Here is a 113,595-nt window from a genome sequence, read left to right on the forward strand (position 1 = left end):
TTCACCGAGAACGCCGCCGGCGGCCTCGGCCTCCAGGTCGCCGCGGCCAGCCGCGACCTGTTCACCGCGACCGGCGAGATCCGTCTCGGCGCAAGCGTGAAGACCGGCTCGGGCACCGCGATGCCATGGGTGAGCGCAGGCGTGCGCTACAATGCCGGCGACCTCGACACGCTGGGCAACATGCGCTTCTCCGGCGCGCCCGTCGGCACCGGCGCCTTCACCATCGCCGGCGCCCGCACCGCACCGGTGCTCGGCACCCTCGGCGTCGGCATCGATGCCCGCGCCAGCAAGAACGTCCGCCTCGGCATCGCCCTCGAAGGCGCCGCCGGCGAAAATACCCGCGAAGGAAAAGCATCCGTCCGGGTCAAGATCGGGTTCTAAACGGCTTTGGCGGGGGTCTCGGCCCCCGCCACCGCCAGCCGCGCCGCGGAGCCGGCCTCAGCCGTGCAGGTTGAGCAGCGAATCCATCAACCCGTCTTCGGCGCTGGAGCAGACGCCGAGGATCACCGCCTCGTCACAGCCGTCGCCGGTCACATAGCCATGGCCCATGTTCGAATCGATGTAGATCGATTCGCCGGCCTCCAGCGTCACCGGATCGTAGAATTCGGTGTGCACGACGATGCGCCCGCTCACGACGTAGATATATTCCTCGCCCGAATGGTGGACGAGATCGCCGAACTCCTCGGCGGTCTTGGCGCGCACCTTGGTGATCACCGGGATCATCCGCTTCCGGCGCAGCTCGGTGCACAGATAGTAATAGTCGTAGTTCGCCGTGTTCACCCGCACCGCGCGATCGAGATCGCCGATGCTGCGCCGGGCAGTGACTTGGGCCTCGGGCGCCGAATCATTCTCTGCGAACAGCTCGGACATGCGGATGTTGAGTCGCTGGCTGAGCTGCAACAACTTGTCATAGGTCAGCGTCAGCCGGTCGTGCTCGACCTTGGACAGGGTCGATACCGGGATGCCGCTCTTCAGGCTCATCTCCTTGAGCGTCCAGCCGTTCCGGGCGCGTAGCGCCTTGAGCAGCGTTCCCAGCGTCGGATGCTCGGGCTTCAGCCGCGTAGCCATGGTGCACCTCGGTTTGACATTTTTCCGAATAGGATCATCATGTCCCAATCAGGCGTATCAATTTACATTTCGTAGCCTAGCCGCAGACTCATACCGGCGCAATCGGACATGCCGGAGTCCAGGCGGGGGAAGAGGAGGGACGCGCTTATGTGGAAAAATTCGCTAGGGGTGCTTGCGGCAGGATTGCTGGGCATCGCGATATCGGTGCCGGCCTTCACCCAGGCCCCCGCACCGCTCACGCCGGTAGCCCAGACCAACGCGCCCAGCGCGCCGGCGACTCAGCCGGCGGTCGCGGCCAACCTGACCAAGGCCGATGCGGACGCCTGGCTCGACGGCTTCATGCCCTATGCCCTGGCGCGCGGCGACGTCGCCGGTGCGGTGGTGGTAATCGTCAAGGACGGCCAGGTCGTGACGCAGCGCGGCTTCGGCTATTCGGACGTCGCCAAGCGCAAGCCAGTCGATCCGGCGACCACCTTGTTCCGTCCCGGCTCGACCTCGAAACTCTATACCTGGACCGCGGTGATGCAGCTGGTCGAGGCCGGCAAGCTCAACCTCGACGCCGATGTGAACCAGTATCTCGACTTCAAGATTCCACCCTATCAGGGCAAGCCGATCACGCTGCGCAACATCATGACGCACACGGCGGGCTTCGAAGAGATCATCAAGGGCCTGCTGACCTTCAACAAGCCGGTGCCGAGCCTGGGCGACGTGCTCAAGCACCGCATCCCCGAGCGTATCTATGCGCCGGGCAGCACCCCAGCCTATTCCAACTACGCCACCGCGCTGGCCGGCTATATCGTCGAGCGCGTCTCTGGCGTGCCGTTCGACGATTATATCGAGAAGAACATCTTCGCTCGGCTCGGCATGCAGTACGCCAGCTTCCGCCAGCCTTTGCCCGATCGGCTCAAGCCCTTCGCCTCGCAGGGCTATGAGCTCGGCTCGGGCCCGGCCAAGGGCTATGAGCTGATCGGCATGGCGCCGGCGGGCGCCTCCGCGATAAGCGGCGGCGACATGGCCAAGTTCATGATCGCGCACCTTGCCGATGGCGGCCCGCTGCTCAAGCCCGAGACCGCCAAGCTGATGCACACCGCCCAGCCCAGCGCGATCCCGGCGATCAACGAAATGGCGCTCGGCTTCTACGAGCAGCGCATCAACGGCCACCGCGCGATCGCGCATGGCGGCGACACGGTCTATTTCCACAGCGACCTGTGGATCTTCCCGGAAGAGAAGATCGGCCTCTACATCTCGATGAACAGCAGCGGCAAGGACGGGGTGACTCGCGTCCTGCGCGGCTCGCTGTTCGACGATTTCGCCGATCGCTACCTGCCGGCGGCGAACAATGCCCCGCCCAAGGAGCTACCCACCGCCAAGGAGCATGCCAAGCTGCTCGTCGGCAGCTGGACCAACAGCCGCCGCATCGACTCGAACTTCGCCAAGATCATCAACCTGCTCGGCGACACCAAGGTGGGCCTCGACGCCGATGGCCGCCCGGTCATTCCCGCGCTGACCAGCCCAGGCGGCGCGCCGCGCAAGCTGATCGAAGTCGAGCCCTTCGTCTGGCAGGATGCCTATGGCCATGAGCGGCTCGCCGCCCAGGTGATCGACGGCAAGGTCGCACGCTGGAGCTTCGGCGAAGTCTCGCCCTTCATGATCTGGTACCGCACGCCGACCTCGCTCGACTCGGCCTGGCTGATCCCGGCGCTGCTGTTCGGCGTGGGTGTGGTGTTGCTCACCGCCCTCTCCTGGCCGGTCGGCTGGTTCGCCCGCCGCCGCTACGGCGCGCAGCTTGCCCTGACCGGCGAATCGCGACGCACCTACCGGGTGCTGCGCGGCTTCGCCTGGCTGGTGCTGGCGGTGCTGGTCCTCTGGGGGGTGGTGATCACCGGGCTCGAGGATTTCGAGAGCCATGGCTCGACCGACTGGCTGATCCTGCTCGTCCAGTTCGTCGGCACGCTGGCATTCTTCGGGATGTTCGGGCTGTCGGTCTGGAACGCATGGCTCGCATGGAGCACCAAGCGCAGCTGGTTCGCCCGGATATGGAGCCTGCTCCTGGTCCTCGGCGTGTTCTTCATCCTCTGGGTGGCGCTGGCCTTCAACCTGGTCTCGTTCGGGACCGAGTTCTGAGGACATGGTGATGCGCCGCTCGCTCGACATCGCCGTGGAACGGCTGCCCTTTGCCAAGCCGTTCCGCATCTCCGGCCATGTCTTCACCGAGTCTCCGGTGGTGGTCGTCACGCTGAGTGACGGCCTCCACACCGGGCGCGGCGAGGCGAGCGGCGTCTATTATCTGGGCGACAATGAAGCGACGATGGTCGCCGCGCTGGAGACGGTGCGGAGCGACCTGGCGAACGGCATGCGCCGCGCCGAATTGCAGGCGGCGCTGCCGGCGGGCGGCGCGCGCAACGCCGCGGACTGCGCGCTGTGGGAACTGGACGCCAAGCGCGAAGGCGTTCCGGTGTGGAAGCTCGCCGGGCTGCCCGAGCCAAAACCGCTGCTCACCACCTTCACGCTGGGCGCCGACGATCCCGGCGTGATGGCCGAAGGCGCCCTCGCCTATGCCGATGCCCGCGCGCTCAAGCTCAAGCTCACTGGCGATCTCGATCTCGATATCGCCCGGGTACGCGCGGTGCGGACGGCGCGGCCGGAATGCTGGATCGGCGTCGATGCCAATCAGGGGTTCAAGGCCGACGAGCTCGATCCGCTGGTCTCCGCACTGGTCGATTGCGGCATCGCGTTGCTCGAACAGCCGCTGGCACGCGGGCGCGAGGCCGATCTCGATGGGTTCAAGTCGCCGATCCCGATCGCGGCCGACGAGAGCGTGCTGAAGCTCGACGATGTCGATGCGCTGGTCGGCCGCTTCGACACCGTCAACATCAAGCTCGACAAATGCGGCGGGCTTACCGAGGCGATCGCCATTGCCGAGCGCGCGCGCGCGCTCGGACTCGACGTGATGGTCGGCAACATGGTCGGCTCGAGCTGGGCGATGGCACCGGCGTGGCTGCTCGGCCAGCTCTGCGACGTGGTCGATCTCGACGGTCCCACGTTCCTCGCCGCCGATCGCGCGCCCGGCATCGTCTATCGCGATGGCAGCATCGACTGCCCGGAAGCCGTCTGGGGCCACCGTGCCCTTTCGGCATCACTCGCAAACTAATTGCAAATTGGATTGACTCTTCTCTGATCAGGATAATAGCATCCTGATCAGGCATAAGCTGCACTTGCAGCCGCTTTCTTGCCCGCCATCTGGCAGGGCGAGTGACATCGAACTCCGAGGGGGAGACGAACGATGACGCGCAAGACCGATCGGGCCAATCTGCTGATTACCGTCGCCGCGGGGGCGCTGCTGCTGCCCTGCGCCGCGTTCGCGCAGGATACGGCGCCTGCCGCCGCGCAATCCGCGGTCGCAGGCGACGACGAGATCGTCGTCACTGCGCAGAAGCGCGAGGAGCGGCTGCAGGACGTGCCGATCTCGATCAGCGTGGTCGGCGGCGAGCAGATGCAGCAGAGCGGCGCCTCGCAGCTCGCCGACTATGCCGCCTATGTCCCCGGCTTCCAGGTCGACAATGCCGGCTCGCCGGGTCGCTCGACCCTGTCGCTGCGCGGCGTCGCCCCGATCGGGCCGAGCGCCACCGTCGGCATCTATCTAGACGATGCGCCGATCGGCTCCAGCGGCATCTACAACCGCGCCCAGACTTTTTCGCTCGACCTGCTGCCCTATGACATCGACCAGCTCGAAGTGCTGCGCGGGCCCCAGGGCACGCTGTACGGCGCGAGCTCGATCGGCGGCCTGCTGAAGTACGTCACGGTGCAGCCCGACCTGACCAAATTCTCGGCCCGCGCCGGCGGCGAGGTCTTCACGATCGCGCATGGCAGCGACATGGGCTGGGCCGCGAACGCGCTGGTCAACCTGCCGATCGTCACTGACAAGCTGGCGATCAGCGGCAGCTATTCCCGCCGCAACTCGCCCGGCTTCATCGACAATGTCCTGACCGGCGAGAAGGACGTCAACAACGCCGTCCAGCAGGGCGCCCGCGTCGCAGTGCTTTGGAAGCCCGACAGCAAGCTCACGGTGAAGCTCAGCGGCCTGTGGCAGCGGACGGAATCGGACGATTTCGGTATCCTCTACGAAACCCAGGGCAGCCCGGCACCGCTGGCGCCCGGTGCCTCGTGGCTCAGCACCAACCAGCAGCTTTCCGAGCCCTTCCACAGCGATTTCAAGTTCTTCTCGGGCTCGATCGCTTATGACCTGGGCTTTGCCGAGCTGAGTTCGACCACGTCGCATAGCGAGCTGAAGATCCTAGAGACCACCGATGCCTCGCGCGTCTATGGCGTGATCTGGGGCGGGTTCGCGCCCTATCCGGCGACGCTCCACCAGAAGAAATGGACCGAGGAGGTCCGCCTCACCTCGGGCTCGAGCAACCGGTTCGAGTGGCAGCTGGGCTTCTTCTACACCAACGAAGACAACACCCATGACCAGCTGGTCCGCGCGCTCGACGCCAATGGTGCGCCGCTCGCCGGCTTCGATCCCTTCGCGGTGGTCGCGCTGCCCAACACCTACAAGGAATATGCCGGTTTCGGGAACGCGACCTACAAGTTCGGCGACGTGTTTCATATCACCGGCGGGGTGCGCTGGGCGCGCAACGACCAGACCTTCACCCAGCTGACGCAGATCCCGCTGGCCGGCCTGAACAGCGGCGGCGACGGCAGCTCGTCCGAAGAGAATTTAACCTGGAGCGTGAGCCCGCAGCTCAACCTCGACCGCGATACGATGCTCTATGTCCGCGCCGCCAGCGGCTATCGCCCGGGCGGCCCGAACATCGCCCTGCCCGGCTTCCCGGCGACGGTGCATTCGGAGACGGTGACCAGCTATGAGGCCGGCATCAAGGCGCGCTTCCTCGATCGCAAGGTGACGTTCAACGCCGCGGCCTTCCTGCTCGACTGGAACGACCTTCAGGTGGCCCAGGCCTTCTCCAACGGCATCAACGGCCTGGTCAATGCCGGCACCGCGCGCAGCCAGGGCGTCGAGGCGCAGCTGCTGATCCAGCCGGTCGCCGGGTTCGATGTCGGCGCCAACTTCGCCTATACCGATGCCAAGTGCACCCAGACCACACCGAACTGCGCCGATGGCGCGCAGCTGCCCAACGTGCCCAAGCTCGCCGCGGCGATGACCGCGGAGTATAGTTTCGCGCTCGGAAGCAGTACTTCCGCGCATGTCGGCGGCGCAATCCGTATCGTGGGCGACCGGATCTCGGCAGTGGCGAGCGATCCGCTGTCGGTACCGGTCGATGGCTATGCGACCTTCGACCTCAACGCCTCGGTCACGATCGCCGAGAAATGGACGGTGCGCGCCTATGCCCGCAACCTGACCGATAGCGAGGGGCGGATCACCACCAGCGTGGCCACGGTCAATCCGGGCTATCTCTCCACCGTGCCGGTCCAGCCGCGCACGCTGGGCCTCGCGCTCGACCTCGCATTCTGATCGGAGGCCCGGGAATGAACGCCCCCTTCGGCGCGCGCAGCACCGCCCTGGTGCTGCCGCAGCCCTACCTCCTCTTCCTCGGCGACACGACCGAACCGGGCTATGCCAAGACGGCGTTCGGGCTGCGCGACTGGGCCGGGGACAAGTGCGTGGGCGAGTTCGCATGCGGCGCCACCGTCACCACCGGCCTGCCGCAGCTTACGCCCGCCGAAGCGGCGGCGAAGGGCGCGCGCGGGCTGGTGATCGGAGTCGCCAATCCCGGCGGCGTCATCCCGGCATCGTGGCGCAAGTCGTTGGTCGAGGCGCTGGAAGCGGGGCTCGACATCGTCTCGGGCATGCACGTCCGGCTGGCCGAGATTCCAGAACTGGCGGAGACGGCGGCGTTGCTTGGGCGGCGGCTGATCGACATCCGCGTGCCGCCGATCGACATTCCCGTCGCCAGCGGGCGCAAGCGCAGCGGCAAAAGGCTGCTGACCGTCGGCACCGATTGCGCGCTCGGCAAGAAATACACCGCGCTCGCGCTGGCCCGCGCCTTCGAGGCGCGCGGGCTGGACACGAGCTTCCGCGCCACCGGCCAGACCGGGATCATGATCGCCGGCGGCGGCATGCCGATGGACGCGGTGGTCTCCGATTTCGAGGCGGGCGCCGCAGAGATCCTCTCGCCCGATGCCGCGTCCGGGCATTGGGACGTCGTCGAAGGCCAGGGATCGCTCGCGCACCCGGCCTATGCGGCCGTGTCGCTCGGCCTGCTCCATGGCAGCCAGCCGGACGTGTTCGTCGTCTGCCACGAGCCCGGCCGCACCGAAATGCTCGGCACCGCCGGCTACAAGGTGGCGAGCATCGAGGAGATCATCGCCCTCACCACTGCGCTCGGCAAGCGGACCAACCCGAATATCCGCTGCGGCGGGGTGAGCTTCAACACCTCGGCTTTGGGGGAAGCCGAGGCGTTGGAGGTCATGCGGCGCGAAAGCGAAAGGCTCGGCCTGCCCGTCGCCGATCCGGTGCGCGGCGGTCCTGCCTTCGATGCGCTGGTCGAAAGCTGCCTGGCATGACCGCGCCGGCGGCAGGATCGAGCTGGTTCCAGCGCTTCCTGTTGCCGGGCTTCGCGATGAAGGCCGTCATCATCGGCGGCGGCTATGCGACCGGGCGCGAGCTGGCGGAGTATTTCCTGCCCGCCGGCCCCTGGGGCGGGCTGGCCGGCATGATCTTGGCGATGCTGATCTGGAGCATCGTCGCCGCCACTGCTTTCGCCTATGCGCGGCTGATCGGCGCGCTCGACTATCGCGCCTTCTTCGCCGATCTGCTCGGCCCCGCCTGGATCGCGTTCGAAGGCGCCTACATCGTCTTCGTCGTCCTGATCCTCGCCGTGTTCGGGGCGAGCGCCGGCGCGATCGGCGCGGCGATGTTCGGCTGGCCTAGCCTGGTCGGAACACTGGCGCTGGCGCTGGCGATCCTCGCCACCGTGTCGCTGGGCAACAAGGCGGTGGAGGGGGTGTTCAAATATGTCTCCTTCCTGCTCTACGCCGTCTACGCACTGTTCCTGGCACTGAGCCTGTGGCGTTTCGGCGACCGCATCGCCGACGGGTTCGCGACTCCGGCGCCCTGGGATGGCTGGGCGAGCGGCGGTCTCACCTATGCCAGCTACAACATCATCGGCGCGGTGGTGATCCTGCCGGTGCTGCGGCATCTGACCAGCAAGCGCGACGCCGTGATCGCCGGCCTGGTCGCAGGCTCGCTGGCGATGGCACCGGCGATCCTGTTCTTCACCTGCATGATCGCCTTTTATCCCGGTATCCGCGCCGAGACGCTGCCGTCGGACTTCCTGCTGCGCCAGCTGAATGTGCCGGTGTTCCATTGGGCATTCCAGATGATGATCTTCGCGGCCTTGCTCGAGAGCGGCGCCGGCGCGGTGCATGCGATCAATGAGCGCGTGGCGGGGGTGGTGCGACGGCGGCGCGGCCTGGAGCTTGGGGCCCAGGCCCGCGCCGCGATCGCTGGCGGACTGCTGCTCGTCTGCATGTTCGTCGCCGACCGGGTCGGGCTGATCGGGCTGATCGCCAGCGGCTACCGGCTTCTCGCCTACCTGTTCCTCGCCGTGTTCGTGCTGCCGCTGATGACGATCGGGCTGTTCCGCTTGCTTCGCCGACCCACCCCTCCCCAGGAGATTCCCGCATGAAGCTGCGTCTTTTGCTCGCGCTGCCCTTATTGGCGCTCGCCACGTCCGCGCTGGCCGATCCGCCCTTGGGGCTCGACGTCAAGATCGAAGCGCTGCGCAAGGCGACCGGCGCGCCCGGCATTGCCGTCGCGATCGTCGAGCATGGCAAGACCACGCTCGCCAAGGGCTGGGGCTATCGCAAGCTCGGCGACCCGGCCAGGGTCGATGCAGACACGATCTTCCAGACCGGATCGACCGGAAAGGCGTTCACCGCCACCGCGCTCGCCATCCTGGTCGACCAGGGAAAGCTCGGCTGGGACGACAAGGTGATCGACCACATGCCGTATTTCCGCATGTACGATCCCTGGGTGACGCGCGAGATGACGGTGCGCGATCTGCTCGTCCATCATTCGGGGCTGGGCCTGGGCGCCGGCGACCTGCTCTTCGTCCCCCGCGGCAGCCTGTCGCGCAAGGAAACGGTCAAGCGGCTCGCCTTCATCAAGCCCGCCACCAGCTTCCGCTCCAGCTACGCATACGACAACATCCTCTACATGGTCGCCGGCCAGCTGATCGAGGAAGTCAGCGGCAAGAGCTGGGAAGACTTCATGACGAGCGAGGTTCTGAAGCGCGGCGGCATGAACACCGCGACTGCCACCTATGAAGCGCGCTGGGCGACCGCCGACCGCGCCTTCCCGCATGCCCGGGTGAACGGCGTGCTGCGCGGGGACGGGCCGAATAGCGTGCTCGACGAACGCGAGGAGCTGGGCCGCGCCGCGATGCCCGCGGGCGGCCTCGCGCTCAGTGCCAATGATCTCGCGCAATGGCTCAAGATCCAGCTCGGGCATGGCGCGCTGCCGGGTGGCGGCCAGCTGTTCAGCCCGGCCCAGGCGGCGGAGATGTGGAAGGGCGTCACCGTCCAGCCGCTCACCCCCTATCCCGGCAGCCTCGCGCCGCTCAGCCCCAAGTTCAGCACCTATGCGCTCGGCTGGGAAGTCGAGGATTACAAGGGCGCGCGGATCATCTCGCATGGCGGCGGCGTGTTCGGATCGATCACCCACATCATCCTGCTGCCCGACCAGGATGTCGGCATCGCGGTGGTGGTGAACTCCGAGGAAGTCGCGCTGCTGCGCGGCGTCGCGCACATGCTGGTCGACCATTATCTCGGCTTGCCCGACCAGGATTGGCCCAAGCGCTTCGGCGAATTCATGACCAACCGGATGGCGGGCGGCAAGGCGGCACTGTCCGCGGCGAAGGCGGCACCGGCCAAGGTCGGGCCTTCCCTACCGCTCGAACGCTATGCCGGCACCTATCGCGATGCTTGGTACGGCGATGTTGCGGTGACCCAGGCGACCGACGGCCTGCGCATCGACTTCAGGACCACGCCGCGCATGGCCGGCAAGCTCGTCCACTGGCAGTATGACACCTTCTTCACGCGCTTCGACGACAAGGCGATCGAGCCGGCCTATGTCACCTTCGCGCTCGACGCGGATGGCAAGGTGGCGCGGGTATCGATGAAGGCGGAAAGCCCAATCGCCGATTTCAGCTATGACTATCGCGATCTCGATCTGCGTCCGGTGGAAGACAAGAAATGACCAAGCGTCTCGCGTTCCTTGCCCTCTTGCTCTCCGGCTGCGCGACCGTGCCCCAGGCTTCGGCGCCTGCGCCCAAGTCGCATGCCGACTTCCTCGTGCTCGACACGCATCTCGACACCCCGATCCATTTTGCTCGGCCAGGCTGGAGCTTCGCCGGTCACCATGATCCGGCGACCGACCTAGTCCAGGTAGACATGGAGCGGATGGAGGGCGGCGCGCTCGATGGCGGCTTCTTCGCAATCTACACCGAGCAGGGTCCGCTCACGCCCAAGGGCTATGCCGATGCGCTCGCCTACGCGCGCGGCCGCTCCGACCTGATCGATTCCACGCTCGCCAAATTCCCCGACAAGATCGGCCGGGCCGTTACCCCCGAGGACGCGCTCCGGCTGAACCGCGAGGGCAAGCTGGTTGGTTTCAAGAGCATGGAGAACAGCTACGAACTGGGCGAGGACGTCTCGCTCCTGAAGGAATTCCACGATCGCGGCGTGCGGCTGGCGGGCCCGGTGCACGGCGCCAACAACCAGTTCGCCGACTCTTCGGGCGACAAGCCGAAATGGAACGGCCTCTCTCCCCTCGGGCGCAAATGGGTGGCGGAGATGAACCGGCTGGGCATGGTGATCGACGCCAGCCATTCGTCGGACGACAGCTTCGACCAGATGCTGGAGCTGTCGAGGACGCCGCTCCTACTCTCGCACTCCAGCGGTCGCTGGGCATTCGATCATCCGCGCAACCTCGATGACGGACGCATCAAGAAGCTCGCGGCGAAGGGCGGGGCGATCTGCGTCAGCACGATCTTCCTCTCGAACATGAACATGGGGCCGGAACGCGCGGCCTTGTTCACCCAGTATGAGCATATCGCCGACCTCTCGCCCGCCGATCAGGCCGAGCTGACCCGCAAGTGGCGCGCGCTCGACAAGACCCAGCCGATGTGGGGTGTCGATTTCGAGCGCTACATGGAGATGGTCCAGCACGTGATCAAAGTCGCCGGCGTCGATCATGTCTGCTTCGGCGCCGACTGGGACGGCGGCGGCGGCTTGCCGGGGATCGAAGACATCTCGGCGCTGCCCAAGGTCACCGAGCGGCTGCGCGCGGCGGGCTATTCGGACGCGGACCTCGCCAAGATGTGGAGCGGCAACATCCTGCGCATCCTGGGTGAGGCGGAGAAGGCGGCGACGAGATAACCCTATGTCGTCACCCCGGCGAAAGCCGGGGTCCAGGGTTTCTCCGACTTGATCGCTCGTGGCTCTGGGTCCCGGCTTTCGCCGGGATGACGAAGAGAGGCCTAAGGAATTGGCAGTGCCGTCGTCGCCTTGACCTGGCTCAGCGCTACCGTCGAGTTGATTTCCTGGATGCCGGGCAGCTTGGAAAGCTTGGTGAAGAAGAAGCGCTCATAGGCGTCGATATCGGCGGCGACGATGCGCAGCATGAAGTCGAACACGCCCATCAGCACATAGGCCTCCAGCACTTCCGGAAACGAGCGGATCGCCGCGGCGAACTCGTCGAGATTGGCGCGGCCATGCGCGTTGAGCTTCACCTGCGCGAAGATATGCGCGTTCAGCCCGATCTTCTGCCGATCGACCAGCGCGACGCGTTTCGTGATGATCCCGTCCTTCTCCAGCCGGTCGACGCGACGCCAGCAGGGCGAGCTCGACAGCCCCACCATCTCGCCCAGCTTGGCGGTGGGCATCGAGGCATCCTCCTGGAGCACCTGGAGGATCTTGCGTTCGAACGGATCGATATCCATGGGCAAATCTGTTCTCCAATGCAACGAAATCGGGTTATATCTTGCCGATATGCTGCAGCACTCCGCAAAGAAGACCATTTTATCCTGCAAAACCATGGAAGAGTCACCTCAGGATTTCAGGAGCCCTTTCATGGTCGATGCCGCACATGTTTCCGCCACGCCGCCCGAGAGCGTGCAAATGCTGCGCGACGACGAGACCGGGTTGAGCGGTGTCATCGTCCTCCATTCGACCCGGCGCGGGCCGGCTGCGGGCGGATGCCGGCTCTGGCACTATCGCGACCACGCGGCCCTGGTAGGCGACGCGATGCGGCTCGCCGAGGGCATGACCTACAAGAACGCGATGGCCGATCTTCCGCTGGGCGGTGGCAAGGCCGTGCTCGACTTGCCCCAGGGCAATTTCGACCGGCGCAAGCTGTTCGCCGCGTTCGGCCGGGCAGTGGCGCGCCTCGAGGGAGATTATGTCACCGCCGAGGATGTCGGTACCGGCGTCGCGGACATGGAAGCGGTACGCGGCGAGACCCGCCATGTCGCCGGTCTTCCTCCGCGCGACGGCCGCACCGGCGGCGATCCCTCGCCCTGGACCGCGCGCGGCGTTTTCCTGGCGATGGAGGAAGCGGCGCGGCGCCAGCTCGGCAGCGAACTCAAGGGTGTGCGCGTCGCCGTGCAGGGCCTGGGCAATGTCGGATCGGCCCTGTGCGGGATGCTGCATGCGGCCGGGGCGCGGCTCATCGTCGCCGAGCCGCGCCCCGGCATCGCCGCCGAGATCGCCTGCCGTTACGATGCCGAGATCATGGGCCGGGACTCGATCCTCGACGCCCGTTGCGCGATCTTCGCCCCCTGCGCGCTGGGCGGGGTGCTGGACGGAGATGCGGTCACCCGCCTGCGGGCGCGCGTGGTCTGCGGCGCCGCCAACAATGTCCTCGCCACGCCAGAGGACGGCGACCGGCTCGCCGATCGCGGCATCCTCTATGCACCCGATTATGTCGTGAATGCCGGCGGGATCATCAGTGTCGCCGGCGAATATCTCGGCTGGACCACCGACGAGGTGGCGACCCGCGTCCATGCGACCGGCCTGCGGCTGGGCGCCGTGCTCGCTTATGCCGCGCGCGAAGGACTGGCACCGCACCGCGTCGCCGATGTGCTCGCCCGCGCGCGGATCACCGCTGCGCCGGTGCCCTCGGTCCGCGAAGCCGCCTGAGTCTGCCATGCGATTCGACATTGTAGGCGAGTCGAGCGCGGCCCTGCTCTGCCGCCTGATCGGCCTGGCCGCGCAGCATGACCTGCCCGCGCCGGACATGGAGGTCCGCGTCGCGGCAGGCATGATGAATCTGTGGCTCGAACTGGATGACCCCGGCGGCCGGCTTGGCATCATCCTCGCCGAGAAGATGGCGCGCTGCATCGGCGTCGAGGCGGTAGCCCTTGACGGACTACCGCTCGCACTGGTGCCGGCTTAGGCCGGCTGCAGGTTCACAACACGCGGCTCGGCCGGCGGCAGGCCGCTTGCCTTTTCCTGCGCCATCAGCTCTTCCTTGCGGGCGAGCATCGCGTCACGCATCGCCACCAGATCGACATCCTTCACCTTGCGGCACTGGGCGAACATGCCCTCGGACGGCATCTCCTCCTCGTGCACGTGGTGGGTGATCTCTTCCGATAGCACATGCACCTTGGCGTCGTAGAAATCGTCCTCGGGGCTGCCCGCCTCGATGTCGTTGATCAGCACCTTGGCGCCGTCATGCTCGACATAGGCTTCGTCGAGCGTGTCGTCCTCGATCTTGCCGCGGAAGGCCGGATAGAAGATCTCTTCCTCCAGCAACGTGTGGATCTTGAACTCCACACAGATCTGGTGCGAGAGTTTCTTCTTCGCCGTCGCACTGCTCGCGGCCTCATATTTCTCGAACAGCTTCTCCACCTCGCGGTGGTCGGCCTTCAGCAATGCGATGGCATCGGTATATTCTTGATCGGCCACGGAAATTCTCCCTGTTCACTTGGACGATTCAAAGCGCCGCGATGGAGGGAGTTCCTGCTGCGAACGACTCTCAGGCCTGGCAGGCCCGGCTGCGTCAGCCCGCCCGCGCCACGCGCGCCGACTGCATCAACCCGCGCAGCTGCTTGCGGAAGGTCGGCGCAGCGAAGTGCTGCGCGGCATTGGTATAGCCTTCGAACGAGACTTCGCGCTCGATCTCTTCGACACGGCGATAGGCACCGCTATTCGCCAGCTCCAGCCCGCGTTCGATGATGGACTTGGACATGGCTTTCTCCCGGAATCGATTGTCGCTTGCGCACAACTCCAGGCGGGGCCCGCTAGTTCCGCCGCCGGAACGTGCGGGGCCTAGTTTCAGCATTGCCGGGCAGAAGCATTTGTTTATTCACCTACTAGATTAGTGGGATATTCTGTCGTGCATCAGGCGGCCTCGCAAAAGCGCCGCCACCGGCCTGAAACCCCATGCGCAAGGTGATCCCATGTCGCTCAAGCTCTTCGACACCATTCCCGACTTCACCCAGGAATCGACGTTCGGCACGCTCAACTTCTATGACTGGGCCGGCAAGGACTGGGTCGTGCTCTTCTCGCATCCGCGCGACTTCACTCCGGTCTGCACCACCGAGCTGGGTGCCGTCGCCCGCCTCAAGCCGGAGTTCGACAAGCGCGGCGTCAAGGTGATCGGCCTGTCGGTCGATCCGGTGGACCGCCACCTAGACTGGGCGAACGACATCGCCCGCACTCAGGGGGCCTCGCTCAATTTCCCGCTGCTCGCCGATGTCGACCGGCGCATCTCGGAACTGCTCGGCCTTATCCACCCCAACGCATCGGACACGGTGACGGTGCGCACCGTGTTCGTGATCGATCCGCAGAAGCGCGTGCGCCTCACCCTCACCTATCCGGCATCGACCGGGCGCAATTTCGACGAGATCCTGCGCACGATCGACAGCCTGCAACTGACCGAGAACCACAAGGTCGCCACGCCGGCCGACTGGAAGCAGGGCGGCGATGTGATCATCGTCCCCGCCGTGGGGCCGGAGGAAGCCCGCGCGCTGTTCCCGGCAGGCTGGACCGAGCACACGCCGTACCTGCGCACCGTGGCGCAGCCCGATATCGTGCATTGAGCCAATCGTGACGGCAGATCCGCTCTCGTCGCCGTTCACGGCGGAGATCACCCTAACGGTCTCCGCGCTCAATGCCGCGCGCTCGGCCTGGCGGGAACGCCAGGCCGGGCGACACGCGGTGACCCGCTTCCCCTCGCCGGCCGCACTGGCCGAGGCGATCGAGCATCTATCGGCAGCATTGTTCCCCGCCCGGCTCGGCGGCTTTCGCGGCGGGCTGGCGCGCGAGGATGATTTCGTGGCGGAGCGGCTCGGCCAGGCCTTTGCGCTGCTCGGTCAGGAGATTGAAGCCGAACTCGACTATTGGCAGCGCGAAGCCGATCAACCCTTCGATCCCGACCAGGGCCAGGCGATCGTCCGTCTGTTCGCCGCGACGCTGCCCGAGATCCGCGCGGCGATCGACGCCGATGTCGAAGCGGCATTTATCGGCGATCCGGCAGCGCGCAGCGTCGATGAGATCCTGGTCAGCTATCCCGGCGCGCTGGCGATTCGCTACCACCGCATCGCGCATGAACTGCACGAACTGGGCGCGGTGATTGTCGCGCGTATCGTCTCCGAGCTCGCCAATGCGCGCACCGGGATCGACATCCATCCGGGCGCCAAGATCGGCCCGAGCTTCTTCATCGACCATGGCACCGGCGTGGTGATCGGCGAGACGTCGATCATCGGGCGCAACGTCCGCCTCTACCAGCATGTCACGCTGGGCGGCCGCAGCCCGCTGGGCCTGGCGCCCGCGGGCCCGCGCGCGCGCTTCGCCCGGCATCCGATCCTGGAAGACGATGTGATCATATACGCCGGGGCAACGATCCTCGGCCGCGTCACTATCGGGCACGGCAGCACGATCGGCGGCAATGTCTGGCTGCTCGACGATGTCCCGCCGCACTCGGTCGTGGTGCAGCCCGGCGCGGTCCTCCTCGAGGAGACCCAGGCGCACCATATCGGCGCACGGCTGGCGGAGCATGGCGCATGAAGCCGCTGATCGGGGTGCTCTGCTGCAACGAAGTCGCGGAGCGGCCGGTCCAGGTCGTGGCCAGCCGCTTCATCGCGCCGCTCGCCAAGCTTTCGGATGCCACCGTGCTGCTGGTGCCCGCGCTCACCGACAGTTTCGACGCCCGTTCGCTCGCCGGCCGGCTGGACGGGCTGCTGCTCACCGGATCGCGCTCGAACGTCGCCGCGCATCGCTATAGCGACGGCGGCTGGGATCAGACTCCGCTCGACGAGCAGCGCGACGAAGTGGCGCTCGCGCTTGCCGATGCGATGATCGAAGCCGGCAGGCCGGTGTTCGGCATCTGCCGCGGCCTGCAGGAATTGAACGTGCTGTTCGGAGGCACGCTGCGCGGCGATCTCGACGGGCATCATCTCGAGGACGATGGCCGGCCTTTCGAATGCCTGTTCGCCCATGGCCATGACGTAACGCTGGACGAAGCCGGCATCCTCGCCGCCGCGACGGGCGAGCGCCGGCTCGCAGTCAATTCGGTCCATCGCCAGGGCATCGACCGTCTCGGCATCGGCCTGAGCGTGGAGGCGCTGTCGCCCGACGACGGCCTGGTCGAGGGCTTCTCCGCCCGCCCCAACGGCGCCCAGGTGCTGGCAGTGCAATGGCATCCCGAATGGGACGTCGAGCGCCAGGCCGGCAGCCGCGCATTCTTCCGCCTGATCGGCGAAGCGCTCGCCGCCTGAACCGATTGCGCCTCTCCGGAGTTGGCAACTCCATGCGCGGCATCGACATCAGCTCCTGGCAGAGCATCACCGCCACCCTGGTCGGGCTGGTCCTCGTCACCCTGGTCGGCGTCGGCATCCGTCTCGCGATGATGCTCACCGTCCAGCGCCGCCGCGAGCGAATGAACCGGCAGATCAACGAGCGGCTGCGCACGCTGATCGCGGCCTATCGCATCATTGGCGGCTCCTTCACCGGCGACCTGGCCGTCGATCCCCGCCATCTGCGCGATATCCGCGGAGAAGAAGCGGAGCCGCTGGCCCTGTCCGAACGCCCCCGCCGCATCCGCGACGCGGTCGAGGCCGCGCTGTCCGACATCATCCTGCTTGGCACCGAACCGCAGGTCCGCCTCGCGACGCAGGCGGTGGGCGAACTGGTCGCCGGCCGGCCGGTGCATCTGCACGAGCTCGTCGTCTCGCTACGCGTCTTCATTCGCAAGGCGCTCGATCTCGATCCCATCCCGCGCGATCTGGTCATCCCGCCCCAGGGCCCCACGCGCCCCTCCGGCTCGGGTGGAGGCAAGGGCGATCGCGACAAGTCTGGCGGCGGCGAGAAAGGCGGCGGTGGCGGCATGGGCACCGGCATGGGGCTCGGCGCCGGGATTGGGCTGGGCGGCGCCGCGCATGCCGCCGATCCCGATCACGATCCGCACAGCTGACCCATGCTATGGCGCCATGGAGATAGCTCGCCTATGGCAGGGGCTTAGCCGCACGCGAGACGAGTGAGACATTCATGGCCCTGGTGAAAAAGGCTGCGTTTTCCAAGCGCACCAGCAACAAGGCGGCGGCCGCCGAATCTACCGAACCGGCGCCCCCATCTGCCAAGCCCAAGCGCAGTATGCCGGCCACTCGCCGACGCCGCCCCACCACGGCGATCGAGCGGCTCGACCAGGCGACGCAGGAATTGGCGAGCGGCCTCGGCGAGGCTTCGTCCGCCGCCGCCGAGCTGCAGAGCAGCGTCGAGCAGATGGCGAGCGGCGCCGAGGAAGCCGCCGGTGCCGCGCAGGAGTCGCTCGGCCTGATCGGCCATCTGCGCACCAATTTCCGCGAAGCCAATCTGCGCGCCGCCGCCTCGCGCCGCCAGACCGAGCGGCTGCGCATCTCGTTCCTCGAGACACAGGTGCAGATCGACGCATCGGTCTCGGCGATCGAGCTCAATGCGCGCCGCCAGCTCGCCACGGTCTCGGTGATCGACCAGCTCGAGGCCGCGGCCGCTCGGATCGGTGTAGTCGGTGCCACGGTGGGCGAGCTGGCCGAGGAGACCGGCATGCTCGCGCTCAACGCCTCGATAGAGGCCGCCCGGGCAGGCGAGACCGGCAAGGGCTTCGCGATCGTCGCCGACGAAGTGCGCGAGCTTGCCGAAGCGTCCGAAGCGAGCGCGCACGAAATCCGTACGCTTTCCGATGCGATCGTGCGCGAGGCGCAGACGATCGCCGGACGCGTCCGCGCGGCGAGCGAGACGGCAACCGAGCAGGCGCGCAATGGCACCACGATCGGCGCGTCGCTGGGCGATGCCAGCCGTGCGCTGGGCGTCGTGCTGCAAGGCGCCGAGGATATCGCGGCCGCGGCGATCCAGGCCGAAGGCGCAGCAACCGAAGCCGAGCGCGGCGCCGAGCAGGTGGCCAGTGCTGCCGAGGAGCAATCCTCCGCCGCGGCCCAGGCACAGCAAGCGATCGAGCAGCAGTCCGTCTCGCTGGAGCAGAGCCAGCAAACCGCCGAGATGCTCGCCGAACTCAGCAACACGCTTGCCGCCAGCACTGCGGACAGGAGCGCCGCCGAGCAGGTCGCCGCGGCGGCGGAGGAATTGTCGGCAACGGTACAAGAGCTTTCCGGTGCCTCCGCCGAGATCCAGATCGCGATCGAGCAGATCGCCCGCGGCGCCCAGATCCAGAGCGCCGCGACGATCGAGGCGGGCACGGCCATGGCCCAGATCGAGGCGAGCGCCGACCTTGCCCGTCGGCGCGCGGGCGAGGCGATGGAGCGGCTCGACACGATCGTCGCCACCGTCGGCGAAGGTAGCGAAGGGCTGTCTCGCCTCGTCGCCGGCATGGGCAACGCGGTGGAAGAGACGCGCGGCGTGCTCGACCTGCTCACGCAACTCGCCGACCGCACCCGCCAGGCCGAGAAGATCGCCGATGCGATGGCGCTCGCCGCGCTGCAGACCAACATGCTGGGCGTCAGCGGTGCCGTGGAAGCGACGCGTGCCGGCGAGGCCGGGCAGGGCTTCGCGACGGTGACCGCCGACATCCGCAAGCTGGCGCGCACGCTCGCCGCCAATGCCGAGGACGGCAAGGATGTCGTCCGCGCGATCCAGGACCAGATCGGCGCGGTGCGGCGCGATCTCAACCAGCTCGCCGCGGCTGGCGAAACCGAGGCCGGGCGCAACCAGGCGATGCTGGAGCGGTTCGCGGAGATGGCGACCGAGCTTGGCCTGACCCGCGACGACAATCGCGTGATCCTGGACGGCGCCGACGCGATCCAGCGCGCCGCCCGCGAAGTGAGGAGCGGTACCGAGCAGATCGCCGAAGCCGCCGAGCTTGCCGCCGATGCCACGCGCCAGGCCGGCGCGGCCGCTTCGCAACAGGCGCAGGGCACCGAGCTCCTCGCCGCCGCGATCGAGGACATCGCGTCGCTCGCCGCCTCGCTCGCCCCCGCGGCGTGACGGCCGCGCGACCCGAAACGGGCGGCGGCGCCCGGCTGGTCTTCCGCGCCGGATCGAAGCGCTATGCGCTGCCGACATCCGCGGTGCGGGAGATCGCCCGAATCCCGCGCCTCACCCGCGTGCCGCTCGCGCCGCCCCAGCTGCTCGGCCTCGGCATCGTGCGCGGCGAGACGCTGGCGGTGCTTTCCACCGACGCGAGCGAACCGCAACAGCTGCTCGTGCTCGGCGGCAGCCACCGCGCCGCGCTCGCCGTCGATCGAGTCGAGCGACTCACCGGCGGCGACGGGACCGAAGCCTTTGCACTCGACGCGCTGCTCGACGCCGCCCTGCCCATCCGCGCAAAGGCCGCCCGGCAAGGCGCCGGGCTGCGCCAGCGCCGCGAACCTGTCGCGACGGACGAGCATGTCGCCCTGCTGCATTTCGCCATCGGCGACCAGGGCTTCGCGCTGCCGCTCGAACAGGCCGAGGAAGTGCTGCGCGTGCCTGGCGACATCGCGCGCCTGCCCGGCGCGGATCGCGCGGTGATCGGCACGATCGCGCACCGCGATGCGACCCTGGGGCTGTTCTCGCTCGCCGCCTTGCTCGCCATGCCCGAGGGTGCGACGGACGCGCGCCAGCGGATCGTCGTCGTCCGGATCGGCAAGCACAGGCTCGGCCTGCTGGTCGATCGCGTCGAGGGGCTGCTGCACATCGCCACTGCGCGTATCGATCCCGTGCCGTCCACGCTGGCACGCAGCGAGGGTGAGGCGCGGATCACCGCGATCTGCCGGCCCGCCGGCGGCCGGCTGGTCTCGGTGCTGGCGGCGGACCAGCTGCTGAGCGAGGAACAGACAAGGCTGTTGCTCGCCGGCGACAGGACCGAGCGCGTGCAGGCCGCGGTCCGACGCGACCAGCTCCAGATCCTCCCGGTCCATCTCGGCGGACATCGGCTCGGCCTTCCGCTCGCTTCCGTCGAGCGCGTGCTCGCTCGGCCCGCGCGCTGTGCTTCCCTGCCCGGCGCACCAGCCTGGCTGGTCGGCGTGGCTTCGATCGGCGGGGAGCCGCTCGCCATGGTGGACCAGGTGATGCGGCTGACCGGCCGCCCCGCCGAAGGGCGCCGGCAGCGGATGCTCGTGGTCAAGGCGGCGGGGGCCCGGCTGGGCTTCCTGGTCGATGCGCTCGGCGCGCCCTTCCATGCCGATCGCGCCGACCTGGCCCCGGCCCCGCTTCCCGAAATGCTCGCCGCCGGAATCTATGGCGAGGCGCTGCAGCTTGCCGGCGAAGCGCTGCTCCTGCTCGAACCCGAAGCCCTGTTCTCCGCCGCCGAACGCGATCTCGCCGCACGCTTCGTCCGCACCGCGCAATGACGCGCCTGCTCATCGTCGACGATTCCGCGCTGATGCGGCGGCTGCTGCTGGAGATCTTCCAAGAGGCCGGCGACTTCATCATCGAGACCGCGCGCAACGCCGATGAGGCATTGGCGAAACTGGAGGGCTTTGCCCCCGACGTCGTGACGCTCGACATCCATATGCCCGGCATGGACGGCCTCGCCTGTCTCGACCGGATCATGATCGAGCGCCCCTGCCCCGTCGTCATGGTCTCCTCGCTCACCGAGGCCGGCGCGGAGGAGACGCTGGAGGCGCTGGCCCTGGGCGCGATCGATTTCATCGCCAAACCGCGCGGACCGATCTCGCTGGAGATCGACGACATCGTCCCCGATCTTGTCGCTAAGGTCCGCAGCGCCGCCAGCGCCCGCATCCCGCGCAGCGCCCGCCTCGCCGAGCGGGTGCGGCGTGCCGCCAGGCCCGGGCTCAAGCCGGTGCCGCCGACCGGCACCAGATCGCGAAAGCCGAAAGCCGCTCCGTCGACCTTCCGGACGGGGGAGAAATCTGCCCCGCTTTCCGGCATCCAGGCCGTGCTCGTCGGCGTCTCGACCGGCGGCCCGCCCGCGCTCGAAGCCCTGCTCGAACCGCTGCCCGCCAATTTCCCCTGGCCCATCGTCATCGCGCAGCACATGCCGGCCAGCTTCACCGGCCCGCTCGCCCGCCGGCTCAACCGCCACTGCGCACTCGAAGTGGTCGAGGCAAGCAGCGCCACGCCGCTGATGCCTGGCAAAGCCTATATCGGGCGCGGCGACGCCGATCTGGTCTTCTCGCGCCGCGCCGGCCAAGCACATGTCCTTGCCGCGCCGATGCAGAAGGACCTGCTCTGGCACCCCAGCGCCGACCGTATGGTGGAAAGCGCCCGCCGCATCTTCGACGCTGGCGCGCTGGTCGGCGTGCTGATGACCGGCATGGGCAATGACGGCGCCAGGGCAATGACCGCACTGCGCAAGGACGGCGGCCATGTCATCGCCCAGGACGAGGCAAGCGCGGTCGTCTGGGGCATGCCCGGCGCATTGGTCGCGCTGGAGGGTGCCGATCTCGTCTTGCCGCTGGATGCCATCGCCGCGCAGCTGGTCGACTGGGCACGGACATGAGCACCGGACCGATGACCGAGCAGGTACTCACCGGGCAATCGCTCGAGCGGATCGCCGCGATCGTCTACCGCGCCACCGGCATGATCTTCGGCGAGAAGAAGCGCTATTATCTGGAACGCCGCGTCGCCGAGCGGATGCGCCGCACCGCCACCAGCGACGTCGCGCGTTACCTGCTGCTGCTCGACCGCGACCCGCACGAGCGCCAGCAGCTCGTCAACGCGGTGACCATCAACGAGACCTATTTCTTCCGCGAAGACCACCAGCTCGCGGCGCTGTCGCAGGAGATCCTCCCCGCGATCATCGCCACCAAGCGTCCCGGCGACCTGGTCCGGATCTGGGCGATGCCCTGCTCCACCGGCGAGGAGGCCTATTCGATCGCGATCTGGCTGCTTGAAAACTGGCCGCTGGTCGATGCCTATAATGTCGAGATCGTCGGTTCGGACATCGACACGCACGCCCTCGATGCGGCGCGCGAGGGGCGTTATGCGGCGCGCGCGCTGGCACGGCTGCCCGAGAAGCTGGTCGCCGCCTATTTCGAGCGCGAGCACAATCACCGCCGCAAGATCGTCGACGATCTGCGCGAGTCCGTGCTGTTCACCCAGGCGAACCTCAACGACCGCGGATCGGTGCTGTCGCAGGGCCGGTTCGACGTGATCCTGTGCCGCAACCTGCTGATCTATTTCGACGAGGAGTCCCGCACCCGCGCCGCCGAGAACCTCCACGAAGCGCTGCACCCCGGCGGCTATCTCTGCCTTGGCCACAGCGAATCCATGGCCCGCATCGACGAGCGCTTCGAACTGGTTCGCTTGCCCCAGGCAATCGTCTATCGTCGCAACTGATGGACGAGCTTCTCGAACAGTTCCTGATCGAAGGCCGCGACTTGGTGGCCCAGGCGCATGGCGATCTGATCGCCCTGGGCCGCGCGCCGGGCGACGGTGCCGCGCGCGACAGCCTGTTCCGCTCCGTCCACACGCTCAAGGGTTCGGTCGCGCTGTTCGACATGGCACCCGCCGAGACACTGCTCCACGCCGCCGAGACCCGGCTCGAGGCGCTGCGCCGCGGGGATCGGGCGCTGGACGGGGTGCTGCTGGACACGCTGGTCGCCGTGATCGACCAGACCGATCGCTGGATCGACGCGATGGAGCATCACGGCGCGCTCGACGCCGCCGCCCCGGGCGAGGCGAAGCGTCTGCTCGACCTGCTCACCTCCGGGCACCGCGCGCCAGGCGCCGACAGCGCGACGCCGGAAAGCGGCGCCGAACCCGATTGGCTGCAGGCCCTGCGCGCGCGGCCCGATTTCGACGCGGGCGCCGCCACGGCCTTCCGCTACGCGCCCGATCCGGAATGTTTTTTCCGAGGCGACGATCCCCTCGCACTGGCCGCCCAGGTTCCCGACCTGCTCGCGCTCACCGTGCTGCCAGCGGGGGGCAACTGGCCCGCGCTGGACGAATATGAGCCGTTCCGCTGCCTCTCGGTGCTGGAGGGCCTGAGCGCCGCCGAGCCCGATGCGGTGCGCGCCGCCTTCCGCCTCGTCCCCGATCAGGTCGAGATCGTTCGCCTGGTAGCCGCGGCACCGTCCGAGGTACTGGCGACATCCCACCACGCCGAAGCCGCGACCACCTTGCGCGTCGATGCCGCCAAGCTCGATCGGCTGGCGAGCCGCAGCGGCGACCTTGGCGTCGCGGTACGCGCGCTGGCGCCGCTCGCCGATCGGCTGCGCACGCTCGATCCCGCGCTCGCCGCCGAGCTGCGTGCCGTGCAGGACGCGATCGAGCGCGTTGCCGGCGACGTGACCCGCGCGGTGGCGCAGGTACGGCTGGTGCCGCTGGAACCGGTGCTCCGCCGCCTGCCCCGCCTCGCCCGCGAAGCCGCCGCCAGCCTCGACAAGCCGATCCGCTTCACGCTCACCGGCGAAGCCACCGAAGTCGACAAGCAGATCGCCGATGCGCTGTTCGAGCCCCTGCTCCATCTCGTCCGCAACGCCGTCGATCACGGCATCGAACCGGCCGAGGCCCGCGCGGCGTCGGGCAAGCCGGCCGAGGGCAAGATCGCCCTGTCGGTGCGGATCGAGGGCGATAGCGTCGCGATCCTGCTCACCGATGATGGCCGCGGCATGGACCCCGCCGCGATCCGTAAGGCGGCCCTCGCCAAGGGGATGATCGAGGCCGACGCCGCCGAAGCGCTGAACGATGCCGAAGCGTTGCGGCTGATCTTCCTGCCCGGCTTCTCCACTGCCGCGCAGGTGACCGGCATTTCGGGCCGCGGCGTCGGCATGGATGCCGTGCTGACCGCGGTCGAGCGGCTGCAGGGCACGATCGGGATCGACAGCGAAATCGGCGCGGGCACCCGCGTGCATCTGCGCCTGCCCGCCAATGCGATCACCGTGCCGCTGCTCGTCGTCTCGGCCGGCGGCGAACGGCTCGGCATCCGCTTCGATCAGGTGGTAGAGACCGTGCGGGTCGATGCCGCCGCGATCCAGCCGGTCGGCCATGGCCATGCCTGCGTCCTGCGCGACGCCACCGTGCCGGTGCTCGATCTCGCGGCGCTGCTCGGCCTTGACGCGACGACCGGCGAGCACGCGCGGCTGGTCGTCACCGATGTCGGCGGCAGCCGCACTGCGCTGCGCGTCCAGGCGTTCGGCGAGCGCTTCGAGGCTGCGGTCCGCGCCCCCGCCGGGCTGCTCGCGGCCGCGCCGGCGATCGGCGGCACGACGATGCTCGCCGATGGCGGCGTGCTGCTGGTCCTCGACCTGCCGGAGCTGGTCGCATGAGTGTTTCGATCGAGAATGGCCGCATCCTCTTGTCCGGCGCAGCAACGGTCGAGGATGCCGAGCCGCTGCTCGCCGCGCTGCTCGAACATCCCGGCCATATCGTGGACGTGACCGGCCTGACCCGTGCGCACCTGGCCGTCGTCCAGCTGCTGCACGCCACGGGCCGCCCGCTCGCCGGACATACCGATGACGCATTCCTCCGCGACTTCGCACTCGGAAAACTGATCGAGTTGAATGCGAAACAAAAAGATACCGGTGATGCCGCTTCCTCCTTATAAGATAACCCCCTGATCTTCGGAGTTTTTGAATGCCGGTCACCGTTTTGATCGTCGATGACAGCAAACTGGCACGAATCGTCGCCGGCAAGGCTTTGGCGGAACTGCAGCCCGAATGGCAAAAGGTCGAGGCGAGCAGCGGCGCGCAGGCGCTCGAGATCATGGCAGCGGCCAATCCCGATGTGGCGCTGGTCGATTTCAACATGACCGAGATGGACGGGCTGGAACTCGCGGCGGAGATACGCGCTCAGAGGCCCGACATGCCGATCGCCATCATCACCGCCAACATCCAGGACGAGATCATCGCGCGCGCGCGCGAGATCGGCGCCGCCTTCATCCCCAAGCCCGTCACCAGCGAGGGCATTGCCGGCTTCATTTCCGGCACCGCACTCAAGCTGCGGGCGAACCAGGGGTGACCCAGGAGGCCATCGAACTCACTGAACTGGAACGCGACGCCCTTACCGAGATCGTAAATATCGGCGTGAGCCGCGCGGCGGCGTCGCTGCGCAAGATGATCGGCGATCAGGTGCTGCTCTCGGTCCCGTCGATCGAAGTGGTCAGTCAGCGCCGCGCCGCGCGCCTGATCAGCGAGCGCGAAGTGGCCGATCTGGTGGCGGTACGCCAGGATTTCAGCGGGCCCTTCTCGGGCCGCGCGCTGCTGATCTTCCCGGAGAGCAACAGCCTCGAGCTCGTCCGCGCGGTCACCGGCGGCGAACTTACCGCAGAGGAAGTGCTGGAGCTCGAGCATGAGGCGTTGGCCGAAACCGGCAACGTCATCCTCAATGGCTGCCTCGCCACCATGGCGAACATGCTCAAGCGCTCGCTGACCATGACCATTCCCGAAGTGCTGCGCGGCAACGGCGCGATGCTGTTCGAAGTCGATGAGAATGCCGAGACCGAGGGCCTGGTGCTGTTCCTCTATATCGACTTCGCGGTGCGCCAGCGCGACATCCGCGGCTATATCGCGATGCTGATGGACATTCCCTCGCTCGCGACACTCAAGGAACTGCTCGACGAATTCATCGCGCGCATCGTCGGTGAGGATGGCTGACGACTCGCCTTCGCTCAGCGCCGAACAGCTGCGGGCCATCCTCGCGGCCGCCGGCGCGAGCGGTGCCTGGGATTGGGATATCCTGGGTGACCGGCTGACGATCGATAGCCGCTTCGCCGAGCTTTACAGCCTGGACGAAGCAGTGGTCGGCCAGCCGCTGCCGACCTCCATCTTTTACCAGGCTATTCATCCGGATGATCGGACGCGCATCCGCATCGCCGTTGCCGGCATGCTCGCCGGGGCCGAGCTGTTTTCCAAGGAATTCCGCGTCATCTCGCCGACCGGCGCGGTCTTGTGGATGCATGGCCGCGGACAGAGTCACCGCGATGACGAGGACGAGCCCGTCCGCTTCACCGGGCTGCTCGTCGACGTCACCGAGCGCAAGCGCACCGAGGAGCGGCTGCGCATCGCCCAGAGCGCCGGCGGCATCGGATCGTTCGAATATCAGGACGGCTTCTCCACCGTCTCCGTCTCGGGCGAGTTCTGCCGGCTGCTCGGCCTGCATCCGACAGACCGCCTGCCGGTGCGCACGATCAACGCCGTGCTGCGCGAAGGCGAGCCGCCGATCATCCCGGAGGGCGACGCGCCGGGCATTCCCGACAGCTTGGACGGCGAATTCTGCATCCAGTTCGGCGAGGAGCGCGAGAAGCGCTGGATCGCACGCCGCGGCGAGATCCTGCGCGACAGCGAAGGCACCGGCTTCCGCCTGCTCGGCGTGATCTATGACGTGACGCGCGCCAAGCAGCTGGAAGCCGAGCTGCGCGGGCTCAACGAAACGCTCGAGCAGCGCGTCAACAAGGCGATCGACGAGCGCCACCATGCCGAGGAGGCGCTGCGCCAGGCGCAGAAGATGGAGGCGGTGGGCCAGCTCACCGGCGGCATCGCGCACGACTTCAACAATCTCCTGACGATCATCATCGGCAGCATCGACAATGCGATGCGCCGTATCGACACTGCCGTCGACCCGCGGATCGAGCGCTCGCTGGCCAATGCCATGAAGGGCGCCGAGCGCGCCGCCGCGCTCACGCACCGGCTGCTTGCCTTTTCGCGCCGCCAGCCGCTCGAACCGCGTTCGATAGACGTGCCCCGGCTGCTTTCGGGTATGTCGGACCTGCTCACCCGCACCATTTCCGAATCCATCGCCATCGCAATCGACGCCCCCGCTGATACCTGGACGATCGAAGCCGATCCGCACCAGCTCGAGAATGCGATCCTCAACCTGGCGGTCAATGCTCGCGATGCGATGCCGCGCGGCGGCACGCTGACCATCCAGGCGCGCAACCGCACGGTCGCGGAAGGACCCGCCGAGCTTGCCCCGGGCCATTACGTCGCGATCAGCGTAGCCGACACGGGTGTCGGCATGGACGACGAGACGCTCGCCAAGGTGTTCGATCCGTTCTTCACCACCAAGGAAGTCGGCAAGGGGACCGGGCTCGGCCTGTCGATGGTCTATGGCTTCGCCAAGCAATCTGGCGGCGAAGTGGCCATCACCTCGGCCCCCGACAGCGGCACCACCGTCACCTTGCTGCTCGCCCGCAGCATCGGCGCGGCGCAGGCCGAGCAGGACAGCCACGATGCCGGTACCCCGAGTGGCACCAGCGACGAGACCCTGCTCGTCGTCGAGGATGACGACGATGTCCGCGCCTACACGGTGAGCAGCCTGCGCGAACTCGGCTACCGGGTGATCGAGGCGCATGACGGCGCCGCCGCACTTCAGCTGCTCGGCCGGCAGGAAACGCCGGTGTGCCTGCTCGTCACCGATGTGGTGATGCCGCGCATGTCGGGCAGCGAGCTTGCCGTGGCCGCGCGCGGGATCCAGCCGGACCTGCGGATCCTCTACACCTCCGGTTATACGCGCGACGCGATCATGCGCGACGGGCGGCTCGATCCGGGCATCGACCTGCTCGCCAAGCCCTTCACGCTGAAGACGCTGGCGCTGCGGGTACGCGAGCTGCTCGACCGCCTCTGAAGTCAGGCCAGGGCGCGGCCCCGTCCCGCCGGTGCCGCGGCGACGACGAATGCGATCACCGTGCCGATGCAGAGCTGGAACGGGAACGCCAGATGATCGAGCGGCGCCGGCAGCCCGATCCAGCCGGCGATCGCTGGCTGGAGCAGCAGCACGGTCACGAAGCCTGCGATCAGCGAGGCGATCACCGATCCGGTCGTCCCGCGCGGGGTGAAGATCGCGGTCAGGTACACCCCGATCAGCCCGGCATAGGCGAACACCATCACCGACAGCGCGAATTCGAGCAGCCCGAGCTTGGCATAATGCTGCCAGTAGAAGGACAGCACTGCGACCACGAGCATCGCCACGCCGATCACGCCCATGCCGGCGCGGCCCGCCTGGACATAATGATGTTCCTCCACCGTACCACGCCGCTCGCGCCAGGGGCGGTAGAAGTCCTGGATCAGCACCGACGACATCGCGTTGAGCGCCGAATTGGTCGTCGCCACGGCTGCAGCGATGATCCCGGCGGTGACCAGCCCGCGCAGGCCTGGGGGTAGCTGGGTCAGGATATAGTGCATGAAGACGCTGATCTTCTCGCCGCCGAACACCAGGCTCGCGCCCGCGGTGGCGCCGCCCATCAGTTCGGGCCGGTCGTAGAAGACATGGAGCAGCAGCCCGATGGTGATGAACAGCGCCACCACCGGCACCGTGCCGATCACCGACCAGTAGAGGCTGCGCGCGCCGGTCCGCGCATCCTTGCAGGCGAGCAAGCGCTGGGTGGTATCCTGGTCCAATCCCGAGGACGCGATATAGAGCAGCGCGATACCGGTCACGATCGCGAGCAGCGAGAAGGGCTTGGAGAGGTCGCTCGTCAGGTCGAACAGCCGCAGCTTGTCCGCCCCGTTCGGCGCATGCGCCAACCCCTGCAGGATCTCCGCATTGCTCGCCGGGATGCCCATGCGCAGATAGACCAGCACCGCGATCGCCGATCCTACGAAGATCACGAACTGGACGAGATCGATCCACAGCACCGATTTCAGCCCGCCGACAAAGGTCGACAGGAAGGCCGCTGCGACGAGAACCGCAGCGGCGATGAAGATGCCCTGCGCACTCACCGTCCCCGTCATCACCATCGCGATGGCGATCGCCGCCAGGTAGATGCGCGCGCCGCCGGCGAGCACCCGCCCGAACAGGAACATGCCCCCCGCCCAGCGCGTCGCCAGCGTGCCGAAGCGCTGGCCGAGCAGCTCGTACACGGTCGTCACCCGCGCCGCGTAGAAGCGCGGGATCAGCACATGCGCTACGAAGATCGCGCCGAGCAGCCCGCCCAGATTGGTGCCGAGATAGGTGAAGTCGCCGTGGTAGCCGAAGTCCGGCGCCCCCAGGAAGGTCGCGGCCGACTGGGTGGCGGACAGCACCGAGATCGCCGCAAGCCAGGCCGGGACGTTGCCGCCCGCCAGGAAGTACTCCTTGGCGGTGCCGGTATGCTTGGGCGTGAACCACCAGCCGCCCAGGATCAGCAGCGCCAGATAGAGGAGGATGACGATCCAGTCGGCAAGGCTGAAGGGCAGGTGCATGGTTATCCTCAGTACAGCAGGGTGCGCGCGCGCCGCGCCTTGAAGCGGTTCAGCTCCGCCTGCCAGCCGGCGGCGATCTTGCGCGGATCGGTGTCCGCCTTGATCTGGTCGAGCACCGCGCGGTTGCGCAGCAGCCGGTCTACCTTCTCGATCTGGAAGGCCGTCCCGTAGAGCTTCCACAAGGCCGCCACCGTTTCAACGCCTAGCGCTGGCGCATCGAGCTTGTTGCGATCATGGATGATGACTTCGACACCTTCGACGCGCTGCCCGGCAAAGGGATAAAGCTTGTCATTCGCCGGCACATAGGTGACCGCCAGGAAGCTCACCCCCCGGATCGCCCGGGCGTTCAGATAGGCGGCCAGCTGCGTGCCCTTGATCCAGGGCGCGCCGAAGCGAAGGAACGGCGCCTCGCCCGGCCCCTTGATGTTGACATTGGTACCTTCGAGGAGCGCGGTCCCGGCATAGGCAGTCGCCTGGGTGATGCTCCGGAGGTTGGGCGAGGGGTTGATCCACAAGAGGCCCGTGTCGTCATACCAGTCGCCGCGCTTCCACCCGGTCATCCGGATCACGGTCAGCTTCGCGCCGATCCGGTCCTCGGCGTTGAACAAAGTCGCGAGCTCGCCCATCGTCATGCCCGGGCGCATCGGCTCCGAATGCGCGTTGGTGTAGTCCTCGCGCCCCGGCGTCGAGACCGGACCCTGCACCGCCAGCCCGCCCAGCGGGTTCGGCCGGTCGAGCACGATCACCTCCACGCCGTTCGCCGCGCAGGCCTGGAGGAAATATTTGGCGAGCGTCTGGAAGGTCCAGTAGCGCACGCCGGCATCCTGCAGGTCGATCACCACGGCATCCAGCCCGGCAAGCTGCGCCGCGCTCGGCCGCTTCTCGGCATCGGTGCGGCCATAAAGGCTGACGATCTCCAGCCCGCTCCTGGTGTCGAGCTTGTCGTCGATGTTCATGTCGTCGGTCGCGGCGTTGATGCCGTGCTCGCCGCTAAACAGCTTGATCACGCTGAGCCCCGGTACCGCCGCCTGCCCGTCCAGGCGCAGCACGTCGATCGTCCGCCGCCCCTGTCCGTCGACGCTGATCGGATTGGCGAGCACGGCAAGGCGCAGCTTGCCGCCATGCCGCGCAGCGATCGCGCGCAGCGGCGCGAAGTGCGTGTCCTGCAGCACGTCGATCCCGGTGCGCACCTGTGCGGCAGCCGGCATCGCCACCAGCAGCGCGAGGAGCAGGAGCAGGAGCCGCTTCACTTCGCGGCATCCAGCGCGGCGAGCACCGCGCCGTGAATCGCCGGCCGCGCCTTGAAGATCTCCGCATTGTCGCGGGTCGGGTTCACCCGGTTGGTCAGTAGGATGATGAAGGCGTCGCGGTCCGTATCGATATAGATCGAGGTGCCGGTGAAGCCGGTATGGAGGATCGCATGAGGCGAGGCGAGCGGGCCGGCAAAGCCCTTCGCCGATGGCATGTCCCAGCCCAGCGCGCGGCTGCTCCCCGCCGGCAGGCCCTGGGGCTGCATGAACAGCTTGATCGTGTCCGCCTTGATCAGCTGCCTGCCGCGGTACCGGCCATGATCAAGATAGAGCTGCGCGATCCGGGACAGGTCCGTCGCAGTCGAGAACAGTCCGGCATGCCCGGCGACCCCGCCCATTACATACGCGTTTTCGTCATGCACCACCCCGCGCACCAGCATGTGGCGGAAGCTATTGTCCTGCTCGGTCGGCGCGATCCGCGACAACCGGCTCTTGGGCGGATTGAACCCGGTGTCCTTCATCCCCAGCGGGCCGAACAGTTCCTTGGCCAGGAACTGGTCGAGCGGCTGGCCGGTGATCCGCGAGACGATCTCGCCGACCAGGATCAGGTTGAAGTCCTGATAGACATAGACGGTGCCCGGTGGGTTGCCGACCGGCATGGTGTAGAGCTGGCGCAGGATACCGGCGCGGTCACTCGCCTTCCCCCAGAGCAGCCCGGCCACCGGCTTGAAGCCCGAGCTGTGGCTGAGCAGGTGGCGAATGGTGATCGCATCATGCCCCGGCGTCCCCGCGAATTCGGGCAGATAGCGCGCCACCGGCGCATCGAGATCGAGCTGGCCGCGGTCGTAGAGGATCTCGGCGGCACTGGTCGTCGCCACCACCTTGGTGAGCGAGGCCAGGTCGAAGATCGCGTTCCTAGGCATCGCCGGCGCGCCGGGCGTGGAATCGATCCGCCCGAACGCCTTCACCGCCAGCAATTTGCCATGCTGCCCCACTGCGAGCACCGCGCCGGGAAAGGCCTTGCCCACCCAGGTCTCGACTTCCGCGAACGCCGGCGAGAGCTGCGCCTTCGCCGGGGCAATGGAATGGGAAGCAGGCGCAACCGCCGATGCGACGGGAAAGGAAAGCAGCAGCGCGCCAGCGGCTGCCAATGCCCTTAGGCGTCTCGTCGCGACCATCTTCTCTCCCCTGGGTCCGCCTGTTCGCGGCAGCATGGGGTGGTCGCGGCTATGCGGTCAAGGAACCGCGCCTTGCCCAGCTATAACCAGCGGGCAAGGCGCCCGCCCATCATTGCGCGGCTTCGTCCGCGTCGATCACGCCATTCTTGTTGGCATCGTTCTTGTCGAACTTGGCCAGGTCCTCGGCGGCCAGCTCGGCGGCGCTGACATTGCCGTCGCCGTCGGTGTCGAGGCGCTTGAGGCGGCGATCGACCTTGGCCTGGTCCATCGTCTCTCCGCGCTTCTCCGCCGCCTTGGTCATGAACGCCAGCAGCTCGGCCGGGCTGGCCTTGCCATTGCCGTCCGCGTCGAGATTCTTGAACTTCTTGGCCGATGCCGCCTGCGCCTCGGCGCGGGTCTGGCCGGCCTTCTGGGCGAGCGCCTGGCCCGAGATCAGCAGGGCGGCCATCGTGACGGCAATCTTCAACGTCTTCATGATTCGTCTCTCCTTAGGTCTATCATCTTGATCAGAAACGGAAACCAACGCTAGCCCGGCCGCTGTAGCTCGAGCCGCCGCTACCGGTCTCGCCGCGCACGCCGACGCCCAGCACGAAACGGCCGACATTGGTCGAGGCATCGAGGCGCCCCGTGAACGTCGTACTGCCGAACTGGCCCGCGCTCGCCACGAAGCCATTGCCGGTATCGACGAAGCTGAACGCCCGCAGCGCCTCGGCATCGCCCAGATAGGAGCGCGCACCCACATCACCCGAGAGGCTTACCCCGCCCAGCGCCGCAGTGCCGCGCACGCCGTAGCTGGCCAGCGTGGTGGTCGTGCGCATCCGCCCCGCCTTCAGCGCCGCGGCGCCACCCCATTCCTGGGTCTTGTCGAGCACCGCCGCGCTCACGCTGCCACCGACATAGGGGCCGACGCGCACGCCCTCGCTCAGCGGCATCAGATAGGCCGCCTCGGCAAAGCTCACCCAGCTCTGGCCGTCGCCGCCCGAATGGAGCTGGTTGGTGAGCCCACCGAACGCTACCTGGCGATCGGTGTTCAGCGTGAAGGCCGAATAGCCCACGCCGCCGGCAATGCGGACCCCGTCGCTGGTGAAGCCGAAATAGGCAAAGACACCGTTGCTCGTCAGGTCGGCGGTACTGCCTCGCGCCGCCAGGCCGATATCGTTCTTGGCATAGCGATAGGAGACACCCCAGCGCAGCGTGTCGCCGGTCATCTCGAGCCCGCCCGCAATCACGGTGCGATCCGACTCGATCTTGGCATAGCCATCGCTGGCGCCCGCATTGAGCTTGCCGATATCGCCCGAGATCCAGGCACTCTTCTTCTGCCCGCGCGGTCCGTCGATGCGCGCGATCAGCTCGCGGCCCGCATCGTGCGCGTCGCGCCCGGCAACCACCGCGCCCGCCACCAGCACTTCGCCCGAAAGCTGGTCGAAGGCGTCGCGTGCATCGGCGGCGTTCAGGCCGATCGCCGCATCGAACACCGCACCCGAGCTCTTCGCCCCGACCGCGGCGGCCACCGCGACCTGGTTCGGCGTCTGCCCGACCGATGTGAAGCTCACATCGTTGCGCAGCAGCCGCAGCTGCACGGTGCTGGCATTGTAGACCAGGCTCGGCGTCAGGAACGCGAGATCGGTGACGACGCCGCCGAAGGTCCCGGTCACCGTCGATCCGGTGAGGATCGTGTAGCTGGTCAGCGGCAGGAAGTTGGTCGCGCCGCCGGTGAGCACCGATACGGTGCCGCCGTTGATCGTCACCGCGCCGGTCGCGATGATCTGGTCCGAGAGCCCCGTCGGCGATACTTCGACCTGATAGGTCGAACCCGCCGCGAAGGTCAGGCTGCCGGTCACGTTGAGCGTGCCGATCGAATTGCCCGGGGCGACGATGCCGGACACGCTCAGCGACCCGGTCTTGCCCGAGCCGCCCAGGCGTCCGGTCGCGCCGATCGTCAGCGTTCCCGCCAGCGATCCGTTCACCACCAGCAGGCCGTCGTTGATCGTGGTCGAGCCGGTATAGGTGTTGGCGCCGTTCAGCGTCAGCGTGCCGGTGCCCGACTTGATCAGGCGGCCGGTGCCCGAGAGTACACCAGAATAGGCGCTGGAACCCGTGCTGTTCACGGTCAGGATCGCGCTGCCCAGCGCGATGTTGCCGTCGCCGGCCAAGCCCCCCACGGTCGTCGCGAAGTTGGCGAGATTGACCGCGCCCGGCGAAGTGACGGTGAGCGTGCCGGTGCCGAAGGCATTGGTGGCGCCCGCGGTCAGTGTGCCGCCGGTCACGGTAGTGCCGCCGGTATAGGTGTTGGCGGCGCCCAGCGTCAGCGTGCCGGTGCCGGTCTTGGCGAAGCCGCCCGAGCCGCTGATCACGCCGGTGAAGCTGCTGTTGGCGGTACCGCCCGCGGTCAGCGTGCCGGCGCCGAGCAGGATGCGACCCGCGCCGCTCAGCGTGCCCACCGAAGCGGTGTTTCCGTTGACGTCGAAGGTCGCGCCCGCAGCCACGCTCAGCGCACTGCTGCCGGCGATCGTGCCGCCGTCGAGCCGCAGCGTGCCGGCCGAGACCGTAGTCACGCCGGTGTAGCTGTTGGTGCCCGCCAGGGTGAACACGCCGGTGCCCGCCTTGGTCAGCCCGCCGCTGCCGCTGATCACGCCGGCATAGCGCGTGTCGGTGTTGCCGCCGCCGGTGGTGAGGCTGCCGCCCGACAGCGTCACGCTGCCCGTTCCGGCCAGGCTGGCAACAGTCTGCGATGCCGCGAGATCGAGCGTCGCGCCCGCCGCGATCGTCATATTGGTGCCGGTCGGCAGCGCGCCGCCGACGCCCGCACGCAGGATGCCGCCCGCCACGGTGGTGGCGCCCGCATAGCTGTTGGCGCCGCCCAGGATCAGCGTGCCGCTGTCGAGCTTGTTGATCCCACCGGTGCCGCCGATGCTCGCGGCGATCGTCGCGGAGACGATCGGATCGACGCGGATATTGGTCTGCGCATCGGCCAGGCTCAGGCTCCCGGTGCCCGCGGCGATCACATAGCCGCTGGTCATGAACTGCACGCCGGTCACGCTGATCGCGCCGTTGACGGCAACGGTGCCGGCCGCACCCTGGAACACGGCGAAGCGCCCGCCCCAGCTGTCGTTCGCGGTGCCGTTCGCGTTGGTCCAGTTGGTGGCGTTGCTGGTCCAGCTGCCCGAACCGCCGCCGACCGCGCCGTTCGCGGTGGTGCCGGCGCCGTCCCAGAACTGAATCTCGGGGACGATATTGTCATAGACCAAATTGACCTGCTGGCCGACCGCGGTCTGCAAATTGATGTGCGGCGCGTTCGAGCCGGCCGGCAGCGTGCCGATGGTCAGGCCATTGTCGGTGAGCGTGCCGGTATAGTCGATCAGGCGATAGACGCCGACGCCGAAGCCGCCGAGGTCGGTCACGTTGAGCGTGCCGTCCAGCGTAAGGTTGCCATTGACCTGGATCCGGTCGCTGACGCCCGCCACGTTCGGCGCGCCCAGCCCCATGTCGAGCACCGAGCCCGAGGACAGGACGAGCCCGCCCGCGGTGAAGGTCCCCGCCCCGGCCCCGCCAGCGGCAAGGTGCGCGCCGTCCGCGATCGTCACCACGCCCGCTGCGCTGCCCGAGCCGCTGAGCGTCGCGCCGCCGGCGACGTTCACGGCGCCCGCGACACTGCCATTAAGCTGCAGCGTGCCGGCATTGACCTGGGTACCGCCAAGATAGCGGTTGGTGCCGCCGAGGATCAGCGTGCCGGTGCCGGTCTTGGTCAGCCCGCCATTGCCGCTTGCCGAACCGGTGAAGCTGTCATTGGCATTGAGCCCGCCGGTGGTCAGGTTGGCGCCGAGCAGCACGTTGCCCGCGCCGTTGAGCCCGCCGATCACCTGATCCGCGCGAATATCCAGCGTTGCGCCCGATGCGACCGAGACGTTGCTCGTCGCCGGCAGCGCGCCGCCATTCAGCGCCACCACGGTGCCGCCCTGGATATTGGTCGCGCCGGCATAGCTGTTTGCGCCCGAGAGGGTCAGCGTGCCGGCGTCGTTCTTGAGCAGCCCGCCACTGCCCGTGATCGCCGCACTGATCGTTGCGGTCAGGCCCGGGTCGACGCGGAGGTTGGTCAGCGCGGTGTTGGTGGTCAGCGTGCCGCTGCCGGCGGCGATCTCATAGCCGTCCGTGATGAACTGCGCGCCCGAGAACAGGATCGCGTCGTCCACCGTGACCACGCCGGCCGCTCCCTGGAACACGCCGAACGCGCCGGCCCAGCCGCTATTGTTGGTGGCCGTCGTATCGGTCCAGTTGGGGAAGCTGTTGGTCCAGCTGCCGCTGCCGCCCTGCACGATGCCGTCGCCCGAATTGTCGGTGCCATCCCAGAACTGGATCGTGGTCGCCGCGGGCGTGCCATAGACCAGGTTCACCTGGGTCGCGACCGAGGTCTGGATCGTCATCAGGCTGCCATTGGCGCCGGCGGGCACACCGCCGATCAGCAGGCCATTGTCGGTGAGCGCACCGGTGTAGTTGATCAGCCGGTAGACGCCCTCGCCAAAGCCACCGACATCGGCGACGTTCAGCGTGCCATCGAGCGTCAGGCCGCCATTCACCTGGATGCGGTCCCCCGTGCCGGGGGCAGCAAGCTCATAGTTGAGCACCGAGGTGCCCGAGAGGATCAGCCCGCCAGTGGTCAGCGTGCCGACGCCGTTATTGCCCGGGGCCAGCGTCGCGCCCGAGGCATCGAGCACGCCGTTGATCCGGCCTGCGCCGCCCAGGCTGGTGCCCGCCGCCATCGTCACATTGCCCGACCAGCGCCCGGACAGCGCCACGCCGCCGCCATTGATCGCGAGCAGGCCGGTCGCGCTGTTGTTGCCCGACAGCGTCAGCGTGCCGCTACCCACCTTGCTGAGCCCGCCAAGCTGGCTGACCACGCCCGAGAAGACCGTGTCGCCGCCAAGTCCGCCGGTGGTCAGTGTCGCGCCTGCGATACTGCCGGTGGTCACAGCACCGTCACCGGACAGATTGCCGATGACCTGGTTGTAGCCGATCTGGGTGCTGCTGCCGCCGGCATCGACACCGTTCAGGTCGAGCGTGCCGCCGCTGCCAATCGTCACGGCCGAATTGGCCGAGAAGCTGTTATCGAGCAGGCCCGTGCGCAGCATGCCGGTACCGCTGATCACTGTGTCGCCGGAATAGCTGTTGGCCGTGGTCAGCGTCAGGTTGCCGATATTGAGCAGTTGCAGCCCGCCGGTGCCGCTGATCGCGCCGCTCATCTGCAGGTTGCGCGTGCGGTTATAGGCCAGCGTGCCATTGTTGACGATCGCGCCCGCCACCGCGCCGCCATTGGTGGCGTCGAGATCGTCGAAGCGCAGCGTCGCGCCGGCAGCGATCGTCGCGCCGTTACGCAGCGTCTGCGTGTTGATGATCCCCCAGGTGCCACCCAGCACGTTGAGCGTATCGATGCCGGAGGTGTTAACCAGCACTTGTGCACCGGTACCGGTCAAGTTCAAGATGTCGGTGGCATTGGTGCTGGAGGCAGCCGCGATCGTTCCGTTGATAATCGAGCCGGTCTCGATGGTGAGCGTGTTGACGGTGTTGGGCGCGACGTTCGATGCCGAGCCACCGAAGGTTACTGCGACGCCGCTGGCGTTAGGGCCGGTGCCGGCCGTGGTGACGCTGCCGGCGGCAAGCGTGACACTGTTGGTCGTGCTGCTCGCGGTGAGGTTGATGCGGATCGCCTCGCGTGTCAGCGTCGAGGTCGTCAGGCCACCCTCGCCACCGCTGATTGTGCCACGGTTGATAATCGTGGTGTTGCCGGCACCGATGACGCCATAGACGCCACTAATGACGCCGGTAGCCTCGTTGGTAAGGGTCAGGTTTCCGTTGGCGCGAACGCCTTCGCCTTGGCTGGCGTTGTAGATTGGTTCTCCGGTGGTGCTGCTCACGCCCGTCTGCACCACGGTGCCGGTACCCGTGATCGTACCGGCATTGACGATAGTCGACGGTGCCGAACTGAGCACCCCTTCATTGCCGGTTATCGATCCGCCCACGGCATTGGTAAGATTGAGCGTGGCGCCGGGGATCGTTACTTCGACGCCCTGGGCGACTTGGCCGATCCCGGCAGTGTTGGTCGCACCCGTGCTGATGATCGTGCCCGAATTGTTGATCGTAATCATGCCGGTGTCGGCCGCGGTCGCGGTGATCTGGATCGCGTCGTTCGCGCCGCGGATGAGGCCGTTGTTGTTGATCGTGATCGTGCGTTCCCAGACCGGAGCGACGGGAACCGTTGGCGGGTTCGCCGCACCGCCGGTGCCGCTGATCGCGCGGCCATTGGTCGTGCTGGTGGGTACACCTTCGATCGTGCCGTTATTGGTGATCACGATGCCGGTGCCGGTGCTGGCGCCGTTGATCGTCACCGCGCGGTTGCCCGCGACCTGGATCGTGCCGCCCGCCGCCACGGTCAGCGTGTCGTCGGCGTCCAGATTGATGTTGCTGGTCCTCGTCGTTCCCGCACCAACCGTGGTGTTCTGTGCATGCGCCACCGTGGGCAGCGCCGCGAAGCAGGCGGAAATCAGCAGGCGGGTGCGCACGCTGCGGGCGCGGATCGAAAAGGTCATGAGTCTTCCTCCCCAGAAGCGGCGCGTTCGGCCGCATTGGTCTCGCCAGTGCTCTGGCTGCTTGTGATTTCGTGAGCGCGCGCCGCGGCACTCGCCCTCGCCGCTCCTTAGGCGGCGGTGATCGGCGCTAGGCCGGCGTCGGCATCTTCGCTTGCACTCCCATGGCACACCTCTCTGCATATTCCGGCTTTTCCCGGTCCAGACGGACCGGCTGCGGAATTGTGGTGATAAGGCCCGATCTCCGGTCCGGAGTCAATAGAATGGTTAGTCCAGTAATAAGATACTGGTCTGGTCCAATCTTAGCCAGATTTGTAAGCCGATGGTTCGCGCCAAATCGCCGGACGCGTCGCTCCGCACGCGCACCGGACGAGGACGCGCCGAACCACGCCACGCCTCGCGCGACCCTTCGCAAGTTTCAGGGATGGAGCGCGCCGCAGCGGCGCGGGCGGATCAGCTCAGCTGAGCGCTGATCAGGAAGCGGTTGCGGCTGGCCTCGGACTTGCGGCGGAGCTCCAGGATTTCCTGCTCTTCGTTCGCCTTCAGCATCGCCTCGAGCAGCCGGCTGAAATGCTTCCGCATCGCCGTGCGCGCCGCGACCGAATCGCGCTGCTTCAGCGCCTCGAGCACCGCGGCATGCTCGTCATGGCGGGTGTCGTCGTCCTTGTGGCAGACCGAGGCGTGGAGCGCGCAGATCTCGGGGATCTCGGTGCGCATCCGCCAGAGGGTATTGATCACGAACATGATCGCCTGGTTGCCCGAGGCAGAGGCGATGGTCAGGTGGAATGCCCGGTCCGCGTCGGTGGCGGCGGCGCTGCCCTCCTCGGCTTCGGACATGGCGGCGACCAGCGCCTCCAGTACTTCGATCTGCTCGTCGCTGATCGTCGGCGCGGCGAGCGCGGCCGCCTCGGACTCGAAAAGCGAGCGCGCCTCGGTCAACTCGAACGCACTCACCACCGGCAGCGCGCCGGCAGCCTGCTCACCGCGATCGCAGACATAGACGCCCGAACCGGTCTTGATCCGCACCAACCCCTGCGCCTGCAGCGCGATCTCGGCTTCGCGGATCGTGACTCGGCTCACGCCCAGCCGCTCCGCCATCTCCCGCTCGCCGGGCAGCCGCGATCCGGGAGGGAAAACACCCTCCGCGACCATCGCGGCAATCCGCTCGGCGATATCCTGGAAAAGACGGCGTTCAGCCATAAAGCCCTCAGTTCTTGGTCGGAAGCGAATGCAATGCCTTAGACTGCGCCCATTTGGAATAGGCAATTGGTCCGCACCATCGCATTCGCCCAGATTAGCGCAGGCGAAGGCGGAAGCTCAGGAAATATTGCGGGCCATAATATTCGACATTCCGGGTGCTGCCGACGACCGGCATGTACTCGACGCGCGGCTCGTTGAAGAGGTTGAGCGCCTGGAAGCGAATATCGGCCTGCTTGTTGATCTTGTAGCTTATGTTCGCATCGAAGGTGTTGTTGCCCTCGACGTAGCGCAGCTGGGTATTGTCGCTGGTGAACGCCTGATAATAGCGCGAGCGGTAGCGATAGATGCCCTGGAGCGAGATCGGGCCGAGCTCGTAGAAGGCCTGGGCCGAGAAGACGTGCTTCGAATAGCCGCTCAGCCCCGCCGCCGGGATCAGCCCGGGGATCAAGTCGCCGGTCGCGCTGTCGATGATGTCGCCATATTTGATGTCCTGCGTCTTGTAGTTCGACCAGGCATAATTGTAGCTCAGCTTCACGCCGAACCCGTCGAGCGGCTTGGGCAGCCAGGTGAACTGGTTCGAGGCAGTGATCTCGACGCCGTAGAGATCGGACTTGTCGTTGCTGTTCGTGGTCTGGGTGACGGGCACGGCAACGTCCTGGCCGCCGATCGTGAAGTTCTCGTCGGTGGTGATCGGGATCTTCCCGCCAGTGAACTGCTTGTAATAGAGCGTCGCCGCGAACAGCGTGTCCTTGTTGGCGTAATATTCGAACGCCGCGTCGGCATTCCACGACATGGTCGGCTTCAGCCGCGGGCTGCCGGTCGCGATGATCGAGTCGATCGCCTCGGTCACCGAATTGAAGCCGGTGCCGGTGCCCACTTCGAGCGTGATCGTGCGGCCGGCGCCCAATGCGCTCGGCGCGGGACGCGACATCGCGCGATAGATGCCGGTGCGGACGCGCATCTTGGGGCTGAGGTCGAAGATCGCGTTGAAGCTGGGCAGCCAGCGCATCGAGCCCGAGGTGATTTCGGTGCCGGTGAAGGTGCCGTTCGCGCGCAGCGAGATCGTGCCGTCGGTGTTGTTGATCACGTCCAGGCCGGAGCGCAGGCCGTTCGCCGTCACCTGGGTATGGACACCGCGCAGGCCGAAATTGCCGCGCACGTGCAGCCCGGCGAGCTCGCCCGAATAGCTGGCCATCACATAGCCGGCCCAGGTCTGCTCGGTGACGTCCGAATTGTCGACCGAGCGCAGGTCGCCGGTGTTGCCCGGATCCTCGGTGCCGAGATAGTTGCGGAACTGGCAGAGCACGTCGAACGTGGCAAAGCTGCCGATGCTCGGGCTCGGCCCGTCGGCCAGGAAGTTGCGCTGGGCGAAGGGCGTGCGGCACGCCAGGTTCACCGCCCGGTCCACCGCCAGGCTGTCCTGGGTGATGATCTTGTCGTTGCTGTAGCCGAAGAACTTGCGCTGCGCCCAGCGGCCGCCGACTTCGATCCGCTGGATGAAGCCGTCCAGCGCATAGCTGGCGTCGAGCCGCCCCGAATAGATCTCGTCGTCACGCCCGTCCTGCGAGCGGGTCAGCTGCGCGTCGTCGCTGAACGCAGTGTAATCGGTCGGGCTGAAGCGCGAATCATAAGTGAAGACCGGCAGGAAGCTCTGCGTGAGGTCGACATGATAGGGGATGCGCTGGTTGTTGATCGCCGTCCGGTTGCCATAGATGTCGAGCGGATCGGTGCGCAGGCGCGACACGCGGGTGATGTCCAGGCGCGTCGTGTGCGAATAGCCGAAGTCCGCGGTCACGGTCAGGCGATCGGCCGGCTTCCATTCGACATTGCCGCCCAGGCCCAGATATTTCTCGTCGCGCTGGAACAGCGCCGACTGCGACTGCATCGTCGCCGAGCCATCGGCCGACAGCAGCTGGTGGTTGTCGCCGATCACGACATTGTGGAGGTTGTAGCGGCCCTCGGCAGTGCCGAAGTCGTGGCGCTCCTCGCTATACTGGCGCCGCGAATATTGCAGGTCGAGATTGACGTCGATCGTCGGACTCGGCTGCCACTGGATCGCCCCGAACACGGCGTTGCGCAGGTCCGACGTGATCATCTGGCGATAAAGATACGAGTTGGACGCGTGGTAATAGGGCGTGCCCGAGTTGCCCTGCGGCCGCGTCACCTCGGTGCAGTTGGTGGTCGAGACCACCGCCGCGTTGCAAGTGAACCAGGTCGAGCTGGTGTAGAAGCGCTCGACCGGATCGCTCACGTCATTGCGCTGATAGCCGATCGAGATGCCCAGCTTGCCCAGCTCGCCGACATTGAACTGGTCGATATAGCTGACCGTCGCGCGGTAGCCATACGGGCTCGAGCCGCTGATCCGGTCCTGATAGGGATTGTAGTTGCCCTTGATCTCGGCCTGGATCTGGCGGCGCTTGTAATCGAGCGGCTTGCGCGTCTCGAGCATGACCGAGCCGGCGACGCCGCCCTCGATCAGGTTGGCCTGCTGCGTCTTGTAGATCTTGATCGAATTGAACAGCTCGGACGGGAACTGGCCGAAATTGACGGCGCGGTCGCCCGAGCCGTTGGTCGCCTCGCGGCCGTTGAGCGTGGTCAGGCTCAACCCCGAGCCGAGGCCGCGGATCGAGACTTCGGTCGGGCCGTAATTGGCGCGGTCGATCGTGGCGCCGGTGATCGTCGCGATCACTTCGCCGACCGACTGGCCGGGCAACTCGCCGATTTCCTTGGACGAGACCGCGTCGACGATCGCGTCGGCGTCGCGCTTGGACTGGATGGAGGTCTGGATCGTCTCGCGGATACCGGTGACGATGATCGCGCCTTCCTGCGCCTGTTCAGGCGTCTCCGGTGCGGCCTGCTCCGCCGGAGCCGGCGTGGTGTCCTGCGCCCAGGCCGGCGTGACCGCCAGCGCTGCGGCGATCGACACGCTCGTCAGAAGAACCGAGCGCGCACGCGTACGGACGGAGACCACAGCCATTCAAATCCTCCCAGATTCGTATTTTTATACCAATTCTATGAACCACAGGTCAGGAGAGTGTCAATGATATCTTGATACCAATTCTCCAATCCGCTTAGTGCGGCACCTCAAAACGGGATAGGAGGATTGGATGGCAACCGAACCGGCAGGCAGCGGACCAGCACGGATCATCGGCTTCGGCGAAGTGCTCACTCGCCTCGCGACCCAAGACCGCATCCAGCTTCCCCAGGCGCGCAGCCTCGATCTGCACATCGGCGGGGCGGAAGCCAATGTCGTGGCGGCGCTGGCATCGCTCGGGCACCGCACCGCGATGGTTTCGGCGATTCCCCAAGGCGGCCTGGGCGAAGGCGCCTGGCGCGCGCTCAGTGCGGCGGGTGTCGGCCTGCAGCACAGCTTTCGCGCGGCCGGCCGGCAGGGCCTCTATTTCCTCACCCCTGGCGGATCGCTGCGCGCCTCGGAGATCCTGTACGACCGCGCCGGCAGTGCCTTTGCCACGCATGACTGGACCGGGTTCGACTGGCAGGCGGCGTTCGCAGGCGCCGACTGGCTGCACGTCTCGGGCATCACGCCCGCACTCGGCCCCGACCTCGCGCTGGCCACCCACAGCGCGATGGCGGCGGCCCGTGCGCTCGGCCTGTGCATCTCGTTCGACGGCAACTACCGGCCGGCGCTCTGGGAGAGCTGGGACAGCAACCCCCGCGCGATCCTTACCGAGCTGGTCCGCCAGGCCGATCTGTTCTTCGCCAATCACCGCGACATGGCGCTGCTGCTCGACCATCCCTTTTCGGGCGACGGCGAGGCGCGGCGGCGCGAGGCGGCGCTGGCCGGCTTCTCGGCCTTCCCGAACCTGAAGTGGATCGCCTCCACCGCCCGCCATGTCGAGACCAGCGACTGCCACCGCCTCGCCGCCCGGATCGACACGCCTGAGATCGGCTTCCAGACGCGCGAAGTCACGATGCCCGGCATCATCGACCGGATCGGCGGCGGCGACGCCTTTGCCGCCGGCGTACTGTACGGGCTGATCGAAGGCGCCCCTGTCCCCCGCGCCGCCGAACTGGGGCTGGCGCTCGCCTGCCTCAAGCACAGCGTGCCGGGCGACATGGCGCTGTTCGCGCGCGGCGATGTCGAGGGCTTCTCCGGCGAAGGCGCGGATGTGAAGCGCTGAGCTTCCGTCAGCCTTGCAATGTAGGATTTCGTCTGGTTGCCTGATCGGGCCGGGCCGCGATCCGGCCGCTCTTTGATCTGTAGGAAAATAGGATCACGCTCGCGCAACGATGTTGCGAGACGCGCTGCATTCGCTGGAACTGTGTCAATTTAAGCGCCGCAAAAACCCGCTCTTGGCGTGAACTTGGTGAACATTGGCGATTCGCCCCGCACGCCGATGTTGGAAGCCTAGAAGAGCGTCCATATCGGGTTCGCCGGATCGGCGAGCAGCTTCACCGTCAGCGCGGCGGACATCACCACCAGCAGCGGCCGCACGCCTTTGCCGCCGAAGCTGATCGCCATCCGCGCGCCGATCTGGTTGCCCGCCATGTTCGCCACCGCCATCGCGATGCCCAGGCCCCAGAGCAGCTTGCCCCCGGCGATCATCGCGAGAAGCCCGGCCAGGTTGGTGGAAAGGTTGAGGAACTTGGTGTTGCCGATCGCCCGCACCAGCCCGAGCCCGGCCAGCGCCACCAGCGCGGTGGTCAGGAACGATCCGGTGCCCGGCCCGAAGAAGCCGTCGTAAAAGCCGATCGCCGCCGTGATCAGCGTCAGCCCCGCGGTGCCGAGCCGGGCCTGCCGGTCCTCCGCGCGCATCTTGGGAGCGAGCAGGAAATAGAGGCCGATCAGGATCAGCAACACCGGAACGAAGGCGGCGAGGAAGCTCGGGTTGATATGCTGCAACGTCACCGCCCCTGCCGCCGATCCGGCGAATGCGCCGATCGCGGGCACCAGGAAGCGCCGGAAATCGACATGGCCAGCGCGGGCATAGGTGAACAGCGCAGACCCGGTGCCACAGGCGCTGGCGAGCTTGTTGGTGGCGATCGCCGAGACCGGCGGAATGCCTGCCGCCAGAAGCGCAGGCAGCGAGATCAGCCCGCCGCCGCCCGCCATCGCGTCGATCGTGCCGGCGAGCAGCGCCATGGTGACGAGGAAGGCGAGGATGTCGGGGGTAAGATGCATAGAATCAAAACCCTCTACCGCTTGCGGGATCATCAGGTCGGTCATGCCCCCGGCATGGCCTAAACAGCGCGGGGCGCTGTTTGCCTGATGATGGTGGCGAGGCAAAGCCGAGCCGGGTTAGGGTCAGTGCTGGCGGCAGGTACGTGTCTCTCGAAGACACCCTCACCCTTCCGCCGCTTCGCGGCTCCCTCCCTCTCCCGCAAGCGGTAGAGGGACAAAAAGAGGAGGCGCGACCGAGCGATCGCGCCTCCAGGGATGGAGCTCTTTAGGGAAGCAGCTGGCTGCTCAGTTCGGGAACGGCGACGGCCAGGTCATAGGCGACGATCTTCGCGAAGACCTTGGCACCGGCTTCGCCGACATGGGTGTAATCGAACTTCTCGATCGTTCGGCCGCGCGGACCGGTCTTGGGCAGGGTCGAGGACGGCGGCGATTCCGGCGCCGGGCGCGGACGCAGCGTGGTGCCTGCCTTGGCCGCGGTAATCTCCTCCGGCAGCGGCTCGGCCATGGCGAGCTTGGTCGCCTCGACCGCGCCGAGCTGCTCGACCGCCTTGGCGCTGTCACGGTTCAGCTCGACCACCGGCACCTTGTTCTCGGTCGCGACCTTGCGGACCGCATCGGCCCAGGCCGCCAGCGTGTTGTTGAGCTTGCCGCCCCGGAACTCGCGGCGCGAGAGCGGGGTGACCAGCACCGGCACGGCGCCGGCGGCACGCACGTCGAGCACCATCTGCTTGAGGTTCGACTGGAAGTCGGTGTTCAGGTCGGTCCAGCGCTCGGCCTTGGTCGACTGGTCGTTATGGCCGAACTGGATGAGGACATACTTCTTGGCATAGCCCTGGGCCGCCGCTTCGCTGAGCGCGATCTTCCACGAACCCTCGGCCTGGTAGCTGCGGGTCGAGCGGCCGCCGCGGCCCAGGTTCAGGCAGGCGACGCTCGACTTGACGTGATAGGCGCAGAACACCGACGCCCAGCCGCTGCCGGGCGCCATGGTCGAGTCACCCACGAGGATGATCTTGTAGGCGGAGATCGGCGGCGCATCGACGCGCTTCTCGCGCTTGTCGAGCGAAGGCTGCGCCTCCGAAGTCTGGGCGAAGGCCGCCCCCGGCAGTGCCGCCAGTGCGGCAAGCGTGATCGCTGTTTTCAGCATGGTAATCCCTCCCAGTTGCGGCCTTCGTCCCTTGGATCAGGAGAAGGCGAGACCGCCGTTGATGTCCAGATTGACGCCCGTCAGGAACGCCGAGTCGTTCGAAGCCAGGAAGACGACGGCCGAGGCCACTTCGTCCGGATGGCCTTCGCGGCGCAGCGGCGTGTTGCCGGCCACCGCCTTGCGCCCCTCGGGCTTCGAGAAGGTGTCGTGGAAGCTGGTGCCGATCAGGCCCGGGCACAGCGCGTTGACGCGGATGCCCTGCGGACCCAGCTCCTTGGCCAGGCTGCGGGTGAAGGTCATCAGCGCGCCCTTGGCAGTCGCATAGATCGACGCGCCCGGGCCACCGCCGTCGCGGCCGGCCAGCGACGACAGGTTCACGATCGTGCTGCCTTCGCCGAGATGCGGCAGCACTGCCTTGGTGACCAGGAAGGCCGACTTGAGGTTGAGCTCCATGACATGGTCGAAGAACGCCTCGTCCATGTCGGCCAGCGTCTTGCGGGCAACTATGCCGCCGGCGACGTTGACCAGCACGTCGACGCGCTGGCCGAAAGCCTTGGTGGTCTCCTCGACCAGCTTGGCCACGTCGGCCGGCTTGGTCACATCGGCCTGCACCAGGATCGCAGTGCCGCCGGCGGCTTCGATCTCGGCGACCGTGGCCTGCGCGGCCTCGGCGTCGCTGCGATAGTTGACGGCGACCTTGGCGCCCTCCGCTGCGAGCTGCAGCGAAACCGACTTGCCGATGTCACGCCCGCCGCCGGTTACGATGGCGACTTTGTCCTTCAATTTCATGCTTTGCCCTACTTGGTCTGGAGAGGAGTGGTTTCGACGCGCGGAATTCCGCGGCCGAGGATGAGGATGGCGAGGAGCGCGAGCGGCACGATCGCCGCGGCGAGTGCGAAGATCGGCGCATAGCCATGCGTGGTCATCACCGGGACGAGCCAGGTGGTGATCAGCGTGCCGGCCACCGCGGCGGTGCCGCTGATGCCGGCAAGGCTGCCGACCGCGCCGCCGGCGAAATAGTCGCCCGGCATGGTCTGGATGTTGTTGATCGCCACCTGGAAGCCGAACAGGATCACTGCGATCAGCAGCACCGCGGTCAGCGGGGTCGAGGCGCTCGCGGTGAGTAGCAAAGCCGGCAGCATGATCACGCAGCCGATCGCGATGGCGAGCTTGCGCGCCGCCAGCGCAGTCCAGCCGCGGGCGATGAGCAGGCCGGAGAACCAGCCGCCGCCCAGGCTGCCGAGCATCGCGCCGACGAAGGGCACCCAGCCGAACATGCCGATCTGCTTCACGTCGAAGCCGAAGGTCTCGGCCAGGTAGATCGGCAGCCAGGAAACGAACAGCCACCACACCGGATCGATGAAGAAGCGCGCGATCAGGATCGCCCAGCTCTGGCGGTAGCGCAGCAGCTCGAGCATGCCCGGCGCAGGCGCCTCGCTCTCCGGGGCGTCGGCAGTTGCCGGACGCGCGGCGATGTGCGCCCGCTCTTCGTCGCTCAACCAGGGGTGGCGATCGGGATCGGCACGGTAGATCAGCAGCCAGGGCACGAGCCAGAGCAGCCCGAGCACGCCGACCAGCACGAAGGTCGCCCGCCAGCCGAACCCGCCATAGAGCGCAGCCACCGCGGGCGCCGCGATGATCGCGCCGATCGCGGCACCGGCGTTGAAGATGCCCTGCGCGAACGCACGCTCCTGCGGCGGGAACCACAGCGCATTGGCCTTGACCGCACCCGGCCAGTTACCCGCCTCCGAAACGCCCAGCGTGGCGCGGAAGAACAGCAAGCTGCCCAACGAGCGGACCAGCGCGTGCATGCCGATCGAGACCGACCAGATTGCAATCGCGATAGAGAAGCCGACCCGCGTGCCGATCCGGTCGAGCAGCTTGCCGAACAGCGACTGGCCGAGCGCATAGGCGACCATGAACACCGTGACGATCAGCGCATAGTCCGACTTGTCGGCGCCGATGTCCTTCGACACCGCCGGCCACATCACGGCGAGCGCGTTGCGGTCGATATAGTTGATCACCGTTACCAGCCCGATCAGGCCGATGACGAACCAGCGGAGCCCTTTGACCTTGGTCATCGGCTCAGTTTCCCTTGGCCGCGTCGAACCGGGCGAAATGGCCCTTCCAGTCGAGCTTCTTGCCGTCGACCGTCGCGCTGTGTGCCGCCGCCGCATCGGCCGAGAAGGCGATGGCGAGCGTGACGCGGCGGCCGTCGGCCAGCACGATCGTGATCACATCGGCATCGCCGGTGCGGACATGGGTGAAGTCCTTCACCCGGCTGTTGCTCGCGGTCGTTTTCTCTTCGCCCGCATCGTAATTGCCGTGCGGCTCGAGCAAATTGACGAACTGGGCATTGGCCGCCCCGGTCACCCGCTCGATCAGCAGCGGCTCGCGGCGCAGGTTGAACTTGGGATCGTTCGCGCCGCTCTCGCCCAGGATCACGCTGGCGCCGGCCGGTGCGATCATGCGGTAGGTGTAGAAGCGGTTGTCGTTGATCCAGGTGACCGCGCCGTTCGCCGCGGTCGGCGTGCCGGTCGCATCGACCCAGATGTGCTGATAGCCGTTCGCCTTGCCGAGCACCGGCCGTTCGGCGGCGTTCGACTGGAGCGGGAAGCCGATCGCGGTGATCTGGCCGGCATAGTGCAGCGGCAGGTCATAGGTGGCGGGCTTGTCGCCGGTCACGTCGAGCAGGTCGACGATCATCGGGCTCTCGATGCCGTCCATCGGCAGCTGGATCAGCGTGCGGCGATAGCGGACGCCCGGATAGGCGCCGACCATCTCGGCGGTGCTCACCGTCGCCTGCGGCGTGCTCGCCCAGAACAGCTGCTTGGGGGCCAGGCTGTCGCCTACCTTCCACTTGCCGCCGAAATTGCTGGTCTCGTTCACCACCAGCGTGTTGTGGGCGACGGTCTGCTTCGCCCAGGTCTCGTTTTCCTTGAGGTAGCGCCCGCCGTCCTTGCTCTCGACGTTGAGGAAGCGCGCGGCGCCGTAATCGGTCACGATGGCGTGGCCGTTGTCGTAGAGAATCCAGTTCAGCTTGTCGAAATGGCCATGGCCCATGCCCATCGCGCTGTTCTTGGCGACCAGCACCTGGTCGGTATCGCCCGGCCCCGAGCGCATGATCGCCAGCCCGCCCAGCTCGCCCTTGGGTCCGTCGCTCAGGAACTGCGAGGCATAGGGGAAGGGCTTGGCCTTACCGGCCGCCAGATCGCGCGCCACTGCCAGGCCGTCCGGCGTCAGCGTCGTGCGGCCCTGCCACTGCGCGATCGACAGCAGCGCCGGATCCTTGGTCACCTGATAGCCGATCGCCACCGACTGGTAGAGCTCGTCGGTCTTCAGGCTCTTGTCCGGCATCGCGTCGTTGAACGGGAAGAAGAAGCCATCGTACGTCGTCTGGATCGAGGTGCGGATCGCCTTCAACAGCACGCCGTCATGATGCTGGAAGATCTTCTGCTCGGGCTGGTTCGCCTCGATGAAGCGCGCGAACAGCACGAAGGGCAGCATCGCATAGCGCTGATAATAGGGCCCTTCGACATAATAACCGTCGGGCGAGAAGAGCTGGTCGATCTGCGCCAGGAAGCCGAACTTGCCGTCGCGCTTCAGGCCCTTGAGCGCCACCTCGACGAAGTCCTTGTCGCGCAGCGTGTAGCCGATCATGCCCACCGCGGCGCAGGCCCAGGTCGCATGGTTGTGGATCTGGTCGAACTCCTCGGCCTGGCCGGTCGAGAGGAAACTCGCCATCGGGCGGAAGACCTTGTCGTCGATCGTCGCGCGATCGGCGGCGCTCAGCGAGTCCCGGATCGCGTCATAGCCCTGCACCGCATAGACCGCCCAGACCGCGTCGTTGAGACTCTGCCAGAACAGCCGGCCCGGACGCTGGTCGCTCGCTGCCGGATGATTGCCGAGCGTGGGGTAGAGCCTAGCATACTCCAGCAGCTCCGCCTTGGCGAAATCGGCATAGCGCTGCTCACCGGTGATGCGGAAGAGGAGCCCCGCGCCGTAGATGGCGGTGTAGTTCCGCTTGTGCTGCTCGTGCGTGTAGCCGCCGCCCGGATCCTTGGGCACCGGCACGACGACGCCCGCCTTGATCGCCTTGTCGACTTCGCGGCGGACGCGCTTCAGTTCGGCGCTGAACAGCGGATAGGCCGTGGCGTCCTTGGCGGTCGCCGCCATTTCGGACGCGCGGAACAGCGTGGGCTGGTTGCCCGGCGCAGTCTGCGCCAGCGCGGGCGTGGCGAGCAGGAAGGTACCGGCGAGGAGGATCGCGAAACGAGTCATCAATTGCTTCCCGGAAGCGGCGAGGCCGCAGGCTTGGCGTACCAGGAGACACCGGTCTCCTCGCGCGTGATGGGCTTCAAGGTGCGGGCCGCGCCGAGCTTGGCGAGCGCCGGATCGGTCGGATAGAGCAGGCCATTGGCGGCGCGCTTGAGCGTCGCCGTCCGGCGGTCCATCGCGATGGGCAGGGCAGCGGGCCCGGGCACGGACATGACATTGCCGATGAAAGCGATCCCGGCGGTGTCCGACAGCGCCACGAACGGATCGCCGCGCTTGGAATTGACGAAAAGATTGCCGACGAAGCGGGTCGAGACCGGCGCGAGCGAGAGCTCCGCGTTCGCGCCGTTGCCGAGCGTGACCTTTGCCACATCGATCACGCTGTTGCGCTCGATCAGCGCATCCTGGACCTGCTCGTAGCGGTTGATCGGCGAATTGCGCACGCCGTTCATCAGCGAGATCGCGCTGTACGAACCGTCGCCGGCCAGCCCCTCGAGATAGTTGTTCCGCACCACCTGGCGGCGGTTGATCACGCGGATGCCGCCGGTGCGCTTCACGCCGTTGCCGAAGAAGACATTGTCCTCGATCCGGTTGCCGTGCCCATGCCGCATCACGAACGCGCCCTGGCTCTCGACCACGGTATTGCGGCGCAGGATGTTGGCGCCCGACTTGATCGAGACGATCTCGGCCTCGCCGTTGCAACGCTCGAAGAAATTGTCCTCTACCACGGTGAAGGAGTCGCTTTGCGATTCCTGGCTGGTGCCGATCCGTATCGTCTCGCCGCCATTTTCTCCCAAGGGAGGCCGCGGGCCGAAGTAATTATGGTCGATGCGGTGGTGGTTATCGAGCGGCAGAGTGGCCGCGCGGACCACGACGAGCATCGCGCCGCCATGCGCCTTGCCGATGAACTGCGAATGATCGACCCGGTTGTTGCGGCCGTAGAGCGATACCCAGTGATCGGTCTTCGCCTCGGTCGGCGCGCCATAGCTGTCGACCACCACGCCGGTCAGCCGCGAATTCTCCGCCCAGCGCTTGGTGCCGTCGCGAAAGGCGATCAGATCCTCGCCGGTGCCGTGGCCGTCCTTGAAGACCAGGTTGGACACGACGAGCCAGCTGCCCGCCATGCGCAGGCTCGAACTGCCGCTGAGGATCACCTTGCCCGGCGTCTCCGCGGTAAGCGTGATTGGCTTGGCCTCGCTGCCTACGCCCGCAAAGCGCACCGCGAAATCGCGCCATTCGCCATTGGCGAGCACGATCCGGTCGCCCGGCGCCAGCACCTTTGCTGCCGCGATATATTCCTGCTGATTGTGGACGAGGGTGTCGCGCGCCGCTGCCGGACAGGCAGATATCGCAACCATCACCATCGACAGCGCCCAAGGTCGCAAAGGATCCTCCCAACCGGCTCTACTGGCCGATGTGAGTGGCCTACCAGTCGGGATCAGGGCGTGCAAGCCAATTTAAATACCAATTCCCCGGACCAGAATTGACCTAATGGTTCTATACCATTTTACCGTCTCCGGTCACCATGCCCACTGGTGGCGCGGGTAGCCATCCACGACTCGGCGGGCGATCTCAAGCAAAGCGACGGAGAGCCCCGCAGCCTCGGCCCGCGCGATCTCCCCCGCATCCATGGCAGTGCCGTGGAGCCGGTACAGGATGGCGAAGCGGCGAAGCGCCTCGAGTCGCGGATTGGCGAGGCCAGCGACCCGACGCGAACCGAACAGCATTGCGCCCAGCCGCTCGATCCGGCGTGGTGCACGCAGCGAGGCGCGGCCATCGGCCTGGGAGAGCTGGAGCGTGCGCAGTTCGAGCGGGCTCAACACCGTTTCGGCGGGCACACTGTTGGCCAGGCCCTGGAGCAATCCGGCACTGGTATCGAGGTACGCCATCGTAATTTCCCTAAGAGGTGCAAGCAGCGCATTTAGGCGCGACGAGTGCGCACGATTAGCCGTGCCAACGGCATCGCAATGTTTCGCCAAGTGCAACAATCCGGAGACGAAGCCACGCTAGCGGTCGAGGTGCCCGAAATGCACCGGCGACAAATCGGTTAGAGCGCGCGACGAAAGGGCTTGATACTTTATATCATCGCCAGTACCGCAGCGCAGCAAGTTCCATGGTTCAGGAAGATTCGTTGATGTTGCGTCCCCTGCTGCTCGCCTCCGCCGCCCTGCTCGCCCTGCCCGCCTATGCGAATGAAACGCCGGGCAGCACCAACGACGCTCCGGCGACCGCGAGCGCGGAAACCCCAGCCTCCACTGCAAGCGATCAGGACCATGACCAGCCCGGCGCGCAGATCGTCGTCACCGGCACCCGCGCGCGCAACACCGCCGATGTACTCGGCGGCACCTCGGTGCTCGCCAAGGACGAGCTGACCAACGACCTGCGCCCGACGATCGGCGAGACGCTGGCCCAGCAGCCGGGCGTGTCGGCCAGCTCGTTCGGCCCCAACGCCTCGCGCCCGGTGCTGCGCGGCTTCATCGGCGCCCGCGCGCCGTTGCTTACGGACGGCATCGGCAGCATCGACGTGTCGAACACCTCGGCAGATCACGCGCCGATCATCAACCCGCTCACTGCCGACCGCATCGAAGTGCTGCGCGGGCCGACTGCGCTGATCTTCGGCCCGTCGGCGATCGGCGGCGTGGTCAATGTGATCGACAGCCGCATCCCGCGCCACATGCCCGAAGAAGCGATCCATTTCGACGGCATCGCCACTTATGGCAGCGCCGCCAACGAGCGCTCGGTCTCGGGCTCGGCCGATGTGCCGGTGGCGAGCAAGATCGTGCTCCACGCCGATGGCAGCTTCTCGCAGACCGGTGACCAGCGCACCGGCGGCTATGTCCTCAGCCGCGAACTGCGCGCCCAGGCGGCGGCCAGCGCCGATCCCGACATCCAGGACCTGGCCGACCTGAAGGGCAAGGTGCCGAACACCGCCGCCAAGACCTGGGACGTCGCCGGCGGCGCCGCGATCGTCGACGGCACCAACAATCTCGGCTTCTCGGTAAGCCATTTCGACACCTTCTACGGCGTGCCGATCCGCTATTCGCTCGATCCCGCGGTCGAGGCCGAGCAGGTGCGCCTCCACGCACAGCAGACCCGGGTCGATATCCGCGGCGAAGTCGATACCGGCGGTGGCGTCTTCCGCCAGATCCGCACCCGCTGGGCCGCAGCCGACTACAAGCACTCGGAGATCGAGGATACCGGCGCGGTCGGCACCACCTTCTTCAGCCAGGGCTATGAGGGCCGGCTCGAACTGGTCCAGTCGGTCCACGGCGGCTGGGAAGGCCTGGTTGGCGGTCAGTTCTCGATCCGTGACATGCATGTAATCGGCGACGAGAAATTCCTGCCCAAGAACGAGGCGCAGCAGTTCGGCCTGTTCACTCTCCAGTCCTTCGACGCGGGCCCGTTCAAGGCCGAGGCGTCCGCGCGTTTCGAGCATAACGAAGTGAGCGCCCAGGCCGATGCCGATATCGGCAACCCGGCGTACAACCGCATTTTCGACAGCTTCTCCGCCTCGCTCGGCGCCAGCTACGCGATCGCCGACGGCATGCGCTTCGGCGTCAACGTCTCGCGCGCCGAGCGTGCACCGACCCCGGAGGAACTGTTCGCCAACGGCCCGCATGCCGGCACCCAGGCCTATGAGATCGGCAACCCGAATTTCGGCACCGAGAAGAGCTGGGGCGTGGAAGCGACCTTCAAGGGCAATGGCGATGGCTTCGCCTTTTCGACCGCGGCCTATTACAACTGGTTCACCGGCTATATCTACGACACGCCGACCGGCGCGACGCAGGACGACCTGCCGGTATTCCAGTACAACCAGGCCAGCGCCCGCTATTACGGCTTCGAAGCCGAAGGCTCGCTACGCATCGCCGAAGTGAAGAACTTCACCGTGAACGCCACTGCGCTGGCCGATTATGTCCATGCCGAGATCGTCGGCACCGGCCCGGCCCCGCGCATCCCGCCGCTGCGCATCAATGGCGGACTCGAAGCGACGTCGGACTCCTTCACGCTCCACGGCGAAGTCGAGCATGTCTTCGACCAGACCCGCATCTCGGCCTTCGAGACGCCGACCGACGGCTTCACCTTCGTCAACGCCTCGGTCTCGTGGAAGCCCTGGGGCGCCGGCTCGAACACCAGCCTGATGCTCTCGGCGAACAACATCTTCGACGTCGAGGCCCGCCGCGCAGCGAGCGTGCTCAAGGATTACGCGCCCCTCCCCGGCCGCGACATCCGCGTGACCGCGCGCATCCAGATCTGACCCTTTCACACCCCCGTCATCCCGGCGCAAAGCCGGGATGACGATTGGGGAAACTCGGGAAGGATCATTGCATCCCACCCATCGTTGGGCGATCCGATGCCCATGCAGTCCCCCGCCCCCGAAGCCCCGCCCAGCTCCCGCCGCGTGCCCTGGCCGATCCTGATCGGTGCAGGCTTCGCGCTGTTCCTGCTCGCGCTGATCTGGTTCGGCCACGAGTTGGTCGAAGGCGACGGCGCGAACGTGGACCGCGCGATCATGCTGGCGATGCGAACCGACGGCCATCCGATCGGGCCCGCCTGGCTCCCCTCGGCCGTGCGCGACGTGACCGCGCTCGGCAGCATGACCGTACTGACCTTCATCGTGCTGGTGAGCGCCATCTTCCTAAAGCTCGCGGGGCGGACGCGGACGGCCCTGCTCGTCATCGGCGCCACTTCGCTCGGCTCGCTCACTGTCGAGACGATCAAGGCAGTGATCGGCCGCTCGCGCCCCGATCTGGTCGGGCGGCTGATGGAAGAGAGCTCGCACAGCTTCCCCAGCGGCCATGCCGCGCTGAGCGCAATCGTCTACCTGACCCTCGCCACCTTGCTCTTCCCAGTGCTGCCGGGCCGGCGGGTGCGTATCTTCGCCGTGATCGTCGCGCTGATCCTCACCGTCTCGGTGGGCGTCAGCCGCGTCTATCTCGGCGTCCACTGGCCGAGCGACGTCGTCGCCGGCTGGGCGTTCGGCGGCGTCTGGGCAATGCTGTGGTGGCGGATCGAGCTTCAGCTGCTCAGTCGGACGCCGGGAGCAGTGATCCCGACTTCTCCTTTGTCATGCTGAACTTGTTTCAGCATCCAACGCGCCGCCCGCGATATCCTTCGCGGAAAGTTGGACCCTGAAACAAGTTCAGGGTGACGGAAGCGTCGCACCGCGTGGCTGTCAGATCAGCCCCGGCGCTCGGCGAGCTTGCGTTCCCAGGCCAGCGCATCCTTGACGATGCCTTCCAGGTCGTCGTGCATCGGCCGCCAGGGCAGCGCCGCCAGGATCGCGCCATTGTCCGCGACCAGCGCATCCGGATCCCCCGCACGCCGGCCCTCCAGCTTGCGCTCGATCGTGACGTTGGTGACCCGATCCACGGCATCGAGCACCTGCAGGACCGAGAAGCCGCGGCCATAGCCGGCGTTGAGCGTATGGCTCTCGCCAGGCCTGGCGATCAGCAGATCGAGCGCATCGACATGCGCGGCGGCCAGGTCGCTGACATGGATATAGTCGCGCACGCCGGTGCCGTCGGGCGTGGCGAAATCGGTGCCGAACACGCCGACCGAGGCGCGCTTGCCGGTTGCCGCTTCCACCGCGACCTTGATCAGGTGCGTCGCGCCCGCAGTCGACTGGCCGCTGCGTCCCTGCGGATCGGCGCCGGCGACGTTGAAATAGCGCAGCGCCGCATAGTTGATCGGGTGCGCGGCGGCGACGTCCTTGAGCATGATCTCGGTCATCAGCTTGGACATGCCGTACGGGTTAATCGGCAGCTTGGGGCTGTCCTCGCGCACCGGCACGACCTCGGGAATGCCATAGGTCGCGGCGGTGGACGAGAAGATGAAGTGCTTCACTCCCTCGGCGACGGCGCTTTCGATCAGCGCGCGGCTCGCGGCAGTGTTGTTCCGGTAATATTTGAGCGGGTCGGTCACGCTCTCCGGCACCACCACCGATCCGGCGAAGTGCATGATCGCGATGACGTCGTGCGCGCGGATCGCCGCGCGTACGGCCTTGTCGTCCTCGATGCTCGCCACGACCAGCGCCGCGCGTTCGTCGACTGCCCAGTCGAAGCCGGTGACGAGATTATCGACCACCACGACCTTCCACCCGGCATCGAGCAGCGCCAGCACGGCATGGCTGCCGATATAGCCTGCCCCGCCCGTCACCAGCACCGTGCCTTCGCGCATCTCAAACCCCGTCTTTGCTCTTGGGCGTCCTCAATCCTATCTAGGCGTCGATAGCAAGGAGTTCACGATGAGCATTGAAACCGCAACACTGGCCGGCGGCTGCTTCTGGTGCACCGAGGCCGTGTTCAACGACGTGATCGGCGTGCAGTCGGTCGAGAGCGGCTATATCGGGGGGACCAAGGAAAACCCGACCTACAAGGAAGTCTGTTCGGGCGACACGGGGCACGCCGAGGCGATCCGGGTGAGCTTCGACACCGACCAGATCTCGTACGGCGAGATCCTCGACATATTCCTGGCGACGCACGACCCGACCCAGCTCAACCGCCAGGGCAACGACATCGGCACCCAGTATCGCTCGGCGATCTTCCCGCATTCTGCCGAGCAGGAGCGCGAGGCGCTGGATGCGTTAGACCGCGCCCGTCCCGACTGGCCCGCGCCGATCGTCACCGCGATCGAGCCGCTCGGCGAATGGTGGTCCGCCGAGGACTATCACCAGGAATATTGGCAGGGCGACGGCCAGCGTAACCCCTATTGCCTGTCGGTGATCCCACCCAAGCTGCGCAAGCTCCGCAAGAGCTTCGCCGCGCGCAGCAAGGAAGGTGCGACTGCCTGACCGCAATCCGCCTCTCCGCAGCGCTCGATTCGGGCCGTGCGGAGGGGCGGCGCTTCTGATGACGCTTGCAATGTAGGATTTCGCTTGCTCCATACTGGCGGATGCAGACCGGCTTTCCCTCCCGCTCTCCGCGTGCACGCCGCGGGCCGACGCATGAGGAGGCGAAACCGGGGCACCGTAGCGTAAACTTCGTAAACTTCCGCGGCCCGTGGCGCGCCCGAATCCGCGGGCTGCCAAGTCTAGAATGCCGCGCGGCGCAGCCGGTCGTTGATCGCCACGCCGATGCCGGCCTCGGGGATCGGCGCGACGGCGATGGCGCGCGCGTCGCTCGCATCGGCGCGGTGCAGCGCATCGAACAAATTGGCGGCGGCTTCGGTAAAGTCGCCGCTGGCCGACAGGCTCTCGCTGCCGGCGACGGCGCCGAAGCCGATCAGATATTCACCGTCATTGGCCTTGGTGGCGTTCAGCCGCAGCGGCTTGCTCGGCGCATAATGGCTGTCGAGCTGGCCCGGCGCCACCACCTCTTCTTTCCCCGACGAAGGCCGGGGCCCAGCCTCGGAATCAAAGCGCGGGCCCCGGCCTTCGCCGGGGAAAAGCTCTTCTTGGCTCAAGGGCCCAGGCCGCAGGACCGTCGAACCCATCACGATCGTCGACTCCAGCCCCGCCGGCGTCGCGCCATCGTCGATCACCAGCGGGATGCGCCCGGCGAGACTCTTCGCCACATGCTCGGCCCGCGTCGGGCTGATCCCCCCGCTGGCATTGGCCGAAGGCGCGGCGAGCGGCTTGCCCGAAGCCTCGAGCAAAGCCTGCATCGCGCGATGCGCCGGCACCCGGATCGCAATCGTGTCGAGACCCGCGGTGACCAGCGAGGCAATCCCCGCATCGGCGCGCACCGGCAGCACCAGCGTCAGCGGCCCCGGCCAGAAGCGTTCGGCCAGATCGCGAGCGGACGCATCGAACACTGCAATTCGCTCGGCGGCGGTGAGGTTAGGCACATGGACAATCAACGGGTTGAAGCTCGGCCGGCCCTTGGCGGCATAGATCCCCGCCACTGCCCGCGACTCGGTGGCGTCGGCGGCGAGCCCGTAGACCGTTTCGGTGGGCACCGCGACGCATTCGCCGGCGCGAATCAGCGCGACAGCCTCGGCGATCGCCGCAATGCCGTAGGGTAAGATGCGCGGATTTGTCGGGCTCACCTCCGCGGCGCTATAGCGCCGGCAAGCAGACCACAAGAGAGGCCACATGTTCACCCCCGCCACCGCCGACCAGCGCTTCGTTCTCGAGACCATCGTCCGCCTGGAAGAGATAAGCGCCGAGGCCGCCGAAATGACCGATGCGGTACTGGAGGGCGCAGGCGCTTTCGCCGCCGGCGAATGGGCACCGCTCGAGCGCGAGGGCGACACCAGCGGCCCGAAATGGACCCCCGACGGCGTGAAGATGCCCGCCGGGTTCGCCGAGGCCTACCAGGCCTATGTCGAGGGCGGCTGGGGCACGATCGGCTCGCCGGTCGAGCATGGCGGCCAGGGCTTGCCGGTCAGCCTGTCGATCGCGGTGCTGGAGACCTTGGGCACCGCCAACATGGGCTTTGCGCTCGCCCCGATCCTGACCGTCGGCGCTGTCGAGGCGCTGATGCACCACGGCACCCCGGAGCAGCAGGCGTCGTATCTGCCCCACCTCTCGACCGGCGCCTGGACGGGTACGATGAACCTCACCGAGCCGCAGGCGGGCAGCGATGTCGGCGCGCTTCGCTCCACCGCCACGCCGGTCGGTGACGGCACCTTCAAGGTCAAGGGCACCAAGATCTTCATCAGCTTCGGCGACCACGACATGGCCGAGAACATCGTCCACCTCGTCCTCGCCCGCACCCCGGGCGCCCCGGCCGGCACCAAGGGCATCTCGCTGTTCCTGGTACCCAAGTACCGCCTGAACGAAGATGGCACGCCGGGCGACTTCAACGACGTCCGCACCGTCTCGATCGAGCACAAGATGGGGCTGCATGCGTCGCCCACCTGCGTGCTCTCGTTTGGCGACAATGACGACTGCATCGGCACGCTGGTCGGCCCCGAGCTGGGCGGCATCCGCGCGATGTTCACGATGATGAACAACGCCCGGCTGAACGTGGGCCTGCAGGGCGTGCAGGTCGCCGAGCGCGCCACCCAGCGCGCCGTCGCCTATGCCCGCGAGCGCGTCCAGGGCTATCGCGGCGGCGAACAGGTCGCGATTATCGAGCATCCCGACGTCCGCCGCATGCTGCTGCGCATGAAGGCGCAGACCCAGGCGGCGCGCGCGCTGGTCTATTACGCCTTCGGCCAGCTCGACCGCGCCCGCGCCGGCGATGCCGCGGCTGACAAGCGCGTCGAGCTGCTCACTCCGCTCGCCAAGGCGCATGGCACCGATCTCGGCAACGAAGTCGCGTCGCTCGGCGTCCAGGTCCATGGCGGCATGGGCTATATCGAGGAGACCGGCGCGGCCCAGCATTTCCGCGACGCCCGCATCACTCCGATCTACGAGGGCACCAACGGCATCCAGGCCGCCGACCTGGTGGGCCGCAAGCTCTCGATGGACAATGGTGGCACGCTGTTCGGCCTCATCGCCGATATGCGCGGCGATGCCGAGGACACCGGCCTGGTCAACCTGATCGACGCATGCGAGGAAGTCGCGCGCTATCTGCTCGCCAGCGAGATGGATGACCGGCTGGCGGCGAGCTATCCGTTCCTGACCATGTTCTCCACCGCAGTCTGCGGCTGGCTGATGGAAGCTTCCGGTCGCGCCGCAGCGCGCAGCGAGGGCGACCCCGCCTTCCTCAAGATGAAGCAGGCCGCCGCCCGCTTCTATGTCCAGCAGATCGTGCCCGAGGCGCTGGGCCTCATGCCCGCGGCCATGGCGAAAGCGGAAATGCTCTACGCGATCGATGCCGAAGGCTTCGCCGCGTAGAGCCTTCCCCCTTTAACTCATTTGCCCACGGGACCCACCGTCGTCGGCGACGGCGCCGGGGTGCGCTTGGGCACCGGCACGCGGTCGCTGATCGCCCACATCGAGTCGGTCTTGAGCAGGCCGTTGAAGATGCGGTCGTTCTGCTGGAAGATGTCGAGCGGCCCCGGCCCCGGCTTGGCGAGATAGCTCGAATTGCCGTTGGGCGCCGCGGCGCGGTGGTGGCAGTTCATGCAGTTGGTGCGGATCGGGTGATCCGCCGCCAGCTCGATATAGGGGTTGTAGGCGACCGGCCAGGTCGTCCCCTTGGGCACCGCCGAAAAGCCATAGGTCGAGGTCATCAGATAATGGCGCCACGGTCCGGGCGCCTGGCTCGCCGGAATGTTGGGCCGGTTGGCGGCATAGGGGCCCTGGTCGGGCTTGTCGTGCCACCAGACCGACTGGAAGGTCCAGGCGCCCTGCTCCTTGGTGATCATGTGCATCGCGATCATCACCAGCTGGTCGCCCGGCTGGAACATGCGGCCATAGGCCCAATAGGCCGAGGCATCGAGGATCGCGCGGTCGCACGCGTCCATCGTCGCGAGCTTGGGCTCGTAATGGTAGAACTGGTCGGTCCCGACCACCTGCGGCTTCTGGTAGACGTTCGGCCCCAGCGGCAGCGCGTGATATTTGACGCCGTGGAGGAAGCTCACCGATGCCGGCACCACCTGCGCCTGCGGCGTGGTGGTCAGCGCCACCGCGCGCGGCCACATGTTGATGTTCTCATATCCCGCATATTGGCCGCGATCGCTTTGCTGGTCGTCCCACACCGGCAGCGCGACAAAGCCGCCCTTGGGCACCGGCCACATCATCGGCTTGAGCACGATCGACTGGGCCGGCATCGCCGGCATCTCGGCCTGGGCCGCACCCTTGGGCAGCAGCCCCTGCAGCGTGCTGGTCTGGTAGAGCCCCTTGCTGCGAATCCAGTCATAGGCGGCCTGGTTGTAGGTCACGCCCGCAACCATGATGTCGCCATTGTTCTCGAAGGTCGGCCCATCCGCCAATGTCTGCAGCGACGATCCGGAGCTCGGCGGCTGGACGCACTGCGTCTTGCCGTAGCGCTTCAGCACCTCGGCGGGCAGCGCATATTCAGGCGGATAGGGGAAGTTGATCGGATCGGTGCCATTGAGGAACTTGCGCTGGCGCATCGGCAGCGTCGGCGGGCCGGCGAGCGTGCCGCCGAGCAGCTGGGTGCCATCCTCGGCCACCACCGTCGCGCTGGGCGACGGGCTCGGGCTCGGGGTGTTGCCGGCAAAGGCCTGGGTGGAGGTGCACCAGCTGCGCCACACCGGCTCGTTGCCCGTGTTGAGCGCCGCCCACAGATACCAGCCATGCGTGCGCGCCCGCGCCTGGTCGCCCGCGGCCACCCATTTCTCGATCGTGCCGGGCGGCTGCGGATAATCGAAATTCGCCGGGATCGGCGCGGGATTGACGCAGACGCTGGGCGCACCGCCGCTCGCAGTGGACGGTGCGGGCGCCTTTTCGGTACAGGCGACGATAGCGCCAAGCAAAGCCGCTGCGGGAATCAGCAAGAGCGCCGGATTTTTCAGGCGCGCGTTTAGTATAGCCATGACATCCCCCTGCCGTTGGATGTCGCACAACATACGCGCTTCAGGGCAATATCTTGCAGGCTATTGGCGCCGAATTGGTTTAACCTGAAGCAAGTCTACAGGAAACCCGAACACCCGCCCAGGCGGATCAGTCGTGGCGATTGCCGCCCGGATCGGCGCGGAAGCCGTCCTGTGCGCCGCCGCAGCGGCTGTCCTCGGGGTTCTTCTTGCAGAGCTTGCGCAGCTCCTTGCCCTCGCGCGCTTCCTTCTCGCGCATCTTGCGGCCGTAATTCCGGTCGGACTCGTCCTGGCTGGTCGTCGCCCAGTCGGCCGCCTGCGCGCCCGCCTTCACCGGCAGCGTGACGACATCGACCATCGTCTTGGCGATGCAGCCGCCGCTGAGCAGCGGCAGCGCGGCTACGATCGGAACCAGAAACTTGCGCATAAAAGCCTATCCCCCGGCGTGTGCATGCTGCCCCGCAGCCGCATCCCGCGCTTCGACACCAATATAGGGGAAATCGGTGAAGAAACCGTCCACGCCAAGCCCGATGAAATACAGGATCTCGTCTTTGATGCGACCATGCTCGGCCGGATTTGCGCCGGAGCGGTAGCTGGGCAGGAGGAAGAAGTTCTCCGCGCGAAACGTCCAGGGGTGCAGCTTCAGTCCGGCGGCATGCGCATCGGCGATCAGCGTGGTCGCCGGACCCGTGGCAGGCTGGATCATCGTCAGCTCCGGGCCGATCCCATATGCATAGGCGGCGACCGCCTTCAGCCCCTCGGGCGTGATCATCGCCTTGTAGCTCGGCTGCGCACCGTCCGCCGGGGCGCCCGCGCCCGCCATCAGCTGGATCAGGCGGACCTTGGTCATGGTCTTCAGCTTCCTGAGGTTGTCCACTTCGAACGACTGGATGAACACCGGCGCATCGGCCCGGTCCCAGCCCGCCGCCTTGAGCTTGTCGACCAGCCGCTGCTCCACGGGCAGGCCGATCGAAGCGAAGTAGGTCGGATGCTTGGTCTCGGGATAGATGCCGATCGTGCGGCCGGTCTGCTTCGACGCCCGCTTCGCCAGCGCGATCACTTCGTCGAGCGTCGGGATCTCGGCCTGGCCGTCGAACTTGGTGTTGTCCGGGCGCAGCTTGGGCAGCCGCTCCTTGGCGCGCAGCGTCTTCAGCTCGACAAGGGTGAAGTCCTCGGTGAACCAGCCCGTCATCGTCTCGCCGTCGATCGTCTTGGTCGCCTTGCGGGCGGCGAACTCGGAATGGTTCGCGACGTCGGTGGTCTCGGTGATGTTGTTCTCGTGTCGGGCGACGAGCACGCCGTCCTTGGTCGGCACCAGGTCGGGCTCGATGAAATCGGCGCCCTGCTCGATCGCGCGACTGTAGGAGAGCAACGTGTGCTCGGGCCGCTCCCCAGAAGCGCCGCGATGCGCGATGACGATGATCTTTTCCCCGTGCATGCCGTGATCCTGCCCCATCGCCATTCCCGGGGCCACCAGCATCAGCGCCAACAATATCGTTCTCGTCACGAAACGCTCCTTTCGATACGGCGTTAGGCCCAGGATATGACGGTTACGAGGCGATATGGCGGATAATGACAGCGTGCTCGCGGCGGCCCGCGCCTGGAAGGGCGAACGGCTGGCGCTGGCTACCGTCGTCTCGACTTGGGGCTCGGCACCGCGGCCGCGCGGCAGCCATATGCTGGTGCACGAGGATGGCCGCTTCGAAGGCTCGGTCTCGGGCGGCTGCGTCGAGACCGATATCCTGCAAGCCGCCGCCGAAGTGATCGCCGGGGCGCCCGCGATCGTGAAGACCTATGGCGTCGCCGACCCCGCTGCCTGGGAAGTCGGCCTGCCCTGTGGCGGCGAGATTTCGGTGCTCGTCCAGCCCGTCTCGGAGAGCGGCTTCGCGCCCGTCCTGTTCGACGCGATCGACGCCGCACGGGCCACAGGCGAAGCGTTCGACATCGGCACCGATCTCGCCACGGGCCGTTCCGTCGCCGGTCCGGGAGAATTCCTCAACCGCTATGATCCGCCGCGCCGGCTGCTGATCGTCGGCGCGGCCCAGATCGGCCAAGCCTTGGCGGGGCTGGCGCGCGAGCTTGGCATCCAGACCCATGTCATCGATCCGCGCGGGAGATTTTTGACGCCTGAGCGTTTTCCCAACGTGATGCGCGACGACCGATGGCCCGACGAGGCCGTGACCGCCCTGCGACCCGATCCCGCCACGGCCGTGGTGACGCTCAGTCACGACCCCAAGATCGATGATGCCGGACTCGCTGCCGCGCTGCGCTTTCCCACCGGCTATGTCGCCGCGCTCGGCTCGCGCAAGAGCCACGCGGCAAGGCTGGAGCGGCTTGCCGCGATGGGATTCACGTCCGCCGACCTCGCCCGCATCGAAGGCCCTGCCGGACTCGCCATCGGCGCGATCGGACCTGCCGAGATCGCCCTTTCCATCGCCGCAGCCATGGTGAAGAACTTTCATGCTCAAGCCTGACCAGACTGCCCTGATCCTGCTCGCCGCAGGCCGCTCGCACCGCTTCAACGACGGCGACAAGCTGGCCGAGTCCTTCCTCGACAAGCCGCTCGCCTATCATGTCGTGACGGCGCTTTCGCACATCCCCTTCGCCGCACGGATCGCGGTGGTCTCCGATACCGAGCTCGATTTCGGGGCGCTGGGGTATGACGTGGTCGAGAACCCCGATCCTTCGCTCGGCCAGGCGCGTTCGCTCTGCCACGGCGTGTCGCGGGCGCAGGCACTCGGCGCCGACGCCGTGCTCGTGGCCCTTGCCGACATGCCGCGCCTCACCGCCGCCCACATCTATCGCATGTTCGACGCAGCCGACGGCGCTGCCACGATCGTCGCCTCCTCGGACGGCGTGCGGCCGATGCCGCCTGCGCTGTTCGGCAAGGACATGTTCGCGGAACTGCTCAGGCTCGAAGGCGACCAGGGCGCGCGCGACCTGATCAAGCGCGGCCACCATGTCATCGCTCCGCCCGCCGAGCTGGTCGATGTCGATACGCAGGACGACCTGCGCGACCTGCGCGAACTCTACGGCCTGCGCACGGATGGACTTCCGGAACGCCCGCCCGCGCTCGTCACTCGTGACGAAGCGCGTCGATCGGATTGAGGCTCGCTGCGCGCCGCGCCGGGAAATAGCCGAACACCACGCCGATGATCGCGGAGATCGCAAAGGCGATCACGTTGATCTGCACGTCGAACAGGAACGGTAGCGAGCCCAGCCACGACATCAGCGCCACCGCCATCTGCGCGAGCAGCAGCCCGATCACGCCGCCCAGCATCGACAGCACCACAGCCTCGACCAGAAACTGCATCAGCACTTCGCTCGCCACCGCGCCGATGGCCAGGCGGATGCCGATCTCGCGCGTCCGCTCGGTGACCGAGACGAGCATGATGTTCATGATGCCGATGCCGCCGACGATCAGGCTGATCCCGGCCACCGCCGCGACGATCTGGGTGAGCAGGGTCGTCGTGCCGGTCAGCGTCGCGCTGATCTGCGCCGTGTCGAAGATGTTGAAGTCATCGTCCTTGCCGCCGGTGATGCTGCGGCGCTGGCGCAGCAGGTCGGTGATCGAGGACTGGATCTGCGCGCTGTCATAGTCGGGATCGGTGCCGACCAGCATCAGCCGGATGTCGCGGGTGCCCGTGAAGCGGCGCTGGACCTGCTTGATCGGCATGATGATCACATCGTCCTGGTCGCCGCCGAACCCGGCTTGGCCGCGCGTCGAGAGGATGCCGATCACATCGCACGAGACGCCGTTGACCCGGATCCGGTCGCCCACGGCCGAGCCGCCGCGGAACAGGTTGGTGCGGATCGTATTGCCGATCACGCACACCGCCTTGCCGGCCTGCTCCTCGATGGAATTCCAATAGCGCCCCTCGACGAGGGGCCAGGGCTGGACCTTGAAGAAGTCGTTGGTGGTGCCGTTGATCGTCGTCGACCAGTTGGCGCCATTGTAGATCACCGTCGCGGTGCTCTGCGCCTGGGGCGCGACCGCGCTGACGCCGGTGATCTGCTGGCGGATCGCCGTGACATCCTCTTCCTTGAAGTCGGGAGGGCGCGGCCCGCCGCCGCCGCGGCCGAAGCCCTGGCCGGGGCGGATCTGCAGGATGTTGGTGCCCAGCGCCGAGATCTGCTGCTGCACCGCCGCAGTCGTCGCCTTGCCCAGCGTCACCATGGTGACCACCGCGGCGACGCCGATGATGATGCCCAGCGCGGTCAGGATCGAGCGCAGCTTGTGGCGCAGGATCGACCGGATCGCGAGGATGAAGGTGGTGCCGAACATTATTGGCTCACGACCTCGCCCTGGTGGTGATGATCCTCGATCCGCTCGACCAGCCCGTCCTTGAAATGGATGATCGTGCGCGCGAACGCCGCCATGTCGGGCTCGTGCGTGACCATCAGCACAGTGATGTTGCTGGTCTTGTTGAGGTCGGTGAGCAGCTGCATGATCTCCACCGAGCGCTCGCTGTCGAGATTGCCGGTCGGCTCGTCGGCGAGCAGCACATCGGGGTTGGTGACGATCGCACGTGCGATCGCGACGCGCTGCTGCTGGCCGCCCGAAAGCTCGCCAGGCGTGTGATCCCACCACTGCTTGAGCCCGACCTTGTCGAGCGCCGCCATCGCCATCTCGCGCCGTTCCTTCTTGGGATCGCCGCGATAGAGCAAAGGCAACTCGACATTCTCGAGCGCGGAGGTGCGCGCAAGCAGGTTGAAGCCCTGGAAGACGAAGCCGAGATACTTGCGCCGCAGCAGCGCGCGCTGGTCGCGCTCCAGCGTCTCGACATGCACGCCCTTGAACAGGAACTCGCCCGATGTCGGCACGTCGAGGCAGCCCAGGATGTTCATCGTCGTCGACTTGCCCGATCCCGAAGGGCCCATCACCGCGACGAAGTCGCCCGCCTGGATCTCCAGGTCGACGCCCTTCAATGCCTGGAAGGCAGTGGCGCCTTCGCCATAGGTCTTCACGACCCGGCGGAGCTGGATCAGCGGCGCGCCCGCATCACTGGCCGCCACGCTGGCCTCCGGAGCTGCCGCCCGCACCACCCGAACGGCGCTGGCCGCCGCTGCGGCTCTTGCCGGTGCTGTTGCCGGCGAGCTGGCCGGTGATCACCTTGTCGCCCGGCTTGAGATTGCCGCCGGTGACTTCGGTGACCGTCCCGTCGGTGTCGCCCGTGGTGACATCCACCGGCTGCGGCTTGCCTTCGGCATCGAGGATATAGACCTGCTGCTTGCCGGACTGCGCGCCCTTCGCCTGCTTGTCGGCACCGCCCTGGCCGCGCGCGCCGCGCCGGCCGCCGCGCGGCACCAGCGCGCCGGCGATCCCGCCGGTGCTGCTCGCGCTTGGGCTGGCGTTCGGCGTCGCGGGCGTGAAGCGCAGCGCAGCGTTGGGCACCAGCAGCACGTTCGGCTTGGACTTGGTGATGATCTCCGCCGTCGCGGTCATGCCCGGGCGCAGCTGGAGGTCGCCATTGGACACGCTCAGCGTCGCGGCATAGGAGACGACCTGCGCGCTGGTGCTGGTCGTGGTCGTGCTGCTCGACGAGGTCGAAGCCGTCAGGTTCGAACCGAGATCGACACGCGTGATCGTCGCCGGGAAGGTCTTGCCGGGAAAGGCATCGACAGTGAAGCTGGCGAGCTGGCCCTGCTTGACCGATCCGACATCGGCCTCGTCGATTGCGACCTGCAGCTCCATCGCGCTCAGATCCTCGGCGATCACGAACAGCGTCGGCGTGTTGAACGATGCGGCGACCGTCTGGCCCTCGTCGATCTGGCGGACGAGCACCACGCCGTTCACCGGCGCGCGGATCACTGCCTTGTAGCGCTGCGTCTCGTTCGAGGAGAGCGCGGCGCGCTGCGACACGACATTCGCCTGTGCCGAGCGGACGCCGGCGACCGCACGCTGCACATCGGCGCGGGCCGTTTCCATCTCGACCTTGGCAGGCACCTTGCCGCCCGAAAGCCGGCTGACTTCCTCCAGCCGCGCCAGGTTCGCCTGGGCCTGGGCCAAAGTCGCCTGGTTCTGCGCGACCGTGGCGGCCGCTGCGTTGAGCGTCGCCTTGCTCTGCGTGATCGCGTCATCGAGGCGCGAGGTGTCGAGTATCGCGAGCGGCTGGCCCTTCACCACCCGGTCGTTCACGTCCACCATCACCTTCTCGACCAGACCCGAAAGTTCGGAGCCGACCTGCACCTGGTTGGTGGGGGCGAGCTTGCCGGTGGCGGAGACTGTGACGGTCAGGTTGCCGCGCTGCGCTTCGTCGGTCGCGTAGCGCGTCTCGGCGCTCTTGCCGAACAGGCTCCACAGCAACAGGAACACCAGCACCACGCCCAGCCCGATCAGCCCCCATTTGAGCCAGCGCCGCCACCACGGCCGCGGGGGAGTGCCCAGGAAGGCGTCGAGATTCTGGTTGGGATCAGTTGCCATTGGCGGAGCTGCCTGTCGTGGGAGCGGTGGGGGTCGTGCTCGCGTCCCAGCCGCCGCCCAGCGCCTGGTAGAGCTGGATCAGCGCGGTCGCCTCGTCCGAACGCGACGAGACCAGCCCGTTGCGCGCAGTGATGAGCGAGGCTTCGGCCTGGTTGAGCGTCGTGAAATCGGTGAGGCCCGAGCGATATTGCATGCGCGCGAGCAAGGCCTGGTTGCTCGAAGCCTCGAACGCGATCACGAACTGCTTCTCGCGCGCCTGTGCCGTCCGCAGCGCGACCACGGCATTCTCGATATCCTCGAGGCTGGTCAGCACCGTCGATTTATAGGCGAGGAAGGCGCCGTCCGCCGCCGCTTGGGCCGAGCGGACCTGGCTGGCGCGGCGGCCGCCGTCGAAGATCGTCTGGGCGATATTGGCGAACAGCCGGCCGGTGATCGTGTCGAGGATCGAGGTGAGCGCGGAGCTGCCCGAATCGATGCTGCCGCCGATCGACAGCGCCGGATAGAGCTGCGCGGTGGCGACGCCGATATTGGCGGTGGCGGCCGCGAGGTTGCGCTCGGCCGCGCGCACGTCCGGTCGCTGGCGCAGCGCATCGGCGGGAATGCCCGCGGCGACCTCGGCCGGCCCCTTGGGGATCGGCTTGACTGCTTCCATCTCGACCTTGAGCGCGCCCGGCGCCTGGCCGGTCAGCACCGCGAGACGCGAGACATAGCTGTTATAGTTCGCCTCCAGCGTGGGGATGGCCGCGGCGATCTGGGCATTGTTCGCCCGCGCCTGCTCCTGGTCGAGCGAGGAGACCAGCCCGGCTTGCACACGCCAGCCGGCGATCTGGAGATTGTCGGTCGAGATGCCCAGGCTGTCGCGTGCATTGGCGATCTGCGCCTGCGCGACGCGGGCCAGCACATAGTTGCGCGCCGTCTCCGCCTCGACCGAGATCAAGACCCCGGCATAATCGAACCCGCTCGCCTCATAGCTCGCCCGTGCGCCCTCGACGCCGCGGCGCACCCCACCGAACAGATCGACCTGGTAGCTGGCATCGGCGCCGAGCGAGAAGCTGGTGCTGCCGCCCTGCGAGAAGCTGGTCACCGTGCCATCCGGTAGCGTCGTCGTGCTGGTGCCGCCGCGCAACGGTTCGCTGTGCGACACCCCGCCCGAGGCGCTGAGGCTGGGGAACAGGTCGGCACGCTGCTGGACTAGCGACTCGCGCGCCTGGCGCAGCCGCACCACCGCCTGCCCGATATCGAGGTTCGCCGACTGCGCACGCTGTACCAGGCTGGCGAGCATCGGATCGTCGAACCTGGTCCACCACTGGCTAAGGTCTTCCTGCGCCTTCTGTCCGGCGTTGACCGACCAGGCATCGGGCACGCCGAGTTCTGCGGCGGCGCGCGGATGATAGTCCGGGCCTACCGAACAGGCGGCGAGCGGGAGCAGGAGCACCAGGCTCAGGGTTAGCGGACTTTTGGCCATGGCCCTCTAGATGTTTCGTGCAGCCGTTCAGTTCCAGCAATTTATTGTCGCAATATGTCTCCGGGCACGCGGGAGTGCGGATCGGAGCGCTGCCGGAACGGATTTGTCGCTTGGCGAGCGCGCCGCGCTTCGGCAGAGAGGCGCCAACTTAGCGAGGAGCCCGAAGCGATGAGCGATAGTGTCAGCGTCTACCCCGTGCCGGAAAACTGGGCACGCAGTGCCAGGGTGGATGCTGAGGGCTATGAGAAGCTCTATGGCCGCAGCATCGCCGATCCCGGCACCTTTTGGCTGGAGCAGGCCCGCCGCCTCGACTGGATCAAGCGCCCGGAGATCGCCGGCGACTGGTCGTTCGACGAAAGCGATTTCCGGATCAACTGGTTCGCCGACGGCAAGCTCAACGTCGCAGCCAACTGCATCGATCGCCACCTCGCCAAGCGCGGCGATGCCGTCGCCATCCTCTGGGAGCCGGACGAGCCGAGCGAAGAACCGAAGCGCTTCACCTATCGCCAGCTCCATGCCGAGGTCTGCCGCTTCGCCAATGTGCTGAAGGTCGCCGGCGTCCGAAAGGGCGACCGCGTCACCATCTACATGCCGATGATCCCCGAAGCGGCGTTCGCCTTGCTCGCCTGCGCGCGGATCGGCGCGGTGCATTCGGTGGTGTTCGGCGGCTTCTCGCCCGAGGCGCTGGCCGGCCGCATCACCGATTGCGACTCCAGCGTGGTGATCACCGCCGACGAAGGCCGGCGCGGCGGCAAGAAGGTCCCTCTCAAGACCAATGTCGATGCGGCCGCAGCCCATGTCCGCTGCCTCGAAAAGGTGATCGTGGTGCAGGCCACCGGCGGCGATGTGCCGATGCAGGAGGGCCGCGACCTCTGGTATCACGAGGCCGCAGCCGAGGTTCCCGCCGAATGCCCGGCCGAGGCGATGGGCGCCGAGGATCCGCTGTTCATCCTCTATACCTCGGGCTCCACCGGCAAGCCCAAGGGCGTGCTCCACTCCTCGGGCGGCTATCTGCTCTGGGCGAGCCTGACGCACGAGCTGGTCTTCGATTACCGCCCCGGCCAGGTCTATTGGTGCGCGGCGGATATCGGCTGGGTCACCGGGCACAGCTATATCGTCTATGGCCCGCTCGCCAATGGCGGCACCACCTTGATGTTCGAAGGCGTGCCCAACTGGCCCGACGCCAGCCGCATCTGGCAGGTGGTCGACCGCCATCAGGTCGAGATCCTCTATACCGCCCCCACGGCGCTCCGCGCGCTGATGCGGGAGGGCGACGACTATGTCGCCAAGACCTCGCGCAAGTCGCTCAAGCTGCTCGGCACGGTCGGCGAGCCGATCAATCCCGAGGCGTGGCGCTGGTATTACGACATCGTCGGCGAGGGCCGCTGCCCGATCGTCGATACCTGGTGGCAGACCGAGACCGGCGGCCACATGATCACCCCGCTGCCAGGCGCCGTCGCCCTCAAGCCCGGCTCGGCGACCAAGCCCTTCCCCGGAGTCGATCCGCAGATCGTCGATACCGAGGGCAAGGTCCTCCACGGCGCGACCGAGGGCAATCTGGTCATCGCACGCAGCTGGCCCGGGCAGATGCGCACCGTCTGGGGCGATCACGAGCGCTTCTTCCAGACCTATTTCAGCACCTATCGCGGCAAGTATTTCACCGGCGACGGCTGTAGGCGCGACGAGGACGGCTATTACTGGATCACCGGCCGGGTCGACGACGTGATCAACGTCTCGGGCCATCGCATGGGCACCGCCGAGGTCGAGAGCGCGCTGGTGCTCCACCCCAAGGTGGCCGAGGCCGCGGTCGTCGGCATGCCGCACGACATCAAGGGCCAGGGCATCTATGCCTATGTCACCCTCAACGCGAACTGCGTGGCCGACGAGGCGCTGCGCACCGAGCTGCGCAACTGGGTCCGCACCGAGATCGGCCCGATCGCCACGCCCGACGCGCTGCAGTTCGCCCCCGGCCTGCCCAAGACCCGCTCGGGCAAGATCATGCGCCGCATCCTGCGCAAGATCGCCGAGGGCGATGTATCCTCGCTGGGCGACACCTCGACGCTCGCCGATCCCTCGGTGGTCGACGATCTCGTCAGGAACCGCGTGGGATGACCCACGATCGCATCCGCGTGATCGAGGGAGACATCACCACCCTTGCCGTGGATGCGATCGTCAATGCCGCGAACAATTCGCTGCTCGGCGGCGGCGGCGTGGACGGCGCGATCCACCGTGCTGCCGGGCCCGAGCTGCTCGCCGAGTGCCGGACGCTCGGCGGCTGCGCGACCGGTGATGCCAAGATCACCCGCGGCTACCGCCTGCCCGCGGCCCATGTGATCCACACCGTCGGTCCGGTCTGGCAGGGCGGCCGCCATGGCGAGCCCGAACTGCTCGCCCGCTGCTATCGCCGCTGCTTCGAGATCGCCCGCGCCAATCGCCTGCGCAGCCTCGCCTTCCCGGCGATCAGCTGCGGCGTCTATGGCTATCCGATCGCGGCAGCGACGCGGATTGCCGTGGCGGAAGCCCGCGCCGCGCTCGCCGAAGATCCCGAACTCGAAGTGATCTTCGCCACCTTCGGCGCCGAGATCACCGCCGCCTACGGACACGAATTGTAACGCGGAATCCCGTTGCGGGCGTTACTACCCGGCGTTACACCCGGCTAATACAGTCTTTCGAGGAACCCAGATGAAAATGAGCACTTGGATGCGTCTCGCCGCCGGCGTGGCGCTGGTCGCGGTTTCGCCCGCCGTTGCGCAGACCGCCAAGCCGGCGCCGAAATATGGCAGCTTCGGCGTCGACCTCAGCGCGCAGAAGACCAGCGTGAAGCCGGGCGACGACTTCTGGATGTACGCCAATGGCAGCTGGAACGACCGCGTCGAGATCGCCGCCGACCGCACCTCGGCCGGCTTCGGCACCCAGCTCTCGGTCGAGGCCGAGGCCAATGTCCGCGCGATCCTCGACGACATGGCGAAGAACCCCAAGGCGTACGGCGCCAGCGGCCAGCAGGTCGGCGACTTCTACGCCAGCTGGATGGACGAGGCCGGCATCGAAGCGCGCGGCACCGCGCCGCTCAAGCCCTATCTCGCCAAGATCGCCGGCGTGAACGACCTCGACGCGCTGCAGGTGCTGTTCGCCAGCGTCGGCTATGCCTCGCCGGTCGAGCTGGGCGTCATCCCCGACCTCGCCGACCCGACCCGCTACACCGCCGTCACCGGCCAGGGCGGCCTGGGCATGCCGCGCGACTATTACCTGCTCGAAGGCGCCAAGTACGACGCGTTCCGCACCGCCTATCGCGCCTATGTCCAGAAGATCCAGGAGTTGGCCGGCATCCCGAACGCCGCCGCCAAGGCCGATGCGATCGTCGCGCTCGAGACCGCGATGGCCAAGGTCCAGTGGTCGCCGGCCGAGAGCCGCGACATCGCCAAGCTCAACGATCCGCAGACGCTCGCCGGGCTCGAGGCCAAGGCGCCCGAGTTCAACTGGGCGTTGATGCTCAAGACCGCCGGCCTCGAAAGCTCGCCCAAGGTGCTGATGACGCAGAACACTGCCGTCACCGCGCTCGGCAAGCTGATGGTCGCCACTCCGCTCCAGGGCTGGAAGGACTATCTCGCCTATCGCTTCGTCAGCGATCACGCGACCTATCTGCCCAAGGCCTTCGACGACACCCGCTTCGGCTTCTATTCGCAGACGCTTTCGGGCGTGAAGGTCCAGCGCGAGCGCTGGAAGCGCGGCGTGCAGATGGTCAATGGCGCGCTCGGCGAGGCCGTCGGCGCGATCTACGTCTCCAAATATTATCCGCCGGCATCCGAGAAGCAGATGGCCGAGCTGATCGAAAATCTGCGCAGCTCCTACCAGGAGCGCATCACCGCCTCGACCTGGATGGACGACGCGACCAAGAAGGCCGCGCTCGCCAAGCTCGCCGCCTTCGAGCCGCGCATCGGCCACCCCGACAAGTATATCGACTATTCGTCGTTCAAGGTCGTCCGCGGCGACCTGCTCGGCAATGCGATGCGCTCGGGCGAGTTCGAGCAGAAGCTGCAACTCCAGCGCTTCCCCAAGCCGGTCGACCGCACCTTGTGGGACATGACCCCGCAGACGGTGAACGCGTACTACAACCCGCTCGCCAACCAGATCACCTTCCCGGCCGCGATCCTGCAGCCGCCCTTCTTCGATCCCAATGCCGATCCGGCGGTGAACTATGGCGCGATCGGCGCGATCATCGGCCATGAGATGGGCCATGGGTTCGACGATCAGGGCAGCATGTTCGGTCCGACCGGCAAGTTCGAGAACTGGTGGACCGACAGCGCCAAGAAGGCGTTCGGCGAGCGCACCAAAGCACTCTCGACCCAGTATGACGGCTATGAGGCGGTCCCCGGCACCAAGGTGCAGGGCGCGCTGACGCTCGGCGAGAATATCGGCGATCTCGGCGGCGTGGAGGCGGCCTATGGCGCGTTCCAGAAGTACCAGGCCGAGCATGGCAAGGCCCCGGTGATCGGCGGCCTGACCGGCGACCAGCGCTTCTTCCTCGCCTATGCCCAGGCCTGGCAGACCAAGGTGCGCGAGGACGCCGCCCGCCAATATGCGCTGACCGACCCGCACTCGCCGGCCAAGTTCCGCGTCAACGGCATCGTCCGCAATGTCGATGCCTGGTACAAGGCGTTCAACATCCAGCCCGGCGACGCGCTCTATCTCGCGCCCGAGCAGCGCGTGCACATCTGGTAAGGCCTCAGCCTCACCCGAACGAAGCGGCCCGGCAGCGATGCCGGGCCGTTTTGCATTCAGGCGTGTGCCTCAGGCGTTGATACCGCCATCGACGGTGAGCACCGACCCGGTGACGAACCGCGCCGCCGGGCTGGCGAGGAATGCCACCGCCGCGCCGATATCTTCGACCGTGCCATAATGGCCAAGCGCGGTAAGGCCTCTGAGCACGTCGGCGAACTCGCCATTCGCCGGGTTCATGTCGGTGTCGATCGGTCCGGGCTGCACAAGGTTCGCGGTGATCGCCCGCGTACCCAGGTCGCGGGCCAGGCCGCGGTTGAAGGCGAGCAGCGCCGACTTGGTCATCGAATAGAGCGTCGATCCGGCAAAGGGCACGCGCTCGGCAAGGCACGAGCCGATCGTGATGACGCGGCCACCCTGGGGCAGATGCGGGATCGCGGCACCCGAGGCGATCACCGCGGCGCGCACATTGACGTTGAGCAGCGCGTCGATGTCGGCAAGGTTGAGTTCCTCGACGCCGCTATAGCGGGCGATGCCGGCATTGTTGACCAGGATGTCGAGCCCGCCCAGCCCGGTCACGGCTTCCTCCACCGAACGCTTCACCGCCTCCGGATCGGCGCTGTCGGCCTGGATCGCCAGCGCGCGCCGGCCCTTGGCCTCGATCGTCTTGACCAGCTCGGCGGCGCGGTCGGCCGAGCGTTCATAGGTGATCGCGACATCCGCGCCCTTGTCCGCCAGCGCCAGCGCGATCCCCGCGCCGATGCCGCGTGCCGCGCCGGTTACCAATGCGCGCTTTCCAGCCAGTTCCAACATCGTTCATGCCTTTTATGTAGTGATCGATACACAATTAGCTGGGGGCGTTGCCGTAGGACGTCAAGGGAATTATATAGCGATCGATGCAAAATTCTGAGCAAGCTCCGAAAGCCGAGGAACCGGCGGGACCGCGCGGCCGCGGACGGCCCCGTGCGTTCGATCGCGAAGCCGCGCTTTCGCAGGCGACCCGGCTGTTCTGGCAAAAGGGCTATGAAGCGACCTCGATCGCCGACCTGACCGATGCGATGGGCATCGGCGCGCCCAGCCTCTATGCCGCCTTCGCATCGAAGGAAGGCCTCTATCTCGAGGCGCTGCGCCATTATGGCGACAATTACGACGCGCTGGTCTGGGACGGGTTCCGCGCCGCCCCGACGGCGCGCGAGGCGGTGTTCGCCTATCTGCGCGATTCGGCGGCGGCGCTGACCGGGTCGCTTGCCGACAATCCGCTCGGCTGCATGGTGACCTTGTCCTCGGCCGGGTGCGACGGTGCATCGGACCTGGGCGCGCGCATGCGATCGGCGCGCGGCGTCACGCTGGAGCGGCTCGAGGCACGCCTGGCGCGGGCAATTGCCGAGGGCGAGCTGCCGTCTGCGACCGATGTCCATGCGCTCGCCCGCTTCGCGCAGACCGTGCAGAGCGGCATGTCGATCCTCGCCCGCGATGGCGCCCACCGTGCCGAGCTCGAAGAGGCGGCACGGATCGCGATGCTGGGATGGGACGCCCAGACAGCGGCCTGATCGCAGCCTGCCCGAACACGATTGCACTTCCTGCAACTCGTCTTCCAGATCATTGCAGTTGCAGAAATCGCAACCCTGACCCATTTCCCTCTATGTTGCATTGCAGCAAACATAAGGGTTTCACGATGTTCTCGCTTATCTCGCTCATTCTCGCGGCCCGCCGCGACGTCACGCTGCCGGTTGCCGCCGAAGTCGCCACCCAGGCACAGCGCGCCGCCGCCAACGAGCAGGTCGAGCTGCGCCTCGCCGCCTGATCGGCGATATCAAAAGGCGCCGCCTGATCGGCGATATCAAAAGGCGCCGCCTGATCGGCGATATCAAAAGGCGCCGCCTGATCGGCGATATCAGAAAGCGCCGCCTGATCGGGCGGCCTCGGCTGACGCAAAAAGGGGGAGCGGCGACGCTCCCCCTTTTCGTTTGTGCGCTGGGCGCGGCGCTTACTTCACGCCGTGCATCCAGTATTTCAGCGGCCAGCTCAGCAGCAGCAGGAGCACGCCGAGGATGATCGCCGCGATCGAGATGGTGGTGAACACACCGACATAGGCATCCAGGCTCACCTTGTAATTGACCACCTGGCCGCCGACCGTGTCGATGCTGGCGAACTGCGCGATGATGCCGGCGAAATATTGCGCCACCGAGATCGACAGGAACCACACGCCCATCATCAGCCCGACGACGCGCGCGATCGACAGCTTGGTGATCATCGAAAGGCCGACCGGCGAGATGCAGAGCTCGGCGAACGAGTGGATCAGGTACAGCCCGGCCAGCCACCACAGGCCCACCTGGAAGTTCGAATCGGCGAATTGCGCACCCCAGACGAGCAGCAGGAAGCCCACCGCCACGCCGATCAGCGCGATGCCGAACTTCACCGGGATCGACGGCTCCAGCCCGCGCTTGGCCAGCGCAGTCCACATCAGCGACATGAACGGCGCAAGCAGCACGATGAAGGCGGCGTTGAAGAACTGGGTCTGTCCCGCGGTGATCGTGAACCAGCCGAACACCGAGAGATTGGTGTTGCGGTCGGCGAACAGGGTGAGCGAGGAGCCCGCCTGCTCGAACAGCGTCCAGAACACGACGTTGAAGACGATGAGCACCATCGCCGCCAGCATCATCTGGAACTCGGTCTTGCTGCCGGCGATGAACGACCAGATCAGGATCGCCGGCACGCCGAGCAGGAACGAGCCGAACAGCAGCTTGCCCATCAGCGGCAGCGAGGCGACATAGCCGATGAAGCCCGAGCCCTCGGCCGGTGCTGCCGAGTGCATCAGGTTGACGTAGAGCAGGTAGAAGAGCGGCACGACGCAGAGCGCCAGTGCATAGATGATCCATTGCTGGCGCTGGACGCCGGGCTTGGCCGGCGGCTCGCCATAGCCGTCGAGCTTGCCGCCGTTGAACTGGATCAGCGCCCAGGAGATCATCATGCCGATCGCGGCGAGACCGAAGCCCCAGCTCCAGCCATAGGCTACCGCCAGCCAGGGGCAGAGGATCTGCGAGAAGAGCGATCCGGTGTTGATGCCCATGTAGAAGATGGTGAAGCCGCTGTCGCGGCGCCGGTCGCCCTGTTCGTAGAGCTCGCCGACCATGGTGGAGATGTTCGGCTTGAAGAAGCCGTTGCCGACCGAGACCATGGACAGCGCGATCAGCATCACCATCACATAGAGCGCGCTGCGGTCCGCACCGGACTCGAACTTGCCCTTGGCGATCTTGCGCTCGGACGTGCCGGCATTGAGCAGGTCGACGCTTCCGTCGTCATTGCCCTTGATCTCGAGCTTCCTGGTGCCGTCCACGACGTAGCGGACTTCCTTGCCCTCTGCGTTCTTGTCGATCGACACTTCGTAGCGCTGGCCGTCGATCGTCGCGTGCGGCGTCGCGGTCGGTCCGCCGAAGCAGAGGATGGCGTAGCCGAGCGACATGATGATCGCGCCGAACTTCACCGCGCGCTTGGATCCCAGATACTGGTCCGCCAGATAGCCGCCGACGAGCGGGGTCAGGTAGACGAGTGCAGTGAACCCGCCATAGATGCCCGTCGCCTCGCGGTCGCCGAACATGAAATGCTGGGTGAGGTACAGCGTGAGCAGCGCGCGCATGCCGTAATAGCCGAAGCGCTCCCACATCTCGGTGGTGAACATGCGCGCCAGCTGGCGGGGATGCCCGAACCACGTCTTCTCCGCGGCGGGATTGATATGGGTGATGTCCGGCTCTGCCGGACTATCGGCGGTTGGAGTGTCGACCATGCGGTTATTGCCCTTTGAATATTCGGTATCCGGGCTCGGGCCCGGCGCATGGGCGGCCAAACTATAGCGAATGAAGCGGCTGTAAAGCATGCGCGATTTTGCGCAGCATACCGTCCCACTCCCTCCGTCATGCTGAACTTGTTTCAGCATCCAACGTGCGGCAGGCGATACCACTCGATTGGCGAAGCTGTCGCCCAGCCCAACCTTGGACCCTGAAACGAGTTCAGGGTGACAATTGGGGTGTCCGCGCGCAATTCAATCGGGCCGGGAGCGTATTCAATCGACGCCGAGGTTGGCGCAGCGCCTCCCCGCTCTTAGATGCGTCCCATGACCCTGAACGACACCTCCAGCCTGCTCGCCCATCTCCACACCCGCCGCTCGGGCAAGCCGCGCGACATGGTCGCCCCCGGTCCCAGCCCCGAACAGCTCACCGAGATGATCGAGATCGCCGCGCGCACACCCGATCACGGCAAGCTCTTCCCTTGGCGCTTCGTGGTGGTGCCCGAGGAGGCGCGGCCGGCGCTGGCGCTCAAGCTGGTCGAGATATTGCGCAGCGAGAAGCCCGATTGCACGCCGCGCGACGAGGAAGCCGCGGCACAGTTCGCCACCCAGGCGCCCGCCCTTGTGGTGGTGCTGTCCGCTCCGGTGGTGCCGCACAAGATCCCGGTGTGGGAGCAGGAGCTTTCGGCAGGCGCGGTGTGCATGAATTTGCTGCACGCGGCGCATGCGATGGGCTTCACCGGCGGCTGGATCAGCGGCTGGGCATCCTATTCGGAAAAGGTGCGCGACCTGTTCGGCGACGCGTCGCAGAAGATCGCGGGCTTCGTGTTCATCGGCACCCCCGCCTTCCCGCTGGAGGAACGCCCCCGCCCGGCACTGTCCGAAATCGCACAGGAATGGAATCCGGGGTATGGACCCCAAGGCTAATTGGTGTATTATAGCACCATGACAGCGCTAGAGCACGAGGACAGCCCGGTCTACCTCAAGCTGCGCGCCAGCATCGCTGCGGCGATCCTGCGCGGGCAATACCGGGCAGGGGATCAGCTTCCGTCGGTGCGCGCGCTGGCCGCCGAGCATGGCGCCAATCCGCTGACGGTCGCCAAGGCCTATCAGAGCTTCCAGGACGATGGCTATGTCGAGGTCCGTCGCGGCGTCGGCATGTTCGTGCTGCCGGGCGCGGTCGAGAAGCTGCGCATCGCCGAGCGCGACCGCTTCCTCAAGGGCTATTGGCCGCGCGTGAAGGAGCATATCGCGCTGCTCGGCCTCGACGTCCACGAACTGCTCGACCGCGAAACTGCCTGAGCGCATGTCGGCGGCCGAGGATCTTCCCACGGTGCCGGAAAAGACCAGCTGGGTGCGCTCGCTGCTCGGCTGGGGCCTGCTCGTCGGCGGCGTCTTCGCCTTTCAGACGGTGGCGGCCAAGCCCTTCTACATCCCGTCCAGCTCGATGATGCCGGCGCTCCTGAAGGGCGATCGGCTGGTCGTTTCCAAATATCCTTATGGCTGGTCGTACGCTTCGCTCTCCGTTCATGGCAGCACCGTCGTTCCGGGCCGCCTGCTGGGCAAGCTGCCCGCACGCGGCGACATCGTCACGGTGGCGCGGCGCGGGGACGGGTCGGACCTGATCAAGCGGGTAATCGGCCTGCCGGGCGACACGGTGGCGGTCAGCCACGGCGTGGTGATCCTCAACGGCAGGCCGGTGCCGCGCGTGGCGGCAGGCGCGGCGATGATCCCGGTGGACGCCAATGTCCCCTGCGACGAGCCCATGCTGCTTCCCTTCCGCAAGCCTGGGCCCGATGGCCGGCTCTACTGCCAACTTCCGCGTTTCAGGGAAACGCTGCCGAACGGCGCGAGCTACTTCGTCCTCGACCTGGGCGACACGTATCTGCCCGGCGGCTATATCTCGCCCCGTGACACCTTCGCATCGGTTCGTGTTCCGGAGGGACAAGTCTTCCTGATGGGCGACAATCGCGACCAGTCGGCCGACAGCCGTTTCTCGCTGGCCGAGGGCGGGCTCGGCGGGCCGGTGCCGGTCGAGAGCCTGGGCGGCCGCGCCGAGATCATCACCCACAGCTATTCGGGCGAAGGCTCGTGGCTCAACCCGCTGGCCTATCTCACGTCGTTGCGCGGGGACCGCGCCGGCAACAGCCTGCGCCCCGAACACCGCTGATGCTGATCATCACCGGCACCTTCCGCCTGGCGCCGGCGGCCCTCGACTCTGCCCGCCCGGCAATGGCGGCGATGGTCCAGGCGAGCCGGCTCGAGGCGGGATGCCTCCATTACAGCTATGGCGAGGACGTGCTCGACCCCGGGCTGATCCACGTCATCGAGCATTGGGCGGACAGGGCGAGCCTGGAGGCGCATTGGGCCGCCGCGCACATCAAGGCGTGGCGCGCCGCCTGGCCGGAACTGGGCATCGGCGAGCGCGACCTGACCTTGTTCGAGGCCGATACGGGCACGCCCTGCTAGGCCCAGCTTCCCAGGATTTCCGCCACGGCGCGCAATGTCTGGGGCTTCATCTGGACGAACAAATGGCCGCTGCGCACCTCGACCGCGCGGCATGCCGCGCCCTCGGCCTCGCGGCAGATCAGGCCGTTGACGAAGCCGTCGCTGCGGCTCCAGATCGCCGCCGAAGGCATGGGCAGCGGGCGCACCGCCTCCTCCAGCCGCCGCACCACTGCCGGATCGGTGATCTTCTCGCCGGTGAATAGCTGGAACGGACGCCAGACATTGGTCGCGCTGGGCAGGCCGGCAAAGGGCGCGCTGATCGTCAGCACCGCGCGGACCAGGTCGGGCCTGCGGTGCGCGACGATGCGGCTCATCACCCCGCCCAGGGACACGCCGACCAGCGTGACCTTCTCCTCGGTTTCTCGACGAATCTCCTCGACCCGTACGATCAGCCTCTCGCATTCGGGGCCGACGGTACGCACGCCGAAGTTGCGGCCGAGCGTCCAGGGATAGGCCCGATAGCCGAGCCGCTCGAGCATGGTGCGCAGCACGAAGTTGGAGCGATCGGTGTTGCACAGTCCCGGCGAGACCAGCACCGGCCGGCCGTCGCCGCGCGGCAATCCGGCGATGCGGAAGCGGGTGAGCTCGGCGACGGTGATCGCGGCGCGCAACGGCTCGAGCGCCAAGGTGCGCTTGGGCGGCGGATCGGCGGCGGTCTTCGGGATCATAGCCACAGCATCACACCCCAAGTGAGCGGCGTCCAGACGCCCATCGGCACGCCCGCCTCGCGCAGGCCCCGGCCTGTCCATTCGTTGCAGGTGCGGATCGCGCTGTACCCGCCCTTGGCGGAGTAGAAGGCGTCGCGCGGACCATAGCCGCGCACCACCGGCCCGGCGGCGACCGTGCGGCGGACATAGGCGACCAGCCGGCGATATTCCTCCGGCCGCAGCAACAGCGTGCGCACCGTGCCGCCCGCCTTGGGCTCGGGGACATGGGCGACGTGCAGCACGGTCGGTCCGGCGCCGACCAGCGCCCTGGCGGCGCGCCACGGGCTCATGTCGCTCCACTGCGCGGTATGGAGGTAGAAGTCGCGGTCGCCCCAGCCAAATGCGAGATAGGGCTCGGCGGCGGTGCGCGGATCGCGCAGATGCTCGGGCCGCGCAAAGTCGCGAAATGCCCTGGCCGGCAGGATCAGGTCGGTGTGCACGCCATTGTCGGCGACATAGATGCGCACGCCCCGGGCCGGCGGCTCGCGCCCGCTATTGGTGCCGAGTCCCGCGCCCAGGCCCGCGGCGGCAAGGTAGAGAATCACCACCAGCACCAGCGACCCGATAAACCGTCCCACTATCCGCAAAGCCGCTCCCCATTTCGCACCCGCACCATCGCATGCTATGCCATATTCATGGCTCAAGACACGCATGTGCTCGATCGTCCACCGGAGGGCGCTTCGGCGGACTGGACGATACCGCAGGACTGGCAGGCCTATACGGCCGAGGAACACGCTACCTGGGACAAGCTCTACGCCCGCCAGGCGAAGCTGCTGCCGGGCCGCGCGAGCAAGGCCTATCTCAAGGGCCTCGACGCACTGCGCCTGTCCGACTCGGGCATTCCCAACTTCGAGGAGCTTTCCGAGCGGCTGATGAGGCTGACCGGCTGGCAGGTGGTCGCGGTGCCGGGACTGGTGCCCGACGATGTGTTCTTCGATCACATGGCCAATCGCCGCTTCGTCGCGGGCAATTTCATCCGCCGGCCCGACCAGCTCGACTATATCCAGGAGCCGGACGTCTTCCACGACGTGTTCGGCCATGTGCCGATGCTCGCCGATCCGGTGTTCGCCGATTACCTCGCCGCCTATGGCCGCGGCGGCAACCGCGCGCTCGAACTGGGGGCGCTCAAGCAGCTTGGCCGGCTCTACTGGTACACGGTGGAGTTCGGGCTGATCCGCGAGGACGACGATCTGCGCATCTATGGCGCGGGCATCGTCTCCTCCTTCGCCGAGAGCGTGTTCGCGCTGGAGAGCGACAGCCCCAACCGCATCGGCTTCGACATGAAGCGGGTGATGCAGACGGACTATCGCATCGACGATTTCCAGCAGAACTACTTCGTCATCCCCAGCTTCGAGGAATTGCTGCGCCAGACGGTCGAAACCGATTTCGCGCCGCTCTATGACGAGATCATCGGCAAGCCGGATATCCCGATCGCGGAGATATTGCCGGGGGATGCGGTGGTGACGCGCGGTACGCAGGAATATGCGCTGAGCAAGCGCTAGGACTTTGCCTCAAATCCCGTTGTCACCCTGAACGTGTTTCAGGGTCCAACGCGCCTCAGGCGACATCGTCGGTGGAAAGTTGGATGCTGGAACAAGTTTCAGCATGACGGTCTACCTGGGTTCACCAGCTCCCGAATCCCGGCGCCTCGCCCCGCCCGCGGCTCAGCCGCGTCACCCGCTCGGTGCCGTAGCGCACGCGCTTGGTGAGCGTCAGCGTCGGCCAGTCGCCGCGGTCGGTGCGCTCGACCAAACGGAGCCCCTGCCGGCGATAGGCCTGCGCCACCGCCTCGGCCTGCCCCTTCAGGAGCCCCGCGAGGATCAGCGTGCCACCCTCGGCCAGCACCACGCCCAGGCTCGGCGCCAGCTCGACCAGCGGGCCGGCCAGGATATTGGCGGTAACCAGGTCATAGGGCGCGCGGCCGATCAGTAGCGGATGCTCGACGCCGGCCGCAGCGGCCAAAGCCAGCATGCCCTGCCCGCCGCCCAGCTTGATGCCGTTGAGTTCTGCATTGTCCCCGGTCACGTCCACCGCGCGCGCATCGATGTCCGAAGCCGTCGCATAGGCGCGCGGCCAGAGATGCAGCGCGGCAAAGGCGAGCAGCCCGGTGCCGGTGCCGACATCCAGCACGTTCTCGAAGCGCTTGCCCTCCTGCTTCAGCCGGTCGAGCGCCAGCAGGCAGCCCGACGTCGTCTCGTGCGTGCCGGTGCCGAAGGCAAGGCCCGCATCGATCCGGAACGCCCTGGCACCCGCGGGCACCTTGCCCTTGTTGCTATGGGTGTGGACATAGAAGCGCCCGGCATTTACCGGCTCGATCCCCGCCTGGCTCAGCGTCACCCAATCGGCGTCGCGGATCTTCTCGGCGACGGCCTTCACGCCCTTCGAGCTCGGCGCCAGCGCCTGCACCGCGGCGAGCGCGGCGCTGTTCGGCTTGGATTCGAAATAGGCTTCGAGCTGCCAGGCAAGGGGGTCGTCGGGGATCTGCTCGCTGGTCAACAACACCGGCGTGGGCTCGATCTCGAACACGCTGCCGTCATCGGCATCGATCGCCTCCGCTTCGGCGCGGGTGCAGGGCAAGGTGAGCTTCCAGCTCGACATCAATCAATCTCCACGGGGCGCGCCGCGACCACCTTCAACTGGGGGATCTCGATAGCGCGGTAATTCAACTTGCGGCCCTGGCGCATCAGCAACGCGACGCGGGTGGGGCTCTGCATCCAGATCTTGTCGACGCCGTCCAGTCCCTTGAGCAGGAAAGCCTGGCGTCCGCTGGCGAGATCGCCGACCAGCACATCCTCCTTGGTCAGACCGGCACGGACGCGGAGCAGATAATAGGCAAAGGGCGGCTCGGGTGTCCTTGCGACTTCCGCTCCCGGGATCACTTCGGCGACATCCGTCTTGGCCGTCACGTCATCGCCGGCCGTTGCGGAGAGATAGGTGCGCTCGATGATCTGGCGGCCATTGTCGGGCAGCAGCTTGCGGCTCTCGCCGCTCGCCTTGTCGAGCAGGATCACATTGCGCTCATCGGTCCGGCTCCCGCCGCTCGAATAGGGATCTCCGCCGCGCCCGATCGAGCTTTCGGTGGCGATCACGATCTCGTTGAGGTTGGTGCCGCGCAGCGCGACGACTTCCGAAACCGCAAACACTTCGTTCGCCGCCTTGGCCTGCACCTGCGCGGGTGTTTCCCTGCGGCGGCCATCATAGATCATCGCCACCACCATCACGGCGACGATCAGCCCGACGATCAGCCCGACCATCGCCAGCGCACCGATCACCAGTGCGCCGAACTGGCCGCCAAAGGGACCACGCCCGGCCTTGGGCGCTTCGGGCGCGGCGCTATCGGACATAGCTGGCTCCGTTGATGTCAAGCACCGCGCCGGTCATCGAGGGCGGGGCGGAAAGCGCGCAGAAGCGGGCGAGCACCGCGATTTCGTCGGTATCCGCCACCCGGCCGAGCGGGATGTCGGCGAGCAATTTCTCGCCGCCGCGGCTGGCGAGATAGTCATCGGCCATGCCGGTCATCGTGAAGCCCGGACAGATCGCGAAGGCAAGGATGCCCTGGCGCGCATAGCCGCGCGCGATGCTCTTGGTCATGCCGACCATGCCAGCCTTTGACGCAGCGTAATGCCAGTGCGCGGGCGAGTCGCCGCGATAGGCGGCGCGGCTCGCCATGTTGACGATACGGCCAGGACGCCCCTCGGCCTGCCAGTGGCAGATGGCGAGGCGGCAGAGCTCGGCGGCGGCGGTGAGGTTCACCCGCATCGTCCGCTCCCAGTTCGCCACCCAGTCGTCATGATCGATGTCGAGCGGGTTGCTCTCGAACACGCCGGCATTGTTGATGACCACGTCGATGCGGCCATCCAGCGCGTCGAGCGCCTTGTTCCACAACGCCCTGGGGGCTTGCGGATCGGCGAAGTCGGCGGGGATGCCGCTCTTCGTGCCCTGCCCGATCAGGCGGACATCATCTTGTCTGAAGCTTTCGGCGATCGCGGCGCCGATGCCGCGGCTCGCACCGGTGAGGAGGATGTGGGTGGCCATCGCGCCTGCCTAGCGCGTCCCCCCTTCCCCGTCATCCCCAAGGTCCCCGTCATCCCCGCGAAGGCGGGGACCCAGAGTAGCAAGTGCTGTCCTGCTTGCCCCTGGATCCCCGCCTGCGCGGGGACAACGAAGCTCTAGGCCGCCACCGAGGACGAGAAGCTGTCCGCCGCAGCGCGCAGCTTGTGGAGGCGATCATCGACTTCGGCCACGTCCTTCTGGAGCGTGTCGATCTCGTGCGTCACCGACTTGGTGTCTTCGCGGATCGCGCCGATCGTGGCGGACATCGAATCGGCGGCGAGCGCCGTCTCGTCGACAGCCGCAGTGATCGCCGTCACCGTCTGCGCCTGGATTTCCATCGCGCTGCGGATGCGGTTGGCACTTTCCTGCACCTCGGTCACCGTCGAGCGGATCGAGGCATTGGTTTCCACCGTGCCCTTGGTCGCCGACTGGATCGCCGCGATCTTCGATGCGATGTCGTCGGTCGCGCGCGCGGTCTGGCTGGCGAGGCTCTTCACTTCCTGTGCGACCACGGCGAAGCCGCGGCCGGCATCGCCGGCGCGTGCCGCCTCGATCGTCGCATTGAGCGCGAGCAAATTGGTCTGGCCGGCAATGTCGCGGATCAGGCCGAGGATCGATTCGATCGACTTGGCGTGGTCGCTCAGCGCCTCGCTCATGCCGACGGCTTCGCTCGCCTGCGAAGAAGCGCGCGTGGCGATGCTCGCCGCTGCCTCGACTTCGGTGCGCGCGTCCTCGATCGCACGGATCAGGCCCGCCGCGGTCTGCGCCGCCTCGCGCATCGCCACCGCCGACTGCTCGGCCGCCGCGGCGACTTCGCTGGCCTTGCCGAGCATACCGCGCGCCGAGCCCGAAGCGCCCTGCGCCTGCACCCGGATGCGGTTGGCGAGGCCGGTGGCGCCTTCGATCGATTCGGCGATGCTCGCCTTGAATTGTGCGGAACGGTCGCGGCGCGCCTCGTCGGCATAGGCCGCGTCGCGCGCGCCGAGATGGCCGGCCATCAGATCGGCCTCGGCCATCGCCATGCGCTGGACGACGTCGCACAGCCGGCCGAGCTTGTCGCCGTCGTTCGGCAGTGCCTCGCGCAGCGCGCGCATCGTCTCGCTATGGGCGAAGGAGAAGGCGGCCACGACGGCTGGCAGCGGAATGCCCGCGCCATAGGTCTGCGCGGCATAGGCGCAAACCATCTCGACCCATTCCTCGCTGAACGGCTTTTCGAACTTGAGCGCGCCGTAAACCGCGCCGTGGGCGACCTGCGCCTCATAGGCCTTGGGATCGTCGAGGATCGCGCGCATGGGGGCGCTTGCCGGCATCGCCTTGAAGTGGCGCCAGAAGCCTTCGGCGATCTCGCGCTGGCGATGGCCGATCAGCGCGACGATATCGCGGCAACCCGCTTCCACTGCGCCGTCCCAGTCATATTCGCGGCGATGGTCTTCCACCGTCCGCGTGCCGCCACTCCAGCGGCCCGGTTCGCGCCTGCTAACCATCATGCTCTCCCCCTAGGCCGCGACTTTGGCGATGAAATCGCTCGCGCTGCCCTTAAGACTTCCCAGCTGGCTTTCGAGGGCGGCAAAGCCCTGGCCGACCCGATCGATCTCGCTCGCCACCGCTTCGGTATCCTCGCGGATCGCGCCGATCGTGGCGGACATCGAATCGGCGGCGAGCGCCGTCTCGTCCACCGCCGCGGTGATCGCAGTCACCGTCTGCGCCTGCACCTCCATCGCGGTACGGATGCGGTTGGCGCTTTCCTGCACCTCGGTCACCGTCGAGCGGATCGAGGCATTGGTCTCCACCGTGCCCTTGGTCGCCGACTGGATCGCCGCGATCTTGGCGGCAATGTCGTCGGTGGCGCGGGCGGTCTGGTTGGCCAGGCTCTTCACTTCCTGCGCGACCACCGCGAAACCGCGGCCGGCATCGCCTGCGCGCGCTGCCTCGATAGTGGCGTTGAGGGCGAGGAGGTTGGTCTGGCCGGCAATGTCGCGGATCAAGCCGAGAATCGATTCGATCGACTTGGCATGGTCGCTGAGCGCTTCGCTCATCCCCACCGCTTCTCTGGCCTGGCTGGAAGCGCGCGTGGCGATGCCGGCCGCCGCTTCGACTTCGGTACGGGCGTCCTCGATCGCGCGGATCAGGCCCGCGGCGGTCTGCGCGGCTTCGCGCATCGCCACCGCAGATTGCTCAGCCGCGGCCGCGACTTCGCTTGCCTTGCCGAGCATGCCGCGCGCCGAGGCGGAGGTGTGGCTCGCCTGGATGCGGAGCTGCTTGCCTTCGCGCGATGCGCGCTGGACCGTGCCGCCGATCGAGTCGCGGAAATCCTCGGCAAGCCTGTCGCGCGCCGCTTGGGCGCTATATTCGCGGTACATGTTGTAGATTTCGACCGTGATATCGCCCTCAAGCGCCGAGAGACGCATCAGCGTGTCGATCAGGCCGGCGAGTCGCGCGTCTTCGGTGCCGACGCGGCGGATCAGGATCTCGAGCGCGGCCCGGTCGCTGGCGCTGATCATCGAAAGCAGCGCCATCGGTGGCACGCTGGCGGCATAGGCCGCGGCGACCGAACGCTCGATCGATTCGATCCAGGCACGGCCATCGGTGTCGAGGAAACGATTCTTCAGGAAGACGACGCCGACGTCGATCATCTTCTGGGTGTCATCCGGCGCCCAGTTGCGCTCATCGGCGAAGCAGCGCAGCCATTGCTGCCAATAGGCCTCCGAAACCGCGCGGATCTCGGGCTCCAGCGCTTCCCAGGCAGCGCGGCCCGAGGCGACGAGCGTGCCTTCGAAATCGAAGATGCGAAGGCGCGCGCGCACGTCGATTCGAGCGGCCACGGTGCCCACGTCCGGCAGATCCTGAGGCGAAACGGCGTTGGTCACGTAACAAAGTCCCCTGTGGCGGCCACGGGACGATAGGGCCGCTCGGTTGCCGGATATGCGGGGGAACTGGTTAAGACGGGGTTAGTCAAAGGCGGCGTTTGTGCGTGTGACCTTGCATCCCGCGGTGTCCGGACTAAGGAAGCGGCACCGACCGAGGAAGGACATAATCTTGGCCAATGTGCGCAACTCAGCGCGACCCATGTCGCCGCACCTGAGCATCTGGAAGTGGGGCCCCTCCATGGCGGTCTCGATCACCCACCGCGTCACTGGCAGCGGTATGGCGACCGTTGGGACGATCCTGTTCGTCTGGTGGCTAGTCGCGCTGTCCGCCGGCCCGGCGACCTATGCGGCGTTCATCGATCTGTTCACGCTGAAATCCGGCGCGCTCAACATCGCGGGCTATGTGTTCGGAATCGGCCTGACCTTGTCCTTCTTCCAGCATATGAGCTCGGGCATACGCCACTTCTTCCTCGACCAGGGCGCCAATTTCGAGCTCAAGGCCAACAAGACGACCGCGCTGCTGACCTATGTCGCCGCGATCGTCCTCACCGCGGCCTTCTGGGCCTTCATCATCTGGGGGAAGACCAATGGGTAACGGCACCAGCATCGGCAAGGTCCGCGGCCTCGGCTCCGCGCATGAAGGCGCGCATCACTGGTGGCACCAGCGACTGACCGCCGGCTCCAATCTGATCCTCATGCTGTGGTTCGTGCTCAGCATCGCGCTGCTGCCGGCGCATGACTTCGAGACGATCCGCCAGTGGATCGGCCAGACCCAGGTCGCCGTGCCGCTGATCCTGCTGGTGATCAGCACCTTCTATCACTTCCGCCTCGGCCTGCAGGTGGTGATCGAGGATTACCAGCATGACGAGACGCACATCGTGCTGATGATCGCGCTCAACTTCTTCACGCTGGCGGCAGGCACGCTCGCCATCTTCTCGATCCTCAAGATCGCCTTCTCGGCAGGAGCCGCGCTCTAATGTCCGCGTACAAGATCATCGACCACACCTATGACGCGGTGGTGGTCGGCGCCGGCGGCTCGGGCCTGCGCGCCACCATGGGCTGCGCCGAGGCCGGCCTGAAGACCGCCTGCATCACCAAGGTGTTCCCGACGCGCAGCCACACCGTGGCGGCGCAGGGCGGCATCGCCGCCTCGCTCGGCAACAACACGCCCGACCACTGGCAGTGGCACATGTTCGACACCGTCAAGGGCTCGGACTGGCTCGGCGACCAGGACGCGATCGAGTATATGGTCCGCGAAGCCCCGGCTGCGGTCTACGAGCTCGAGCATGCCGGCGTACCGTTCAGCCGCAACGACAATGGCACGATCTACCAGCGCCCGTTCGGCGGCCATATGCAGAATATGGGCGAAGGCCCTCCCGTGCAGCGCACCTGCGCCGCGGCGGACCGTACCGGCCACGCCATGCTCCACGCGCTCTACCAGCAGAGCCTGAAATATGACGCGGACTTCTACGTCGAATATTTCGCGCTCGACCTGATCATGGAGAATGGCGAGTGCCGCGGCGTGATCGCGCTGTGCATGGAGGATGGTTCGATCCACCGCTTCCGCAGCCACGCCGTCGTGCTCGCCACGGGCGGCGGCGGCCGCGTCTACCAGTCGGCGACCTCGGCCCACACCTGCACCGGCGACGGCAACGGCATGGCACTGCGCGCGGGCATCGCGCTGCAGGATATGGAGTTCGTCCAGTTCCACCCGACCGGCATCTACGGCGCCGGCGTCCTCATCACCGAGGGTGCGCGCGGCGAGGGCGGTTACCTGACCAACTCCGAAGGCGAGCGCTTCATGGAGCGCTATGCCCCCTCGGCCAAGGACCTTGCCAGCCGCGACGTCGTCGCGCGCTCGATGGCGATGGAGATCCGCGAGGGCCGCGGCGTTGGCAAGGAGAAGGACCACATCTTCCTTCACCTCAACCATATCGACCCGAAGGTGCTGCACGAGCGGCTGCCCGGCATCACCGAGACCGGCAAGATCTTCGCCGGCGTCGATCTGACCCGCCAGCCGCTGCCGGTGGTGCCGACCGTCCATTACAATATGGGTGGCATCCCGACCAATTATCACGGCGAGGTCGTCCACGATAAGGACGGCAATCCGGACACCGTCGTCCCCGGCCTGTTCGCGGTCGGCGAAGCGGCCTGCGTGTCGGTCCACGGCGCCAACCGCCTGGGCTCCAACTCGCTGATCGACCTGGTCGTGTTCGGGCGCGCCACCGGTCTCCGCCTCAAGGAGATGGTCAAGCCGGGCACCAAGCACAACGAGCTGCCCAAGGGCTCCGAGGACTTCTCGCTCGCCCGCCTCGACCATTTCCGCAACGCCAAGGGCGAAAAGCCCACCGCGCAGATCCGCGCCGACATGCAGAAGACGATGCAGCGCCACTGCGCCGTGTTCCGCGACAGCGCGCTGCTGGCGGAAGGCGTCGAGCACATGAAGGAAGTCTATAAGGGCTTCCAGGATGTCGGCATCCAGGACCGCTCGCTGATCTGGAACACCGATCTGGTCGAGACGCTCGAGCTCGACAATCTGATCGGCCAGGCCGTCGTGACGATCGAATGCGCCGCCAACCGCAAGGAAAGCCGCGGCGCACACATGCACGAGGACTTCCCGAACCGCGACGACGTGAACTGGATGAAGCACACCGTCGCCACCTTCGACGGCTGGGGCGGCAAGGGCGGCACCACTGCGATCGACTATCGCCCGGTGCACGACTACACGCTCACCGACGAGATCGAGTACATCAAGCCGAAGAAGCGGGTGTATTGATCCTTCGGGACTGACTTCGCAAGGGGCTCGTTCGCCAGATGCGAGCGGGCCCTTTTCCTTTCCGGCGCATCCGCTTAGCTGTCAGCCGTCAAAAGGGGACGAGCATGAGCGGGTTCGAGTTCATCTTCACGCTGTTCGGGCTGCTTCTCGGCCTGGCGCTGGCCGAGGGTCTGGGCGGGCTTTCCCGCGCGCTGAAGGCCAGCCACAAGGTGCGGATCGGCTGGGCGACCGCGTTGCTTGGCATCTTCGTCTCGTGCGACGTCGTCACCTTCTGGATGTATGGTTGGGCGCTGCGCGACCTGTTGCCGCTGAGCTGGGCGGTGCTGTTCGGCGGCTTCGTGGTCACCGGCGTCTATTATGTCGCAGCCTCGCTCATATTCCCCGATGATTTCGAGGAGTGGGGCGACCTGAACCTCTATTTCGACAAGCATTACCGCAAGGTGCTGGGCGCGGTCATGCTCTGCAATGTCGCGCTGATGGCCACTGCCATCACCCTGGGAGGTACGCAGGGCCTGTTCACTGTCCGAGCGCTGCTGCTCACCTGGTCATTCTTCCCGGTTTCGCTGCTCGCGATCCTGATGCGCGACCGGCGGGCCGTAATCGGATGCCTGGTGTGGCTGATCCTGCTCTATCCGCTCTCCGCAATCTGGCACTGAGCGCCCGCGCCAATGCCGCAACGGAACGAAACATGCGCTCCCGCTTGACAGCGCGCCCGCACCCGCGAGAGTGGGGCGTTAACTATTTCCGGGGGTTCGGGCCTGCCCATGCGTATCGCGTTCGCCATCCTCGCGGCGGTTGCCGCGCTCGCCGCCACGCCTGCCGCCGCGCAATACAAGGCGCCCGAGCATAAGGCGGGCTGGCCGGGAATGGTCTCGGGTCCCGATGGCGCCGAGGGGCTCGATCCCGGCCCCGAGCTCCAGCGCGGGCGATCGGCCAAGACACTGCTCGCCGATACCCGCAAGCTGAATGTCGCGCTCAACGCCCTCCAGCCGCAGCGCAAGGCACTGGTCGATGCCTATGTCGTCTCCATCGCGCTCGACAGCGATCCGGTGTTCGGGCGCGAGGCGCGCGAGGCCGGCAAGGTGCTCTCCCGCCGCTTCGATGCCGCCGGGCGCACCATCGTGCTGGCGGGCAGCGCCGGCACCTTGCCGAGCGAGCTGCCCAATGGCAGCCTGACCAGCCTCGCCCTGGCGCTCGCCCGCGTCGCCGAGGTGATGGACAAGGAGCAGGACGTCCTCGTCCTCTACACCACGAGCCACGGCGCCAAGGTGGGCATCGCCTATCATGACGGCGACGAAGGCTATGGCATCCTCAATCCCAAGCGGCTCGAGGCCTTGCTCGACGAGCTCGGCATCAAGAACCGGGTGCTGATCCTCTCGGCCTGCTATTCGGGCATCTTCATCGGCCCGCTCTCCAGCCCGGACACCGCGCTGTTCACTGCCGCTTCGTCGGACCGCACGAGCTTCGGCTGCATGGCCGAGAATGACTGGACCTTCTTCGGGGACGCGATGATCAACCATGCACTGCGCAAAAACCAGCCGCTCGAAAAGGCATCGGATGAGGCGCGGATGCTGATCAACGACTGGGAGGGCGCGGCGCGGCTGATCCCGAGCAACCCGCAAGTGACCATCGGCGCGCATGTCGCGACCTGGCTTGAGCCGCTCGAGACGCGCATGCCCAAGACCGACACGCCGCCCGTCGGCCGCCCGGCGACCGACGCGCTCAAGGCCGGCGGATGAGATGGCGGACCAGGAGACCCTTCTGGAGCGATTGATCCCGGGCGATCTGGAACACCAGATTCCCGCGGCGATCCAGAGGGCGCTTCCTGGCGGGTTCCGGAACCGGCTGCTCCAGGTCGGGCTCGGCCTGCTGATCAGCCTCGGCCTGGCGTTCGTCGTACGCCGCTGGGTCGAGCGGCGCGAAGCCGGGCGCCGGGCGCTCGCACCCCGGCCCGCGGCTCCTGCATTGCCGCCCGTCCGGGAACCCGACGTGGCGCAGGCAGTTACCGCGCCCGTGATCGATAATTCTGAACCCGAACCCGCGCCGCTCCCGCCCGAGGGAAGCCAGGCTGCCCGCTATCCCCTGCTCGCCCAGCCGCATGTGAGCCTGTCCGGCACGATCGACCAGGCGATGTATGCCAGCTTCCGCGGGCAGATGCTGGCAGCGCCCAAGCAGGGTGCGCTCGTCGTCTCGCTCTGCACGCTCGGCGGCGATCCCGAAGTCGCGCGGCTGATGGGCGACGAGATCCGCCTGCTGCGCGAGTATTCGGGGCGTGAGACGCTGTTCCTCGGCAAGGTCGCGGTCTATTCGGCCGGCGCCACTTTCATGGCCGCCTTCCCCGCCGACAAGCGCTTCCTGACGCGCGGCACCCGGCTGATGATCCATGAGCGCATCCTCACCAAGACCGTCGACGTCACCGGCCCGCTGCGCACCTGCATCGCCGGGCTCAAGGCCGCGCTGCACGAGATCGAGGAATCGGTGCGGATCGAGGAAGAGGGCTTCCACGCGATCGTCGCCGGCTCGCGCGTGCGCTTCGAGGAGGTGCAGGAACGCGCCCCGGCCAACTGGTATATCGAAGCGGAAGAGGCCCGTTCGCTCGGACTGGTCCTGGATATCATCTGAGAGGTTGAGCCCTGCGGCGCGATTGGCTATCGCGCGCCCAAGCATAAGGATCTCCTCGATGGCCGACTTCCGCCTTCCCAAGAACAGCCGCATCTCCTCCAAGGGCAAGGAGCACAAGGCGGACCCGGGCGCGAAGAACGTCAAGAAGTTCAAGATCTACCGCTACGATCCGGATTCGGGCGAGAATCCGCGCTACGACAATTTCGAGATCGACCTCGACGAGTGCGGCCCGATGGTCCTCGACGCGCTGATCAAGATCAAGTCGGAGCAGGACAGCTCGCTGACCTTCCGCCGCTCGTGCCGCGAGGGCATTTGCGGCTCCTGCTCGATGAACATGGACGGGCGCAACGGCCTCGCCTGCACCACCGCGATTGAGGACATCAAGGGCGACATTCGCATCACCCCGCTGCCGCACATGGACGTGATCAAGGACCTCGTCCCCGACTTCACGCATTTCTACGCACAGTATAGCTCGATCAAGCCGTGGCTGCAGACCGTGTCGACCACGCCTTCGGGCAAGGAACGCCTCCAGTCGCCGCAGGACCGCGAGAAGCTCGATGGCCTCTACGAGTGCATCCTGTGCGCCTGCTGCTCGACCTCGTGCCCGAGCTATTGGTGGAACAGCGACAAGTTCCTCGGCCCGGCGATCCTGCTCCAGGCCTATCGCTGGCTGGCCGACTCGCGCGACGAGATGACCGGCGAGCGCCTCGACAATCTCGAGGATCCGTTCCGCCTCTATCGCTGCCACACGATCATGAACTGCGCGAACGTCTGCCCCAAGGGCCTAAACCCGGCCAAGGCGATCGCCGAGATCAAGAAGATGGAAGCCGAGCGCACGCTTTGAGCGCGCCTGCCACGGAGCATTTCCGCTACGAGGACGATCCGGATCGGCCAGGCTGGAAGCGCTGGCAGATCCTGGACGAGGGCCGGTTCAACAGCTTCATCGGCGCGCTTTCGGTGAAGGCCACGGGGGATCGCACCGCGCTGGTGCGCCACCGCTTCGCGCGTGAGCACTCGAACCTGCGCGACCATATCCATGGCGGCGCGCTGGCCGGCTTCATCGACATGGCATTGTTCGCCGCGTCGCGCGGGCTGGGCGTGCTCGCCGGACCGGCCTCGACCGTCGACATGTCGATCCAGTTCATCGCCGGCGGCGCGATCGGCACCGAGACCGAGGCGGAGGTCGAGCTGCTGCGCGAGACCGGCCGGATGCTGTTCCTGCGCGGCGTGGTCCGCCAGGGCGACGTCACCGTCGCCAGCTTCCTCGGCACCATCCGCAAGAGTTCGGCTCCAGCGAAGACCGGGGCGGCATGACCAACGTCCTCGACCGCTACAAGGCCCTGGTCGCCGCAGGCGAGCTGCGCCCCGACCCCGAACAGGCCGCCGCCGCCGAGCGTCTCCATCAGCTTGCGAACGAGCTAGAGGCAGTGCCGAAAAAGGGCAGCATCCTGTGGCGCGCGCTCGGCCGCATGCCGGAGCCGCCGCGCGGGCTCTATATCTGGGGCAGCGTCGGCCGCGGCAAGTCGATGCTGATGGACCTGTTCTACGAGACCGTGAACATCCGCCGGAAGCGCCGCGTCCATTTCCACGAGTTCATGCTCGAAGTGCACGAGCGCCTGAACGAGGAGCGCAAGAAGGACACGCGCGATCCCGTCGTCGCGGTCGCCGATGCGATGGCCGAGGATATCCGCCTGCTCGCCTTCGACGAGATGGTGATCAACAACCCCGCCGACGCGATGATCCTCTCACGGCTGTTCACCGAGATGATGGGACACGGCCTGACCATGGTCGCCACATCGAACCGGGCCCCGCGCGATCTCTACAAGGATGGGCTCAACCGCCAGCTGTTCATCCCCTTCATCGAGCTGATCGAAGAACAGATGGACACGCTGAGCCTGAACGGGCCGACCGACTACCGGCTCGACCGGCTGGGGCGGATGGACACCTGGCTCGTGCCCAACGGCCCCGAGGCGACGAAGCAGCTCTCCGCCGCTTTCTTCCGCCTGACCGACTTTTCCGTCGAAGACGCCGCGCACGTGCCGACTTGCGAACTGCCCGTGCAGGGCGGGCGCGAGCTGCATGTGCCCAAGTGCCTGAAGGGCGTCGCGGTCTTCTCGTTCAAGCGGCTGTGCGGCGAGGCGCGCGGTGCCGCGGATTATCTGGCGATCGCCAGGCGCTTCCACACCGTGATCCTGGTCGGCATCCCCAAGCTGGGGCCGGACAACCGCAACGAGGCGGCGCGCTTCGTCACCCTCATCGACGCGCTCTACGAGCATAACGTCAAGCTGCTCGCCGCCGCCGATGCGGAGCCGCAGCACCTCTACGAAGCCGGCGACGGCCGCTTCGAGTTCGACCGCACCGTCTCGCGCCTCATGGAAATGCGCTCGGATGAGTATCTGGCGGAGGGCCACGGCGAACGATAGGCTACCCTCAAAAGAGGGAGAGTGTATGCGTCTTGGGATCGGCCTGTTGCTGGCGGCCTTGCTGACACCGCTTACCGTCACGGCGCAAACGCTTGTCGCCGCAGACCTGCGCGATAGCCAGAGCCTCGACGGCGCCTGGCATTGGTCGGTCGATCCCTATCGCGACGGCGTCGCCGGCTTCCATGGCGGCCCGCCCAGCGAGAGCACCGCGCGCTACCAGGACAAGATCCAGGAAGACGAGGCGGCGAATCGCCCCACCGCGCTGTTCGAGTTCGACATGCAGCGTTCGGCGGTCACCCATTTGCCCGGCAGCTGGATCGGCCATGCGCCCGAGATGCGCTATTATCAGGGGCTGGTCTGGTATCAGCGCACCTTCGACTACACCCCGGCCGGACCCGGCAAGCGCGTCTATCTGCGCTTCGGCAGCGCCGACTATGCCGCCAGCGTGTTCCTCAACGGCAAGCCGATCGGCAAGCATGTCGGCGCCTTCACTCCCTTCGCCTTCGACGTGACCGACACGCTGCGCCCGGGCAGCAACCAGATCACCGTCGGCGTCGATTCCGCTCGCACCGACAGCGACGTGCCACCGCCGGTCACCGATTGGGAGACTTATGGCGGCATCACTCGCTCGGTCAGCCTGGTCACCGTGCCCGAGACCTTTGTTGACGATGCCTTCGTGCGCCTGGGCAAGGACGGCCGCATCGCCGTCTCAACCCATATCCTGGGCCCGCAAGCCGCCAACGCACCGATCCGCCTCGCCATCCCCGCGCTCGGCGCCACGCTCGACGGCCATACCGATGGCGAGGGCAACTGGACCGCCAGCCTTGCCGCCCCGCGCAGCCTCAAGCGCTGGTCGCCCGAAAGCCCGACGCTCTACGACGTCCAGATCAGCACCGGCGAAGACCGCTTCACTGACCGGATCGGCTTCCGCACGATCGAAGTGCAGGGCGACAGGATCCTGCTCAACGGCAAGTCGATCTTCCTGCGCGGCATCTCGATGCACGAGGAGGAGCTGGGCAAGGCTCCGGTCCGCGCGATGAGCCCCGCCGCCGCGGCCGCCCTCTTCGGCGAGATCAAGTACGGTCTGCACGGCAATTTCGTGCGGCTCGCCCATTATCCGCATGACGAGGGCACCACGCGCCTGGCCGACCAGATGGGCCTGCTCGTGTGGAGCGAAGTGCCCGTCTATTGGCGCGTCGCCTGGAGCAATCCGGACACGCTCGCCACGGCCCGGCGGATGGTCACCGAGAATATCCGCCGCGACCGCAACCGCGCCGCGATCATCCTGTGGAGCGTCGCCAACGAGACGCCTGTCAGCGACGCCCGCAACACTTTCCTGCGCGCCCTGATCAGCGATGTCCGCACGCTGGACGGTAGCCGACTCGTTACCGCCGCCCTGCTCAGCGCGCGGGCCGGCAAGGTGATGCGGATCGACGATCCGCTGGTGAGCGATCTCGATGTGATGGCGATCAACACCTATAATGGCTGGTATTCGGACGACCCGCTTGCCGAAGTGCCGAGCTTCGAATGGAAGAGCCCGGTCACCAAGCCGCTGATCTTCTCCGAATTCGGCGCCGATGCGCTCTACGGTTATCACGACGGCACCGCCGCCCCGCACAAGTTCAGCGAGGAATATCAGGCCGAATATTATCGCCGCACGCTCGAGATGGCCGCGAAGGTGCCCTATCTGCGCGGGCTGAGCCCGTGGATCCTCAAGGACTTCCGCTCCCCGCGCCGCCAGCACCCCGTCTATCAGCAGGGCTGGAACCGCAAGGGCCTGCTCTCCGAGACCGGCCAGCGCAAGCTAGCGTTCGGCGTGCTCTCCGACGAATATAGGCGCCGGGCGGAAGCGGAGAAGCGCTGAGCCCCGGCGCACCAGCCACGTGCGCAGCCAGGGCTCGGCCGTCGCGGCTATCGTGAAGGCAAGGGCCAGCATCGCCGCGCCGACCAGCAGCGCGGCCAGCGTGCCCGGCATGCCGGCGCCGATCAGTGCCGCGATCGCCACGGTGCCGGCCGCCTGGTGGAGCAGATAGAGCGGATAGGTCGCCAGCCCCGCCGCCATCGCCCAGCCCGGCCGCAGCCAACGCGCCAGCATCGGCTGCAATCGGTTGGCGGCGAGCATGACGACTACGCCCGCGGCGAAGATCGCCATCGGCGCAAGCGGGCTCGCCTCGATCCCTAGTTCGTGGGCGCTGCGCACGGCATGGGCGGTGATCTCGATCGCGGCGGCGAGCAGGCACAGAGCCATCGCCAGCGCCCGCTTGCGTGTCATCCCTTCGTCGAGCGCGGCGCGCACGAAGATGCCCAGCGCAAAGAAGCCGCCATGGGTGAGCAGCAGAAGATCGGCGATGCGCGGCTGCAACCAGCCGGCCGGCAGCGACCCCGAGCCAACCACCAGCCAATAGGCCAGGCTCACACCCGCAAGGCCAAGGCCCAGCGGCTCAAGGCTGTCGACCTTCCCCCACGCGAGCAGCGCCGTCACCAGCGCGTAAAAGGCGATCTCGACGCCGAGCGTCCAATAGACGCCGTCGATCCAGGGTCCCGTCGGCCATAGTGCCACCGAGCCCAGCCATTCGCCGAGCAAAGGTCCCGAAGCACGGGCGAGCAGCAAAGCCGCGAGCGTCAGGCTCGCGCAGATCCAGGCGGCGGGGAACAGTCGTGCGGCGCGCTTGGCCGCGAATACCCCCGCGCTCGCGCCGCGTGCCGAACCGGCGATCACGCAGCCCGAGATCACGAAGAACAGTTCCACCCCGATCCAGCCACACCAGGTGGCGGCCATCATGCTGTCGGGAAGCGGCGTGCGCGGCCAGTCAGCGTGCGGATCGGGCAACCGGCCGAACGCGCTGCCATAATGATAGACGAGCACGGCCAGCGCGCTCAGCAGGCGCAGTAGGTCGATTGCCTCGAGATTTCGCTTGCCCCGCCCCGCCATCGCGCCCGTCTCGCACGATGGCGGTTAACAGCGGGTCAGCGTGCGCCTCAGTCCTTTTGCGCAAGGTCCTGGTAGAGCATCAGCGCATTGCCGTCCGGGTCGTAGAAGGTGAGCAGCCGCACCATCGCCGGGATCTCCTGCATCGGCCCGTCCTGCCGCACCCCCGCCGCATCGAGCGCTGCCTTGGCCGCATCCAGGTCCACCACGCCGAACGTGAGCGTGGCGCCACCGCCCTGGGGCACGCTCTCCACCTGCGCCAGCCCGATCGTCACCCGGGCGACCGGGCTATCGAACTCGCACCAGGCGATTTCGTCCAGCCGGTAGAGCAGGTTCATGCCCAACACGTCGCGATACCAGGCGATGCCGGCATCCAGATCGGTGACGTTGATCGCGCAGGTCAGCCCGCCATCATAGCCGAGTGCAGTTGCCTGGGAGGGTGCAGCAAGTGTTGCCATATCGATTCTCCGACTCTATGGTTCCATTTATATAGTTGGTATGGATTTGATGCTTGAGTCAATGCCCCCTTCCCCGCCGCGACTGCTCCGCCTGCTCGAGGCCAATCGCTGGGCGATCCCGGTGCTGGCACTGCTCAGCCGCGAGCAGGGATCGCGCTTCGCAGTGATCGCGCGGGCGCTCGACCTGTCGCACAACAGCCTGACGCGGTGCCTCGTGCATCTGAAGGACTGCGGCTGGATCATGCCCAATCCTGGCCATGGCCACCCGCTGCGCCCCGAATACCTCCTGAGCGAAGCCGGCCGCCCTGTCGGCACATTGTGCGAGCGGATCGAGACGGTGCGGACACGGCTCAAGCTCGCCACCGGCGACCTGCCGCGCTGGTCACTGCCGCTGGTTGCAGGGCTGGGGCCCGACTGGACGCGCTTCGGCGAGATCCAGGCGCGGCTCGCCCCGGTCACCCCGCGCGCGCTCTCGACTAGCCTAAAGGCAGTGATCGACGAGGCATTGGTGCAGCGCAGGCTGGAGGACCGCTATCCGCCGATGCCGCTCTACGCGCTCACCGGCAAGGGCAGGGAACTGGCAGGCGCATTGGCCAGTTGATGCCCCTCCCAAGGGGTGCCTTCCAACCCATTATTGCACTTGCGAATTAGTTGCAAAGATAATCGGAACCCGCGCTTTTTCATGGGTTGCGACTCTCCTATTATGGGCCTAAGCCGCCACCGCTTTCACCGGCGCGCCGGTACGCGCGTCTGTGTGTCGGCGGTTGAACCAGACCCATAGGGAGTTTCCATGGCCCGCAAGAAGATCGCGCTGATTGGCGCCGGCAATATCGGCGGTACGCTCGCGCACCTCGCAGCACTCAAGGGCCTTGGCGACATCGTCCTGTTCGACGTCGTCGAAGGCGTGCCCCAGGGCAAGGCGCTCGACCTTAGCCAGTGCGCCCCGGTCGAAGGCTTCGACGCCAAGATCACTGGCACCAACGACTATGCCGATATCGCAGGCGCCGATGTGATCATCGTCACCGCCGGCATCGCCCGCAAGCCGGGCATGAGCCGCGACGACCTGCTCGGCATCAACCTCAAGGTCATGAAGGCCGTCGGCGAGGGCATCGCCGCCAACGCGCCCGACGCGTTCGTGATCTGCATCACCAACCCGCTCGACGCGATGGTCTGGGCATTGCGCGAATTCTCCGGCCTGCCGCACACCAAGGTGGTGGGCATGGCCGGCGTGCTCGACTCGGCCCGCTTCAGCCACTTCCTCGCCGACGAGTTCCAGGTCTCGGTCAAGGACGTGAACAGCTTCGTGCTCGGCGGCCACGGCGACACCATGGTCCCCGTCCTCGAATATTCGACCGTCTCGGGCATCCCGGTCAGCGATCTGATCGCGATGGGCTTCTCGACCAAGGAGCGCATCGACGCGATCGTCCAGCGCACCCGTTCGGGCGGCGGCGAGATCGTTGCCCTGCTCAAGACCGGCTCGGCCTTCTACGCCCCCGCCACTTCGGCGATCGCGATGGCCGAGAGCTATATCTACGACAAGAAGCGCGTCCTTCCGGCCGCGGCGCACCTCACCGGCCAGTATGGCATCGACGACCTGTACGTCGGCGTGCCGATCATCATCGGCAAGGACGGCGTCGAGAAGATCATCGAGATCAACCTGACCGACGAAGCCAAGGCCAACCTCACGGTCTCGGTCGATGCGGTCAAGGAACTGCTCGTAGCCTGCAAGGCGATCGACGGCTCGCTCAACTGAGATGGCACGGCGCGCGCTCGCGCTGCTGGGTTCGGCCGTGGCCCCACAAGGGGCCGCGGCTGAAACTGCGCCGCGAGGGTTGCTCGAACGACAATGGCTGGGGGAATGAGATGAAGCGGATCGCGTTAGTCCTTCTCGGCCTTTGCGCCGCCCTTCCCGCCGCCGCGCAGGAAGCCACGCCCACCGCGCCGGCCGAGCCGGTGCCGCTGTTCCAGGCCGCCTGCGTCAACGGTGCCGTGCGGCTGAGCAAGAAGACCGCAGAGGCGGTGACCTACGCCACCTTGCCCCAGAGCGCCCGCCGCGCGCTCGGCGCCGCGACCACCAGCTCGCGCGCGGAGGCCGAGAAGCTTCCGGCTCCCGACCCCGCTACCGTGCTCAACACCATGTACCGGATCGGCGGCGGCCAGCTCTACCTGCTCGTGCCCGGCGCCGAAATCGGCAAGAGCACGATCTCCGACAGCTGCATCGTGCTGTGGCTCGCTTTGTCCGACGATGATTATCCCCTGGCCCGCAAGCTCGTTCTGCCGAACGAGGAAAGCGTGCCGATGACTGCCCGCCCCACCGCCTCAGCGGTCGGCGCGTCGGTCGCAACTTCCGCCCGCGAAGGTTCGCAGATGACCGCAGCCACTTATGGCGGCTGGGTCGCGCTGCGCATTCTCGCGCCCAATCCCGATCCGAAATCCCCCGGAGCCCAGTGAACACATGAGCATCCTCATCGACAAGAACACCAAGGTCATCACGCAAGGGATGACTGGTGAGACCGGCACCTTCCACACCCAGCAGGCGCTCGCCTATGGGACGCAGATGGTCGGCGGCGTGACCCCCGGCAAGGGCGGCACCGAGCATATCGGCCTGCCCGTGTTCGACACCGTTGCCGAAGCCAAGTCGAAGACCGGCGCCGACGCCTCCGTGATCTACGTGCCGCCGCCCTTCGCCGCGGACTCGATCCTTGAGGCGATCGATGCCGAGATCCCGCTGATCGTCTGCATCACCGAGGGCATTCCGGTGCTCGACATGGTCAAGGTGAAGCGCGCGCTGTCGGGCTCCAAGTCGCGCCTGATCGGCCCGAACTGCCCCGGCGTGCTGACTCCGAACCAGTGCAAGATCGGCATCATGCCGGGCTCGATCTTCTCGCCGGGCTCGGTGGGCGTCGTCTCGCGCTCGGGCACGCTGACCTATGAGGCGGTGTTCCAGACCACCAATGCGGGCCTCGGCCAGACCACGGCCGTCGGCATCGGTGGCGATCCCGTCAACGGCACCAACTTCATCGACGTGCTCGAGTTGTTCCTCGCCGACGAGGCGACCAAGTCGATCATCATGATCGGCGAGATCGGCGGCTCGGCCGAAGAGGAAGCCGCGCAGTTCCTGATCGACGAGGCCAAGCGTGGCCGCAAGAAGCCGATGGCCGGCTTCATCGCGGGCCGCACGGCGCCTCCGGGCCGCCGCATGGGCCATGCCGGCGCGATCGTGTCGGGCGGCAAGGGCGATGCCGAGAGCAAGATCGCCAAGATGGAAGAGGCAGGCATCCGCGTCGCGGCCAGCCCGTCCGAGCTCGGCTCGACCCTTGTGGAAGTGCTCAAGGGTTAACAACTAGGGCGTTATCCCGGCTCAGGCCGGGATTGCGTGCCACGGGCCGCGCGCTGGCGGCCTGAGACCCCGGCTTTCGCCGGGGAGACGATTGAGGAATTGACCATGGGCTATGAGGGCCTGGACTTCGACGACATCGCCGGCGGCGTGAGCCCCGCCTTCGTCGAGACTTTGTACCGCCGCTACAAGGCGGATCCGACGGGTATCGAGCCGGGCTGGCGCGCCTGGTTCGAGGGGCTGGAGAACACCGCCTCGGGCCCCAGCTGGGCGAACCCGCGCTGGCCGCTCGCCGAAACGGATGCCCTCACCGCCGGGCTCGACCCGACCCAGATGGAGCCGGCGCCCAAGCCCGCCAAGGGCGGCGCCGCGCCTGCGCCCAAGCCGGCCGGCCCGGCCGCGTCGGAAGCCGACATCGCCCGCGCCGCCGGCGATTCGATCCGCGCGATGCTGCTGATCCGCACCTACCGGGTGCGCGGCCACCTCGCCGCCACGCTCGATCCGCTCGGCCTAGCCCGCCAGGACCTGCCGGCGGACATGACGCCAGAATATCACGGCTTCACCGGCGCCGATCTCGACCGCCCGGTATATCTCGGCGGCGCGCTCGGCCTCGAAAAGGCGACGATCCGCGAGCTCGTCGACATCCTGCGCGCCAATTATTGCGGCAATGTCGGCCTTGAGTACATGCACATCGCCGACGTCGAGGAGCGCCGCTTCCTTCAGGACCGGATGGAGGGCAAGGACAAGGCCATCCAGTTCACCGCCGATGGCAAGAAGGCGATCCTCTCCAAGGTCATCGAGGCCGAGGAATGGGAGAAGTTCTGCGGCAAGAAGTATGTAGGCACCAAGCGCTTCGGCCTCGACGGCGGCGAAGCGATGATCCCGGCGATGGAAGCCATCATCAAATATGGCGGCCAGCTCGGCGTGCGCGAGATCGTGTACGGCATGGCGCATCGCGGCCGGCTGAACATGCTCACCAACGTGATGTCGAAGCCGTACCGCGCGATCTTCCACGAATTCTCGGGCGGCTCGTCCAACCCCGATGACGTCGGCGGCTCGGGCGACGTGAAGTACCATCTCGGCACCAGCACCGATCGCGAGTTCGACGGGATCAGCGTCCATATGTCGCTGGTCGCCAACCCCTCGCACCTCGAAGCTGCCGACCCGGTCGTGCTCGGCAAGACGCGTGCGATCCAGACGATCGCCGGCGACCTGGACAAGCACACCGGCTCGCTGCCCGTGCTGCTCCACGGCGACGCGGCATTCGCCGGCCAGGGCATCGTCTGGGAATGCCTCGGCTTCTCGGGCATCCGCGGCTACAATACCGGCGGCTGCCTGCACTTCATTATCAACAACCAAATCGGCTTCACGACGAGCCCGCAATTCGCGCGCTCCTCGCCCTATCCGTCGGACGTCGCCAAGGGCGTCCAGGCGCCAATCTTCCACGTCAATGGCGACGATCCCGAAGCGGTGACCTTCGCCTGCAAGATGGCGATCGAGTTCCGCCAGACCTTCAAGCGCGACGTCGTGATCGACATGTGGTGCTATCGCCGCTTCGGCCACAACGAGGGCGACGAGCCCTCGTTCACCCAGCCGCTGATGTACAAGGCGATCCGCCAGCATCCGCCGGTGAGCCAGGTCTATTCGAAGCGCCTCATCGCCGAGGGCACGATCGACCAGGGCTTCGTCGACGAGCGCATCAAGCAGTTCAACCTGCTGCTCGAAGGCGAGTTCGAGGCCGGCAAGTCGTACCTCCCCAACAAGGCCGACTGGTTCGGCGGCCGCTGGTCGGGCCTGTCGGCCCCGGCCGACTCCGAGAATGCGCGCCGTTCGGTCGATACCGGCATCGAGAAGAAGCTGTTCGACAGCCTCGGCCGCACGCTGACCGAAGTCCCCGCCGACCTGGAGATCCACAAGACGCTGGGCCGCGTGCTCGATGCGAAGCGTGCGATGTTCACCCGCGGCGAGAATTTCGACTGGGCGACCGGCGAGGCCCTGGCCTTCGGCGCGCTGCTGTCGGAAGGCTATGGCGTGCGCCTGTCGGGCCAGGATTCGGGCCGCGGCACGTTCAGCCAGCGCCACGCCGTCTGGGTCGATCAGCGCGACGAGCATCGCTACATCCCGCTCACGACGATCCCGCACGGGACGTTCGAGGTGCTGGATTCGCCGCTCAGCGAATATGGCGTGCTCGGTTTCGAGTACGGCTATGCGCTCGCCGATCCGAAGACGCTGGTGCTGTGGGAAGCGCAATTCGGCGACTTCGCCAATGGCGCGCAGATCATGATCGACCAGTTCATCGCGGCGGGCGAGGCCAAGTGGCTGCGCGCCAACGGCCTGGTGATGCTGCTGCCGCACGGCTATGAGGGCCAGGGTCCCGAGCACAGCTCGGCGCGCCCCGAGCGCTATCTCCAGCTCTGCGCGGAAGACAACATGCAGGTCGTCAACATCACGACGCCGGCGAATTATTTCCACCTGCTGCGCCGCCAGATGCACCGCAACTTCCGCAAGCCGCTAGTGCAGATGACGCCGAAGTCGCTGCTCCGCCACAAGATGGCAGTGAGCAAGGCCGAGGACTTCCTCGGCGACAGCCACTTCATGCGCATCCTCTCGGATCCGTCGGCGCCGGCGGACAAGGACGTGAAGCGTCTCGTGCTCTGCTCGGGCAAGGTCGCCTATGACCTGATCGAGGCGCGCGACGCGGCGGGCGACAAGAACACCGCGATCGTCCGCATCGAACAGCTCTATCCCTTCCCGGGCGACGCACTGGCTGCGCGCGTCGCGCGCATGACCAATGTCGAGGAAATCGTCTGGGCCCAGGAAGAGCCGAAGAACAACGGCTACTGGACATTTGTCGAGCCGTTCATCGAGGCGAGCCTCAAGGAAGCCGGCTCGAAGATCCAGCGCGCCCGCTATGCCGGCCGCGCGCCGGCCGCGGCGGTCGCCACCGGCCTGATGAAGCGCCACCAGGCCGAGCAGGGGGCGCTCGTCGCCGACGCGCTCGGTCACAATGTCCGCGAAGAAATTCGCCGGACCCGCAAGAACTGACACCCTCCCAGGGAACGAGGAAAGACAATGGCAGACGTTAAAGTCCCGGTACTGGGCGAGTCGATCACCGAAGCCACGCTCGGCGAATGGCTGAAGAACCCCGGCGACCCCGTCCAGCTCGACGAGCCGATCGCCAGCCTCGAGACCGACAAGGTCTCGGTCGAAGTCGGCAGCCCGGTTGCCGGCGTGATGGGCGACCAGCTCGTCAAGGTGGGTGACACGGTCGAAGTTGGCGCAGTGATCGCCGTGGTGAGCGAAGGCGGTGGCGCTGCTGCCGCGCCGAGCCCGGCCCCTGCTGCGGCGCCCGCCCCTGCCCCTGCAGCCGCTCCGGTACCCGCCGCCGGCGGCGAAGCCGCCGCGCTCTCGCCGTCGGTGCGCCGCGCCGTGCTCGAGACCGGCGTCGATCCCACCTCGGTTCAGGGCACCGGCAAGGACGGCCGCCTGACCAAGGACGACGTGATGACCGCGGCGAGCAACAAGCCCGTACCGGCCGCCACCCCGGCGCCCGCCGCCGCCGCTCCGGCACCGTCGGCCAGCGGCCGCAAGGAAGAGCGCGTCAAGATGACTCGCCTGCGCCAGACCGTCGCCAAGCGCCTCAAGGAAGCGCAGAACACCGCCGCGATGCTCACCACGTTCAACGACGTGGACATGACCGCGGTGATCGAGGCGCGCGCCAAGTACAAGGACCTGTTCGAGAAGAAGCACGGCGTCCGCCTGGGCTTCATGGGCTTCTTCGTGAAGGCCGCCTGCATGGCGCTCAAGGACATCCCGGGCGTCAACGGCTCGATCGAAGGCGATGAGATCGTCTATCACGATTATTGCGACATCTCGGTCGCCGTCTCGGCCCCGCAGGGCCTGGTCGTCCCGGTGATCCGCGACGCGGAGACGCTGAGCGTCGCCGGCATCGAGAAGACGATCGGCGACTTCGGCAAGCGCGCCAAGGACGGCACGCTCAAGATGGACGAGATGAAGGGCGGCACCTTCACCATCTCGAACGGCGGCGTGTTCGGTTCACTGATGTCGACCCCGATCATCAACCCGCCCCAGTCGGCCGTGCTCGGCCTGCACCGCATCGAGGATCGCCCGGTGGTCCGCGACGGCCAGGTCGTCGTCCGCCCGATGATGTACCTCGCGCTCAGCTACGACCACCGCCTGATCGACGGCCGCGAGGCGGTGACCTTCCTCGTTGCGCTCAAGAACGCGATCGAGGATCCAACCCGCCTGCTGATCGACCTTTGATTTGAACACCCGACTGTTCCCCGGCGAAAGCCGGGGGCCAGTTGCGGCGTAGTTTGTAACGACGCGAGACGCGTACCACCTATCGTCTCGTAACTGGGCCCGGGCTTTCGCCGGGGTACGAGGAAGAGAACATGGCCGACTATGATTTCGACGTCCTGGTGATCGGTTCGGGCCCCGGCGGCTATGTCGCGGCGATCCGCGCGGCGCAGCTGGGCCTGCGCACCGGTTGCGTCGAGAGCCGCGAGACGCTGGGCGGCACCTGCCTCAACGTGGGCTGCATCCCGTCCAAGGCGCTGCTCAACGCGTCGGAGAAGTTCGACGAGGCCAAGAACGGCGTCCTCGCCAAGCACGGCATCAAGCTCGGCTCGGTCGAGCTCGACCTGCCGACGATGATGGCCGACAAGGACAAGGCCGTCACCGGCCTCACCGGCGGCATCGCCTTCCTGTTCAAGAAGAACAAGGTCGAATGGGTGAAGGGCCTCGGTACCTTCATCGACGCGCACACCGTCCAGGTCGGCGATCGCACAGTCACCGCCAAGAATATCGTCATCGCCACCGGCTCGTCGGTCACCCCGCTTCCGGGCGTCGAGATCGACCAGAAGGTCGTCGTCGATTCGACCGGCGCGATCGCGCTGGAGAAGGTGCCCGAGCACATGATCGTGATCGGCGGCGGCGTGATCGGCCTCGAGCTCGGCTCGGTCTGGCAGCGCCTCGGCGCCAAGGTCACCGTGGTCGAGTTCCTCGACCAGCTTCTCCCGGGCATGGACGGCGAAGTCCGCAAGGAAGCCGCCAAGATCTTCAAGAAGCAGGGCATGGAGATCAAGCTCTCCACCAAGGTGACCGGCGTGACCGTCAATGGCGGCAAGGCGACCGTCACGGTCGAGCCGGCAGCCGGTGGCGCTGCCGAAACGCTCGAAGCCGATGCAGTGCTGGTCTCGATCGGCCGCCGCCCGAACACCGAGGGCCTCGGCCTCGACAAGATCGGCTTGGCGACGAACCAGCGCGGCCAGATCGAGACCGACCATAGCTTCCGCACCAAGGTCGACGGCGTCTGGGCGATCGGCGACGTGATCCCGGGCCCGATGCTCGCGCACAAGGCCGAGGATGAAGGCATTGCGGTCGCCGAGAACATCGCCGGCCTGACCGGCATCGTGAACCACGATGTCATCCCGAGCGTAGTCTACACCCATCCCGAGATCGCCGGCGTCGGCCTGACCGAGGAGCAGGCCAGGGAGCGCGGCGAGATCAAGGTCGGCAAGTTCCCGATGGCTGGCAACAGCCGCGCCAAGGCGATCGACGACACGGTCGGCTGGGTGAAGGTGATCGCCGACGCCAAGACCGATCGCGTGCTCGGCACCTGGATCATCACTTCGGTCGCCGGCACGATGATCGCCCAGGTCGCCCAGGCGATGGAGTTCGGCGCGACTTCGGAAGACATCGCCTATACCTGCCACGCCCATCCGACCCATTCGGAAGCGATCAAGGAAGCGGCGATGGCCGTGTTGGGCAAACCGATCCACGTCTGAGCCGAGCCGGCGACGCGATTAGCGCAAGCTAATCGCTCGCGAACCAGGCTCGGCCGGCCGGCGGCGCTATTCGCGCCGACCGACGGCGCGGCTTTGCCGCGCCGCTTCCCCGCCCGATACTTGCGTCCCCTTCCCTTTGCGTGTTAGTCAACTAACACACAAAGGGAATCAACCATGCGCCACATCATCCTCGGCCTGCTCGCCGCTACCGCCTTCGTTACGCCTGCCTTCGCCCAGGACGCGGCCCGCATGGACAAGGTCGCCAGCGCCGAAGCCGATACCGGCGCCTTCATGGGCGCCGTGCTCGTCGCGCAGAACGACAGGATCCTGTTCGACAAGGGCTATGGCTCGGCCAATCTCGAATGGAAGATCCCGAACGACGGCGAGACCAAATTCCGCCTCGGTTCGCTGACTAAGCAGTTCACCGCCGCCTCGATCCTGCTGCTCCAGGAACGCGGCAAGCTCCGCCTCGATGCGCCGGTGAAGACCTATCTCCCGGATGCGCCCGCCGCCTGGGACAAGGTGACTGTCTTCCACCTGCTAACCCATAGCGCGGGCGTGCCCAACTTCACCGCGCAGGACGATTATGAGAAGCGCAAGACGCTGCCCGCGACCTTGCCCGAGCTGATCGCCCGCTTCAGCGACAAGCCGCTCGATTTCACGCCGGGCGAGCAGTTCAAATATTCCAACTCGGGCTATGTCCTGCTCACCGCGATCGTCGAGAAGGCGAGCGGCCAGTCCTATGCCGCCTTCGTCACGGAGAACCTGTTCAAGCCGCTCGGCATGGCCGACAGCGGCTATGACAGCCATGCGAAAATTATCCCGCACCGCGCCTCTGGCTACAGCCCCGCCCCCGGCGCGGCGGTCAATGCCGACTATATCGACATGTCGATCCCGCAGGGCGCCGGCGCACTCTATTCGACCACCCACGACCTGCTGAAATGGGAGACCGGGCTGTTCGGCGGCAAGCTGCTCAAGTCCGAATCGCTCGTGGCGATGCGGACGCCGTACAAAGACAATTACGCGCTCGGCGTCGGTGCGGTGGTCAAGGACGGCGTGACCACGATCTCGCACAGCGGCGGCATCGACGGGTTCAACACCTGGCTCGGCTATGATCCCGATCGCAAGATCACGGTGGTGGTGCTCGCCAATATCAATGGCGGCAGCGCCAGCAAGCTGGGCCATGCGATGCTGACGCTGGCGCGTGGTGGCACCGTCACCCTGCCCAGCGAGCGCCAGGCCGTGAAGCTCGCCCCCGCCACGCTCAAATCCTATGAAGGCACGTACGAGGTCAGCCCGACCTTCGGTTTCACCATCCGCGCCGAGAGCGACCGGCTGATCGCCCAGGCCACCCGCCAATCCCCGCTCGACTTGTTCCCGGAAGCCCAGGACCGCTTCTTCTTCCGCACGGTCGATGCCCAGATCGACTTCACCCGCGATGCCGCCGGCAAGGTCACCGGCGCGGTGATGCACCAGAATGGCCGCGACCAGAAGGCGGTGAGGAAGCTGTAAGAGGCGTCGGCATTCACCCGAATATCCGCGTTTTCTTGCTCCCCTCCCCGCAAGGGAGGGGACCGGACCTAGTTAACCGCCCAGGGCCCGCTCAGCTTCGGCCGGATACGCACCAGCGCGAGCGTCAGCACCGCGCTGGCGATCGGCGCCAGCCACAGTGCCGTCCAGCCCCAGCGGATATGGCTCGCCGCGCCCATCACCGCGCCGGCGACGAAGCCGAGCCACAGCAACAGATAGCGCGTCCAGGCCCAGCGATCGCCGTCGCCCATCAGCGCCTCGGCGAGCCGCTGCCCCATCTTGACCAGCGATCCGGTCATGTAGGTGACGCCGACGCTCACTTCGCCTTCGCGGTGGAGGATGCCATTCTCGCAGCCCATCGCCATCGCCAGGAAGATCAGCACGATCGGGCCGGGCGCCAGGCTGGCCAGCGTCGCGGCGGTGACGAGCAGGGCCGTCACCACCAGCATGATGCTTTCGCGGAAGCGCGCCTGGCGCCAGCGCGTCACCACCGTGGCGAGGATCACGCCGCTGACGAAGCTCATCACCAGCGCGCCCGCCACCGCGGCATCGCCGGCCAGGTCGCCGCCGATACCCACCGCCAGGCGCGTTGTGTTGCCGCTCATGAACGAGGCGAAGAAGCCGCCCAGGCTGGTGAAGGCGAGCGCATCGACGAAGCCGGCAAGCGCGGCGAGGCAGATGGCGATGACGACAAGCGGGGACTCGGTACGCTGCATGGCCGCCCTCATGCCCCGGATGCGCGTTTGACAGCAAGCCGTTGCTGGAGAGAAACAAGGCAGATGGAAGCCGTAGACGCCGCCGCCCGGATCGGGCCGATCCTGCCCTGGCTCGACATGCTCGGCATCGCCGTGTTCGCTGCCACCGGCGCGCTAGCCGCCGCGCATCGCGCCCAGACCTTCGTCACGGCGGCCTTCTTCGCGCTCGTCACCGGCGTCGGCGGCGGCACGATCCGCGACCTGCTGATCGGCGCGCCGGTCTTCTGGGTGCATGACGCGAGCGTCGCATCGCTGATCCTAGGTGTCGCGGTGATGATCTGGATCACGCCGCAGCGCTGGTGGAACGACAATACCTTCGCTTGGCTCGATGCCTTCGGGCTCGCCGCCTATGCCGCGTTCGGCGCGGCCAAGGCGCTCGGCTATGGCATCCCGCCGGTGCCCGCCGCGGTGATGGGCGTCGTCACCGCCTGCGCCGGCGGAATCATCCGCGATGTGCTGGCCAACGAGCCGTCGATCCTGATGCGTCCCGAGCTCTATGTGACCGCCGCCGCGCTCACCGCCTCGCTCCAGGTCGCGCTCACGCTGCTGGGGCTGCCGACCTTCGTCGCGGGCCTGCTGGCGGCCAGCGCCGGCTTCGGCCTGCGTGCCGCGGCGATGGTGTGGAAGCTCGGCCTACCCGCCTATCGGGGGCGCCGCTGATGCTGCTTGCTCTGCTCCTCGCCGCGCAGGACCCCCTCGCGCCGCTCGATTTCTGGGTCGGCCATTGCTGGCGCACCACGCTCGCGCCCGCGGCGGTCGACACGCATTGCTTCACGCGGACCACCGCCGGGGTGCTGGACCATCACGAAGTCATCGACGGGGGCGAGAAGCTCTATCAGGGCGATACCGAGTATCGCTGGGACGGCACCCGGATCCGCTTCGCCTATCGCAACGATCAGGGGCCGGTATCGGAAGGCGTAGTGACCGTGGAACCGGACGGGCTGGAGATGGAAGGCGTCCGCCTGGTGCGCACCACCACCGGCTTCGCGATGGTCACCGAGAACGGTCGCCGCGAATTCACTCGGCTGGATTAGGGCTCCATCAGCCAGGCGATGGCGGCGTCGCGGTCCTCGAACACGCCGATGTCCGCCCGAACTTCCCGGAGCCGCTGTACCTGCAGCTTGGCAAGCGCGGTGCGCACCACGAACGCGATCTTGCGCGCCCAGAGCTGGCGGACGGCGGGATTGTCGAGCGTGTGCTTGATCAGCTCGACGGTTTCCTGCGGCACGACGTGCACGCCGCTGGCGTCATAGAGCGTCACATGCTTGCCGACGTCCTCGCCCAGCGCGCGGATCGCGGCGCGCAGTTCCTCGCCAATCCAGGCGGCATCCTCGGCGGAGACGAGCCCGCCGATGCGCAGGTTGACGAGCTTCCGCTCGAGATCGACCTCGATGCTGTGCGAAACCGAATTGGACATGGCAGGCCCTCATCCACGGGAGCGGCGCGCTTAGCCGCCCGTGATCAAACGCCTCAATCCCGGACAATCCCCATATCGACGAATTTCCGTGGTTCGACAGGGGGTACGCGCGGTTCGTTCAGTTCGCACTGCCAGAAGCCGATATCGATCCACTGGCCATGCTTGAAGCCGACCTCGCGGTAGACGCCCTGGCGGCGGAAGCCCACTGCCTCGTGCAATCGGATCGAGCGGTCATTCGGCAGCGCGATCGCGCCGATCGCATGGACGAAGCCCTGCGCGCGCAGCGTATCGACCAGCGCCTCGTAGAGCAGCCGCCCGACGCCCGACCCGCTCGACGTGTCGGTCAGGTAGATCGAGGTTTCGCAGACATAGCGATAGGCTGGCCGGTCGCGGAACTTGCTGGCATAGGCATAGCCGATCACGCCGGCATCGGCATCGTCCGCTGCGCCCGTCGTCGCGACCAGCCAGGGATAGAGCCCGTCGCTCGACGCCATGCGCTTGCGCATCTCGGCCTTGTCGGGCGCCTCGATCTCGAACGAGGCGGTGCCGGTCAGCACATGCGGCGCATAGATCGCCGCGATCGCCCCGGCATCCTCCGGCCTTGCCGCGCGGATGCCGATCACAGGCCGAACCGCGCTGCGATGGCGTCGAACAGGGTACGGTCCTCGACACTGCCCGTCGCCGGCCCGAGCGCGCCGCACTCCAGGCAGCGCGCCTGCACCGATCCGCCCTTGGTGAGCCGCTTCGCGTCACCCAGCGCCTGGGCGAACAGCGCGCGCTGCTCGATCGCGACCCGGGCGAAGATATCCGCGCCCGCCGTCTCGTCGGCCTTGTCGCCATCCTCGTCATTGTCGCCGAGCACGCTCTCGATCAGCTTGGCCCAGCTCGAAGGCTGCTTCTCGAGATAGACCGCATGCACCTTGGCCGGATCGAGCTTGGCGCGGCGCGCGGCCTCGGCGATCGCATCGTCGATCCCGCCGAACCGGTCGACCAGCCCGAGCTGGTGCGCGGTGCCGCCGATCCACACCCGGCCCTGGGCGATCTCGTTGACCCGCTCGGGCGTCAGCTTGCGCGCGCCCGCGACCAGCGAGATGAAGCGCCCATAGCCCGCCTCGATCGCCGACTGGAGCAGCCGGTCGGTCTCCGCATTGGTGCCGCCATAGATGTCCGGCTGGCCGCTCAGCGGCGTGGTCTGCACCCCATCGGTGCCCACGCCGATCTTGGCGAGCGTCTTCTCGAAGGTCGGGATCACGCCGAAGATGCCGATCGATCCGGTGATCGTGTTCGGCTCGGCGAAGATCGTGTCGCCGGCAGCCGACACCCAATA

Annotated in this window: 102 protein-coding genes (1 of these 102 only partly in view); 60 read left to right on the forward strand and 42 right to left on the reverse strand. The window is 67.0% G+C overall.

From position 1 onward, the window contains the following. The coding region (locus tag AC1RPL_RS13640; protein ID WP_493069855.1) for an autotransporter outer membrane beta-barrel domain-containing protein at positions 1 to 381 on the forward strand (381 nt) is incomplete at its 5' end. A gap of 57 nt (positions 382 to 438) precedes the next feature. Here the strand turns inward: AC1RPL_RS13640 and AC1RPL_RS13645 are convergent. After that, positions 439 to 1,068, reverse strand: coding sequence for a helix-turn-helix domain-containing protein (locus tag AC1RPL_RS13645; protein WP_493069856.1), 630 nt, complete (start codon positions 1,066 to 1,068; stop codon positions 439 to 441). Positions 1,069 to 1,215: 147 nt separating this feature from the next. Between AC1RPL_RS13645 and AC1RPL_RS13650 the strand changes: the two genes are divergently transcribed. The 7 genes from AC1RPL_RS13650 to AC1RPL_RS13680 all read left to right on the forward strand — a co-directional run bounded on the left by AC1RPL_RS13650 (position 1,216) and on the right by AC1RPL_RS13680 (position 11,472). After that, positions 1,216 to 3,192 (forward strand): serine hydrolase domain-containing protein, encoded by a 1,977-nt coding sequence (locus AC1RPL_RS13650; RefSeq protein WP_493069857.1) that lies wholly within the window; start codon positions 1,216 to 1,218, stop codon positions 3,190 to 3,192. Positions 3,193 to 3,196: 4 nt separating this feature from the next. Beyond that, positions 3,197 to 4,219 (forward strand): dipeptide epimerase, encoded by a 1,023-nt coding sequence (locus AC1RPL_RS13655; protein ID WP_493069858.1) that lies wholly within the window; start codon positions 3,197 to 3,199, stop codon positions 4,217 to 4,219. Positions 4,220 to 4,351: 132 nt separating this feature from the next. Then, positions 4,352 to 6,544: a TonB-dependent receptor gene (locus tag AC1RPL_RS13660; RefSeq protein WP_493069859.1), complete on the forward strand. Its 2,193-nt coding sequence runs from the start codon at positions 4,352 to 4,354 to the stop codon at positions 6,542 to 6,544. A gap of 14 nt (positions 6,545 to 6,558) precedes the next feature. Further along, entirely contained in the window at positions 6,559 to 7,596 is a 1,038-nt protein-coding gene (locus AC1RPL_RS13665) for an N-acetyltransferase DgcN family protein (RefSeq protein ID WP_493069860.1), read from the forward strand. Beyond that, a complete protein-coding gene (locus tag AC1RPL_RS13670; protein WP_493069861.1) occupies positions 7,593 to 8,720 on the forward strand; it encodes a YkvI family membrane protein in 1,128 nt (375 codons plus the stop codon). The genes AC1RPL_RS13665 and AC1RPL_RS13670 overlap by 4 nt, the downstream gene beginning before the upstream one ends. Next, on the forward strand, positions 8,717 to 10,291 hold the full coding sequence (locus AC1RPL_RS13675) for a serine hydrolase (protein ID WP_493069862.1): 1,575 nt from the start codon (positions 8,717 to 8,719) through the stop codon (positions 10,289 to 10,291). The genes AC1RPL_RS13670 and AC1RPL_RS13675 overlap by 4 nt, the downstream gene beginning before the upstream one ends. After that, positions 10,288 to 11,472 carry a dipeptidase gene (locus AC1RPL_RS13680; protein WP_493069863.1) on the forward strand — a complete coding sequence of 395 codons (1,185 nt, stop codon included), beginning with the start codon at positions 10,288 to 10,290 and terminating at the stop codon, positions 11,470 to 11,472. The genes AC1RPL_RS13675 and AC1RPL_RS13680 overlap by 4 nt, the downstream gene beginning before the upstream one ends. Positions 11,473 to 11,573: 101 nt before the next feature. On the opposite strand, the gene AC1RPL_RS13685 is transcribed toward AC1RPL_RS13680, so the two are convergent. Then, positions 11,574 to 12,035, reverse strand: coding sequence for an Lrp/AsnC family transcriptional regulator (locus tag AC1RPL_RS13685; protein WP_493069864.1), 462 nt, complete (start codon positions 12,033 to 12,035; stop codon positions 11,574 to 11,576). A 130-nt stretch (positions 12,036 to 12,165) separates the two neighbouring features. Between AC1RPL_RS13685 and AC1RPL_RS13690 the strand changes: the two genes are divergently transcribed. Further along, positions 12,166 to 13,233: a Glu/Leu/Phe/Val family dehydrogenase gene (locus tag AC1RPL_RS13690; RefSeq protein ID WP_493069865.1), complete on the forward strand. Its 1,068-nt coding sequence runs from the start codon at positions 12,166 to 12,168 to the stop codon at positions 13,231 to 13,233. Between the two features lie 7 nt (positions 13,234 to 13,240). Next, positions 13,241 to 13,489, forward strand: a complete 249-nt coding sequence (locus tag AC1RPL_RS13695; RefSeq protein WP_493069866.1) for an ACT-like domain-containing protein — start codon at positions 13,241 to 13,243, stop codon at positions 13,487 to 13,489. Here AC1RPL_RS13695 and AC1RPL_RS13700 read toward each other — a convergent pair. Then, positions 13,486 to 14,001 (reverse strand): hemerythrin domain-containing protein, encoded by a 516-nt coding sequence (locus tag AC1RPL_RS13700; protein ID WP_493069867.1) that lies wholly within the window; start codon positions 13,999 to 14,001, stop codon positions 13,486 to 13,488. The genes AC1RPL_RS13695 and AC1RPL_RS13700 overlap by 4 nt on opposite strands. Before the next feature lie 94 nt (positions 14,002 to 14,095). Further along, entirely contained in the window at positions 14,096 to 14,284 is a 189-nt protein-coding gene (locus AC1RPL_RS13705; protein ID WP_493069868.1) for a hypothetical protein, read from the reverse strand. A gap of 211 nt (positions 14,285 to 14,495) precedes the next feature. Here AC1RPL_RS13705 and AC1RPL_RS13710 point away from each other — a divergent pair, with 211 nt between their 5' ends. From AC1RPL_RS13710 to AC1RPL_RS13770, 13 genes are all read left to right on the forward strand, one after another. After that, positions 14,496 to 15,137, forward strand: a complete 642-nt coding sequence (locus AC1RPL_RS13710) for a peroxiredoxin (RefSeq protein ID WP_493069869.1) — start codon at positions 14,496 to 14,498, stop codon at positions 15,135 to 15,137. A gap of 7 nt (positions 15,138 to 15,144) precedes the next feature. Next, positions 15,145 to 16,104: a serine O-acetyltransferase EpsC gene (gene epsC / locus AC1RPL_RS13715; RefSeq protein WP_493069870.1), complete on the forward strand. Its 960-nt coding sequence runs from the start codon at positions 15,145 to 15,147 to the stop codon at positions 16,102 to 16,104. Beyond that, entirely contained in the window at positions 16,101 to 16,814 is a 714-nt protein-coding gene (locus AC1RPL_RS13720) for a gamma-glutamyl-gamma-aminobutyrate hydrolase family protein (RefSeq protein ID WP_493069871.1), read from the forward strand. Before epsC ends, AC1RPL_RS13720 begins: the two co-directional genes overlap by 4 nt. A 32-nt stretch (positions 16,815 to 16,846) precedes the next feature. Further along, positions 16,847 to 17,509, forward strand: coding sequence for a hypothetical protein (locus tag AC1RPL_RS13725; protein ID WP_493069872.1), 663 nt, complete (start codon positions 16,847 to 16,849; stop codon positions 17,507 to 17,509). A 74-nt stretch (positions 17,510 to 17,583) separates the two neighbouring features. Continuing rightward, a complete protein-coding gene (locus AC1RPL_RS13730) occupies positions 17,584 to 19,512 on the forward strand; it encodes a methyl-accepting chemotaxis protein (RefSeq protein WP_493069873.1) in 1,929 nt (642 codons plus the stop codon). Then, a complete protein-coding gene (locus AC1RPL_RS13735) occupies positions 19,509 to 20,858 on the forward strand; it encodes a chemotaxis protein CheW (RefSeq protein WP_493069874.1) in 1,350 nt (449 codons plus the stop codon). Before AC1RPL_RS13730 ends, AC1RPL_RS13735 begins: the two co-directional genes overlap by 4 nt. Beyond that, on the forward strand, positions 20,855 to 21,970 hold the full coding sequence (gene cheB, locus AC1RPL_RS13740; protein WP_493069875.1) for a chemotaxis-specific protein-glutamate methyltransferase CheB: 1,116 nt from the start codon (positions 20,855 to 20,857) through the stop codon (positions 21,968 to 21,970). Before AC1RPL_RS13735 ends, cheB begins: the two co-directional genes overlap by 4 nt. Continuing rightward, positions 21,967 to 22,809: a CheR family methyltransferase gene (locus AC1RPL_RS13745; RefSeq protein WP_493069876.1), complete on the forward strand. Its 843-nt coding sequence runs from the start codon at positions 21,967 to 21,969 to the stop codon at positions 22,807 to 22,809. The genes cheB and AC1RPL_RS13745 overlap by 4 nt, the downstream gene beginning before the upstream one ends. Next, positions 22,809 to 24,740, forward strand: a complete 1,932-nt coding sequence (locus tag AC1RPL_RS13750) for a chemotaxis protein CheA (RefSeq protein WP_493069877.1) — start codon at positions 22,809 to 22,811, stop codon at positions 24,738 to 24,740. The genes AC1RPL_RS13745 and AC1RPL_RS13750 overlap by 1 nt, the downstream gene beginning before the upstream one ends. Beyond that, positions 24,737 to 25,018 (forward strand): hypothetical protein, encoded by a 282-nt coding sequence (locus AC1RPL_RS13755; RefSeq protein ID WP_493069878.1) that lies wholly within the window; start codon positions 24,737 to 24,739, stop codon positions 25,016 to 25,018. Before AC1RPL_RS13750 ends, AC1RPL_RS13755 begins: the two co-directional genes overlap by 4 nt. 29 nt (positions 25,019 to 25,047) lie before the next feature. Further along, complete coding sequence (locus AC1RPL_RS13760) at positions 25,048 to 25,431, forward strand: response regulator transcription factor (protein ID WP_493069879.1); 384 nt, start codon at positions 25,048 to 25,050, stop codon at positions 25,429 to 25,431. After that, complete coding sequence (locus AC1RPL_RS13765) at positions 25,428 to 26,066, forward strand: chemotaxis protein CheX (protein WP_493069880.1); 639 nt, start codon at positions 25,428 to 25,430, stop codon at positions 26,064 to 26,066. Before AC1RPL_RS13760 ends, AC1RPL_RS13765 begins: the two co-directional genes overlap by 4 nt. Continuing rightward, entirely contained in the window at positions 26,059 to 28,035 is a 1,977-nt protein-coding gene (locus AC1RPL_RS13770) for an ATP-binding protein (protein WP_493069881.1), read from the forward strand. Before AC1RPL_RS13765 ends, AC1RPL_RS13770 begins: the two co-directional genes overlap by 8 nt. 2 nt (positions 28,036 to 28,037) lie before the next feature. Here the strand turns inward: AC1RPL_RS13770 and AC1RPL_RS13775 are convergent, their stop codons facing one another. The 7 genes from AC1RPL_RS13775 to AC1RPL_RS13805 form a co-directional block, all read right to left on the reverse strand. Continuing rightward, on the reverse strand, positions 28,038 to 29,591 hold the full coding sequence (locus tag AC1RPL_RS13775; RefSeq protein ID WP_493069882.1) for a sodium:solute symporter family transporter: 1,554 nt from the start codon (positions 29,589 to 29,591) through the stop codon (positions 28,038 to 28,040). An 8-nt stretch (positions 29,592 to 29,599) separates the two neighbouring features. After that, positions 29,600 to 30,841: an exo-beta-N-acetylmuramidase NamZ family protein gene (locus tag AC1RPL_RS13780; RefSeq protein ID WP_493069883.1), complete on the reverse strand. Its 1,242-nt coding sequence runs from the start codon at positions 30,839 to 30,841 to the stop codon at positions 29,600 to 29,602. Next, positions 30,838 to 32,019 (reverse strand): serine hydrolase domain-containing protein, encoded by a 1,182-nt coding sequence (locus AC1RPL_RS13785; RefSeq protein ID WP_493069884.1) that lies wholly within the window; start codon positions 32,017 to 32,019, stop codon positions 30,838 to 30,840. Before AC1RPL_RS13785 ends, AC1RPL_RS13780 begins: the two co-directional genes overlap by 4 nt. A 109-nt stretch (positions 32,020 to 32,128) precedes the next feature. Continuing rightward, positions 32,129 to 32,494, reverse strand: a complete 366-nt coding sequence (locus tag AC1RPL_RS13790) for an EF-hand domain-containing protein (protein ID WP_493069885.1) — start codon at positions 32,492 to 32,494, stop codon at positions 32,129 to 32,131. A gap of 31 nt (positions 32,495 to 32,525) precedes the next feature. After that, entirely contained in the window at positions 32,526 to 38,600 is a 6,075-nt protein-coding gene (locus tag AC1RPL_RS13795) for an autotransporter-associated beta strand repeat-containing protein (protein ID WP_493069886.1), read from the reverse strand. A 450-nt stretch (positions 38,601 to 39,050) separates the two neighbouring features. Continuing rightward, complete coding sequence (locus AC1RPL_RS13800; protein ID WP_493069887.1) at positions 39,051 to 39,797, reverse strand: FadR/GntR family transcriptional regulator; 747 nt, start codon at positions 39,795 to 39,797, stop codon at positions 39,051 to 39,053. Positions 39,798 to 39,891: 94 nt separating this feature from the next. Further along, positions 39,892 to 42,774, reverse strand: a complete 2,883-nt coding sequence (locus AC1RPL_RS13805) for a TonB-dependent receptor (protein ID WP_493069888.1) — start codon at positions 42,772 to 42,774, stop codon at positions 39,892 to 39,894. A 130-nt stretch (positions 42,775 to 42,904) separates the two neighbouring features. On the opposite strand from AC1RPL_RS13805, the gene AC1RPL_RS13810 reads away from it, so the two are divergent. Continuing rightward, positions 42,905 to 43,939 (forward strand): PfkB family carbohydrate kinase, encoded by a 1,035-nt coding sequence (locus AC1RPL_RS13810; RefSeq protein WP_493069889.1) that lies wholly within the window; start codon positions 42,905 to 42,907, stop codon positions 43,937 to 43,939. Between the two features lie 227 nt (positions 43,940 to 44,166). Here the strand turns inward: AC1RPL_RS13810 and AC1RPL_RS13815 are convergent, their stop codons facing one another. The 7 genes from AC1RPL_RS13815 to AC1RPL_RS13845 all read right to left on the reverse strand — a co-directional run bounded on the left by AC1RPL_RS13815 (position 44,167) and on the right by AC1RPL_RS13845 (position 52,248). After that, positions 44,167 to 44,940, reverse strand: coding sequence for a TSUP family transporter (locus AC1RPL_RS13815; protein WP_493069890.1), 774 nt, complete (start codon positions 44,938 to 44,940; stop codon positions 44,167 to 44,169). A gap of 265 nt (positions 44,941 to 45,205) precedes the next feature. Next, positions 45,206 to 46,084, reverse strand: coding sequence for a rhamnogalacturonan acetylesterase (locus AC1RPL_RS13820; RefSeq protein WP_493069891.1), 879 nt, complete (start codon positions 46,082 to 46,084; stop codon positions 45,206 to 45,208). 36 nt (positions 46,085 to 46,120) lie between these two features. Beyond that, entirely contained in the window at positions 46,121 to 46,873 is a 753-nt protein-coding gene (locus AC1RPL_RS13825; RefSeq protein ID WP_493069892.1) for an SDR family NAD(P)-dependent oxidoreductase, read from the reverse strand. An 8-nt stretch (positions 46,874 to 46,881) separates the two neighbouring features. Beyond that, a complete protein-coding gene (locus AC1RPL_RS13830) occupies positions 46,882 to 48,165 on the reverse strand; it encodes an MFS transporter (RefSeq protein WP_493069893.1) in 1,284 nt (427 codons plus the stop codon). A 4-nt stretch (positions 48,166 to 48,169) separates the two neighbouring features. Next, on the reverse strand, positions 48,170 to 50,365 hold the full coding sequence (locus AC1RPL_RS13835) for an alginate lyase family protein (RefSeq protein WP_493069894.1): 2,196 nt from the start codon (positions 50,363 to 50,365) through the stop codon (positions 48,170 to 48,172). After that, positions 50,365 to 51,717 (reverse strand): polysaccharide lyase 6 family protein, encoded by a 1,353-nt coding sequence (locus AC1RPL_RS13840; RefSeq protein WP_493069895.1) that lies wholly within the window; start codon positions 51,715 to 51,717, stop codon positions 50,365 to 50,367. The genes AC1RPL_RS13835 and AC1RPL_RS13840 overlap by 1 nt, the downstream gene beginning before the upstream one ends. Before the next feature lie 162 nt (positions 51,718 to 51,879). Continuing rightward, the gene (locus tag AC1RPL_RS13845) at positions 51,880 to 52,248 is read right to left on the reverse strand and encodes a hypothetical protein (RefSeq protein WP_493069896.1); all 369 of its coding nucleotides are present in this window, start codon (positions 52,246 to 52,248) and stop codon (positions 51,880 to 51,882) included. A 245-nt stretch (positions 52,249 to 52,493) separates the two neighbouring features. On the opposite strand from AC1RPL_RS13845, the gene AC1RPL_RS13850 reads away from it, so the two are divergent. Together AC1RPL_RS13850 and AC1RPL_RS13855 are read left to right on the forward strand one after the other, a co-directional pair. Continuing rightward, positions 52,494 to 54,614: a TonB-dependent receptor gene (locus tag AC1RPL_RS13850; protein ID WP_493069897.1), complete on the forward strand. Its 2,121-nt coding sequence runs from the start codon at positions 52,494 to 52,496 to the stop codon at positions 54,612 to 54,614. A gap of 102 nt (positions 54,615 to 54,716) precedes the next feature. Further along, a complete protein-coding gene (locus AC1RPL_RS13855) occupies positions 54,717 to 55,433 on the forward strand; it encodes a phosphatase PAP2 family protein (RefSeq protein ID WP_493069898.1) in 717 nt (238 codons plus the stop codon). A 104-nt stretch (positions 55,434 to 55,537) separates the two neighbouring features. On the opposite strand, the gene galE is transcribed toward AC1RPL_RS13855, so the two are convergent. Next, positions 55,538 to 56,536, reverse strand: coding sequence for a UDP-glucose 4-epimerase GalE (gene galE / locus AC1RPL_RS13860; RefSeq protein WP_493069899.1), 999 nt, complete (start codon positions 56,534 to 56,536; stop codon positions 55,538 to 55,540). Between the two features lie 67 nt (positions 56,537 to 56,603). On the opposite strand from galE, the gene msrA reads away from it, so the two are divergent. Next, positions 56,604 to 57,149, forward strand: a complete 546-nt coding sequence (gene msrA, locus AC1RPL_RS13865) for a peptide-methionine (S)-S-oxide reductase MsrA (RefSeq protein ID WP_493069900.1) — start codon at positions 56,604 to 56,606, stop codon at positions 57,147 to 57,149. 239 nt (positions 57,150 to 57,388) lie between these two features. Here msrA and AC1RPL_RS13870 read toward each other — a convergent pair whose 3' ends face one another. Further along, positions 57,389 to 58,393: an L-threonylcarbamoyladenylate synthase gene (locus AC1RPL_RS13870; RefSeq protein WP_493069901.1), complete on the reverse strand. Its 1,005-nt coding sequence runs from the start codon at positions 58,391 to 58,393 to the stop codon at positions 57,389 to 57,391. Between AC1RPL_RS13870 and AC1RPL_RS13875 the strand changes: the two genes are divergently transcribed. Next, a complete protein-coding gene (locus tag AC1RPL_RS13875) occupies positions 58,392 to 60,083 on the forward strand; it encodes an acyl-CoA dehydrogenase family protein (RefSeq protein ID WP_493069902.1) in 1,692 nt (563 codons plus the stop codon). The genes AC1RPL_RS13870 and AC1RPL_RS13875 overlap by 2 nt on opposite strands. Before the next feature lie 17 nt (positions 60,084 to 60,100). Here AC1RPL_RS13875 and AC1RPL_RS13880 read toward each other — a convergent pair whose 3' ends face one another. From AC1RPL_RS13880 to AC1RPL_RS13890, 3 genes are all read right to left on the reverse strand, one after another. After that, positions 60,101 to 61,690, reverse strand: coding sequence for a hypothetical protein (locus tag AC1RPL_RS13880; protein WP_493069903.1), 1,590 nt, complete (start codon positions 61,688 to 61,690; stop codon positions 60,101 to 60,103). A gap of 127 nt (positions 61,691 to 61,817) precedes the next feature. Continuing rightward, positions 61,818 to 62,114, reverse strand: coding sequence for a hypothetical protein (locus tag AC1RPL_RS13885; RefSeq protein ID WP_493069904.1), 297 nt, complete (start codon positions 62,112 to 62,114; stop codon positions 61,818 to 61,820). A 6-nt stretch (positions 62,115 to 62,120) separates the two neighbouring features. Next, positions 62,121 to 63,167 (reverse strand): glycerophosphodiester phosphodiesterase, encoded by a 1,047-nt coding sequence (locus tag AC1RPL_RS13890; RefSeq protein WP_493070926.1) that lies wholly within the window; start codon positions 63,165 to 63,167, stop codon positions 62,121 to 62,123. A gap of 82 nt (positions 63,168 to 63,249) precedes the next feature. Here AC1RPL_RS13890 and AC1RPL_RS13895 point away from each other — a divergent pair, with 82 nt between their 5' ends. Beyond that, positions 63,250 to 64,161 (forward strand): XdhC family protein, encoded by a 912-nt coding sequence (locus AC1RPL_RS13895; protein WP_493069905.1) that lies wholly within the window; start codon positions 63,250 to 63,252, stop codon positions 64,159 to 64,161. Beyond that, the gene (locus AC1RPL_RS13900) at positions 64,148 to 64,795 is read left to right on the forward strand and encodes a nucleotidyltransferase family protein (RefSeq protein WP_493069906.1); all 648 of its coding nucleotides are present in this window, start codon (positions 64,148 to 64,150) and stop codon (positions 64,793 to 64,795) included. The genes AC1RPL_RS13895 and AC1RPL_RS13900 overlap by 14 nt, the downstream gene beginning before the upstream one ends. Here AC1RPL_RS13900 and AC1RPL_RS13905 read toward each other — a convergent pair. Genes AC1RPL_RS13905 through AC1RPL_RS13920 form a run of 4 tightly spaced genes read right to left on the reverse strand, consistent with a single transcriptional unit; the run spans position 64,764 to position 69,576 of the window. After that, positions 64,764 to 65,972, reverse strand: a complete 1,209-nt coding sequence (locus tag AC1RPL_RS13905; protein ID WP_493069907.1) for an ABC transporter permease — start codon at positions 65,970 to 65,972, stop codon at positions 64,764 to 64,766. The genes AC1RPL_RS13900 and AC1RPL_RS13905 overlap by 32 nt on opposite strands. Next, a complete protein-coding gene (locus tag AC1RPL_RS13910) occupies positions 65,972 to 66,703 on the reverse strand; it encodes an ABC transporter ATP-binding protein (RefSeq protein ID WP_493069908.1) in 732 nt (243 codons plus the stop codon). Before AC1RPL_RS13910 ends, AC1RPL_RS13905 begins: the two co-directional genes overlap by 1 nt. Then, complete coding sequence (locus tag AC1RPL_RS13915) at positions 66,690 to 68,111, reverse strand: efflux RND transporter periplasmic adaptor subunit (RefSeq protein ID WP_493069909.1); 1,422 nt, start codon at positions 68,109 to 68,111, stop codon at positions 66,690 to 66,692. Before AC1RPL_RS13915 ends, AC1RPL_RS13910 begins: the two co-directional genes overlap by 14 nt. Then, positions 68,101 to 69,576, reverse strand: coding sequence for an efflux transporter outer membrane subunit (locus tag AC1RPL_RS13920; protein WP_493069910.1), 1,476 nt, complete (start codon positions 69,574 to 69,576; stop codon positions 68,101 to 68,103). The genes AC1RPL_RS13915 and AC1RPL_RS13920 overlap by 11 nt, the downstream gene beginning before the upstream one ends. A gap of 168 nt (positions 69,577 to 69,744) precedes the next feature. On the opposite strand from AC1RPL_RS13920, the gene acs reads away from it, so the two are divergent. From acs to AC1RPL_RS13935, 3 genes are all read left to right on the forward strand, one after another. Next, positions 69,745 to 71,688, forward strand: a complete 1,944-nt coding sequence (gene acs, locus AC1RPL_RS13925) for an acetate--CoA ligase (RefSeq protein WP_493069911.1) — start codon at positions 69,745 to 69,747, stop codon at positions 71,686 to 71,688. After that, positions 71,685 to 72,188, forward strand: a complete 504-nt coding sequence (locus tag AC1RPL_RS13930; RefSeq protein WP_493069912.1) for an O-acetyl-ADP-ribose deacetylase — start codon at positions 71,685 to 71,687, stop codon at positions 72,186 to 72,188. The genes acs and AC1RPL_RS13930 overlap by 4 nt, the downstream gene beginning before the upstream one ends. Positions 72,189 to 72,258: 70 nt before the next feature. Then, positions 72,259 to 74,295 carry a M13 family metallopeptidase gene (locus tag AC1RPL_RS13935; RefSeq protein ID WP_493069913.1) on the forward strand — a complete coding sequence of 679 codons (2,037 nt, stop codon included), beginning with the start codon at positions 72,259 to 72,261 and terminating at the stop codon, positions 74,293 to 74,295. 69 nt (positions 74,296 to 74,364) lie between these two features. Here the strand turns inward: AC1RPL_RS13935 and AC1RPL_RS13940 are convergent, their stop codons facing one another. Further along, positions 74,365 to 75,105: an SDR family NAD(P)-dependent oxidoreductase gene (locus AC1RPL_RS13940; RefSeq protein WP_493069914.1), complete on the reverse strand. Its 741-nt coding sequence runs from the start codon at positions 75,103 to 75,105 to the stop codon at positions 74,365 to 74,367. Positions 75,106 to 75,188: 83 nt separating this feature from the next. Here AC1RPL_RS13940 and AC1RPL_RS13945 point away from each other — a divergent pair, with 83 nt between their 5' ends. Together AC1RPL_RS13945 and AC1RPL_RS13950 are read left to right on the forward strand one after the other, a co-directional pair. Then, positions 75,189 to 75,842 carry a TetR/AcrR family transcriptional regulator gene (locus tag AC1RPL_RS13945; RefSeq protein WP_493069915.1) on the forward strand — a complete coding sequence of 218 codons (654 nt, stop codon included), beginning with the start codon at positions 75,189 to 75,191 and terminating at the stop codon, positions 75,840 to 75,842. Between the two features lie 125 nt (positions 75,843 to 75,967). Beyond that, the gene (locus AC1RPL_RS13950) at positions 75,968 to 76,096 is read left to right on the forward strand and encodes a hypothetical protein (RefSeq protein ID WP_493069916.1); all 129 of its coding nucleotides are present in this window, start codon (positions 75,968 to 75,970) and stop codon (positions 76,094 to 76,096) included. Between the two features lie 183 nt (positions 76,097 to 76,279). On the opposite strand, the gene AC1RPL_RS13955 is transcribed toward AC1RPL_RS13950, so the two are convergent. Beyond that, a complete protein-coding gene (locus AC1RPL_RS13955) occupies positions 76,280 to 78,076 on the reverse strand; it encodes a peptide MFS transporter (protein ID WP_493069917.1) in 1,797 nt (598 codons plus the stop codon). Positions 78,077 to 78,403: 327 nt separating this feature from the next. Between AC1RPL_RS13955 and AC1RPL_RS13960 the strand changes: the two genes are divergently transcribed. The 4 genes from AC1RPL_RS13960 to AC1RPL_RS13975 are packed head-to-tail and all read left to right on the forward strand — an operon-like array spanning position 78,404 to position 80,545. Then, positions 78,404 to 79,003 carry a nitroreductase family protein gene (locus tag AC1RPL_RS13960; RefSeq protein ID WP_493069918.1) on the forward strand — a complete coding sequence of 200 codons (600 nt, stop codon included), beginning with the start codon at positions 78,404 to 78,406 and terminating at the stop codon, positions 79,001 to 79,003. An 18-nt stretch (positions 79,004 to 79,021) separates the two neighbouring features. Continuing rightward, a complete protein-coding gene (locus AC1RPL_RS13965; RefSeq protein ID WP_180143240.1) occupies positions 79,022 to 79,378 on the forward strand; it encodes a GntR family transcriptional regulator in 357 nt (118 codons plus the stop codon). A 4-nt stretch (positions 79,379 to 79,382) separates the two neighbouring features. Continuing rightward, positions 79,383 to 80,246 carry a signal peptidase I gene (lepB, locus tag AC1RPL_RS13970; protein ID WP_493069919.1) on the forward strand — a complete coding sequence of 288 codons (864 nt, stop codon included), beginning with the start codon at positions 79,383 to 79,385 and terminating at the stop codon, positions 80,244 to 80,246. After that, a complete protein-coding gene (locus AC1RPL_RS13975; RefSeq protein ID WP_493069920.1) occupies positions 80,246 to 80,545 on the forward strand; it encodes a putative quinol monooxygenase in 300 nt (99 codons plus the stop codon). The genes lepB and AC1RPL_RS13975 overlap by 1 nt, the downstream gene beginning before the upstream one ends. On the opposite strand, the gene AC1RPL_RS13980 is transcribed toward AC1RPL_RS13975, so the two are convergent. Further along, positions 80,542 to 81,252 carry an esterase/lipase family protein gene (locus AC1RPL_RS13980; protein WP_493069921.1) on the reverse strand — a complete coding sequence of 237 codons (711 nt, stop codon included), beginning with the start codon at positions 81,250 to 81,252 and terminating at the stop codon, positions 80,542 to 80,544. The two genes, AC1RPL_RS13975 and AC1RPL_RS13980, sit on opposite strands and share 4 nt — an antisense overlap. Beyond that, a complete protein-coding gene (locus tag AC1RPL_RS13985) occupies positions 81,249 to 81,869 on the reverse strand; it encodes a TIGR02117 family protein (protein WP_493069922.1) in 621 nt (206 codons plus the stop codon). Before AC1RPL_RS13985 ends, AC1RPL_RS13980 begins: the two co-directional genes overlap by 4 nt. 57 nt (positions 81,870 to 81,926) lie before the next feature. On the opposite strand from AC1RPL_RS13985, the gene phhA reads away from it, so the two are divergent. Continuing rightward, a complete protein-coding gene (phhA, locus tag AC1RPL_RS13990) occupies positions 81,927 to 82,793 on the forward strand; it encodes a phenylalanine 4-monooxygenase (protein ID WP_493069923.1) in 867 nt (288 codons plus the stop codon). 121 nt (positions 82,794 to 82,914) lie between these two features. On the opposite strand, the gene AC1RPL_RS13995 is transcribed toward phhA, so the two are convergent. From AC1RPL_RS13995 to AC1RPL_RS14015, 5 genes are all read right to left on the reverse strand, one after another. Then, entirely contained in the window at positions 82,915 to 83,889 is a 975-nt protein-coding gene (locus AC1RPL_RS13995; protein ID WP_493069924.1) for a 50S ribosomal protein L11 methyltransferase, read from the reverse strand. After that, on the reverse strand, positions 83,889 to 84,635 hold the full coding sequence (locus AC1RPL_RS14000) for a hypothetical protein (protein WP_493069925.1): 747 nt from the start codon (positions 84,633 to 84,635) through the stop codon (positions 83,889 to 83,891). The genes AC1RPL_RS13995 and AC1RPL_RS14000 overlap by 1 nt, the downstream gene beginning before the upstream one ends. Then, positions 84,625 to 85,326, reverse strand: coding sequence for an SDR family NAD(P)-dependent oxidoreductase (locus AC1RPL_RS14005; RefSeq protein ID WP_493069926.1), 702 nt, complete (start codon positions 85,324 to 85,326; stop codon positions 84,625 to 84,627). The genes AC1RPL_RS14000 and AC1RPL_RS14005 overlap by 11 nt, the downstream gene beginning before the upstream one ends. A gap of 134 nt (positions 85,327 to 85,460) precedes the next feature. Beyond that, on the reverse strand, positions 85,461 to 86,828 hold the full coding sequence (locus AC1RPL_RS14010; protein ID WP_493069927.1) for a methyl-accepting chemotaxis protein: 1,368 nt from the start codon (positions 86,826 to 86,828) through the stop codon (positions 85,461 to 85,463). A gap of 12 nt (positions 86,829 to 86,840) precedes the next feature. Beyond that, positions 86,841 to 88,184, reverse strand: coding sequence for a methyl-accepting chemotaxis protein (locus AC1RPL_RS14015; protein WP_493070928.1), 1,344 nt, complete (start codon positions 88,182 to 88,184; stop codon positions 86,841 to 86,843). Between the two features lie 196 nt (positions 88,185 to 88,380). Between AC1RPL_RS14015 and sdhC the strand changes: the two genes are divergently transcribed. The 10 genes from sdhC (at position 88,381) to AC1RPL_RS14065 (ending at position 97,896) form a co-directional block, all read left to right on the forward strand. Next, entirely contained in the window at positions 88,381 to 88,806 is a 426-nt protein-coding gene (gene sdhC, locus AC1RPL_RS14020; protein WP_493069928.1) for a succinate dehydrogenase, cytochrome b556 subunit, read from the forward strand. Continuing rightward, positions 88,799 to 89,188: a succinate dehydrogenase, hydrophobic membrane anchor protein gene (sdhD, locus tag AC1RPL_RS14025; RefSeq protein WP_493069929.1), complete on the forward strand. Its 390-nt coding sequence runs from the start codon at positions 88,799 to 88,801 to the stop codon at positions 89,186 to 89,188. Before sdhC ends, sdhD begins: the two co-directional genes overlap by 8 nt. Further along, positions 89,188 to 90,987, forward strand: a complete 1,800-nt coding sequence (sdhA, locus tag AC1RPL_RS14030; protein WP_493069930.1) for a succinate dehydrogenase flavoprotein subunit — start codon at positions 89,188 to 89,190, stop codon at positions 90,985 to 90,987. The genes sdhD and sdhA overlap by 1 nt, the downstream gene beginning before the upstream one ends. A gap of 104 nt (positions 90,988 to 91,091) precedes the next feature. Beyond that, positions 91,092 to 91,643 (forward strand): hypothetical protein, encoded by a 552-nt coding sequence (locus tag AC1RPL_RS14035; RefSeq protein ID WP_493069931.1) that lies wholly within the window; start codon positions 91,092 to 91,094, stop codon positions 91,641 to 91,643. A 108-nt stretch (positions 91,644 to 91,751) separates the two neighbouring features. Next, complete coding sequence (locus tag AC1RPL_RS14040) at positions 91,752 to 92,726, forward strand: C13 family peptidase (protein ID WP_493069932.1); 975 nt, start codon at positions 91,752 to 91,754, stop codon at positions 92,724 to 92,726. A gap of 343 nt (positions 92,727 to 93,069) precedes the next feature. Then, a complete protein-coding gene (locus AC1RPL_RS14045; protein WP_493070930.1) occupies positions 93,070 to 93,609 on the forward strand; it encodes an ATP-dependent Clp protease proteolytic subunit in 540 nt (179 codons plus the stop codon). Between the two features lie 58 nt (positions 93,610 to 93,667). Beyond that, entirely contained in the window at positions 93,668 to 94,453 is a 786-nt protein-coding gene (locus tag AC1RPL_RS14050; RefSeq protein ID WP_493069933.1) for a succinate dehydrogenase iron-sulfur subunit, read from the forward strand. Beyond that, the gene (locus tag AC1RPL_RS14055) at positions 94,450 to 94,923 is read left to right on the forward strand and encodes a PaaI family thioesterase (protein ID WP_493069934.1); all 474 of its coding nucleotides are present in this window, start codon (positions 94,450 to 94,452) and stop codon (positions 94,921 to 94,923) included. The genes AC1RPL_RS14050 and AC1RPL_RS14055 overlap by 4 nt, the downstream gene beginning before the upstream one ends. Continuing rightward, on the forward strand, positions 94,920 to 96,032 hold the full coding sequence (zapE, locus tag AC1RPL_RS14060) for a cell division protein ZapE (RefSeq protein WP_493069935.1): 1,113 nt from the start codon (positions 94,920 to 94,922) through the stop codon (positions 96,030 to 96,032). Before AC1RPL_RS14055 ends, zapE begins: the two co-directional genes overlap by 4 nt. Positions 96,033 to 96,057: 25 nt before the next feature. Beyond that, positions 96,058 to 97,896, forward strand: a complete 1,839-nt coding sequence (locus AC1RPL_RS14065; RefSeq protein WP_493069936.1) for a glycoside hydrolase family 2 protein — start codon at positions 96,058 to 96,060, stop codon at positions 97,894 to 97,896. Here AC1RPL_RS14065 and AC1RPL_RS14070 read toward each other — a convergent pair. Continuing rightward, positions 97,837 to 98,964 (reverse strand): acyltransferase family protein, encoded by a 1,128-nt coding sequence (locus AC1RPL_RS14070; protein ID WP_493069937.1) that lies wholly within the window; start codon positions 98,962 to 98,964, stop codon positions 97,837 to 97,839. The two genes, AC1RPL_RS14065 and AC1RPL_RS14070, sit on opposite strands and share 60 nt — an antisense overlap. A 47-nt stretch (positions 98,965 to 99,011) precedes the next feature. Then, positions 99,012 to 99,419: a VOC family protein gene (locus AC1RPL_RS14075; protein ID WP_493069938.1), complete on the reverse strand. Its 408-nt coding sequence runs from the start codon at positions 99,417 to 99,419 to the stop codon at positions 99,012 to 99,014. A 61-nt stretch (positions 99,420 to 99,480) separates the two neighbouring features. On the opposite strand from AC1RPL_RS14075, the gene AC1RPL_RS14080 reads away from it, so the two are divergent. The 8 genes from AC1RPL_RS14080 (at position 99,481) to AC1RPL_RS14115 (ending at position 110,078) form a co-directional block, all read left to right on the forward strand. Further along, positions 99,481 to 100,020 carry a winged helix-turn-helix transcriptional regulator gene (locus AC1RPL_RS14080; RefSeq protein ID WP_493069939.1) on the forward strand — a complete coding sequence of 180 codons (540 nt, stop codon included), beginning with the start codon at positions 99,481 to 99,483 and terminating at the stop codon, positions 100,018 to 100,020. 189 nt (positions 100,021 to 100,209) lie between these two features. After that, on the forward strand, positions 100,210 to 101,172 hold the full coding sequence (gene mdh, locus AC1RPL_RS14085; RefSeq protein WP_493069940.1) for a malate dehydrogenase: 963 nt from the start codon (positions 100,210 to 100,212) through the stop codon (positions 101,170 to 101,172). Between the two features lie 110 nt (positions 101,173 to 101,282). Beyond that, positions 101,283 to 101,870 carry a hypothetical protein gene (locus AC1RPL_RS14090; RefSeq protein ID WP_493069941.1) on the forward strand — a complete coding sequence of 196 codons (588 nt, stop codon included), beginning with the start codon at positions 101,283 to 101,285 and terminating at the stop codon, positions 101,868 to 101,870. Positions 101,871 to 101,874: 4 nt separating this feature from the next. Further along, positions 101,875 to 102,759, forward strand: a complete 885-nt coding sequence (sucD, locus tag AC1RPL_RS14095; protein ID WP_493069942.1) for a succinate--CoA ligase subunit alpha — start codon at positions 101,875 to 101,877, stop codon at positions 102,757 to 102,759. 105 nt (positions 102,760 to 102,864) lie between these two features. Then, positions 102,865 to 105,801, forward strand: a complete 2,937-nt coding sequence (locus AC1RPL_RS14100; RefSeq protein ID WP_493069943.1) for a 2-oxoglutarate dehydrogenase E1 component — start codon at positions 102,865 to 102,867, stop codon at positions 105,799 to 105,801. A gap of 27 nt (positions 105,802 to 105,828) precedes the next feature. Next, positions 105,829 to 107,040: a 2-oxoglutarate dehydrogenase complex dihydrolipoyllysine-residue succinyltransferase gene (gene odhB / locus AC1RPL_RS14105; RefSeq protein ID WP_493069944.1), complete on the forward strand. Its 1,212-nt coding sequence runs from the start codon at positions 105,829 to 105,831 to the stop codon at positions 107,038 to 107,040. A 131-nt stretch (positions 107,041 to 107,171) separates the two neighbouring features. Continuing rightward, positions 107,172 to 108,566, forward strand: a complete 1,395-nt coding sequence (gene lpdA / locus AC1RPL_RS14110; protein WP_493069945.1) for a dihydrolipoyl dehydrogenase — start codon at positions 107,172 to 107,174, stop codon at positions 108,564 to 108,566. A gap of 174 nt (positions 108,567 to 108,740) precedes the next feature. Beyond that, on the forward strand, positions 108,741 to 110,078 hold the full coding sequence (locus AC1RPL_RS14115) for a serine hydrolase (protein WP_493069946.1): 1,338 nt from the start codon (positions 108,741 to 108,743) through the stop codon (positions 110,076 to 110,078). A gap of 68 nt (positions 110,079 to 110,146) precedes the next feature. Here the strand turns inward: AC1RPL_RS14115 and AC1RPL_RS14120 are convergent, their stop codons facing one another. After that, positions 110,147 to 110,812: a YoaK family protein gene (locus tag AC1RPL_RS14120; RefSeq protein WP_493069947.1), complete on the reverse strand. Its 666-nt coding sequence runs from the start codon at positions 110,810 to 110,812 to the stop codon at positions 110,147 to 110,149. 63 nt (positions 110,813 to 110,875) lie between these two features. Between AC1RPL_RS14120 and AC1RPL_RS14125 the strand changes: the two genes are divergently transcribed. Next, a complete protein-coding gene (locus AC1RPL_RS14125) occupies positions 110,876 to 111,511 on the forward strand; it encodes a trimeric intracellular cation channel family protein (RefSeq protein WP_493069948.1) in 636 nt (211 codons plus the stop codon). Next, the gene (locus AC1RPL_RS14130) at positions 111,511 to 111,885 is read left to right on the forward strand and encodes a hypothetical protein (protein WP_493069949.1); all 375 of its coding nucleotides are present in this window, start codon (positions 111,511 to 111,513) and stop codon (positions 111,883 to 111,885) included. Before AC1RPL_RS14125 ends, AC1RPL_RS14130 begins: the two co-directional genes overlap by 1 nt. Here the strand turns inward: AC1RPL_RS14130 and AC1RPL_RS14135 are convergent. The 3 genes in view from AC1RPL_RS14135 to sppA are tightly spaced (at most 53 nt apart) and all read right to left on the reverse strand, a layout consistent with a single transcriptional unit that may run on beyond the window. Further along, entirely contained in the window at positions 111,882 to 112,268 is a 387-nt protein-coding gene (locus AC1RPL_RS14135) for a hypothetical protein (protein WP_493069950.1), read from the reverse strand. The two genes, AC1RPL_RS14130 and AC1RPL_RS14135, sit on opposite strands and share 4 nt — an antisense overlap. A 53-nt stretch (positions 112,269 to 112,321) precedes the next feature. Next, positions 112,322 to 112,891, reverse strand: coding sequence for a GNAT family N-acetyltransferase (locus tag AC1RPL_RS14140; RefSeq protein WP_493069951.1), 570 nt, complete (start codon positions 112,889 to 112,891; stop codon positions 112,322 to 112,324). Next, positions 112,888 to 113,595, reverse strand: the 3' portion of a protein-coding gene (sppA, locus tag AC1RPL_RS14145) for a signal peptide peptidase SppA (RefSeq protein WP_493069952.1). It continues 1,185 nt past the right edge of the window; 708 of the gene's 1,893 nt are visible here — the last part of the coding sequence; its start codon lies off the right edge, out of view; its stop codon occupies positions 112,888 to 112,890. Before sppA ends, AC1RPL_RS14140 begins: the two co-directional genes overlap by 4 nt.

The sequence above is a fragment of the Sphingomonas sp. GW821-FHT12D09 genome (assembly GCF_058807215.1).

Bases quoted from the DNA above. Each gene is read 5' to 3' on its own strand.
- AC1RPL_RS13645 (WP_493069856.1), bottom strand. From the start codon at position 1,068: ATGGCTACGCGGCTGAAGCCCGAGCATCCGACGCTGGGAACGCTGCTC.
- AC1RPL_RS13650 (WP_493069857.1), top strand. From the start codon at position 1,216: ATGTGGAAAAATTCGCTAGGGGTGCTTGCGGCAGGATTGCTGGGCATC.
- AC1RPL_RS13655 (WP_493069858.1), top strand. From the start codon at position 3,197: ATGGTGATGCGCCGCTCGCTCGACATCGCCGTGGAACGGCTGCCCTTT.
- AC1RPL_RS13660 (WP_493069859.1), top strand. From the start codon at position 4,352: ATGACGCGCAAGACCGATCGGGCCAATCTGCTGATTACCGTCGCCGCG.
- AC1RPL_RS13665 (WP_493069860.1), top strand. From the start codon at position 6,559: ATGAACGCCCCCTTCGGCGCGCGCAGCACCGCCCTGGTGCTGCCGCAG.
- AC1RPL_RS13670 (WP_493069861.1), top strand. From the start codon at position 7,593: ATGACCGCGCCGGCGGCAGGATCGAGCTGGTTCCAGCGCTTCCTGTTG.
- AC1RPL_RS13675 (WP_493069862.1), top strand. From the start codon at position 8,717: ATGAAGCTGCGTCTTTTGCTCGCGCTGCCCTTATTGGCGCTCGCCACG.
- AC1RPL_RS13680 (WP_493069863.1), top strand. From the start codon at position 10,288: ATGACCAAGCGTCTCGCGTTCCTTGCCCTCTTGCTCTCCGGCTGCGCG.
- AC1RPL_RS13685 (WP_493069864.1), bottom strand. From the start codon at position 12,035: ATGGATATCGATCCGTTCGAACGCAAGATCCTCCAGGTGCTCCAGGAG.
- AC1RPL_RS13690 (WP_493069865.1), top strand. From the start codon at position 12,166: ATGGTCGATGCCGCACATGTTTCCGCCACGCCGCCCGAGAGCGTGCAA.
- AC1RPL_RS13695 (WP_493069866.1), top strand. From the start codon at position 13,241: ATGCGATTCGACATTGTAGGCGAGTCGAGCGCGGCCCTGCTCTGCCGC.
- AC1RPL_RS13705 (WP_493069868.1), bottom strand. From the start codon at position 14,284: ATGTCCAAGTCCATCATCGAACGCGGGCTGGAGCTGGCGAATAGCGGT.
- AC1RPL_RS13710 (WP_493069869.1), top strand. From the start codon at position 14,496: ATGTCGCTCAAGCTCTTCGACACCATTCCCGACTTCACCCAGGAATCG.
- AC1RPL_RS13720 (WP_493069871.1), top strand. From the start codon at position 16,101: ATGAAGCCGCTGATCGGGGTGCTCTGCTGCAACGAAGTCGCGGAGCGG.
- AC1RPL_RS13725 (WP_493069872.1), top strand. From the start codon at position 16,847: ATGCGCGGCATCGACATCAGCTCCTGGCAGAGCATCACCGCCACCCTG.
- AC1RPL_RS13730 (WP_493069873.1), top strand. From the start codon at position 17,584: ATGGCCCTGGTGAAAAAGGCTGCGTTTTCCAAGCGCACCAGCAACAAG.
- cheB (WP_493069875.1), top strand. From the start codon at position 20,855: ATGACGCGCCTGCTCATCGTCGACGATTCCGCGCTGATGCGGCGGCTG.
- AC1RPL_RS13745 (WP_493069876.1), top strand. From the start codon at position 21,967: ATGAGCACCGGACCGATGACCGAGCAGGTACTCACCGGGCAATCGCTC.
- AC1RPL_RS13750 (WP_493069877.1), top strand. From the start codon at position 22,809: ATGGACGAGCTTCTCGAACAGTTCCTGATCGAAGGCCGCGACTTGGTG.
- AC1RPL_RS13755 (WP_493069878.1), top strand. From the start codon at position 24,737: ATGAGTGTTTCGATCGAGAATGGCCGCATCCTCTTGTCCGGCGCAGCA.
- AC1RPL_RS13760 (WP_493069879.1), top strand. From the start codon at position 25,048: ATGCCGGTCACCGTTTTGATCGTCGATGACAGCAAACTGGCACGAATC.
- AC1RPL_RS13770 (WP_493069881.1), top strand. From the start codon at position 26,059: ATGGCTGACGACTCGCCTTCGCTCAGCGCCGAACAGCTGCGGGCCATC.
- AC1RPL_RS13775 (WP_493069882.1), bottom strand. From the start codon at position 29,591: ATGCACCTGCCCTTCAGCCTTGCCGACTGGATCGTCATCCTCCTCTAT.
- AC1RPL_RS13785 (WP_493069884.1), bottom strand. From the start codon at position 32,019: ATGGTCGCGACGAGACGCCTAAGGGCATTGGCAGCCGCTGGCGCGCTG.
- AC1RPL_RS13790 (WP_493069885.1), bottom strand. From the start codon at position 32,494: ATGAAGACGTTGAAGATTGCCGTCACGATGGCCGCCCTGCTGATCTCG.
- AC1RPL_RS13795 (WP_493069886.1), bottom strand. From the start codon at position 38,600: ATGACCTTTTCGATCCGCGCCCGCAGCGTGCGCACCCGCCTGCTGATT.
- AC1RPL_RS13800 (WP_493069887.1), bottom strand. From the start codon at position 39,797: ATGGCTGAACGCCGTCTTTTCCAGGATATCGCCGAGCGGATTGCCGCG.
- AC1RPL_RS13805 (WP_493069888.1), bottom strand. From the start codon at position 42,774: ATGGCTGTGGTCTCCGTCCGTACGCGTGCGCGCTCGGTTCTTCTGACG.
- AC1RPL_RS13810 (WP_493069889.1), top strand. From the start codon at position 42,905: ATGGCAACCGAACCGGCAGGCAGCGGACCAGCACGGATCATCGGCTTC.
- AC1RPL_RS13815 (WP_493069890.1), bottom strand. From the start codon at position 44,940: ATGCATCTTACCCCCGACATCCTCGCCTTCCTCGTCACCATGGCGCTG.
- AC1RPL_RS13820 (WP_493069891.1), bottom strand. From the start codon at position 46,084: ATGCTGAAAACAGCGATCACGCTTGCCGCACTGGCGGCACTGCCGGGG.
- AC1RPL_RS13825 (WP_493069892.1), bottom strand. From the start codon at position 46,873: ATGAAATTGAAGGACAAAGTCGCCATCGTAACCGGCGGCGGGCGTGAC.
- AC1RPL_RS13830 (WP_493069893.1), bottom strand. From the start codon at position 48,165: ATGACCAAGGTCAAAGGGCTCCGCTGGTTCGTCATCGGCCTGATCGGG.
- AC1RPL_RS13835 (WP_493069894.1), bottom strand. From the start codon at position 50,365: ATGACTCGTTTCGCGATCCTCCTCGCCGGTACCTTCCTGCTCGCCACG.
- AC1RPL_RS13840 (WP_493069895.1), bottom strand. From the start codon at position 51,717: ATGGTTGCGATATCTGCCTGTCCGGCAGCGGCGCGCGACACCCTCGTC.
- AC1RPL_RS13845 (WP_493069896.1), bottom strand. From the start codon at position 52,248: ATGGCGTACCTCGATACCAGTGCCGGATTGCTCCAGGGCCTGGCCAAC.
- AC1RPL_RS13850 (WP_493069897.1), top strand. From the start codon at position 52,494: ATGTTGCGTCCCCTGCTGCTCGCCTCCGCCGCCCTGCTCGCCCTGCCC.
- AC1RPL_RS13855 (WP_493069898.1), top strand. From the start codon at position 54,717: ATGCAGTCCCCCGCCCCCGAAGCCCCGCCCAGCTCCCGCCGCGTGCCC.
- galE (WP_493069899.1), bottom strand. From the start codon at position 56,536: ATGCGCGAAGGCACGGTGCTGGTGACGGGCGGGGCAGGCTATATCGGC.
- msrA (WP_493069900.1), top strand. From the start codon at position 56,604: ATGAGCATTGAAACCGCAACACTGGCCGGCGGCTGCTTCTGGTGCACC.
- AC1RPL_RS13875 (WP_493069902.1), top strand. From the start codon at position 58,392: ATGTTCACCCCCGCCACCGCCGACCAGCGCTTCGTTCTCGAGACCATC.
- AC1RPL_RS13870 (WP_493069901.1), bottom strand. From the start codon at position 58,393: ATGTGGCCTCTCTTGTGGTCTGCTTGCCGGCGCTATAGCGCCGCGGAG.
- AC1RPL_RS13880 (WP_493069903.1), bottom strand. From the start codon at position 61,690: ATGGCTATACTAAACGCGCGCCTGAAAAATCCGGCGCTCTTGCTGATT.
- AC1RPL_RS13885 (WP_493069904.1), bottom strand. From the start codon at position 62,114: ATGCGCAAGTTTCTGGTTCCGATCGTAGCCGCGCTGCCGCTGCTCAGC.
- AC1RPL_RS13890 (WP_493070926.1), bottom strand. From the start codon at position 63,167: ATGCTGGTGGCCCCGGGAATGGCGATGGGGCAGGATCACGGCATGCAC.
- AC1RPL_RS13895 (WP_493069905.1), top strand. From the start codon at position 63,250: ATGGCGGATAATGACAGCGTGCTCGCGGCGGCCCGCGCCTGGAAGGGC.
- AC1RPL_RS13900 (WP_493069906.1), top strand. From the start codon at position 64,148: ATGCTCAAGCCTGACCAGACTGCCCTGATCCTGCTCGCCGCAGGCCGC.
- AC1RPL_RS13905 (WP_493069907.1), bottom strand. From the start codon at position 65,972: ATGTTCGGCACCACCTTCATCCTCGCGATCCGGTCGATCCTGCGCCAC.
- AC1RPL_RS13915 (WP_493069909.1), bottom strand. From the start codon at position 68,111: ATGGCAACTGATCCCAACCAGAATCTCGACGCCTTCCTGGGCACTCCC.
- AC1RPL_RS13920 (WP_493069910.1), bottom strand. From the start codon at position 69,576: ATGGCCAAAAGTCCGCTAACCCTGAGCCTGGTGCTCCTGCTCCCGCTC.
- acs (WP_493069911.1), top strand. From the start codon at position 69,745: ATGAGCGATAGTGTCAGCGTCTACCCCGTGCCGGAAAACTGGGCACGC.
- AC1RPL_RS13930 (WP_493069912.1), top strand. From the start codon at position 71,685: ATGACCCACGATCGCATCCGCGTGATCGAGGGAGACATCACCACCCTT.
- AC1RPL_RS13935 (WP_493069913.1), top strand. From the start codon at position 72,259: ATGAAAATGAGCACTTGGATGCGTCTCGCCGCCGGCGTGGCGCTGGTC.
- AC1RPL_RS13940 (WP_493069914.1), bottom strand. From the start codon at position 75,105: ATGTTGGAACTGGCTGGAAAGCGCGCATTGGTAACCGGCGCGGCACGC.
- AC1RPL_RS13945 (WP_493069915.1), top strand. From the start codon at position 75,189: ATGCAAAATTCTGAGCAAGCTCCGAAAGCCGAGGAACCGGCGGGACCG.
- AC1RPL_RS13950 (WP_493069916.1), top strand. From the start codon at position 75,968: ATGTTCTCGCTTATCTCGCTCATTCTCGCGGCCCGCCGCGACGTCACG.
- AC1RPL_RS13955 (WP_493069917.1), bottom strand. From the start codon at position 78,076: ATGGTCGACACTCCAACCGCCGATAGTCCGGCAGAGCCGGACATCACC.
- AC1RPL_RS13960 (WP_493069918.1), top strand. From the start codon at position 78,404: ATGACCCTGAACGACACCTCCAGCCTGCTCGCCCATCTCCACACCCGC.
- AC1RPL_RS13965 (WP_180143240.1), top strand. From the start codon at position 79,022: ATGACAGCGCTAGAGCACGAGGACAGCCCGGTCTACCTCAAGCTGCGC.
- lepB (WP_493069919.1), top strand. From the start codon at position 79,383: ATGTCGGCGGCCGAGGATCTTCCCACGGTGCCGGAAAAGACCAGCTGG.
- AC1RPL_RS13975 (WP_493069920.1), top strand. From the start codon at position 80,246: ATGCTGATCATCACCGGCACCTTCCGCCTGGCGCCGGCGGCCCTCGAC.
- AC1RPL_RS13980 (WP_493069921.1), bottom strand. From the start codon at position 81,252: ATGATCCCGAAGACCGCCGCCGATCCGCCGCCCAAGCGCACCTTGGCG.
- phhA (WP_493069923.1), top strand. From the start codon at position 81,927: ATGGCTCAAGACACGCATGTGCTCGATCGTCCACCGGAGGGCGCTTCG.
- AC1RPL_RS13995 (WP_493069924.1), bottom strand. From the start codon at position 83,889: ATGTCGAGCTGGAAGCTCACCTTGCCCTGCACCCGCGCCGAAGCGGAG.
- AC1RPL_RS14000 (WP_493069925.1), bottom strand. From the start codon at position 84,635: ATGTCCGATAGCGCCGCGCCCGAAGCGCCCAAGGCCGGGCGTGGTCCC.
- AC1RPL_RS14005 (WP_493069926.1), bottom strand. From the start codon at position 85,326: ATGGCCACCCACATCCTCCTCACCGGTGCGAGCCGCGGCATCGGCGCC.
- AC1RPL_RS14010 (WP_493069927.1), bottom strand. From the start codon at position 86,828: ATGGTTAGCAGGCGCGAACCGGGCCGCTGGAGTGGCGGCACGCGGACG.
- sdhD (WP_493069929.1), top strand. From the start codon at position 88,799: ATGGGTAACGGCACCAGCATCGGCAAGGTCCGCGGCCTCGGCTCCGCG.
- sdhA (WP_493069930.1), top strand. From the start codon at position 89,188: ATGTCCGCGTACAAGATCATCGACCACACCTATGACGCGGTGGTGGTC.
- AC1RPL_RS14035 (WP_493069931.1), top strand. From the start codon at position 91,092: ATGAGCGGGTTCGAGTTCATCTTCACGCTGTTCGGGCTGCTTCTCGGC.
- AC1RPL_RS14040 (WP_493069932.1), top strand. From the start codon at position 91,752: ATGCGTATCGCGTTCGCCATCCTCGCGGCGGTTGCCGCGCTCGCCGCC.
- AC1RPL_RS14050 (WP_493069933.1), top strand. From the start codon at position 93,668: ATGGCCGACTTCCGCCTTCCCAAGAACAGCCGCATCTCCTCCAAGGGC.
- zapE (WP_493069935.1), top strand. From the start codon at position 94,920: ATGACCAACGTCCTCGACCGCTACAAGGCCCTGGTCGCCGCAGGCGAG.
- AC1RPL_RS14065 (WP_493069936.1), top strand. From the start codon at position 96,058: ATGCGTCTTGGGATCGGCCTGTTGCTGGCGGCCTTGCTGACACCGCTT.
- AC1RPL_RS14070 (WP_493069937.1), bottom strand. From the start codon at position 98,964: ATGGCGGGGCGGGGCAAGCGAAATCTCGAGGCAATCGACCTACTGCGC.
- AC1RPL_RS14075 (WP_493069938.1), bottom strand. From the start codon at position 99,419: ATGGCAACACTTGCTGCACCCTCCCAGGCAACTGCACTCGGCTATGAT.
- AC1RPL_RS14080 (WP_493069939.1), top strand. From the start codon at position 99,481: ATGCCCCCTTCCCCGCCGCGACTGCTCCGCCTGCTCGAGGCCAATCGC.
- mdh (WP_493069940.1), top strand. From the start codon at position 100,210: ATGGCCCGCAAGAAGATCGCGCTGATTGGCGCCGGCAATATCGGCGGT.
- AC1RPL_RS14090 (WP_493069941.1), top strand. From the start codon at position 101,283: ATGAAGCGGATCGCGTTAGTCCTTCTCGGCCTTTGCGCCGCCCTTCCC.
- sucD (WP_493069942.1), top strand. From the start codon at position 101,875: ATGAGCATCCTCATCGACAAGAACACCAAGGTCATCACGCAAGGGATG.
- AC1RPL_RS14100 (WP_493069943.1), top strand. From the start codon at position 102,865: ATGGGCTATGAGGGCCTGGACTTCGACGACATCGCCGGCGGCGTGAGC.
- odhB (WP_493069944.1), top strand. From the start codon at position 105,829: ATGGCAGACGTTAAAGTCCCGGTACTGGGCGAGTCGATCACCGAAGCC.
- lpdA (WP_493069945.1), top strand. From the start codon at position 107,172: ATGGCCGACTATGATTTCGACGTCCTGGTGATCGGTTCGGGCCCCGGC.
- AC1RPL_RS14115 (WP_493069946.1), top strand. From the start codon at position 108,741: ATGCGCCACATCATCCTCGGCCTGCTCGCCGCTACCGCCTTCGTTACG.
- AC1RPL_RS14120 (WP_493069947.1), bottom strand. From the start codon at position 110,812: ATGCAGCGTACCGAGTCCCCGCTTGTCGTCATCGCCATCTGCCTCGCC.
- AC1RPL_RS14125 (WP_493069948.1), top strand. From the start codon at position 110,876: ATGGAAGCCGTAGACGCCGCCGCCCGGATCGGGCCGATCCTGCCCTGG.
- AC1RPL_RS14130 (WP_493069949.1), top strand. From the start codon at position 111,511: ATGCTGCTTGCTCTGCTCCTCGCCGCGCAGGACCCCCTCGCGCCGCTC.
- AC1RPL_RS14135 (WP_493069950.1), bottom strand. From the start codon at position 112,268: ATGTCCAATTCGGTTTCGCACAGCATCGAGGTCGATCTCGAGCGGAAG.